Raw genomic sequence first — 112,840 nt, forward strand, 5'->3', positions numbered from 1 at the left:
TTTGACGTGCACCGTGCCAAGGACCACAAAGGGCGGGTCCTCCGCGTCAGCGGACTGAGGCGTTGTTCATCTTCCGGGTGGAGATGATCTGGTCGACGATGCCGTATTCGAGCGCCTCCTCGGCCGTGAGGATCTTGTCGCGCTCGATGTCCTCACGGACCTTCTCGATCGGCCGGTTGGTGTGCTTGGCGAGCATCTCTTCCAGCTGCGTACGCATCCGGGTGAACTCGTTCGCGATGATCTCCAGGTCGGAGAGCTGTCCGCGGCCGGTGGAGCCGGCCGGCTGGTGGATGAGGACGCGGGAGTTCGGCAGCGCCATGCGCTTGCCGGGCGTACCGGCGGCGAGCAGGATGGCCGCGGCGGAGGCCGCCTGGCCCATGCACACCGTCTGGATGTCGGGCTTCACGAACTGCATCGTGTCGTAGATCGCCGTGAGGGCGGTCATGTCGCCGCCCGGGCTGTTGATGTAGATCGAGATGTCCCGGTCGGGGTCCATCGACTCCAGGCACAGCAGCTGCGCCATGACGTCGTTGGCGGAGGCGTCGTCGATCTGGACGCCGAGGAAGATCACGCGCTCCTCGAAGAGCTTCGCGTACGGGTCGTACTCGCGGATGCCCTGGGAGGTGCGCTCGACGAAGCGCGGAATGACATAGCGGCTCTCGGGCCGCGGCCCGTCGTAGAGGCCGCTGGCGGCGCCGGGGAAATTGCTCATATGCGTGTTCACCGTCCTGGTGGCGTTCTGGGGGCTGGAGTACTCGACGGAGCGTGCGGAACCGGGCCGGTCAGGCACCGGTGCCGCCGCCACCCGGAACACCGGAGGCATGCGTGATGATCTCGTCAATGAGACCGTACTCCTTGGCCTCTTCCGGGGTGAACCAGCGGTCGCGGTCGCCGTCACGGACGATCGTCTCGACGGTCTGGCCGGAGTGCAGCGCGGTCAGCTCGGACATGGTCTTCTTGGTGCGCAGCAGGTACTGGGCCTGGATCTTGATGTCCGAGACCGTACCGCCGAGGCCCGCGGAGCCCTGGTGCATCATGATGTCGGTGTGCGGCAGGGCGAAGCGCTTGCCGGCGGTGCCGCCGGTGAGCAGGAACTGGCCCATCGAGGCCGCCATGCCCATGCCGATGGTGACCACGTCGTTCGGGATGTACTGCATGGTGTCGTAGATCGCCATGCCGGCCGTCACCGAGCCGCCGGGACTGTTGATGTAGAGGTACACATCCTTGTTCGGATCGGCGGCGAGCAGCAGCAGCTGTGCGGTGATCTTGTTGGCAATGTCGTCGTCGACCTGCTGGCCGAGGAAGATGATCCGCTCGCCGAGCAGCCGGTTGTAGACCTGGTCGCCGAGGCCACCACCGATGGAGGGCTCGCCGGCGGCGGAGGGCATCAGATTCGTCACGTATCCACCTGCTCGTCTTACGACGGCGCCGGGCCGTCTCGCGTGGTCCTGCCGGAGGCTTGGCGGGGGGCTTCAGGAGACTCCCCTGCCCCCGTACTCATGGACCCTAACGCTCAGGCCCCCTCGACGAATCCCGGAGATGAGGGTGTTCGCCGGGGGCGTAGTTCCGTGGGGGATTCGGTGCGCTGCCGAGTGCGGGTGCGTTGTGGCTGGTCGCGCCCACTCGGCGGAGCCGCACCTGTCACAGCCCCGCGGCCCCGGGGCCAGCACTCGCACCCGGGTACGACAACGGGCCCCGGGGTTGGTCCCCAGGGCCCGTCCACGCCGTCAGAGGCGCCGTAGGGCTCAGCCCTCGGCCTTCTCCTCGTCCGCGCCCTCGGCGGCGCCCTCGACGGCCTCCACCGTCTCCGTGGCGGCCTCGACCTCGTCCTCGTCCTCCAGGTCGACGATCTCGCCGTTGGTGTCCTTCACCGTGGCGGCCTCGACCACGACGGCCAGGGCCTTGCCGCGGGCGACCTCGCCGACGAGGAGGGGCACCTGGCCGCCCTCGACGACGGCCTGGGCGAACTGGTCGGGGGACATGCCGGAGGAGGCGGCACGCCGCATGAGGTGCTCGGTGAGCTCCTCCTGGTTGACGTTGAGCTTCTCCAGCTTGACCAGCTCGTCGAGGACGAACTGGGTCTTGATGCCCTTGACCGCGGCCTCGCGGGTCTCGGTCTCGAACTCCTCGGCGGTCTTGCCCTGGATCTCCAGGTACTTGTCGAGGGTCAGGCCCATCTGGCCGAGCTGGTGGTGCTCCAGGTTGTGCTTGCGGGTGTTGATCTCGTCCTCGAGCAGCTTCTCGGGGACCGGGACCTCGACCAGTTCGAGCAGCTTGTCCAGGACACGCTCCTGGGCCTGCGTGGCCTGGTCGTACTGCTTCATGTTCTCCAGGCGCTTGCGGCTGTCGGCCTTGAGCTCCTCGAGGGTGTCGAACTCCGAGGCGAGCTGCGCGAACTCGTCGTCCAGCTCGGGCAGTTCGCGCGCGGCGACCTGGGTGACCTTGACGGTGACCTCGGCCTCCCGGCCGGCGGCGGAGCCGCCCTTGAGCTCGGAGGTGAAGGTGGCCTCGCCACCGGCCTCCAGGCCCTTCACGGCGTCGTCGATGCCGTCGAGCAGCTCGCCGGAGCCGATGGTGTAGGAGACACCGTCGGCGATGCCGTCCTCCAGGACCTCGCCGTCGACCTTGGCCTCCAGGTCGATGGTGACGACGTCGCCGTCCTCGGCGGCACGCTCGACCGGGGAGGTGGAGGCGAAGCGCTCACGGAGCTGCTCCACCGACTTCTCGATGTCCTCGTCGGTCACCTCGACGGCGTCGACCTCGACCTCGATACCGGAGTAGTCCGGGATCTCCAGGGCCGGGCGGATGTCGACCTCGGCGGTGAAGTTCAGCGTCTCGCCGTCCTTCAGCTCCGTGATGTCGACCTCGGGCTGGCCGAGCGGGCTGAGCTCGGCCTCGTTGACCGCCTCGGTGTAGAACTTCGGGAGCGCGTCGTTGACGGCTTCCTCAAGCACCGCACCGCGACCGAACCGCTGGTCGATGACACGGGCCGGGATCTTGCCCTTGCGGAAGCCCTTCACCGTGACCTGCTGGTTGATCTTCTTGTACGCCGCGTCGAGGCTGTCCTTGAGCTCCTCGAAGGGCACCTCGACAGTGAGCCGAACCCGGGTCGGGTTCAGGGTCTCCACGGCGCTCTTCACGGTTCGGTCTCCTTGTGGCTGACTTCTTGGTTTTCGCCGGAGCCAGAAAGGTCCGGCGGATAGCCGCCCGGAGGAGTTCGTAGGCCGAGTGGGCCGGGACACACGGGCGCGCAGCTTGCATAGTAACCGCAGCAGCTGGACGCCCCAAAAGGCGATCACCGGGCGTGGCCGACGAATGTTCTCGGCCGGTGGTCGGGGTGGCGGGATTTGAACCCACGGCCTTCCGCTCCCAAAGCGGACGCGCTACCAAACTGCGCCACACCCCGTCTGGTGCGACACGTAGGGTACATGCCCGCAGGCAGTGCAGACGCCGCATTTGCCGAGCCGCCGGACGCGCGGTGGGGTCGTACGCAATGAAGTGTGCGGCGACCGCATGCGACCCGCTACGATGCCTCCTGTGCCGCGGTCGGACGATCTGTGGCGCGTCCCGTGCGGGCGTAGCTCAATGGTAGAGCCCTAGTCTTCCAAACTAGCTACGCGGGTTCGATTCCCGTCGCCCGCTCTGTACGGCTCAGGGCCAGGTCAGAGGATGATTCCTCCGCCTGGCCCTGATCGTTTCCTGGTGCTGCGATCAGCCCGGGGTGTCCCCCCGCGGGTCCGTGGACTCAGCCCGCCTGTCCCTGCTCCGTGCCGGTTGTCGGCGGGACCGCCCGGAGCTTCGCCTCAAGCTGCACCCAGGACAGGTCCGGGCCCTCGAGCTCGACGACAGCGCTCCAGACGGCGGGCAACTCGGTGAACTCCCCGAACGGCTCCCGGTGCATACGGACCACCCGGGCCGGGGGAATCGCGGCTCCCGGTGGGCTGTCCACCGGGAGTACCGAATCGCCGAGGAAGACCCCCCGCTCCAGACTGACGCTGCGGGCGTGGCAGACCACCCGGTGCGCCGAAGGACGCTCGTAGACGATCAACACGCGCAGTAGTCCCACGGGCTCAGTGCCCATCATTGTGCGGATGCCTCCATCCGACCGGCCCCCGGGCCGGCCGCTCGGGGTGTCAGAGCGACGCGGCCTCGCCCGCGTGGACGGCGCGCAGGGCGCGCTCGACGGTCTCCTGGTTCTCGCCGACCGGAGCCACATAGTCGAGGACGTCGCGCGCGGCGTCCTCCCCGAGGGTGCGGGTGATCACCCATGTGGCGAGATACTGGGACGCGAGGCAGCCCCCCGCCGTGGCGATGTTCCCCTCGGCGTGGAACGGCGCGTCCAGCACGGTGACGTCGCAGGCCTCGACGAAGGGCCGACTCTTCGTGTCGGTGCAGGCGGGCATGCCGTCCAGCAGTCCGAGCCGGGCGAGCACCAGCGCGCCGGAGCACTGCGCACCGATCAGCTGCCGGGAGGGGTCGAGCGGCAGCCTGGAGATCAGCCGGTCGTCGGCGACCACGTCGCGCGTCTTCACCCCGCTGCCGATCAGTACGACGTCGGCTTCGGTCACGAACTCCATCGGGCGCTGCCCGGTCACCTCGACGCCGTTCATGGACGTGACCACCGGCGTCGGCGTCGTGATGAAGGCCTCCAGGCCGTCCTTGCGGCACCGGTTGATCAGCGCGGAGGCGATGAAGCTGTCGAGCTCGTTGAATCCGTCAAAGGTGACCACGGCTGCCCGCATGGGATCCCCTGGGAAGTTCGGAAGTACGGCACTGGTGGCCGATTTTCTCAGGCGCGTCTCTCAGGCGCTCAGGCGCGTTTCCCAGGCGCGGGGAGTCACAGGTCGCGTACGTTCACCGTGAAGACGGAGCGGACGCCGTACGGCACATAGAGGGCGTCTCCGACCAGGACCAGGGGGGTGCTGGCCGGGCCGGTCGAGTCGGCCGTGTCGCCGTCGTCGCGACCGGGGAGGGTGGCCCTGACCTTGCCGGTGCGCAGGTCGAGGGCGGCGAGGCGGCCGGTCGGCGAGGCCAGGTAGAGCCGGGTGGCGGTGGCGGTCGGCGGGCCGGGCTGTTCGACGGTGGAGTTGCTGCGCCAGAGCAGGCGGCCGTCGCGCGGCGAGAACGCGTGGACGCTGCCGCTGGTGAAGGTGCAGTAGACGGTTCCGCGCTCCAGGTACACGCCGGTCATGCCGGTCTCGGCGCGGGCCAGCCGCATGACCGTGACCACGCGCGAGGAGAGGTCGAGCAGGGTCAGGGTGCGCAGGGTGCCCGTGGAGTCGGCCAGCACGAGGTGGTCCCCGTCCTGGCCGAGGACGCTCAGCGCGCCCTTGGCCGACACCGTCCACAGGGACCGGCCGGTGGCGGGGTCGAGCCGGGTGACGCTCGTACGGCCGGGGATGTAGCTCCTGCCGAAGGCCCCGCACAGCACGTATGCGCGCCCCGCGGCCCCGCTCAGCTGACAGGCGCCCTTCTGGGACGCGTTCGAGTACCGCATGGGGTGCTTCCAGCGGACGTGGCCGTCGGCGGCGTCGAGCAGGGCGTACGACTCCCCCTTGTCGCCGTGGACGGTGATGACGCCCTCGGCCGTGGGGACGGTGTAGTCGCCCCCGTCGCCGCCGGAGGCCAGGTCGCCTTCGCCGGTGACCGTCTTCCACAGCACCTTGCCGGTGTCGGCCCGTACGGCCTGGACCGAGTAGCGGGTCACGACCGTGTCCGTGTGGCCCTTGGGCGTCCGGTCGTCGGCGCCCCAGACGTACACGCCGCCGCCATGGGTGCCGATGATCGTGCCGCCGGTTCCGGCACTGTTCTCGCCGGGGGTCGGGTCGATGGGGAGGGTCCAGGTGTTGCGTCCGTCGGCCAGGGTGAAGCGGGTCGCCATGATGCTGTCGCCGGCACACACGAGGGACGCGCCCACGGCGGTGCAGCGGCTGAAGGCGTTGTCGGCGAGCGCGCCGTCCGGGGCGCCGGCCTTCGGGCCCTTGGCCTGCCGGTGCCAGGGGTGCCAGCCGGCCGGGAGGTCGTCCCGGGGACCGTCGTCACCGCGCGTGACGGCGACGGTCGTAGCGGCGACGGCGGCCAGGACGGCGGTGACGGCCCCGGCAACCAGCCACCACCTGCGGCGGCGCCCGCTCGGCCGTGCCGGGCCGGAGGCGTCCGGGGACTCCGGGCCGGGCTTCGGTTCGGGCAGGAGGCCGTCGCGCAGCAGGCGCAGGAGTTCGTCGGGGGTGGGACGGGACTTGGGGTGCTTTTCCAGGCAGAGCCGGACGAAGGGGAGCAGTTCCTCGGGCACGCCGTCGAGTTCGGGCTCGCCCTCGACGACGCGGGTCGCGGTCTCGTAGGGGTTCGGGCTGTCGAACGGGCCGCGCCGGGTGGCGGCGTACGCCAGGACCGCGCCGAGGGAGAAGATGTCGGCGGCCGGGCCCACGTCGTGCGGGGACGAGAACTGTTCCGGCGACATGAAGGGCGGGGTGCCCATCACGCGGCCCGTCTGGGTGAGGACGTCGGCGGCGGCGAGGTCGGCGGCGCGGGAGATGCCGAAGTCGATGACCCGGGGGCCGTCCTCGGCGAGCATCACGTTGGCCGGTTTCAGGTCGCGGTGGACCACGCCGGCGCGGTGGATGTCGCGCAGCGCCTCGGTGAGGCCGGCGGCGAGTTCGCGCAGCCGGTCCTGGGGCAGGGGGCCGTGCCGGCGGACGTGGGTGCCGAGGTCCTCGCCCGGTATGTAGAGCGTGGCCATCCAGGGGCGCGGCGCGTCGGCGTCCGCGTCCACCACGGGGGCGGTGAAGGCACCGCTGACCTGACGGGCGGCGGCGACCTCACGGCTGAAGCGGGCGCGGAACTCGTCGTCGTCGGCGTACTGGCCGTGGACGACCTTGACGGCGAGCCGGCGGCCGGAGGCGGAGCGGGCCAGGTAGACCACGCCCATGCCGCCGCTGCCGAGGCGGTCCTCGATCCGGTAGCCGCCCACCTCGGCCGGATCGGAGTCGCGCAGCGCCATCCCCGTACGTCCCCCCGTTGTTGTGTTGTTCCGCAGTACAGCCTGCCGGAAGCCGCCCCGCCGCCGGTCAGAAGGTGATCGAGTTGATCGATTCGGCTATCGAGTTGAGGAACCGGTTGATGGACGGGGCCATGCCGGTCGAGGCGAGGAAGAAGCCGAACAGGATCGCGACGATGGCGGGACCGGCCTTGATGTTCCCCCCTCGGATCAGCACCACAAGGATGATCGCCAACAGCAGCACCACGGACAGTGAAATGGCCACACTGATCACACCCTCGGTCGATCCGCACTCCCGGACCGGGGGCACATCCCCGCACCCCCGCCAGAACCATCGTGCCACCAACCCGGCCGCCCTATGCGGCCCGTGACGCATCGTCGGGTACGCACCCATCGCGGAGCGGCTCCCCGCACAGTAATTCGAGGGCACACCCTCACGATGATCACAGGGAATTGCACGGCATCGTTTCCCTGTCCACACATCCCGTTCGCAGGTAATTCGAATTGTTGGCACAGACGCGACCCTTTGCACCAATTAGTCGTGACGTATCCGGACATCAAGGGTGACCTTCGGCCTTCGATGTGCTGACCATCACGTAGACAGGGACGTCAACTTCCGTGATTCCTGGGCACCCGAAGCCTCATATCCAGGATTCACACCGAGAGATTTACGAAATCCCACAGACAACGCTAGGGTGCCTCAGATGTTTGACGCCGCCTCGTCCCCCGGCCAGCACCGAAGGCCGCTCCCTCCGGCACAGTCGCCGGTGAACGGAGTGCCGAGTCCGCGTACCCCGATGAGTACGCAGAAGCGGGACAGACCGGGCAAACAGCGCGACGCGTTCTTCGACAACGCCAAGTACCTGGCGATCGTGCTCGTCGCGATCGGTCACTCCTGGGAACCGCTGAAGGGCGACAGTCGCATCCTGGAGGGCGTGTACACCGTCGTGTACGCCTTCCACATGCCGGCGTTCATCATCATCTCCGGCTTCTTCTCACGCAGCTTCGACATGCGCCCGGACCGGCTCAAGCGGCTCATCACCGGTGTCGCCGTGCCGTACATCGTCTTCGAGACCGCCTACCCGCTCTTCAAGCGGTTCGTCGACCACGCCCCCGACCAGGACATCAGCCTCCTCGATCCCTGGTACCTGACCTGGTTCCTGTGCGCGCTGTTCATCTGGCGGCTCACCACCCCGGTCTGGAAACTGGTCCGCTGGCCGCTCCCGCTGGCGATCGGCCTCGCCATGGCAGCGTCCGTCACCCCGAGCATCGGCGACGACCTGGACCTCCAGCGCGTCCTGCAGTTCCTGCCGTACTTCGTGCTGGGCCTGTGCATGAAGCCGCACCACTTCCAGCTGGTGCGCCGCCGCTGGGTGCGCGTCGCGTCGGTGCCGGTGTTCGCGGCTGCGCTGGCGGTCGGCTGGTGGAGCGTGCCGCGGATGGACACCGCGTGGCTCTACCACCGTCAGTCCGCCCAGGAGTTCGGCGTGCCCTGGTGGTACGGGCCGCTCATGGTCCTGGCGCTGTTCGCCTGCTCGCTGGTGCTGACCGCCTGCTTCTTCGCCTGGGTACCGGGCCGGAGGATGTGGTTCACCGCGCTGGGCGCGGGCACCCTCTACGGCTACCTGCTGCACGGCTTCCTGGTGAAGTACGGCGACTACAAGGGCTGGTTCGACCACCCCTGGCTGCACCGCCCGCTCGGCGAGATCCTGGTCAGCGTCCTCGCGGCGGCCGTCGTCACCCTGCTGTGCACCAAGCCCGTGCAGCGCGTCTTCCGGTTCGCCATGGAGCCGAAGATGGAGTGGGCGTTCAAGCAGGACGCGGCCGAACTGGCCCGTGAGCGCCAGAGGGAGCACGTCCGCGAGAAGGTCAGCGTGTAGCCGGACGGTTCGGACCATCCGGACCGTCCAGGCCTTCCGGGCCATACAGGCCCTACGGGCCACCCGGGTCATCCAGGCCGTCATCCCCCAGACCGAGAAGTGCCCGCATCCGCGCGTACTTCTCGGTCAGCCGTTTCCGGACGGGCTCGTCGAGGACCGCGAGGCGGTCCGGGTCCGCGTTGTGCGCCAGATCGGCCTCCTTCACCAGCAGCGCGCCGGGCGTCCGCAGGATGCGTCGCGCGTACGCCTCCGGCTCCTCCCCCGCCCGCTTGGTGACGGCGAGCACGATGTCCTTGATGCGCCGGCTCAGCGCGGCCCCGCTCAGCCACTCCCGCGACAACGCGTCGTCCTCGACGGAGTCGTGCAGCCAGCCCGCCGCGATCTGCTCCTCGTCACCGCCACGGGCGCGCACGCCCTCCGCGACGGCCCGCAGATGTTCGGCGTACGGCCGCCCCGCCTTGTCCGTCTGCCCCTCGTGGGCGGCGCGCGCCACGGCCTCGATCTCGGCCAGGGTGAGCATGCGATGTGTCTCGGTCACGCTTCCAGTGTCACCCGCCGTCGCGCGCCGTCCCCCACGTGTGACGACCGCGCGGAGGTCAGCGCATCGCCTGCGCGCCGTCCCGGCAGATCAGCAGCAGTGCCCGGTCGTCGTTGACGTCCTTGGCCACCGCCTCGATGAGGTGCCAGGCGGCTCCGTGGAAGCCTCCGGCGACATACCGGTCGGCCTCCCCCGTCAGTCGGTCTATGCCCTCGACGATGTCCCGGTCGGAGGTTTCCACCAGACCGTCCGTGAACAGCATCAACACGTCGCCGGGGCGGAGCGACCCCTTCACGGGGTCGAACTGGGCGCCGTCGTACACACCGAGCAGCGGCCCCTCGGCCGCCTTCTCCTCCCAGCGGCCGCTGCCGGCGCTGAGTTGGAGCCCCGGCGGATGCCCGGCCGAGTACAGCTCGTAGTCCCCGGAGTCGAGGTCCAGGACCAGGTGGATCGAGGTCGCGAAACCCTCGTCCCAGTCCTGCCGCAGGAGATAGCCGTTGGCCGCCGGAAGGAACGCGTGCGGCGGCAGTGAACCCAGCAGTCCGCCGAACGCCCCCGACAGCAGCAGCGCCCGGGACGCCGCGTCCATGCCCTTGCCGGACACGTCCGTGAGGACGACCTCCATCGTGCGGCCGCCGTTCGTACGGGACGCGACCACGAAGTCGCCGGAGAAGGACTGGCCGCCCGCGGGCCGCAGCGCCATCTCCCGGTGCCAGCCGTGCGGCAGCTTCGGCAGCTTGCTCTGCACCCGGATCCGCTCGCGCAGGTCGAACAGCATCGTGCCGCCGCGCCGCCAGGGCACACCGACCCGGCTGCGGAACTGTGCGGTGAGCAGGCCGAAGAAGCCGCAGGCCGCGACCACGAGGACCACGCCCGGGGTGACCCGGGACGGCCCTTCCGTGTACGGCCCCAGCTGCACCGACTCCACGATCAGCGCCGTCGCCGCCGCCGCGTACAGCCCGAGCAGGCTCGCCGGACGCAGCAGCAGCCCGCCCGCGACGATCGGCAGCACCAGCGTGGCCGGTGAGCACCACACCGAGTTGCCGAGGGTCATGCCCGCGAGCACCGGGATGGTCAGCAGCAGCCCGGCCAGCGCGATCCAGTCCGAGCCGTCCCCGCGGAAGTAGTCCACGGCACTTTTGCGCACGCCGACGCGGACCCGGTGCCACAGCACTTTCCACCGGGCCGGGAGCGTCTCGGCCTTCGCGCGCCGTTCTCCTCCTGCTGCCATTAGTTCGGGACCCTATCCATCGGACCAGCCGCTTGGCACGCGAGGTCCGACTTATCCCCCGTCCGAGGCTCAACTTCACAGAACCCGCCCCGCCCGGCCGCCCGGAGGAAAATCGTTCGCTCGTCCCGCATTGCCCTGGTACGCATACTTCATGGGGACTGACCTTGTGCAAGACCGTGCGACCGAGCTGCGCGTACTGCGGCCGGAAGACCAGGATTCCTGGTACGACCAACTGATCCGCGCCTTCGGCGGGGTCCCGGAGTTGGCCGAGGAGCGGCAGCTGTGGTACTCGGTCACCGAGGTCGACCGGTCGATCGGCGCCTGGGACGGGGACGAGATCGTCGGCACGGCCGGGGCCTTCGGCTTCCGGCTGACGGTGCCGGGCGGAGCGTCGGTGCCGGCCGCGGGCGTCACGATGGTGAGCGTGGCCGCCACGCACCGGCGGCGTGGCGTACTGACCTCGATGATGCGGCGGCAGCTGGACGACGTGCGGGCGTGGGGGTGGCCGCTCGCGGTGCTGACCGCGTCCGAGCCGGTCATCTACGGACGGTTCGGTTACGGCGTCGCGACCTACCACGTCAACGCCGGGATCGACACGTCCCGGGTACGGCTGTCGGTGCCGCCCGGCACCGATGACGTACGTCTGCGGTACGCCGCGCCGGCCGACGTCCTCGACGCGTGCGAGGCGGTCTACGCCCGGCGGGTGCCGCTGCGGCCCGGGATGCTGGCGCGGCAGCCCGGCTGGGACCGGGTCCAACTGCTCGACCCGGAGAGCGAGCGGAACGGGGCGTCGCCGCTGCAGTGCGTGCTGGCCGAGCGGGACGGGGAGGTCGTGGGGTTCGCGCGCTTCCGGGTCAAGCCGGAGTGGGAGGCGGCGGGACCCAAGGGAACGGTTGTACTGGAGGACATGGAGGCGCTCGACCCGGCCGCGCACGCCGCCGTGTGGCGGTTCCTGTTCGGCGTCGACCTGACCTCGACGATCGACGCGCGGCGGCGGCCGGTGGACGAACCGTGGCAGTACATGGTGTCCGACATCCGGCGGTGCCGGATGCTGGTGCGCGACTCGCTGCACGTACGGCTCGTGGACGTCGGCGCGGCGCTGGAGGCGCGGACCTACCAGGCTCCGGTCGATGTGGTGTTCGAGGTCGAGGACTCCTTCTGCCCCTGGAACGCCGGGCGTTGGCGGCTCACCGGGGACATGAAGGGGGCGTCCTGCGTACGCACCGACGACGCGGCCGACCTCGCCCTGTCCGTACGGGAGTTGGGAGCCGCGTACCTCGGTGGCGTCTCGCTGCTGTCGCTGGCGGAGGCCGGGCGGGTGCGGGAGCTGCGGCCGGGCGCGTCGGCGGAGGCGTCCGTGGCCTTCGGCTCACCGGTGGCGCCCTGGCTGCCGCACGGGTTCTAGCGGCCGGTCAGCTGGTCCAGCGGCCGGTCGCCTGCTCCGGCGGCCGGTCAGCGCTGCTGGCAGGCCGGGCACCAGAAGAGGTTGCGGGCGGCGAGGTCGGCGGTGCGGATCTCGTCGCCGCAGATGTGGCAGGGGAGGTTCGCCCGGCGGTAGACGTACACCTCGCCGCCGTGGTCGTCGACGCGCGGCGGCCGGCCCATCGCCTCCGGGGTGTGCTCGGGGCGGACGGTGTCGATGCGGTTGTTGCGGACGCCCTCGCGCATGAGGTCCACGAGGTCGGCCCAGATCGCGTCCCACTCGGCGGGGGTGATGACCCTGCCCGCGCGGTACGGGTCGATGCCGTGCCGGAAGAGGACCTCGGCGCGGTAGACGTTGCCGACGCCCGCGATGACCTTCTGGTCCATGAGGAGGGCGGCGATCGTCGTACGGCTGCGGCGGACGCGGGCGTACGCGGCCGAGGGGTCGGCGTCGCCGCGGAGCGGGTCGGGGCCGAGCCGGTCGTGTATCGCCCGCTTCTCGGCGTCCGTGATCAGGGCGCAGGTGGTGGGGCCGCGGAGGTCGACGTACGCGGTCTCGTTCGCGAGGCGGAGGCGGACCGTGTCGGTGGGCGGGGGCGCCGGGGCGTCACCGAAGCCGACCTTGCCGAAGAGGCCGAGGTGGATGTGGACCCAGTCGGCGTCCCGGAAGCCGAGGAAGAGGTGCTTGCCGTGGGCCTCCGTCCGGGTGAGCTCCGCGCCGGTCAGCAGCTCGGCGGCGTCGGAGAACTTGCCCTGGGGGCTGGTGACTCGCGTCGGCCGGCCCTGGAAACGGTTGGCGTAGTCCTGCGCCAGCCGGTGGATGGTGTGCCCCTCTGGCACGGTGGCCGTGTCCTTTCCTGCCGCTCCTGCCGCCCGGAGCTCCGCCCCGGACCCCGCTTCCGACGGGGGGCACAGCCCCCCCGTCCCTCGTCAGTCCTGCTGCGGGTGGTGCGCCGGGATCGGGGGCAGGTCGCCCGTCGTCTCGTAGTCCGACAGCATGTCGATGCGGCGGATGTGGCGTGCGTCTCCGGAGAACGGGGTGTTCAGGAAGGTCTCGACGAACTTGGTCGCCTCCTCCTGCGTGTGCATGCGCGCGCCCACGGCCACGACGTTGGCGTTGTTGTGCTGCCGGCCGAGGGAGGCGGTCTCCTCGCTCCAGGCGAGGGCGGCCCGGACGCCCTTGACCTTGTTCGCCGCGATCTGCTCACCGTTGCCGGAGCCGCCGATCACGATGCCGAGGGCGTCGGAGTCCACGGCGGTCCGCTCCGCGGCGCGGAGGCAGAAGGGCGGGTAGTCGTCCTGGGCGTCGTAGATGTGGGGGCCGCAGTCGACGGGGTCGTGTCCCGCCTCCTTGAGCCACTCGACGAGGTGGTTCTTGAGTTCGAAGCCCGCATGGTCCGAGCCGAGATACACGCGCATGGGACGAGTGTGACACGGCTGTTTCAGGGCGGCAGCTTCGGGTCTCAGCCAAGGAAGGCACCCCCCTCCCTCCAGGGAGGGGAGCAGTCAAAGCAGGGTGAAGCCGTCCTTGACCTTGTCGTACGTCTTCAGGGCCTGGGTCTCGATCTCCGGCTGATACCAGGTGTTGATCTGGTACGACTTCCCGTCCGCGTCGAAGCCCAGCAGCAGGGCGTGCCAGTGGACGCCCTTGAGCGTGAAGGTGTACTCCCAGACGACCGCCGGGTGGCCCTGGAAGGTCGTCTCCTCCAGGCGGAGCTTGGTGTAGTCCTGGCCCTCGTGGGCGTTCTGCTCCGAGGTGCGCCAGGTGTCGATCAGATTGCCGCGGGCGAGCGACGACTTGCCGACGAGTTCCTGGCGGCCGTCCGGAGAGGTGTAGTGCACCTCGGAGCCGGTGTTCACGTCCCGCCGCCAGCCCTTCGGCGTCACCCATGCGAACCCGCCCGCCTCCCGGTGCGCGCCCGGCGGCAGGCTCCGCGGCCTGGACGTGCCCTCGACGGTGGGTGAAGAGGTGGTCGTACCGCCGCTGGAGGAGGGAGAGGAAGAAGAGGGAGAGGAAGAAGAGGGCGAGGAGGGAGCGGAAGAGGAAGCGGCGGCGGACGGCGAGGAACCGGCGTCCGTGTCGTCCCGCCGCCCGCCGGACGACGTGGCGAGCAGGACCGCGACGACGACGGCGACGGCGACCAGCCCCGCGGCCGCGAGGAGGGCGGTGCGGCGACGGCCGGGGTGGGGGTGTGCCGGGGCGGCGGGGCCGGGGGGTTCGCCCGGCGGTATGCCCACGGGGCGGGGGGCGTACGAGCCCGGCGGACCGTGGCCCGGACGCCGCTCGGTCACCGCCTGGGCGCGGGGGAGGGACACGCCCTGCCCGGGGTGAGCCCCGGGTGCCGGTACCACGGAGTTGCTGGAGGGCATCTCGGAACGGACTTCGGAGCGCAGCTCGGAGGCGGCTTCGGCGGAGACTGCGGGGGTCCGGGGGGTCGGGGGCGGCTCAGGGGGTGCGGTGGGCGGCGCGGGGACCGGCGCGGGGACCGGCACGTGGCGCTCGGGGACGGTCCCGTCGGCGACGGGCGAGGCCGACGGCACCGCATCTCGCACCGGCTCGGGCTCGGCCTCCTTCGCACGGTCGGCGTCCTGTGGGGACTCCGGCGCGCGTACGTGCTCGGCCTCCCCGGCATCACCCCCGGCACGCCCGTGAGGTACCTCCACGAACGCCGGCGTGGGCCACTCCCTGGGCGCCCACGGAAACACCGGAGTGTCTCCGCCCACGGGCGCCTCCGACTCGGTCCCGGGCCCCGGTCCAGGTGCAGGCCCCGGCAAGGGCTCGGCTTCCGCCGCCGACTCGGCGTCCGGCAAGGACACGGAGCCTCCATGCGTTCCGGCGCCACCGGACGGCCCGCCATCCGACGCCGTCCCGGCATCCCCGGAAGGCCCAGGATCCAACTGCGCCCCGGTCCCAGGCGGCGTTCCGGGGCCGGTCCCGTCTCCGGCCCCCTCCTGCTCCTCTCTCCCGGACCCCGCGTCGGCCCCCGCCGGGAAGCTCTCCCGCTCCCCGACCGGGGGTCCCTCCCCCACCGGCAGGGTCGGCGTCGGTGAGGGGTAGGCGACCGGCCACAGGGCGTCCTCCATCTCGGCCAGACCCGCCCTGACCGTCGGCTCCTTCTCCAGGAGCGCCGCCAGGATGTCCCGCAACGGTCCCGCGGCAGCCGGGAGTTCGGGCTCCTCGTACAGCACCGCGTGCAGCGTCGCCAGCGTCGTGTCACGAGAAAAGGGCGAACGCCCCCCGAGCGCCGCGCAGAGGGTCGCGCCCAGGGACCAGATGTCGGACGGCGGGCCCTGCGGGCGCCCGGAGACACGCTCGGGCGCCATGTAGTCGGGCGAGCCGACGAGCATGCCGACCATGGTGAGCGCCTTGGCGTCCTGGATGGCCGCGATGCCGAAGTCGGTCAGCACCACGCGCCCGCCGCCGCGCTCGACGAGGACGTTCCCGGGTTTGATGTCCCGGTGCAGCACTCCGCCTGCATGCACCTGCCGCAGCGCCGCCACCAGCCCCAGCCCGATCCGCGCCGTCTCGCGCGGGCCCAGCGACCCCTCCTCCACCATGATCTGTTCCAGCGAGCGCCCGGCGACCAGTTCCATGACGATCCACAGGCGTTCGCCCTCGTCGACGACGTCGTAGATGCGCACGACGTTGGGGTGGTCGATCCGTGCCGTCGCCCTCGCCTCGCGCAGCGTGCGTTCGCGACGGGTGCGCGTGTCCTCCGCGTCCAGGCCGTCTATCCGCATTTCCTTGACCGCGACCTGACGGTCCAGCATTTCGTCGGCGGCCCGCCACACACGTCCCATTCCCCCCTGGCCGATGCTTTCGACCAGCCGGTACCGCCCCGTCACCAGTAACCCTGGAACACCGCCGCTCCTCGCATTCCCCGACAATCCGCCGCACCCCCCTCAACGAGCGCACCAACAGAAACACAATGGTCACACTTCGTGCCGTACCAGCATAGTGCGGAGAAATCTTGTGGTACCTCTTCAAGTACTGCGAATTCAGGCGCAGTCCAGGGGGTTGCAAGGGGGACGAACATGAGTTCTCGTCGCATGGCGGCCATCACGGGATCGCTGCTCACGGCATCTTTCTCCGCCGTGATGATCCTTCCGTTCACGGCCGCCGCCGATGACCAGGGACCGGGAAGCGGCAAGGGGGGAAAGGCGGTTGACGAGGCACCGGCGGGCGTGAAGCTGCGCACGCTGCTGCCCGAGAAGATCTCGGTCGACAACAGTTCGCAAAAGACGGCGATTACGGCCACGGTCAAGAACGACGGAAGCAAGGACAGCGGCGACATCAGGCTTTTGGTGGTCGGTTTCGACGGCCTGAAGGTCACCGGCGTTCAGGGCTGTGACGCCCTCGCGGAAAAGGACCTGCCGAAAGGTTCGAACAGCGGTTTCAGCTGCCCCGTCGGCGATCTCGCCGCGGGCAAGTCGAAGTCGTACGCCGTCGAGGCGACGTACGACCTGAGCAAGGCCGGGAAGATCTGCCTGCCCGTCCAGACCACCGACGGGAAGAAGACCTTCTGGCAGCAGGGCCCGGTGCCCTTCGGTACGACGAACCCGTCGCCGAACGCCCCGGCCACCCCGCTGCTGCTCGGCACCGACAACAAGCCGGTGGCCCCCGGCGGCGACCAGCTGCCCAAGACCGGCGTGGGCCGTGACGTGCTGCCGCTCGGGGCGGCCGGTGCCGCGCTGATCGCGGCCGGCGCGGCCGGGCTGTGGTGGTCGCAGCGACAGCCGCGAACGGCTCGGCCGCAGGGCTGAAATGAAAGGCCGCATTGCCTGACGGGACCGTCGGGCAATGCGGCCGCAGCGGCTCGACGTTGCCGCCGTAGCGGCCGTGCGAACTACGACGTCACCGCTTGTTGACGAACTTCCAGGCGGCGGGCAGCAGGCCCATCGCCAGGGCGGCCTTCAGGGCGTCGCCGATGAGGAACGGGGTGAGGCCGTTCGCGATCGCGGTGGAGGCGGGCATGTCGGCGGCGTACGCCAGGTAGGGGACGCCGATCGCGTAGATGATCGCCTCGCCGAGCAGCATCGTGCCCGCCGTGCGCAGTACGGAGCGGTCGGCGCCGCGGCGGGCCAGGGCTCCGACGACGGTGGAGGCGAGGATCATGCCGAGGATGTAGCCGAAGGACACGGCGCCCGCACCGGAGGTGCCGCTCGCGAACCACGGCACGCCGACGACACCCGCGATCGCGTACAGCGCGAGGGAGAGGAAGCCGCGGCCGGCGCCGAGGGAGGTGCCCACGAGCAGGGCGGCGAAGGTCTGGCCGGTCACCGGCACCGGGGAGCCGGGCACCGGGACGGAGATCTGGGCCGCGAGGCCGGTGAGCGCGGCACCGCCGACCACGAGGGCGACATCGCGCACGCGGGACGCGGGCAGGAGGTCGGCGAGGACTGCACCGGGGCGAGCGGTGGCGGTGGCGGTGCTCATGGGGACTCCGCGGGTGTTGGCACGTTGGGACACGGTGACGCTATCCCGGCGCGGTGGAGCCGATCACCGTCAGCGCTCGACAAAGGGTGGAACGGAGGCTTGGTGGGCTCCCGACAAAGGGTGTCGGTTACACCGGGTACGGCGTGATACCGATCACTGAGGTGAGGACGGATGACTCACCCCGCAAGTCGGCGACCGGATTGTGAGTTGTCACCAAAGGAATCCTAGTGCTCTGGTCGGATTCACCTTTCCTGCCGTACTCTTCGAGCCATGGTTGCCCAGGCCCGGAACTTCACGTCGCGTCGCTATGTCGACCTGCGACGCCAGGGCACGGCCACCTGTCGCCGCCCGGTCTGAGGCGCGGTTCCGATGCGCCTCGACGTCCGAGACGTGTCGGCCCCCGTTCCCGAGGACGGTCAACCATGCCCCGTGCCACGGCACTTCTTCTCGCCTCCCCCATACCCCGAGCCGCCGACAGCGACCGGCGGCGCACCAGTGCCAGCGTCGTGCTGCGCTCCGTGCTGGAGCACGGGCCGGTGGCCCGCAGCACCATCGCCCGCCTGACCGGGCTCTCCCCCGCGTCCGTCACGGACTACTGCGCCCGGTTCGCCGAACTCGGGTTCATCCGTGAGGCCGCCGCACCCCGGCGGTCGAACGGGGTGGGCCGCCCCCATGTGCCCATCGACCTGGACGACTCCCGCTACCTGGTCGGCGGGGTGCACATCGCCGTGCCGTACACCACGGTCGCGCTGCTCGATCTGCGCGGACGGGTGGTGGCGCAACGGGAGTTGAAGCACGAGCGGTCCGATCCCGGGTGGGTGCTGGCACGGGCCGCGGACGGTCTCGCGGCGCTGCTCGCCGAGGCGAGGGGCAGCCGGCCGCTGGGGGTCGGGGTGGCCGCCGGCGGCTGGGTGGACCGCGCCTTGGGGACGATCGTCGAACACGGGCTGCTGGGCTGGCGAGACGTGCCGGTGCGGAAGGTGCTCGGCGCGCGTACCGGGCTGCCCGTCCATGTCGACGGGCACGCGCGGGCGCTGGTCAACGGCGAGCGGCTGTTCGGGCGGGCGCGGGGCAGCGGAAGCGTGCTGCACCTGTTCGTCGGCAACGTGGTCGACGCGGCGTTCGCCACCCACGACGAGGTGCACCACGGACCGCGCTCCCAGGCGGGTGCCATCGCCCACCTCCCCGTGCCGGGCGGCACCGAGCCCTGCGACTGCGGGCGGACCGGCTGCCTCCAGGCGGAGCTGAGCGAGCGGACGTTGTGCCGGCGGGCCCGGGAGGCCGGGGTCATCGACTCGGCCAATCCGATGCACGTGGTCGCCGCGGCCGCGGCCGGTGACAGGGCGGCCGCACGGCTGCTCGTGGAGCGGGCGCGGACGACCGGGCGGGCGGCGGGGCTGCTGCTCGACATGCTCAATCCGGAGACGGTCGTGGTGACCGAGGTCGGAATCATTCACCGGACGGACTGCCTGGACGCATTGCGGGAAGCCGTCGGAAATCACCGGGCGGCGCATGTCCTCCCGACCAGTTTTCCGGACTCCGTGCTGGCGGTGGCGGGTGGTTCGGTGGTTCTGGACGTGCTGTACCGGGATCCGCTGAGCGCCGCACCTGAGGCTATTTAATTCAGAAACTCCGAATGTTGACAGGGATCACCGATGACCGGGAACATCCTGCTCATGAGCTGTCGCACCCTTTGTTGCTGACGCGTCGACGCGCCCGGAGCGCGTATCTCTCACGACGCGTCACGAACGCGTCCTTCCTTGCGTGAATTCCCCTTCCCCGGCTTCTTCAGCCCGGAATTCCGCCTGCCTTCCTGCCCTATGAACTCAAGGGGTCCTCCCATGTCCTCTCTGCCCGCTTCCGGCTTTGACCGCCGGCTCTTCCTCACCTCTTTGCTCGGCGCCACCGCCGCTGCCGCCGGCCTGAGCGGTTGCGCGGGCAGCAGTGCCGCCGCCGACGTCAAGGGTGCCTCCTCCGCCCCGCTCGCCGACAAGGTGCCGTCGGGCACCAGCCTGAAGATCGCCTCCTACCTGGGCGTCCAGCAGCTGCAGTTCAAGCTGGCGAAGCTGCCCGCGCTGCCGTTCACGGTGTCGACCTGGGCGAACATCGGGGCCGGCCCGGACGTCATCAACGCGTTCCGCGCCAAGTCCCTGGACCTCGCCAACAACGCGGGCATCCCGCCGGTCCAGGCGCACTACCAGGGCTACGACGCGAAGATCGTGGCGATCGACATCACCCGCAAGCCCAACTACCTCTTCGCCACCAGGCCCGGCAGCGACATCCACACCGTGGCGGACTTCAAGGGCAAGAAGCTCGCCTTCTCCCAGGGGCAGGCCCAGGGGGTCGTGCTGCTGCGGGCGTTGAAGAAGGCGGGACTGAAGTACGACGAGGTGAAGCTGGTCCCGCTGACCAGCAACCAGTTCCTCACCGCTCTGCAGTCCGGCCAGGTCGACATCGCCCCGCTCGCCAACAGCCAGGCCCCGGCGTATCTGAAGCAGTACGAGTCGAAGGGCGCCAGGACCATCCCCACCGACGTCGTCGACCTGCTCAACCTGCTGTGGGCGCCGCAGTCGGTGCTGAACGACCCCGCGAAGGCCGCCGCGATCGCCGCGTACATCCCGCAGTGGGCCAGGGGCCAGGTGTGGCAGTACGAGAACCCGGACGTCTGGAACGAGGAGTTCTACGTCAAGACGCAGAACCTGACCCTCGACCAGGCCAAGTCGATCAGCGCGCTCGCCAACAAGCCCCTCTTCCCGCCGAGCTGGGACGAGGCGATCAAGTGGGAGCAGGAGACCGCCGATCTGCTCGCGGAGGGCGGCTTCGTGAAGAAGTTCGACGTGTCCTCGCTCTTCGACCACCGTTTCGAGGGCATCGCGGCCAAGGCCGTACCGGCCCAGTACCGGAGGTGACGGCCGTGACCACCACCATGAGCACGACGGCCGTCGCCGCCGTCGAGGACGAGGACGAGACCCACCGGGTCCGCAGGCGCCGTCGCCTCTCCCCCGGCAGGCGTCTGCCGGCCGCCCGGCTCGCCGGCCCCGCCCTCGTCATAGCCCTGTGGGCCGTCGCCTCCGCCGCCGGACAGCTCGACCCCGGCGCGATCCCGGCGCCCTGGACCGTCCTGCGGACCGCCGGCCGGCTGTGGACCGACGGCACCCTGCCCGGCGACGTCCTCACCTCGCTCGAACGCGCCACGTACGGCTTCCTGATCGGCCTCACGGCCGGCGTCGCCCTCGCGCTGGCGTCCGGCCTCAGCCGGGTCGGGGAGGCACTGATCGACGGGACCGTGCAGCTCAACCGGGCGATCCCGCCCCTGGGTCTGATCCCGCTGTTCATCCTCTGGCTGGGCATCGGCGAGACCTTCAAGATCACCATCATCGCGATCGTCGTCTACATCCCGATCTATCTGAACACGCATGCCGCGCTGTCCGGCATCGACAGCCGATACGTCGAACTCGCCGAGGTGCAGGGACTGTCCAGGTTCCGGTTCATCCGGCAGATCGTGATCCCCGGCGCGCTGCCCGGATTCTTCGTGGGGCTCCGGCTCGGCGTCACCGGGTCCTGGCTCGGCCTGATCGTCCTGGAGCAGATCAACGCCACCAGCGGCCTCGGCTACATGATGTTCCAGGCCCAGAACTACGGCCAGACGGACGTCATCCTCGTCGGCCTGCTGATCTACGGCGTCTTCGGTCTGGTCTCCGACAGCGTGGTCCGTCTCGTCGAACGGAGGGTGCTGTCGTGGCGCCGCACACTGAGCAGCTGACCCGGCCCGCCGTCCGGCTGCGGGGCCTGACCCGGTCGTTCGGCGGCCGTACGGTCCTCGACGGCATCGACCTCGACCTGCCCGCCGGCCAGTTCACCGCCCTGCTCGGGCACAGCGGCTCCGGCAAGAGCACGCTGCTGCGGGCGGTCGCGGGGCTGGACCACGGCGTCGACGGGAGCGGGCGGCTCACCGCGCCGGAGCGGGTGTCCGTGGTCTTCCAGGACTCGCGGCTGCTGCCCTGGCGCCGGGTCCTGGACAACGTACTCCTGGGCCTGGACGGCCAGGACGCCGCGGCACGCGGCCGGGCCGCCCTCGAAGAGGTGGGCCTGGGGGGCCGCGAGCGCGCCTGGCCGGGCGAGTTGTCGGGCGGCGAGGCACAGCGCGCCGCGCTGGCCCGCTCGCTCGTCCGTGAGCCCGAACTCCTGCTGGCCGACGAGCCGTTCGGCGCACTGGACGCGCTCACCCGGATCAGGATGCACAGCCTGCTGCGCGAGCTGTGGGTACGCCACCGGCCCTCGGTGCTGCTCGTCACCCACGACGTGGACGAGGCGATCGTGCTCGCCGACCGGGTCCTCGTCCTCGACCGGGGCCGCATCGGCCTCGACCTGACCATCGACCGACCCCACCCGCGCTCCTACCGCGAACCGGTACTGGGCGAATACCGAGAGCGGCTCCTCGCGGCCCTCGGCGTCACGGAGGACCACGGATGACCCGGCAGCTCCACCTCAACGCGTTCCTGATGAACACCGGGCACCACGAGGCCTCGTGGCGTCTTCCGGAGAGCGACCCGTACGCCCACGTCGACCTCGCGCACCACGTCAACCTGGCCCGGACCGCGGAGCGCGGCACCTTCGACTCCCTCTTCCTGGCCGACGCGCCGCAGCTGTGGGGCAGCGTCGCCCAGCGCCCGGCCGGCGCGCTGGAGCCGCTCACGCTGCTCACCGCGCTGGCGACGGCCACCGAGCACATCGGCCTGATCGCCACCGCCTCCACCTCCTACAACTCCCCCTACAACCTGGCCCGCAGGTTCGCCTCGCTCGACATCATCAGCGGCGGCCGGGCGGGCTGGAACATCGTCACCACCGCCGGTGCCGAGGCCGCCCGCAACTTCGGCCTGGACACCGAGCCCGCGCACGCCGACCGGTACGCCAGAGCCGCCGAGTTCCTCGATGTGGCGTCGAAGCTCTGGGACAGCTGGGAGGACGAGGCGATCACCGCCGACAAGGCGTCCGGTGTCTGGGGCGACGACGCGAAGATCCATCCGCCCCGGCACCGGGGGACGTACTTCAGCGTCGAGGGCGCCCTCAACGTGCCGCGCAGCCCCCAGGGTTACCCGCTCCTGGTGCAGGCGGGGTCGAGCGAGGACGGCAAGGCGTTCGCGGCCCGCTACGCGGAGGCGGTGTTCACCGCCCAGCAGACCATCGAGGACGCGCGGGCCTTCTACGCCGACCTCAAGTCCCGTACGGCGGCGACGGGCCGCGACCCCGAGCACATCAAGGTGCTGCCCGGCATCGTCCCGGTGATCGGCTCGACGGAGGCCGAGGCCCGGGCGGGCGAGCAACTCCTGGAGGACCACATCGTGCACACGCACGGGGTGGCCAACCTGGAGCGGCTGCTGCAACTGAGCCCCGGCGCCCTGGAGCTGGACGCCGAACTGCCGGCCGATCTCCCGCCCGAGGACGCCATCGAGGGTGCCAAGAGCCGCTACACACTCGTCGTGGAACTCGCCCGGCGCGAGCGGCTCACCGTCCGGCAGCTGATCGGGCGGCTCGGCGGCGGGCGCGGGCACCTCACCTTCGCCGGGACGCCCGAGCAGGTCGCCGACGCCATCGAGACCTGGTTCACACAGGGCGCCGCCGACGGTTTCAACATCATGCCCCCGGTCCTGCCCTCCGGCCTGGAGGCCTTCGTGGACCACGTCGTACCGATCCTGCGCGCCCGCGGGCTGCTCCGCACGGAGTACGGCCCCCGCCAGACCCTCCGGGAGAGGTACGGCCTCCCCCGCCCCGCCAACCAGCACACCGCCCCCGCTCTCCTCGGCTGAAAGGACCCCCGGCATGTCCATCGAGATCCGCAAGGTCACCGCGAACATCGGCGCCCAGGTCTCGGGCGTCGACATCTCCCAGCCGCTCGACGCGGAGACCGCCGCCTCGCTCCGTGAGGCCCTGGGCGTCCACAAGGCCCTGGTCTTCGACGACGTGAACCTGAACGACGAGGGCCAGCAGGCCTTCGCCCGGCACTTCGGCGACCTGACCACCGCCCACCCGACCGTCTCCTCGGTCGACGGGGTCCCGAACGTGCTGCCCGTGGACAGCGAGCGCGGCCGCGCCGCCAACCACTGGCACACCGATGTCACCTTCGTCCTCAACCCGCCGCAGGCCAGCACCCTGCGCAGCATCACGATCCCGCCGTACGGCGGCGAGACCCTGATCGCCAGCTCGGCGGCCGCCTACCGCGACCTGCCCGAGCCGCTGCGCCGCCTGGCCGACGGCCTGTGGGCCGAGCACACCAACGACTACGACTACGCGGTGCCGGACGAGGAGATCGACGAGGAGCTGGCCGCCCAGCGGGCCCAGTTCACCTCCATCAAGTACCGCACGGCCCACCCCGTCGTCCGCGTCCACCCGCTGACCGGTGAGCGCGGGCTGTTCATCGGCGGGTTCGCGCAGCGCCTCGTCGGCCTGTCGGTCGGCGAGTCCCGCCGGATCCTCGATCTCCTCCAGTCCTACGTCACCCGCCCGGAGAACGTGCTGCGCTGGCGCTGGTCGGAGAACCAGCTGGTGCTGTTCGACAACCGCATCACCCAGCACTACGCCATCGACAACTACGACCACCAGCCCCGCCGGCTGCACCGGGTGACCGTCGCCGGTGACATCCCGGTCGGCATCGAGGGCAAGGAGAGCTACTCGATCGCCGGGGACGCCTCGCACTACACGAGCGTCGCCGCGTAACCGAGCCCCCACGGGCCGTGGCCGGCGCGTCCGGATAGTGGGCGGGCTGTCCCTCTGGGCGGACAGTCCGCCCACACTGTGGGCGTTTTTGCCCATCTATTGCACTGGACGAGCCGCGCCCATGCCCCACAGCACCACCCTGGAGACGCCGCCGCAGCAACAGCGCGACGGCTCCGCCCTCTCCCACGGCCTCAAGCAGCGCCACCTGTCGATGATCGCCCTCGGCGGGGTGATCGGCGCCGGTCTGTTCGTCGGCTCCGGCGCCGGCATCGCCGCCGCCGGTCCGTCGATCGTCGTCGCCTACGCCGTCTCCGGCCTCCTGGTGATGCTGGTGATGCGGATGCTCGGCGAGATGTCGGCCGCGTACCCGTCGTCGGGCTCCTTCTCCGCGCACGCCGAGCGGGCGATCGGCCCCTGGGCGGGTTTCGCCGCGGGCTGGTCGTTCTGGGTGCTGCTGTGCACGGCGGTCGGCCTGGAGGGCATCGGCGCCGCGCACATCGTCACGGGCTGGCTGCCCGGCACGCCCGAGTGGGCGTGGGTGGCGCTGTTCATGGTCGTCTTCTGCGGCGCGAACCTGGCCGCGGTGAAGAACTTCGGCGAGTTCGAGTTCTGGTTCGCCGCGCTGAAGGTGGGCGCGATCAGTCTGTTCCTGGTCCTCGGCGTGCTGGCCATCGCCGGTGTGCTGCCGGGCACGGACGCGCCCGGCGCCTCGAACCTGACCGACTTCCTCCCGCACGGCAGCCAGGGCCTGGTCATCGGCCTGCTCGCCTCGGTCTTCGCGTACGGCGGCCTGGAGACGGTCACCATCGCGGCCGCCGAGTCGGAGAACCCGGTCCGGGGCGTGGCGAGCGCCGTGCGCACGGCGATGTGGCGCATCGCGCTGTTCTACATCGGCTCCATGGCCGTCATCGTCACCCTGGTCCCGTGGGACTCGAAGGAGGTCGTCGAGAAGGGCCCGTACGTCGCCGCCCTCGACCACCTCGGCATCCCCGGCGCCGGCCGGCTGATGAACGTGGTCGTCCTGGTCGCCCTGTTGTCCGCCATGAACGCCAACATCTACGGCTCCTCGCGCATCGCCTACTCGCTGGTGGAGCGCGGTCAGGGCCCGAAGGCGCTGGCCAGGGTGTCCGGCGGTGTGCCGCGCATCGCGGTCCTCACCTCCTGCGTCTTCGGCTTCGTGTGCGTGCTGCTGAGCTACTGGCGGCCGAACGACGTCTTCCCCTGGCTGCTGAACATGATCGGCGCGGTCATCCTCGTCGTCTGGATGTTCATCGCGGTCTCCCAGCTGCGGCTCCGCCGCCGCGTGGAGCGCGAGGCCCCGGAGAAGCTGGTCGTGCGGATGTGGGCGTTCCCGGTGCTGACCTGGGTGGCGCTGGCGGGCATGGTGGCGATCTTCGTCCTGATGGCCCGGGAGCCGGACACGCGCGTTCAGCTGTACTCGACGGGCGCGATGACGCTGGTGCTGGCGGTCGTGGGCTATGTGCGGCAGAGGGTTCGCGTCAAGGCCTGACGTTCCCGTCCGCTCGCCACACACCCGAAAGGCTCTCGCGACGGCGTGACTCGCGGGGGCCGGTCCTGTTCAGGGACAGGGGACGTTGAGCGACAGCAGGGCCGTGGACTCCCCTTCGATGCGGAGCTCGCTGACCGCCGCGTTGCGCAGCCGCGGGAAGACCCGGCGGTACTCGGCCAGGGGAATGCCCAGCAGGGAGCACAGCACCAGCCGCAGCAGGGTGTTGTGGGCGACGACGAGGACGCGTCCGCCGGGGTGGGCGGCGGCGATGCGGCGCAGGGCGGCGGTGCCGCGGGCCGCGGCGGAGCGGGGGTCCTCGGCGCCGGGGAAGGGGTGCGCCACCGGGTCGGCGCGGAAGGCCTGCGCCGCCTTCGGATCCTCGGCCGCGAACTCGGCGAGCGTACGGCCCTCCACCACCCCGAAGTCGCATTCGCGCAGGTCGGCCTCGCGCCGCGAAGTGAGACCCAGGGCACGGCAGGCGGGCTCGGCGGTGGCGATCGCCCGGGAGACGGTGGACGTCCAGACCGCGTCCACGGGGTGCGCGGCGGCCCACCGCCCGAGCGCCTCGGCCTGGGCGCGTCCGGTGTCGGTGAGGGCGATGTCGCTCACCCCGGCGTAGCGGTTCTCGGCGTGCCAGACGGTCTGACCGTGGCGGGCGAGGAGGAGGGCGGTGCTCATGACTGCGAAGTATCCGGGTCGATGCGGCCCCGCGCATGCGCCGCGACCGGTGCGGGCAGCCAGCCCCGCGTCTCCAGCGCGTCCAGGAGCCGGGCGTAGGGCTCGGTGAAGCGGGCCGTGCGGTCGGGGCGGGGTTCGACGACGGTGCGGATGCGGACCATGCGGTCGGCGACGTCCGCGAGCGTGCGGGCCGCTCCCGTGCCGTGGGCCGCCAACGCGGCCATTCCGAGGGCCGGTTCGGTCTGTTCGGGGACGCGGGCCGGGCGGCCCAGGATGTCGGCGCGCAGCTGGTTCCAGTAGGCGCTGCGGGCGGCTCCGCCGGTGAAGGTGAGGGGGCCGTCGAGCGGGGCGCCCAGGTGGTGCAGATAGTCCAGGCAGAGGCGTTCGGCCATGGCCACCCCCTGAAGGAGGGCGGCCCAGTGGTCGGCGTCCGACACCGGCTCGCCCAGGAGGAGCGGGGTGGCATCGGAGGCCCGGAAGGGAAAGCGTTCACCCCGCGACACCAAGGGGTACGCGAGCGCGCCCGACGGCTCGAAGGCGGCGGCCGCGGCGTCCAGCGCGGCCGGGTCGGCGTCCGGGAAGCGGGCCGTCAGGGCTCCGGCACCGACGCTCGACGCACCCCCGGGCAACCAGCTACCGCCCGGTGCACGGTGGTTGTAGACCACCCCCGCCTCGTCGCGGACCGGGACCGAGGAGACGCCCTTCAGGACGAGCGTCGTGCCGAGCACCGAGTTCCAGGCACCCTCGCTCAGCGCGCCCGACGCGATCTGTGCCGCGCAGCCGTCGGTCATGCCGGCGATGACGGGGGTGCCGGCCGGGATGCCGGTGGCCTCGGCGGCGGGCGGGCAGACCTCGCCGAGGCGGGTTCCGGGCCGTACGACGTCGGGGAGCGCCTCCGCCGGGAGGCCGGTGTTCTGCGGCCAGACGTCACGCTCCACGTCGTACGCCGTCTTGAGGGCATGGCTGGAATCGGTGGGGACCGGACGCCCGACCAGACGTGCGTTGATCACGTCCGGCTGGTGGGCCACCCGCCCAAAACCGTGGGCGGCGATCAGCCACCGCGCCTTCGGCAACGCCCATGTGTCCTGCACCGCGAGCCCCGCGTCCCTGAGCCGCGCCGCCTCCGCCCCCGCCCGCCCGTCGTCGTACATCAGCCCGGGGCTCACCGGCCGCCCCGCCGCATCCGTCAGCAGCACGGTCCCGGAGGTCCCGCACACCGCAACCCCCCTGACCCCGTGACCGCCCTTCAGCGCCTGCCGGGAGGCGACGCACACCCCCTCCCACCACTCCCCCGGATCCTGCTCGTGCCGCACCCCCTCCCGCCGCCCGCGCAGCACGGCGGTGCCACTGCCCAGGACCCTGCCGTCACCCGTCACCACCAGGGCGCGGACGCCCTGCGTACCCAGGTCGATCCCCAGCCACGCCTCGCCCTCGGACTCCATCGGGACCTCCCGCACATCACTGTCCGAACCGTGAACTTCACACTTTGCACAGAGTTTTCCCCCCGCACGAGGGATTGACGGTCCTCTTAGCCCGTTACACCCTCTGTGCGCAACGAACCCGAAGGAGGGCGATGACCGCGCCGGAGTTACCTGAACCGCGGACGATCGCGGGCCCGGAGACACCTGTGCCGCGCGTGGTGGCCGCCGGCGACCACTTCGTCCTGCCGTCACTGATCAGGGCGGCGGTCACTCGCGAACACCCTTGTGAAGTGCGGGAACTGACCCTCGGCTGGCCGCTCGAACCCTTCGGCCCGGTGGCCGAGGTGACGGAGGCGAGCGACGCCGAGGACGAGCTGATCGGCGCGCTCGCGGGCGCGCAGGTGCTGGTCACCCAGATGGGCCCGGTGACGGAGCGCGTGCTTCGCGCCTGCCCGGAGCTGCGGCTGGTGGCCGTGTGCCGGGGCGGCCCGGTGAACGTGAACCTGGCGGCGGCCGGGCGGCACGACGTACGGGTGTGCTTCGCGCCCGGCCGCAATGCCGCCGCCACCGCCGAGTTCACCGTCGGCCTGCTGCTGGCGGCCCTGCGCCGCATCCCGCAGGCGCACGGCCTCCTCGCCGGGAAGGGGAGCTGGGCGGCCGGGGCCGCCTACTACACCTATGAACACAGCGGCCTGGAGCTGGAGGACCTGCCGGTCGGCCTGGTCGGGTACGGGGCGGTGGGCAGTCGCGTCGCCCGGGCACTGTGCGCGTTCGGGGCGCGGGTGATGGTGTACGACCCGTATGTGCGCGGTGAGATCCACGGCCTGCGCGTCGCCTCCCTCGACGAACTCCTGCGCCGCTCCCGGGTGCTCACCCTGCACGCCCGGCTCACGCCCGAGACGCGCGGCCTGATCGGCGCCCGCGAGCTGGCGCTGCTGCCGCCGGGCGCGGTGCTGGTGAACGCGGCCCGCGGTCCGCTGCTGGACGAGGACGCGCTGTGCGACGCGCTGGAGGCGGGCCGGCTGTCGGCGGCGGCCCTGGACACCTATGCCCATGAGCCGTTGCCGTCCGGTTCACGGCTGGTCGCCCTCGCCGAACGGGTGGTCCTCACCCCGCACCTGGGCGGGGCCAGCCGGGCGGTGGCGGAGAAAGCCGCGCGGATCGCGGCCGCCGAGGTGGGGCGCTGGGTGCGCGGCGAGCCGCTGGCGCACTGTCTGACCTGAACACCTCGCTGCTGAGGAGAGTGGCATGTTCGTCGGAATCGATGTGGGCACGTCCTTGGTGAAGGCCGCCGCGTTCGACGGCGCCGGACGTGAACTGGCCGTCGAGGCGCGGCCGGTGGGGCTCGATCTGCACGAGGGCTCGGTCGAGCAGGACATGGAGGAGGTGTACGCCGCGGTCGTCGCCGTGCTCGATGCCCTGACGGCGCGGATGCCGGAGCCGGTGGAGCTGGCCGGGCTGACCGGGCAGGGCGACGGGGTGTGGCTGGTCGACGCCGAGGGGCGTCCGGTGCGGGCGGCGGCCTCCTGGATGGACGGCCGGGCGCACGAGCTGCTGGACCGGTGGCTGGCGGACGGCACCTTCGAGACGGTGTTCCGGCGGACGGGCAGCGCCATGTTCCCGGGCTGCCCCGGCCCGCTGCTGGCCTGGCTCGACCGCTACGAGCCGAAGTCCCTGGACGCGGCGGCCGCGGCCGTCTACTGCAAGGACATGGTCTTCCAGCGCCTGACCGGCGGGGCACGGCCCGTCACGGACGTGTCGGACGCGTCGATGCCGTTCCTGAACCCGCGCACCCGGTCGTACGACGACGGGGTCGTCGAACTCCTGGGCCTGTCCCACCGCCGGGGCCTGCTGCCCGCGATCAGCGACCCGGTGGCGACGGCGCGGGCGCGTGGCGAGGGCCTGCCGGCCGGCACCCGGCTGGTGAACGGCCCGTACGACCTCCCGGCCTGCGCGCTCGGCGCCGGGGTCACGGCCCCCGGCGACGGTCTGCTGATCGTCGGCACGTGCCTGGCCGGCCTGGTGGCCACCACCGACCTGGATCCGACCGGCGAACCGGCCGGCCTGTACATCTCCACCGACCGCCCCGGCCACTGGCTGCGCGCCATGCCCGCGATGGTCGGCACGGCGGCCCTGGACTGGGTGCTGTCCGCGACACGCTTCCGGCACGACGAGGTGGACGCCCTGCTGGCCGAGACCCCGCCCGGCGCGCACGGCGTCCGTGTGCTCCCGTACTTCGCGCCCTCCGGCGAGCGTGCCCCCTTCGTCGAGCCCGGCCTGCGCGCCGAACTCACCGGCGTCTCCCTGGAGTCGACACCCGCCGATCTGATCCGTGCGACCTGCGAGGGCATCGGCTACGCTGCCCGGCACTGTCTGGAGGCGGCGGGCCTGACGGGCACGCTGGCGGTGTGCGGCGGCGGCACCCGCAGCCCCGCCTGGATGCGTCTGCTGGCGGACGTGCTCGGCCGGCCGTTACGGGTCGTGGAGGGCGAGGTGGGCGCCCGGGGCGCGGTGCTGGCGGCGGCGGAGCGCCATGGGGTCGCCCTCGACACGGCCGTCTGGACCGGGCCGGCGACGGTCGTCGAACCGGACGCGGGGCGGGTCGCGTACTACGCGAGGGGATACGAGGAGCACCTGGAGCGGCTGGCCAGGGCGAGGGGAGCACGGAAGGTGGAACCACACGTGGAGTTCAAGCGGTGCCCGAGCTGCGGCGGGCCCCTGCAGGCCTTCCGGGACCTCACCGAGGAGGAGAAGGCGCACGTCCGCAAGGAGAAGACGGACTTCGCGGCGGAGGCCTACATCCGCTGCACCCGGGAGGGGTGCCGTCGTTACCAGCGCAAGCTGAAGTGGAACGACGGCGGCTACTTCCCCCCTCCCGAGCCGGCGTGAGGATCAGAGGTTGCTGAAGTCGGGGCCCTTGGTGCGGGTCCGCTTGATCTCGTAGAAGCCGGGGACGGAGGCGACCGCGAGGGTGCCGTCCCAGAGGCGGGCCGCCTCCTCGCCCTTGGGGGCGGGCGTGACGACCGGGCCGAAGAAGGCGACCTCGTCGCCGTCGGGGCCGGGGACCGCGATGACCGGGGTGCCGACCTCCTGGCCGACCTTCTCGATGCCCTCCTTGTGGGAGGCGCGCAGCTCGGCGTCGAACTCGAAGTCCTCCTGGTCGGCGTAGTCGATCAGGTCGGCGGGCAGGCCGACTTCCGCGAGCGCTCCGGCGATGGCCTCGACGGTCGCACCCTCGCCGTTGTTGTGGATGCGGGTGCCGAGCGCGGTGTAGAGGGGTCCGAGGACGTCGGCGCCGTGCTTCTGCCAGGCCGCGGTGACCACGCGCACCGGCTTCCACGCCTGGACGGCGAGCATCTCGCGGTACTGCTCGGGCAGCTCGTCGAGCCTGTTCTCGTTCAGCACGCCCAGGCTCATGATGTGCCAGCGGATGTCGATGTCCCTGACCTTCTCCACCTCCAGCACCCACCGGGAGGTCATCCACGCCCAGGGGCACAGCGGGTCGAACCAGAAGTCGACGGGGGTCTTGCCGGACGTCGTCACGGTTTCGGACATGGTTCTCCTCGGAAAGCGGGCTTTGGAAGGGGCAACATCCCCTCCCCGCCCGCCATTCCCTGGTGCCCCGGGTCAGGTGCGCGTGGCAGGATCGGTCCTGTCCCGCGACATCCAAGACATGTCCGATACGTCCAAAATCTCCAGAGGGAGTGCCGCCTGTGCCTGGTGAGAACCTGTCCCGCGACGAGGCCCGGGAGCGGGCCGCCCTGCTGTCGGTCGACGGGTACGAGGTGTCCCTCGACCTGCGCTCCGCCCTCGGCGAGGGGGACGGTGAGCCGCGCGCCTTCCGCTCGGTCACCACGATCCGCTTCCGCTGCAACGAGCCCGGCGCGTCGAGCTTCGCGGACCTGATCGCGCCGGGTGTGACCGCCGTCTCGCTCAACGGCAAGGACCTCGACCCGGGCGAGGTCTTCGACGGCTCGCGGATCGCGCTGGAGGACCTGGCCGCCGAGAACGAGCTGATCGTCGACGCGCAGTGCGCCTACTCCCGCACCGGCGAGGGCCTGCACCGCTTCGTCGATCCCGAGGACGGCGAGGTGTACCTGTACACCCAGTACGAGCCGGCCGACGCCCGCCGGGTCTTCGCGAACTTCGAGCAGCCGGACCTCAAGGCGCCGTTCCGCTTCGAGGTGCGGGCGCCGGAGGGCTGGACGGTGTGGAGCAACGGCGAGGGTGAACTCGCCGACGGGGTCTGGCGGTTCGCGGAGACGAAGCCGATCTCGACGTACATCACCTGCGTGGTGGCGGGCCCGTACCACTATGCGACCGACTCCTACGAGCGGGTCCTCGAGGACGGCACGCGCCTGGAGATCCCCCTCGGCGCCATGTGCCGCAAGGGCCTCGCCCCCTACTTCGAGGCCGACGACGTCTTCCTGGTCACCAAGCAGGGCCTGGACTTCTTCCACGACCACTTCGACTACCCGTACCCCTTCGGGAAGTACGACCAGGCGTTCGTGCCCGAGTACAACCTGGGCGCCATGGAGAACCCGGGTCTGGTGACCTTCCGCGAGGAGTACATCTTCCGTGGGAAGGTGACACAGGCCTCGTACGAGGCGCGGGCCAACGTCATCCTGCACGAGATGGCGCACATGTGGTTCGGCGACCTGGTCACCATGGAGTGGTGGGACGACCTGTGGCTCAAGGAGTCCTTCGCGGACTTCATGGGCACCTTCGCGAACGTCGGGGCGACCCGGTTCACCAACGCCTGGGTCACCTTCGCCAACCGCCGCAAGGCGTGGGCGTACCGCGCCGACCAGCTGCCGTCCACGCATCCGATCACGGCCGACATCCGCGACCTCCAGGACGCCAAGCTCAACTTCGACGGCATCACGTACGCCAAGGGCGCGAGCGTGCTGAAGCAGCTGGTGGCGTACGTCGGCCAGGACGCGTTTCTGGAGGGCGCGCGGCGCTACTTCAAGCGAAACGCGTACGGGAACACGCGCCTCGGCGACCTGCTGTCGGTGCTGGAGGAGACGAGCGGCCGTGACATGGCGGCCTGGTCCCGCTCCTGGCTCCAGACGGCCGGGCTCAACTCGCTGACCCCGCAGGTGCTGCTGGACGCGGAGGGCCGGGTGGCCGAGCTCGCGGTGCTCCAGGAGGCCCCGGAGACGCATCCCCAGCTTCGTCCGCACCGGGTCGCGGTGGGCCTGTACCGCCGCACGCCGGACGGGGCGCTGGAGCGGTACGCGCGCGTGGAGGCGGACGTCGACGGTCCGCGCACGGTCGTACCGGGACTGGCGGGTGCTCAGGCCCCCGAACTCGTCCTGGTCAACGACGACGACCTGACGTACTGCAAGATCCGCCTGGACGAGATCTCCCTGGCGACCCTGCGCGACCACCTGGGAGCGGTGGCCGACCCGCTGGCCCGTGCCCTGTGCTGGTCGGCGCTGTGGAACATGACGCGCGACGCGCTGCTGCCGGCCCGGGACTTCGTGGACCTGGTGCTGCGCCACTCGGGGCCCGAGTCGGACATCGGCGTGCTGCAGATGCTGCACGCGTGGGCGGGCTCGGCGCTGGTCCACTACGTGGCGCCCGAATGGCGGGCCACCGGCGAACGCCTGCTGGCGGACGGGGTCCTCGCGGAGCTGCGGCAGGCCGAGCCCGGCAGCGAGCGCCAGCTGGCGTGGGCGCGGTTCTTCGCGAGGGTCGCGTCGGCCGCGCCGGACTTCCAGCTGCTCCAGGGTCTGCTGGAGGGCACGGCCAAGATCGACGGTCTTGAGGTGGACCAGGAGCTGCGCTGGGACTTCCTGGAGCCCCTCGCCGCTCACGGGGTCGCGGACGAGGCGGCCCTGGCGGCGGAGCTGGCCCGCGACGACACCGCCTCCGGCAAGCGTCACCAGGTGCGCTGCCTGGCCGCCCGCCCCTCGGCCGCGGTGAAGGCACAGGCGTGGGCGCAGGTGGTGGAGTCGGACGCGCTGTCCAACGCCCTTGTCGAGGCGACGATCGCGGGCTTCGCGCAGCCGTCGCAGCGGGAGCTGACGGCCCCGTACACGGAGAAGTACTTCGCCGCGATCGAGCGGGTGTGGGCGGACCGGTCGATCCAGATCGGCATGGACGTGGTCAGTGGGCTGTTCCCGTCCCTCCAGGACTCGCAGGAGACGCTGGACGCGGCGGACGCGTGGCTGGAGGCGCACGCGGACGCGGCCCCCGCTCTGCGCCGGCTGGTGCTGGAGGCGCGGGACGACCTGGCGCGGGCGCTGCGGGCGCAGGCGTGCGACGCGGCGGCCTCCGGCCCCGCGTTGGGCCGTCCGTGAACGTTACGGAATTCAGTCAATAACAGCCGTAACCCCTGGTCCGCCTCGAACGGACCAGGGGTTTTCCGTGCCTACTCGGCATCCGAACACCCGTCCTTTAGTGCCTTCTTGTCCGGATTTGTCGACAGACGTGTAACAGAAGTTACAGGGGGGAGGGGGCATGGGAATCCCGGGGTCATGACCCACAACACCCCGCTCTCCCCCCGCCCCCTCCGCCACCTCGCCGAGGTGCACCGCCGTGTGCTGTCGACCGCCCAGCTCCGCGCCCACGGCATCTCGACGTCCGAACTGAACGAACAGTGCCGCCCCGGCGGCCCCTGGCAGCAGGTCCTCCCCGGCGTCGTCCTGCTCCACTCCGGCCCGCCCACGAACGAGGAGCGCCTGCACGCGGCCCTGCTGTACGCGGCACGCGAGTCGACGCCGGGGGTGCCGTCCCAGCCGCACGCCGGCGAACCGCACCGCGCGGTCTACGCCGAGGCGATGGTCACGGGCCTGGCCGCCCTGGCCCTGCACGGCTTCACCTCCACTCCCCCGCTCACCGCCCAGGACCGCATCGACGTACTGGTCCCGCGCCTGCGCCGGCTGCGCACGACGGGCTATGTCCGCGTCCTGCGCACCCCGTCCCTGCCCACGCCCCGCCAGGTGTCGGGCCTCCCGGTGGCCCCGGTGCCGCGCGCCCTGGCGGACGCGGTGGCGGAACTGACCGACGCGGGCGCCGTACGCCGGATGCTGTCCGAGGCGGTGCGCGGCGGCCACTGCGACCCGGCCTCGGTGGTACGGGAGTTGACCCGGGCGAAGCTGCTGAGCCGTTCGCACGTGGTGGACGCGGTGGACTCGCTCGTGGCCGAGGGCAGGGCGATCGCGGAGCAGCACCTGTACCGGATGGTGCGCGAGCACGGCCTCCCCGACCCCGTCTGGAACGTGGACCTGAGGCTCCCGGGCGGCCCCTCTCTCGGCGGCCTGGACGCGTACTGGCCCGAGCAGGCGGTCGCGGTGGAACTGGACACCCGCGCGCCGCGCCAGGAGGACGACGCCCTGTGGTCCGAGTACGCCCGCAAGCGCGAACACCTGGAGCGGCTGGGCATCACCGTCGTCCACATCACCCCCAAGAAGCTCAGGGAATCCATGGAGCAGCAGGCGGCGGTGGTACGCACGGCACTGATGGCGTCCGGCGACCGCGATCCGGCCGCGTACGTCGTGGTGCTGCCCCGGGGGTGACCGGCCGGGGGGAATCAGGAGGGGAGAGGAGGGGCCGTCGGGGTGCATCCCCGGGGCCCCTCCTCGTTGCGTGCGGTCTGCTCAGGTTGGCGGTCGCGGGAGGGATGATTGGACGGTTTGGGACATGCCGGAGCCATGCGACCTGGGCTTACGGGTTCTGGGCTGTCCGAAAACGTCCAATCACCCTTGGAGCGCGAAGTCACCCGTCAAACGATTAGTGTGACTGCAATGACCAAAGATCCCGTCATACTGCGCCCCGTCCGCGAGGACGACCTGTCGATGCTGGAACGGTTCCTGTTGGACCCGGAGGCCTCCAAGCCCTTTCAGTGGTTCGGCTGGTCGGACCCGGGACGCTTCAGGCGCCGCTGGGCGGAGAACGGCCTCCTGGGCGCCGACGGCGGCCAGTTGATGGTGGCGACCGACACCGACCCACTCGGCTTCGTGGCATGGCGGAAGGTCGTCACGGTCCCCTCCTCCTACTACTGGAACATCGGAATCCAGCTGGCGCCCAACGCCCGGGGCCGCGGAGTCGGCACCGAGGCCCAACTCCTGCTCGTCCGCTATCTGTTCGCCCACACACCCGTCGTGCGCATCGAGGCAGACACCGATTCGGAGAACATCGCCGAGCAGCGCGCTCTGGAGAAGGCCGGCTTCACCCGGGAGGGCGTGCACCGCAGCGTCGTCTTCCGCGACGGGCAGTGGCGCGACGGCGTGACCTACAGCGTGCTGCGCGACGAAGCCAGCCTCGCCTGAACGGTCTTCCCGACCTCCGCCCGCAGGAACCAGTCCAGTTCCTCGGCGAGTTGAGCGACGACAAGCAGACCACGCCCACCCTGCCCGTCGGCGCGCTCCTTGCCGACCTCCGGGAAGACCCGTACCGGATCCGACACCTCGACGACCAGCCCACCGCCCTCCAACTCGGCCAGCCGCAGCCATAGTTCGTGGCCGGGGAGCCTGCCGTACAGCACGGCGTTCGTGACCAACTCCGACGCGACGAGCACGGCGTCCTCGATGTCGCCCGCCCACTGCCACATCGTGAGGCGGCGACGGGTGTGGAGGCGGGCGAGGGCGACGCTGCGGTGGGTCATCGGGTAGCCCATGAACCAGTCGTGGGTGAGGAGGGCTGGGGGGTTGGACATGGGGGGTCCCTTCTGCATTGGGGCTGCCCACCCAAGGTGCCGGGGACCATCGTTCGACTTCAATCGAAACTCGCCTGATTAATCAGCGAGTAGAGAATTGGACTATGCCGAGTTCTGCACAGTCGGCTGCGCGGACGGTACACGCGATGTCACACTCTGCGCACAGCGACAAGCAACACGCACGGCAGCACAAAGGGGTGCACATGGCAGCCAAACGCGGACGCACGGCGCAACGGCTCGAACTCGGGTTACAGCTCCGTCAATTGCGCGAGAACTGCGGCCTGGGCGAGCGGGGCGGCGGCTTCACCCGCAAGCAGGCAGTCGTGGGGCTCCGCATCTCCGAGGCCTCGTTGCAGCGGATCGAGTCCGGATCCCTGAACTTCCGCAATGTCGGCGACCTGCGCAAGCTGCTGGAGAAGTACGGCGTCACCGACGAGGAGGTCGTCGAGTCGCTGATGAACCTCAACCGGGATTCCAACCAACAGGACTGGCTGACCCAGTACCGGGGACTCATGCCGGCGGGCCTGCCGGGCTTCGTTGGGCTCGAACCGGAGGCCCGCTCCATGAAGGCCTATCACCCGACGGTTGTCTACGGCCTGTTACAGACCGAGGCCTACGCACGCGCGACTCACGAGCTGCACAAGCCGATCGAGGAGTACACCTCGGAGTTCATCCGCAGCAGCGTGGAGCTGCGCATGAAGCGCCAGGAAGTACTCGCCCGGGAGAATCCGGTCAAGCTGCACGTCATCCTCGGCGAAGCCGCACTCCGATACCCGGTCGGAGGTGCCGAGGTGATGGGTGAGCAGTACGCGAACATCGAGGAGGTGTCTGGCTGGGATCACATCACCATCCAGGTGCTGCCGTTCCGCCGGAGCTACCGCTCGACCAATGACTTCGCCATCCTCGATTTCGGAAACGAACTACCCCCGCGCGTACAGACCGACAGTGCCTGGGGCTCGGTATCCACGTCGGACAAGCCCCGTGAAGTGGACCGCTTCCACCGCCGGTTCGACGCCATGGCAGCATCAGCACTGCCTCCTGAGGACACGCCCGACTTCCTACACCGACTACGACGAGAGCTGTAGGCCCATGCATCCGCGCCGCACCGCAAGCGAACTCGCCCCGAATGACGTCTGGATCAAATCCTCCTACAGCGACCCGGGCCAGAACTGTGTCGAAGCCGCCCCCCTAAACCCCGACATCGCCATCCGCGACTCCAAGAACCCGAACGGCCCCGCCCTCCTCCTGCCCGCCAAGGCTTGGCAGGAGTTCATCGCGCACCTCACCGACATGTGAGGCGTGCACGCGGTCGAGCAGCGCGGCGTACGCCGCGATCATCCGCGTACGACTGAACCGCTCACGGCTGCGGGCCAGGATCGGCGCGAAAGCGGCACGCCCGGCGATCGCGGTGGTCCAAGCCAGAGCGATGGCACCCGGGTCCGGAGGGGTGACGAAGCCGTGCCCGGCGACGATGGACGCGCTGTCGCCGACGTCCGTCGTCACCGGCACGGCGCCGCACATCATGCCCTCGATGAGGCAGAGCGGGGCCGCCTCCCCGGAGATCGAGGTGAGGGCGACGACGTCCGCACCGGCGTACACGGCCTCCATGTCCCGCCGTACCCCGAGCAGGTGCACGCGCTCGCGGAGCTCCTGCTCCTCGGCCCCGAAGGCGACGGCGATGTCCGCCCACAGGGCCGGGTTGTCGTCGGTCATCCCGGCGCCGCACATCACCACGTGCCCGCCGCCCTCGCGCGCCAGCCACTCCCGTGCGGCGCGCAGGAAGAGGGGGACGTTCTTCATCGTGGCGTACCGGGCGGCGAAGACGACCACGGGCGCGGAGGCCGCGATCCCGAGCGAGGCACGGAACGCGACCCGCACCGCGGCGTCCGGCCGGAACCGCAGCAGGTCCACCCCGTTGGGGATGACATGGAGCAGTTCGGCCGGAATGCCGGCGGCGTGGTACGCGTCGCGGGTGGACTCGGCGCAGCACACGCACGCGACGACCGTGCCGTCGGCGATGGCGGCCTTGAGCTCGTCCAGGGCCGGGCCCTGGTTCTCGGGGTCGGACCGGTGCAGCGAGACGACGACGGGCCGGCGCGGCAGCCCGGCCTGGTTCAGAAGGGCCAGCGGCTGTTCCTTCAGGGAGAGGATCACATCCGCCCCAGCCATGGTCCGAGCCGTTTCGGCCAGCTCGGGTCCGCTGAAAACCGACGCCGCGACGGAGCCGTCGACCAGCCCCGCGCTGCGCCCCAGGGACGTGACGCCGACGCCACCCGCCGTGAGCGAGCGGTAGCAGGTGTCGTCCTCCATCCGCTGCCGGGTGGCCTCACGGTGCACCTCGCCATGGATGCTCAGCACCCGATGACGCTGCTGGCCGCCCTCTACCAGCCCCAGCACCACATCACTGTGAACGATCCGGGCTCCACCCGAGAAGAAACCCTCGTAGACCGAGAGCACACGCAGTCCGTGCCTCGCGCGCACACGACCACCCGCCTTGCACAAAATCGAGCCATCCCCGTGAACAGCGGGTTAGCCGATATGAGGCGGTACAGACGTTTCGCACAGATGAACACGGCATCTCGTGTCGGAGTCCGGTCGATGACACCGTCCAGACTGCCTAGCCGAGCGGTGTCGGCTCGAACACGGCTGCGGCGCCGTGCCACTTCTTGTGCACCCAGAGTCGTTCCCCGGCCAGCTCGATCTTCGCCCACGTTCCGGACAGCGGGCCGATGACCGTATCCTGCGGGAGCCGCGCGATCACCCGCGTCGGCTTCACGCCGCCGAACCGCCTGTACTCCAGCACGACGACACCCCGATCGGTCACGAGCACCACGCGCCGACTGATCAGAGGGGCGGCAACCGCCGCACCGAGCACGCCACCCAGAGCGCCGAAGAGCGCCGCCCCTGCGACACCTGCCCCGGCCGCGTCGGCGAGGATTCGTGTCCCGATCAACCCGGGCAGGAAAAACACGACCTGCGCCCAGGGATTGATACCGCCCTGTGCCAGCATCACCCGGCGGATCCGCTCGTTGGGTTCCAGGAAACCCTGCGATCTCGCGAAAACTCTGTCTGCAAGCTTCGAAACCATGAATAACCATCCGGTAGATCGAGAATCCATTGGACCGACCGGATGGAAACATGATCGACTCGAACTCACAATCTCGGCAAAGTCAAAAATTGCCGACACCTTCATCTCGGGTCGGATGAGGGATCACGTGCCGCAGAACTCCCCTTCGATCACCGCGTCGCTGTCGCCCGCCCAGTCCCCGTTGAAGTTGAACGCCAGTGCGTGGCGGCCGTCCGCGGTCGTCACCGCCACCGACGACGAGCCGTGGATGCCGCCGTCGTGGCCCCAGACGTGGACGCCGCAGGAGAGTGCGCGGTCCATGAGGCCGAGGCCGTAGCCGAAGTTCGGGGCGCCTTCGATCTTGACCGTCGTCTTCATTTCCTTCAGCTGCTTCGGCGGGAGGAGCTCACCGCGCAGGAGCGCGCGGTCGAAGCGGGTCAGGTCGGCGGAGTCCGAGATCATCTCGCCCGCTGACGACGCCAGGGAGGGGTTCAGGTTCGTGACGTCGTACGTCGGGCCCGTCGTCGTCTCCGCCAGCTTGGAGTAGGCGCGGCTGCTGGGGTGCGGGACCGAGGCCTTCGTGCCGGGGAGGGATGTCGCCGTCAGGTGCAGCGGGGCGATGATGCGGCGGGTGATCTCCTGGGCGTACGAGTGGCCCGTCACGCTCTTGATGACCATGCCGGCCAGGACGTAGTTCGTGTTCGAGTAGTTCCAGGACGTGCCCGGTGCGAAGTCCGGCTTGTGGCGCATCGCGATCGCCACCAGATCGGTCGGCTTCAGCGTGTCGTAACGGTGCCGGAAGAAGCCGTCCTTCAGGAAGTACGTGCGGCCGAAGTCCTCGTCCGCCGTGTAGTTGAAGATGCCGCTGGTGTGGTTGAGGAGCTGGCGGATCGTGATCGCGCGGCCGTCGTGGCCGTGGCCGTGGACCACGCCGGGCAGCCACTTCTCCACCTTGTCGTCCAGGGACAGCCTTCCCTCCGCCTCCAGCTGGAGGAGGACCGTGGACACGAACGTCTTGGTGATGCTGCCCACCCGGTAGCGGTCCTCCGTGGAGCGCGGGGCGCCCGTACGGAGGTTGCCCACGCCGGCCGTGGTCCGCCAGGTGCCGTGGGCGTCCCTCGCCGTCGCCGTCACCCCGGGCACGCCGTCCTTCACCGCCGCCTCGATGGCCTGGCGGGTGGCGGAGTGGCCACCTCTGGCAGGGGTGGCCGCCAGGGCCGGTCCCGCCAGCGCGGCCGACAGAACCAGGGCCGTGGCGCCCACCAGTGTCGTACGTACGGACATGTCTTCCCCCAACAGTGCTCGACAGTGCTGTGGAGCTCGGTCGGGGGGAGGGACACGGGCGGTCGGGTGCGGGTTGCCTTCCGCCGGGACGGTTGGGTGGGTTCCAGCCCTTCTGCTTCAGCCCTCTGCTTCAGCCTTCTGCTTCAGGCCTTCTTCAGGACCAGTTCCGTGTTCCGGTCGTTCGCGTCGCCCGCGAGGGTCTTGTTGGCGCCGGGGGCGTTGAAGGAGAGCTCGCGGTAGAGGGCGGCCAGGCCCGTCTGGGAGAGGTCGGAGAAGTCGGTGCGGTGGGGGGCGGCGGACTCGATCAGGGTGGTGAAGACCGAGAGCGTGCCGTCCTTGTTGTCCACCAGCTCGATCACCCGGGCGAGCTGGGGGTAGTCGACGTGGGAGGCGGTGGAGATCTCCCAGAAGGAGCGGCCGCCGGAGGCCGCGTGCGGGGTGATGACGTTCTTGTGGATGTGGCCGTTCACCCAGGCCAGGACGTTGGAGTGGGAGGAGAGGAGCGAGACGACCTCGCTGCCGTTGTGGCGGCGCTCCCCCGGGCGGGCCGGGTCGGGGCGGGTGTTGGTCATCGTCTTGCTGGTGTGGTGGCTGAAGACGACGGCGTACGAGTCCTTGTTGTCCGTCAGCGTCTTGTCCAGCCACTTCAGCTGGGCCGTGCCGATGGAGCCCTCGTAGTGTCCGCCGGCGTCGGTGGTGTCGAGGCTGATGCCGATCACGTCGTCCGAGATGCGGAAGACGTAGTACTGCGTGCCCGCGGCCAGGTTGGCCGACGAGTAGCCGTGGCCGACGGGGCCTATGCCCTGGTAGGCCGGGTCCAGGTGCGCCTTGAGGTAGTCGGCGGGGGTGTAGGGGGCCCGCTTCTCGTCCGGGGTGACCGAGCGCATGGACCGGGCGTGGGCCTTGAGGAAGTCGCGGTACCCGACGCCCCTGGGGTCGGTGGCGTTCTTGATGGCGTCCTGGAGCTTCTTGGCCTCGGCGGCGGACACGCTCATCAGCTTCTTTCCGCTGATGGCCGCTTCGGCGAGGTAGGAGTCACCGTGGGAGCCGTAGCAGCCGAGCGGCAGGGCGTCGTGGTTGCCGACCGTGGAGTACCAGGGCAGGTTGAGGCCGGGGCTGCGGACCTCGCGGATCGCGGCGGCCAGATAGCCCTTTAGGTGCGGGAAGCCGAGCGCCTTGTCGCCGTCGCGGAGCGTGGAGTCGGGCTGCCAGTACAGCTTGAGGCCGCTGTTCTGGACGCCCTCGTAGTGTCGCGGGTCACCGGAGTTGGGGGTGAAGCGGCCACCGCTCATGATCTTCATGAACCACTCCAGTTCGGAGTGGGCGTTGTTGTCGGTGTTGTCGCCGGTGGTCATGACGAAGTGGAGCGGGGCGCCGGTGACGGGGGCTCCCCGCAGCGCGTTGACGCGCTCGACGAGCGAGACGGCGCCCTGCACGGTGAGCGCCTCCTGCGGACGCCAGGCGTGCGGGTCCGTGGAGCGCAGGAACTCCAGGCGCAGCGGGTGCTGGGCGTCCATCAGGTGCAGGTCGGTGAACTGCACGAAGGAGGCGAGGGCCGTACGGCGGCTCGCGCGGCCGGACTTGGGGGTGGCGAGGTCGCCGCGCACGACGCGCTTCCAGCCGGCGCCGTCGCCGAGGCGGCGGTAGCCGGAGCTGGTGCGGGGTGCGGCGACCGAGGCGAGGGTGGTGCCCTTGGTGTAGGGGGCGAGCGGGGCCGCCGGGGCCTTTCGGGAGTTGGCGACCGGCGTCTGGGACGTGTCGGCGGCCCCGCTGTCGGTGGGGCGCAGGGCGTAGCCGATGCCCGCGGAGACGGACACGGCTCCGGCGGCGGCGAGGACGGAGCGGCGGTTGACCCCCAGCGCGGAGGTGGCGACAGAGCGTATGCGCGACATGGCGCGGTCTCCCCGGGTGCGAACGCGTCGGCAGTGGTCGCGGGCGATCGCTGTCGCGAACATCCCGCTCGCTCTGGATGGTTGGCACCGGGAATGACCTGCGCGTGAACGAGACGGCAACGGGCAGCGCCGATCACCGTACGTCGATCTAGGCATACGAGGGCGGTCATGGAGTGGATTTCGGGTGGCCCGGGGGCGGTCACTCCAGGTTCATCTCACGGGGTAGGGGACGGGCTCCGGGACCGGCCTGCGAAGCCGCGGCCGGCCCCCGGGGATCACGCCGGTTCCGCCGGTTCCACCGGTTCCGCCGGTTCCACCGGTTCCGCCCGTCCCGTCGCCGGCCGCTCCCGCCACAGCCGTAGCGCGATGTCGACCAGGCGCACCCGGGTGAGGCCGGGCACCGCGGCCAGGTCCTGCCAGGCCGCCAGGTCGGTGGATCCGTTGATCTCGTTGCGGAGTTCGCCGCCGACGACCTCGCCCTCGTAGATGATCCGCAGGCCGTGGTGGTCGGTGGCGCGGCGCAGTCCCTCGCGCCGCAGCACATGGCGGGAGGAGTCCATGCCGAGGAGGCCGGTCACCTCGATGCGGTAGCCGGTCTCCTCGGTCACCTCCCGGCGGACGGTGTCGTAGGGATCCTCGCCGTGCTCCATGCCGCCGCCGGGCAGCACCCACTCGGGTGTGCCGTCGGGGGCCGGGGAGCGGGCGAGCAGGATCTGTCCGTCACGGACGCACACGGCGTAGGCCGCCACCCTCAACTTCTCGCGCACGGACTGACGTTATCCGCCGACTCGGGGTGATGGAGGTGTCACGTCATTACGCCCGCTCGAAGGAAAGTCAGCACAATATCCAGCAATTCGGGATCTATCACCACGAAACCCATAGCGGGTTTTCCCCATACATTCATATCGTTTCGGTCAACACTCCCCAAACAACTGCCCCTTGGGTAAAGCTGAGCGACCGTCCGGGACGTGTTCCGGACGTACCACGACCAGGTCCGACCGGGCCGGTCGTTCGACGCTCGTTCCTTTACCTACAAGGGATGCAGATGACCCTCACCCCCCAGCGCGATCCGAGACCGGGCTCCAGACGCCTGGCCCGCATAGCCGTGGCCGTCGGTGTCGTGGCCGCCCTCTCCGCGGCCGGGCCGATACCCATGGCCTTCTCCGCCGACGCCCCGTCCGCCACCGCCGACCCGGGCGTCAAGTCGGCGCAGAGCAAGCTCGGTTCGGACGACGCCGGCCTGCTCGCCGACGCCAAGGCGGCCGGCGACAAGAACGTCACGATGATGATCGCGACCGCGCCGGGCCAGACCGAGCAGGTCGCCGAGGAACTGGACGCGGTCAAGGGCGGCTCGGTGGGCCGTACGTACGACAAGCTCGGCTACGTCCGCGCCACCGTCCCCACCGGCAAGGCGGACTCGGCCATCGCCGCCGCCGAGAAGCTGTCCTCCGTGCACGCGATCGACCTGCGGCAGGAGATCCAGCTCGACGATCCGACGCCGAGCGCGGACACCGCGACCAAGTCGCCGTCGAAGGCGGCCACTTACAGCGGCCCGGACAAGAGCACCCCCGCCGAGAACCCGTACAACCCGTCCTTCGAGACGGGTGCCGTCGACTTCGTCAAGGAGCACCCGAAGGCGGACGGCCGCGGCATCACCATCGGCATCCTCGACTCGGGCGTCGACCTCGGCCACCCGGCGCTGCAGAAGACCACCACCGGCGAGCGGAAGATCGTCGACTGGGTGACCTCGACCGACCCGATCGCCGACAGCGACGCGACCTGGCGTCCGATGGTCACCGCGGTCTCCGGCCCCAGCTTCACCTACGGCGGTCAGACCTGGACGGCGCCCACGGGCTCGTACGAGATCAGCACCTTCAAGGAGTCCGCGACCACCGGCGGCGACGAGAAGGGCGACCTCAACAGGGACGGCGACACCACCGACAGCTGGGGCGTCCTGTACGACCCGGTGGCCGGCACGGTCACGCTCGACCTGAACAACAACCACGACTTCTCCGACGACACGCCGATGAAGCCGTACAAGGACGGCTTCCAGATCGGCTACTTCGGCACCGACGACCCGTCCACGGACGTCGTCGAGCGCGTGCCGTTCGTCGTGCAGATCCGCAAGGACGTGCCGATGGACCCGTACGGCGGGTCCTGGGTCGGCAAGAAGGCCGACTTCGTCAACATCGGTGTCATCGAGTCCGAGCACGGCACCCACGTCGCGGGCATCACCGCCGCCAACGGCCTGTTCGGCGGGAAGATGAACGGCGCGGCCCCGGGCGCGAAGATCGTGTCGTCCCGTGCCTGCACCTGGACCGGCGGCTGCACCAACGTCGCGCTCACCGAGGGCATGATCGACCTCGTCACCAACCGCGGCGTCGACATCGTCAACATGTCGATCGGCGGCCTCCCGGCGCTCAACGACGGCAACAACGCGCGCGCCGAGCTCTACACGCGGCTCATCGACACCTACGGCGTCCAGCTGGTCATCTCCGCGGGCAACTCCGGCCCCGGCGCCAACACCATCGGCGACCCCGGCCTGGCCGACAAGGTCATCTCGGTCGGCGCGGGCATCTCCAGGGAGACCTGGGCCGCCAACTACGGCTCCGCCGTGGAGAAGAAGTACGCGCTGCTGCCCTTCTCCTCCCGCGGCCCGCGCGAGGACGGCGGCTTCACGCCGACCCTGGTCGCCCCCGGCGCCGCGATCAACACCACCCAGACCTGGCTGCCGGGCTCCCCGGTCGCCGAGGCGGGCTACTCGCTGCCGGCCGGCTACTCGATGCTCCAGGGCACCTCGATGGCGTCCCCGCAGGCGGCGGGCGCGAGCGCACTGCTGCTGAGCGCCGCCAAGCGGAAGGGGATCGACCTCACCCCGGCCGAGCTGCGTACGGCCCTGACCTCGACCGCCGATCACATCAAGGGTGTGCAGGCGTACGAGGAGGGTGCGGGCCGGATCAACATCGTCGACGCCTGGGACTCGATCCGCGACGACGCGACCGCCCACGATTACACCGTGAAGGCGCCGGTCGACACCGCGCTCGACCAGGCGCTCAAGACCCCGGGCTACGGCACGGGCCTGTACGACCGCGAGGGCGGCCTGAAGGCCGGCCAGAAGAAGACGTACGACGTCACGATCACCCGGACCTCCGGACCGGACAAGGCGGTTCGCCACGAGCTGTACTTCGAGAACAACGCCGCCGACACCTTCCGGATCGTCGGCGACGACGAGGTGCGGCTGCCGCTGAACCAGCCGGTGACCGTCAAGGTCCAGGCGGCCCCGAGGTCCGCGGGCATCAAGAGCGCGATCCTGGAGGTCGACGACCCGAGGACCGAGGGGATCGACAAGCAGATCCTGACGACGGTCGTGGTCTCCACCCCCGTCGAGCACACCTACTCCGCGTCGGGTTCGGTGCAGCGCAACAGCTCGCAGTCGTACTTCCTGAACGTCCCGCAGGGCGCCAAGTCCCTTGAGGTCGCGATCGGCGGGCTGAAGGACAAGAGCCAGACGCGGTTCATCGCGATCCACCCGTACGGCACTCCGGTCGACAACACCAGCACGCCGTACTGCTACAACAACTACCTCGACGGCAACGGCTGCAAGCCCGACGTCCGTTCGTACGCCGACCCGCAGGCCGGCGTCTGGGAGGTCGAGGTCGAGTCGCGCCGTACGTCGCCGCTGCTCGACAACCCGTACAAGCTGGACGTCACCGTTCTCGGCGCGGTCTTCTCCCCGGAGACCGTGACCGTGCCCGAGGCCAAGGTCGGCACCCCGGCCACCGCCTCCTGGCAGGTGACCAACAAGTACGCGGCCCTCGACGGCAAGCTCGTCGGCGGTCCGCTCGGCTCCTCGAAGACGACCCGGCCGTCGATCAAGCAGGGCGAGACGCAGACCACCACGGTGACCGTGCCCGAGGGCGCCAAGTCGCTCGACGTCGCCATCGGCAACGTCTCCGACACCTCGGCCGACCTCGACCTGACGGTGTACGACGCCAGTGGCAAGCAGGTCGCGCAGTCCGCGGACGGCGACTCCGAGGAGGCGGTCTCCATCGCCTCGCCGGCCGCCGGTGCGTACACCATCCAGGTCGTCGGCTACTCGGTCCCGGCGGGCTCCACCGACTACGACTACCGGGACGTGTTCTTCTCCTCCGCGCTCGGCAACGTCACCGTCGACGACTCGACGCCGGTGAAGCTCGGCACGGGTGACTCGGCCACGGTGAGCGGCCAGGTCACGGCCGCCGCGGTGGCTCCCGAGGGGCGCGAGTTCTTCGGGCGGGTCCAGTTGGTGAACGCGCGCGGCACGGTCGCGGGCGTGGGCAGCGTGAAGATCGAGAAGGTCACTCCGTAACGGAGCGCGTGCGGTAGCGGGGCGGGCGTCCTGGTGGGCGCCCGCCCTTCCGTGTGCGCGGGTCATCCGCAGACGGGAGTACCGGTCTCGGTTCGCGCGCCCGGGTCGGGGGCGAGGGCGGCCCGCTGGTCGGCGATCTCCTGCTTGCCGGTCACCCACAGGTCCGGGAGTGCGGACCGGTCCGGGAAGCCGACCAGCACGTGTTCGCCCTCGCGGGGGCCGGGATCGATCGACTCGTCGGTGAGGAAGGTGAGTTCCTCCTTGCCCTTCGCCGGCTTGTAGTAGTGGGTCACGCGCAGGGTGACCCGTCGCTGTTCGGTGCCCGGGACCCGCTCGACCGCGGTCACGTCGCCCTCGACCACGAGCCGGGCGCAGGCCACGTACATCGATCCGTAGGCCGACTTTCCGTCGGCGCCCTTGGCCGCGCTGTCGCTCGCCCCGCCCGCCATGCTGCTCCCTGTCTGGGTCACCAGCCAGGCCATCCCGGACAGCACGGCCGCCACGGCGACCACGGCCAGGGCCCCGAAGGCGAGGTTCCGGACACGGTGCCGCCGGGTGCGCACGGGTCGTACCGCTCTCACCGGAGCCGGCTTCTGTGCCGCCGCGGGCTCGGCCAGCGCCTCCGCGATGATCCCCAGTTGCTCCCGCAGCAGCGCCACATCGGCCGCCGCCGCCCGGTGTTCGGCCATGAACTCGGCGTCGGCGCGGGCCTCGTCCGGCAGCGGCCGGTCCATCAGGACGGCCATCAGCGCGTCCATGCCGTCGTCACCGTCGTCGTGGCCGTCGTCGTATGCGTTGTCGTATGCGTTGTCGTATGCGTTGTATCCGTCGTGTTCGGCGGTCACGTCACACCACCTCGTCCTCGTGCAGGCGGGCGCGAAGGGCCCGTACCGCCGTATGCAGCCTGCTCTTGACCGTGCCCTCGGGGATGCCGAGCTCCTCGGCTATCCCGCGCACCGGCAGGTCGGCGTAGAAGCGCAGGACGAGGATCTGGCGCTGGGCGTCGGGCAGGTCGTCCAGGCCCTGGGCGACGGCGAGGGAGAGCACACTGGTGTCCTCGCCCGAGGGGAGATCCCCCTGCCGCAGCGAGGCCAGGCGCTCGCCGAGGCGTTCCTGGCGGCGTTTGGCGCGGTGCCAGTCCATGGCGAGGTTGGAGGCGACGACCGCCGCCCAGGCTGACACGTCCCGCGGCGCCTCCTCGCCCTTCGCGGCCCGCTCCAGCAGCCGCAGGCGGACCTGCTGCACCCCGTCCAGCAGGTCCGCCTGCGGTACCCCGCCCAGCGCGAGCACCGCCCGCACCCGGCGTTCCTGAGCCGCGTCCAGCGGATCGTCCCCTCCGTGGTCCGCCCCCTGGCCGCGGCGGGCCCTTCTGCGCAGCACAGACACTTCTCCCCTCCCCGGCGCTCCCCGGCGTTTCCCCTATGACGCCGGGGAGCGCGGAAACGTTCGGGAACGTCCGGAGCGACTTTCCGCGACCTTCCACGACCTTCCGGACCCCGCTCCTCCACTACGGAGTCGTACGTCACACCGGGCCCGAGGCCGAGGTGACGATCAAGCGCGAGGCGCGCGGGCCGCCGGACCTCGTGGTGCTCCGGGAGCTGGACGAACGCCCGGAACCGGTGCTCCGGATCAGTACGGCTTCCGGTCTGCGGCGCGTTCCGGGCGGATTTCTCCAGATCAGGACGTCCGGCAGATGGAGCATCGAGCCGCCCGGCCGAGCGTGGCGTTCGTCCCATCCCTTGAGCAAAGGATTGGACACACCGGCCGGGGTGAGACGCATGATGGAAAGGCCCCGGCCACGCAGGGGCACACGCAAGCCATGTGAAGGAGTCGCAGTGAGGGTCGGAATCGTCGGAGCCACCGGTCAGGTCGGCACGGTCTTGCGCAGGATCCTCGCCGAGCGGAACTTCCCCGTGGACGAGCTGCGCCTGTTCGCCTCGGCGCGCTCGGCCGGGACGGTCCTCGACGGTGTGACGGTGGAGGACGCGGCCACCGCCGACTACACCGGCCTGGACATCGTGATCTTCTCCGCGGGCGGCGCGACCTCCAGGGCGCTGGCCGAGAAGGTCGCCTCCCAGGGCGCCGTCGTGATCGACAACTCCTCCGCGTGGCGCAAGGACCCGGACGTGCCCCTGGTGGTCTCCGAGGTGAACCCGCACGCGATCGCGAACCGCCCCAAGGGCATCATCGCCAACCCGAACTGCACCACCATGGCCGCGATGCCGGTCCTGAAGCCGCTGCACGAGGAGGCGGGCCTGGAGGCGCTGGTCGTCGCCACCTACCAGGCGGTGTCCGGCTCGGGCCTCGCGGGCGTGGCCGAGCTGCACGGCCAGGCGCAGAAGGTGGTCGCCGACGCGGACAAGCTGACCCACGACGGCGAGGCGGTCGACTTCCCGGAGCCGGGCGTCTACAAGCGGCCCATCGCCTTCAACGTGCTGCCCTTCGCGGGCAACCTCGTGGACGACGGTCTGAACGAGACCGACGAGGAGCAGAAGCTCCGCACCGAGTCCCGCAAGATCCTGGAGATCCCGGAGCTGAAGGTCTCCGGCACCTGTGTGCGCGTCCCGGTCTTCTCCGGCCACTCCCTCCAGGTCAACGCCCGCTTCGCCCGCCCGGTCTCCCCGGAGCGGGCGGCCGAGCTGCTCGCGGACGCGCCGGGTGTCGTCCTCACCGACATCCCGACCCCCCTCCAGGCGGCCGGCAAGGACCCGTCGTACGTCGGCCGCATCCGCCGCGACGAGACCGTCGACAACGGCCTGGCCCTGTTCGTCTCCAACGACAACCTCCGCAAGGGCGCGGCCCTGAACGCCGTCCAGATCGCGGAGCTGGTGGCGGCGGAGCTCTCCGCGGAGTAACGCGAACGCGGAAGGGGCGGTCACGACCACGTGACCGCCCCTTCCGCGTGCCCGGCCCGACTCGCCCTACGGGCGCCGTACCTCGTACAGGAAGCACCCGTACTCCACGGCCCGGACGTGGACGAGGGCCACCTCGGGGTCGGCGAAGGCCTCCGCGAAGGCCGCCTCGAACGCCGCCTCGAAGTCACCGGCGTCCTCGACCAGCCGTCCGCCCAGGATGTGCCCTTCGGCGGAGTAGCGGCGGACGGTGCGGTGCGCATCGGCGAAGGGGAGGCCGGGAAGGTCGTCCCCGTTCGGCCCCGGGCACTCCTCCGCATGGATGAAGACGGGGCCCTGTTCGTCGTAGGCGCCCGGATCGGCGCCGGTCCGAGCGGCCCAGCGGCGCAGGGGCGCGTAGGAGACGAGGGCGATACGCTCGCCGGCGGCGCTCCGGCGCAGGCAGCAGCGCAGCGGGGCGCCGCCCTCCTCGTCCGTCACGGGAACCAACTCGCGTCCCGCATCGTCAGTGGAGCGCAGCCCCTTCAGGACTCGCGGGTCGACGGGTCGTGCGGTGTACGTCGTCATATGCCCAGGCTGACGCGATCGTGCCCGGTCGACCGGCGGGATCCGGACATCGCGTTCCGCGCGGGTCCCATGGAAGGATGGCGCAACCCACACATAACGAGGAGATGACCGCGTGCCTGGCACAAACCTGACTCGCGATGAGGCGCAGCAGCGGGCGAAGCTGCTGACCGTTGACTCGTACGAGATCGATCTCGACCTCTCCGGCGCGCAGGAGGGCGGTACCTACAGGTCCGTGACCACGGTGCGCTTCGACGTCACCGAGAACAGCGCGGCGTCCTTCATCGACCTGGTGGCCCCGGCGGTCCACGAGGTGACCCTGAACGGCGACCCGCTCGACCCCGACGAGGTCTTCAAGGACTCCCGGATCGCGCTGCCGGGTCTGCTGGAGGGGCGCAACGTCCTGCGTGTCGTCGCCGACTGCGCGTACACCAACACCGGCGAGGGCCTGCACCGCTTCGTCGACCCGGTCGACGAGCAGGCCTACCTCTACACCCAGTTCGAGGTGCCGGACGCCCGCAGGGTCTTCGCCTCCTTCGAGCAGCCGGACCTGAAGGCCACCTTCCAGTTCACGGTGAAGGCACCGACTGGCTGGACGGTCATTTCCAACTCGCCCACGCCGGAGCCCAAGGGCGACATCTGGGTCTTCGAGCCGACGCCGCGCATCTCGACGTACGTCACCGCGCTGATCGTCGGCCCGTACCACTCGGTGCACAGCGTGTACGAGAAGGACGGGCAGAGCGTGCCGCTCGGCATCTACTGCCGGCCCTCGCTCGCCGAGTTCCTCGACTCGGACGCGATCTTCGAGGTGACCCGGCAGGGCTTCGACTGGTTCCAGGAGAAGTTCGACTACGCGTACCCGTTCAAGAAGTACGACCAGCTCTTCGTGCCGGAGTTCAACGCGGGCGCGATGGAGAACGCGGGCGCGGTGACCATCCGCGACCAGTACGTCTTCCGGTCCAAGGTGACGGACGCGGCGTACGAGGTGCGGGCGGAGACGATCCTGCACGAGCTGGCCCACATGTGGTTCGGCGACCTGGTCACCATGGAGTGGTGGAACGACCTGTGGCTGAACGAGTCGTTCGCCACCTACACCTCCATCGCCTGCCAGGCGTACCACCCGGAGTCCCGCTGGCCGCACTCCTGGACGACCTTCGCCAACTCCATGAAGACGTGGGCGTACCGGCAGGACCAGCTGCCCTCCACCCACCCGATCATGGCCGAGATCCGCGACCTGGACGACGTCCTCGTCAACTTCGACGGCATCACGTACGCCAAGGGTGCCTCGGTCCTCAAGCAGCTCGTGGCGTACGTCGGCATGGACGAGTTCTTCGCGGGCGTGCAGGCGTACTTCAAGCGGCACGCGTTCGGCAACACGCGCCTGTCCGACCTGCTGGGCGCCCTGGAGGAGACCTCCGGCCGCGACCTCAAGACGTGGTCGAAGAAGTGGCTGGAGACGGCGGGCATCAACATCCTCCGCCCGGAGATCGAGACCGACGCCGACGGCGTCATCACCTCCTTCGCCGTCCGCCAGGAGGCCCCGGCGCTCCCGGCGGGCGCCAAGGGCGAGCCGACCCTCCGTCCGCACCGCATCGCCGTCGGCCTCTACAGCCTCGACGCCGAGAGCGGCAAGCTGCTGCGCGACGAGGACGGCCGGATCGAGCTGGACGTCGACGGCGAGCTGACCGAGGTGCCGCAGCTGGTCGGCAGGCACCGCCCGGACGTGGTCCTGCTCAACGACGACGACCTGTCGTACTCGAAGGTCCGCCTGGACGAGAAGTCCCTGGCCTTCGTGACCGAGCACCTCGGCGACTTCGAGTCCTCCCTGCCCCGGGCCCTGTGCTGGGCGTCGGCCTGGGACATGACCCGCGACGCCGAACTCGCCACCCGCGACTACCTCAGCCTGGTCCTGTCGGGCATCGGCAAGGAGTCCGACATCGGTGTCGTCCAGTCGCTCCAGCGCCAGGTGAAGCTGGCCATCGAGCTGTACGCCGCCCCGGCCGCCCGCGAGGCCCTGCTGACCCGCTGGACGGACGCCACGCTGGCCCATCTGCGGGCCGCCGCGCCGGGCAGCGACCACCAGCTGGCGTGGGCGCGGGCGTTCGCGGCGACCGCCCGTACGCCGGAGCAGGTGGATCTGCTGGACGCCCTGCTGGACGGCGCGACGACGATCGAGGGCCTGGTCGTCGACACCGAGCTGCGCTGGGCGTTCGTCGAGCGGCTGGTGGCGGTCGGGCACTTCGACGAGGAGGACATCGCGGCCGAGTACGAGCGGGACAAGACGGCCGCCGGTGAGCGCCACGCGGCGACCGCCCGCGCGGCCCGTCCGACGCCGGAGGCCAAGGCGGAGGCGTGGGCGTCGGTCATCGAGTCCGACAAGCTCCCGAACGCCGTCCAGGAGGCCGTGATCAGCGGCTTCGTCCAGACGGACCAGCGGGAGCTGCTGGCGCCGTACACGGACAAGTACTTCGAGGTCGTCAAGGACATCTGGGACTCCCGTTCGCACGAGATCGCCCAGCAGATCGCGATCGGCCTCTACCCGTCGATCCAGGTGTCGGAGGAGACCCTCGCCAGGACGGACACCTGGCTCGCCTCGGCCGAGCCGAACGCGGCCCTGCGCCGCCTCGTCTCGGAGTCCCGCGCGGGCATCGAGCGGGCCCTGAAGGCCCAGGCGGCGGACGCGGCGGCCGCGTAGCCGTCGTCCGTACGGTCATCAGGGGCGCCCGGTGCTGCACCGGGCGCCCCTTGCGTTTCGTCCGCTCAGCGGGTCGCCCCGGCGGCCGTCTCCCGCGCGTCCTCGGGCACGCGCACCACCACCGGCCGGCCCGCGGGCCGCGCCCCCGGCCGGGCCGCGACCGTCGCCCGGCCCGTGCGGCGCGGACGTGCGAAGGGCGCCGGCCTCACCGCGGATGTGCGGGAGGACGGCGCCCTCGGCGGAGGTCAGGTGTGACTCAGGCCTTCGCCTTGGCCCTCGCCGAGCCGGGCTTGGTGACGCGGATCTTGGACTTGTCCAGGACCATCACCAGGCCCGCGATGATCGCGAACAGGGCGATGGGGAGCACGACGTAGAGGCCCAGCGTCGCGACGACACTCAGGCCCGGACCGGGGTCGTCGCCGTCGTCGCGGGCGACCGCGAGCGCGGGGGACGACATGAGCAGCATCATCAGCGTCGTACCGGCGGCCAGGGCGCCGACGCGCAGGGCGTTCTTCTTGTCCACGTTGCCCAAAGTATCGAACGCCGGATGAGAGCGCGCGTCCGGGGTGCTGTACGGGACAACAACCCCGGACCGGCCGGGCCGCGCCGCCGGCGTCGTCACCGCCCCGGCCGCCCCGCCGATTCCCGCAGGACCTCGATGAGCGCGCGCAGCCGTGGTGAGGCGGCCAGCTCCTCCAGCGTCACCGGGCGCCCCTCGGCGTCGGCGATCGGCAGGCGCCAGTTGGGGTACTGGTCCCAGGTGCCGGGGAGGTTCTGCGGGCGGCGGTCGCCGACGCCGTCCGGGAGCCAGACGCCGATCATGCGGGCGGGGGTGCTCAGCAGGAAGCGGTGGACGGCTTGGATCTCCGCGGCCTCCGCCTCCTCGGCCGAGGGCGCGTGACCGCCGACCGTGCCCCGGAGCAGCTCCAGACGGGTGAGCAGGGCCAGCCACTCCGCCGTGTCCGCCGCGGCCGCCGCGCGTTCCTCCTCCAGCGGGTGGGTCAGCAGACCCAGGCGGTCGCGGAGTTCGACGTGTTCGCCGGTGAGCCGGGCCGCGGTGGAGGGCAGGTCGTGGGTGGTGGCGGTGGCCAGGCAGTCGGCGCGCCAGCGGGCGGGAGGGAGGGGCTGGCCGTCGCCCTCCCAGTCCCGTTCGAACCACAGCACCGACGTGCCGAGCACCCCGCGCCGCTGCAGCGTCTCGCGCACACCCGGCTCCACCGTGCCCAGGTCCTCGCCGATCACCACCGCCCCGGCCCGCGAGGCCTCCAGCGCCAGCAGGGCGAGCATGGCCTCGGCGTCGTAGCGGACGTACGTGCCCTCCGTCGGCGGCTGTCCCTGCGGCACCCACCACAGCCGGAACAGGCCCATGACGTGGTCGATGCGCAGGGCGCCGGCGTAGCGGAACAGAGCGCGCAGCAGGCGGCGGTAGGGGGCGTGGCCGGAGGCGGCCAGCCGGTCCGGCCGCCAGGGCGGCAGGCCCCAGTCCTGGCCGCGGGCGTTGAAGGCGTCCGGCGGGGCGCCCACCGACATCCCGGCGGCGAAGTACTCCTGCTGCGCCCAGGCGTCGGCACCCCCCGGGTGCACGCCGACCGCGAGGTCGTGCACGATCCCGACCGGCATGCCCGCCTCGCACGCGGCACGCTGGGCCGCGGTGAGCTGGGCGTCGGTGAGCCAGGCGAGCCAGGAGTGGAAGTCGACGCGGTCCATCAGCTCGGCTCGGGCCCGGGCGGTCCCGGCCGAGCGGGGGTCGCGCAGGTCCTCCGGCCAGCGATGCCAGTCGGAGCCGTGCGCCTCGGCGAGCGCGCACCAGGTGGCGTGGTCCTCCAGCGCCTCCCCCTCCTCGGCGAGGAAGTCGGCGTAGGCGGCCTGCCGGCCCGGCCCCAGGGGCACGTCCCGCACCAGCTCCAGCGCCTCCCGCTTGAGCTCCCACACCGCGTCCCGGTCGATGAGCGCGTCCTTGTCGAGCACGGAGGCGCGCAGCCGGTCCGCCCGCTCCAGCAGGGCGCGGACGCGTTCGCGGTCCTCGACGTACGCGAACTCGGGGATGTTCTCCACCCGCAGGTGCACCGGGTCGGGGAAGCGGCGGGAGGAGGGCCGGTACGGCGAGGGGTCGGTGGGGGCGCCGGTTACGGCCGCGTGCAGCGGGTTGACCTGCACGAATCCGGCGCCGCCGGTGCGTCCGGCCCAGGCGGCCAGCTCGGCGAGGTCCCCGAGGTCGCCCATGCCCCAGGAGCGCCGGGACAGGAGGGAGTAGAGCTGGACGAGGAGTCCGTACGAGCGTCCGGCGGGCGCGGGCAGCCGGGCCGGGGCGACGATCAGATGGGCCTCGGCGGTGCGTCCGTCGGGGGCGGAGGCGGTCACCCGGTGGACGCCGGCCGGAAGCCGTTCGGCGGCGGCGCGGGTCTCGCCCTGCTCGGTCTCGATGCGCAGGCTGGTGCCGGGCGGCAGCGCGTCGAGGGCGGCGGGGCCGTCGCCCGGGGTGCCGGTCCAGTGGACCAGGGTGGGCGGCAGCAGTCGCTCGCGCAGTTCGCGTTCGCGGGCGGCGAGCGCGGAGCGGGCGGCCTGCGGGGTGCTCGCGTCGACGCCGAGCGCGGCCAGGGCGGCGGCGACGGCGGTGGCGGAGGCGGCGACCGTGCGGTCCGGGGACGGGCTGTAGGAGGTGGCGACGCCGTGCAGCTCGGCGAGCCGGGAGAGGTCCTCGTCGGGGGGCCCGGGCGCGGTCACTGCGGCCCCGGGCCGTGGGGGTCTGCGGTCGCGTCGGACTCGCTGGTCAGCGGGGCGGCGTCGGCGAGGGGCGGCTCGCTGGTGAGGGGCTCGGCGTCGGGCAGCGGCGGCTCGCTGGTCAGCGGGGCCTCGGCGGAGGCGCTCTCCGCGCTGAAGACGCTGAGGTGAGGGTCCCCGGGCTCGACGGACGGTTCCGCCGCGGGTTTGGAGCGGGCCGGGAGCGGAAGGTGAGCCGGTGCGGCCACGGGGGCCTCCTTGTCGGTACGTCGGATACGTCGGCGGATGCCGGATTAGAGCAGGCCTACCCAGTGGACGGGACGGCACTCTCGACGGGCGCTGGAGCGCGGGCGGGCGCGGGGGCGCCCGCCTCGGACCGGCGCCGTGAACCGACGCGGGCCGGGTGATCGATAGACGGGGTGTGAGACTGTTCCGCCCCATGGGGGGCCACCGGGAGAAGGACGAGGCGGCGAGTGACGCGGTGTTGTTGCGGGCCGTCGCGCGTGGGGACTCCGCTGCGATGGCTGTGCTGTACGAGCGGCACTCGGGGTGGCTGTACGCGCGGTTGATCCGGCGGTGTGCGGATGCCGAGGTCGTGCGGGAGGTCCTGCAGGACACCTTTGTGACCGTGTGGCGGTCGGCGGGCGGGCACCGGGGGCAGGAGGCCGGCGGGTGGTTGTGGACCATCGCCGCGCGGCGGCTCGTCGATGCCCGGCGGGCGCAGGAGCGGGCCACCCGAGGGGAGGCCACGGACGCCTGGTACGTGCCCGCCGGCCTCGCGCCGTCCGCCGAGGACCGCGTGCTTGCCGGACTTGAGTACGGCGACGTCGGCACCGCCCTCGACCGGATCTCCCCCGAGCTGCGCGACGTACTGCGCGCCACCGTCGTCGACGGGCTGACCACCCGCGAAACCGCCCGCCTCCTCGGCATACCGGAGGGCACCGTCAAGTCCCGCGCCCTGCGCGCCCGCGCCGAACTGCGGGCGGCCCTGGCCCAGTTGAACCCGGCCCCGATGGGAGAACCGGCATGAACCGCAACGTGAACATCTGGCACGCGTCCGATGATCTCGTCGGACGATACGCGGACGGTTCCCTGCCGGATCCGGACGCCTGGTCCCTAGAGAAGCATCTGGAGGGGTGCGTCGGCTGCGCGGTGCGTGTGTCGGACGCCGTGCGCGCGACTTCGGCGGCGGTGGTGCTGGCGGACGTGCGGGACGTGGTGCTCGGGGCCGCTCCCGCTCCGGCGCCCACCCCCCTCCCCCGCCTCGCCCGCCTGCTCTGGGCCGTCGGTCCCGCGGTGCGCGGTGCCTGGCTCGCCGCCGTGCTCGTCGTGGCCGTCGGCGCGGTGGCCCTCGCCTACGCGGGCGGTTTCTCCGGCGCACGAACGCTGTTGCTGGCCGTGGCGCCCGTGGTGCCCGTCGCGGGGGTCGCCCTGTCCTACGGGAAGCACGCCGACCCGATGCACGAGATCACCACGGCCACCCCTTCCGGCGGGTTGAAGCTGGCGCTGACCCGGACCGTCGCCGTGCTGGCGGTGAGCCTGCCGCTGCTCACCCTCGCCGGCCTGCTGCTGCCCGCCTCCGGTGCGCCGAACGCCGCCGCCTGGCTGCTGCCCGGACTCGCGCTGTCCCTCGCCTCGCTGGCCCTGGCCGGCTACGTCGGCTGCCGTACCGCGACGGCCGTGACCGGGGGCGGCTGGCTGGCCGCCGTACTCACGCCGGCACTCACCGCCCAGAGCGGTCACCTCACCGACCGGCTGGCCGAGCAGCTCTCCCGCTACCTCGACGGCGCCCCGGCGCAGGGCGGATGGGCGGCCGCGGCCGTGCTGTGCGCCGTCCTGCTGACCGTCCGCCGTCCCGCCTACGACTACCTGGAGCCGCGGTGAACATCGCCGTCCCTGGAGAAGACTTGAGCACGATACGAGTGACCGGCCTGCACGTCCGGCATCGCAAGACCGTCGCCCTCGACTCCGTCGACCTCGCGCTCGGCACGGGCGTGCACGGGCTGCTCGGCCCCAACGGGGCGGGCAAGACCTCGCTGATCCGGGTCCTGGCCACGGTGGCCGAACCGTCCGGCGGACGGGTGGAGATCCTCGGCGAGGACATCGGCGACCATCGGCGGCGCGGTGCCGTCCGCCGTCAACTCGGTTATCTTCCGCAGGAGTTCGGCTACTACCCCGGCTTCACGGTGCGGGAGTTCGTGGCGTACGTCGCCTGGCTGAAGGAGCTGCCCGCCGCCGACACCCCGGCCGCTGTCGAACGGGCCGTCGAACGGGTCGGCCTCGCCGACCGCATCGACGCGAAGATCAAGACGCTGTCCGGTGGCATGGTCCGCCGCGTCGGCATCGCCCAGGCCATCGTCAACGAGCCCCGCGTGCTGCTCTTCGACGAGCCGACCGCCGGTCTCGACCCCGAGCAGCGCGTGGAGTTCCGCGAGCTGCTGCGCCGGCTCGGCGCCTCCGCGACCGTCATCGTCTCCACCCACCTGGTGGAGGACGTGGCCGCCGCCTGCACGGAGGTCACCCTCGTCGACGGCGGCCGGGTCGCCTACCGGGGTACCCCGGAGACGCTCACCGCCCTCGGTGCGGCCTCGGACGGACCCGGGGACCATCCCATCGAGCGCGGCTACACAGCGGTGCTGCGGGCCCATCGGGCGCCGGGCCGACGGGAGGCGGTGCGATGACCCTCGTGACCGAAAGGACGACGCGCTCCCGAGCGCCCCACCCCCTGCGCGCGGAAACCGTCCGCGGTTTCGCCCCCTGGGCCGGTGCCGCCGTCGTGCTGACGCTCGGCATGGTGCTGGCCGGTTCCTCGGCGCGCTGGCAGGGCGGCTGGGCCGAGACCGCCAGGGAACTGCACACGGCCATGCTGATCATCATTCCCCTGGCCGCCGCCGCGGGCTGCTGGCAGGGCGGGCGGGAGCGACGACGGCGTACCGGGGAACTGCTGGCGACGGCCGTACGGGCGCCGCTCACCCGGTTCCTGGCCTCGGCCCTGCCCGTCGCCCTCTGGGTGGTCGCCGGTTACCTGGTCGCGGTGGGCCTGGCCCTGCTCGCCACCTGGCCCTTCGCCCAGGGCGACCGGCCGAACCTCGCCCTGCTGCCGGCGGACGTGGTGGCGTCGGCCTCGGCGGCACTGGCCGGGCACGTGGTGGGGCGGGCGGTGTCCTGGCGGCTGGCGGCTCCGCTGCTGGCGATGGCCGGGTACGTGGGGCTCGGCATCCTGGCGGTGGGCGACGCGGGCCCCGGCCGCCATCTCAGCCCGGCCGTCCCGGTCATGGACACCGTGGTGCCGGTCTGGTGGCAGCCGGTGGCGATGGCGGTGTGGACCGGCGGGCTGGCGGTCGCCATGGTGCTGGCGTACGCCGCGCGACGCCGGGTGACAGCCCTGTTGCCGCTGGCCGCCGCGGCGGCCGCGGGCGTACTCCTCGTCCAGACCGGGGACGGCCTGTGGCACACCGACCCGCTCGCCCAGCACCAGGTGTGCGACACCTCCACCACACCCGCGGTCTGCGTGAACGCCCGCTACGCCGGCCTGCTGCCACAGGTCAGGGATGCCCTGTCGGGGATCACCGGCAAGCTGGCGGGCGTGCGGAACCTGCCGGTGCGGTGGGAGGACCGGGAGGGCGGCACGCACGCCGACGAGGCGGCGCTGCCGAGCGTGACGCCGTTCGGCTGGTCGCTCGTACGGGGGCGGCTGACCGATCCGGAGCAGTACGCGTGGGAGGCCGTGACGGCGCTGGGGTTGCGCGGGGACTGCCCGGGGAAGGAGCGGGAAGACGCGAAGCTGATGCTGGCCGACGACGCCGTGGAGAACTACCTCGCGCCGAGCCCGGGGCAGGAGTACTTCGACGCTCGGGACGCCAAGGGCGACAAGGTCCAGCGCGCCGAGCTGCGCGAGCGCCGCGCGGCCCGGGCCCGCCTCGCGGGGATGGGCGAGAAGGAGCGCCGCGCCTGGCTGTCGGCGTACTTCGGGGCCCGGGGTGGCTGCCACCCGAAGGGGGTGCCGGCCCTGTGACGACTTACGGCCCCCTCCTCTACGCGCGCTCCCGCGCCCTCCTCCTCACCCTGGCCGCGCTCGCCGGGACCACCGTCTTCGCGGTGTGGGCCGCCCACCGCATGGACACCTACCTCGACCCGGACCGCCGGGTGCCGATCGTCGCCCTGGCCCCGCTGCTGGCGTCCGCGGTGATCGGGGCGAGCCTGTACTCGCCCTCCGACGAGCTGGACCGTACGGCCGTACGGCCGTGGTGGCCGCGGCGGCTGGTCCAGCTGGGAGGCCTCACCGCTCTCGCGTCGGCGCTGCTGCCACTGGCCGTGCTGGGACACGTGGACACCTTCGGCGCCCCGGCCATGATCCGCAACACGCTGGGCTGTGCGGGCCTCACGGCCGCCGCCGCGGTCCTGCTCGGCGCCAGGCTGAGCTGGCTGCCCGCCTTCGGCTACGTCACCTCGGTGTACCTCGGCTCGGCGGGGGCGCGGGGGCGCGCGTCCGCGGTGTGGGCGTGGCCCATGCAACCTGGTGCGCAACCGGGCGCCTGGGCGGCGGCATTGGCCGCGTTCCTGGTCGGCGGCGCGCTCTACGTCCTACGTGGAGCGCGCCCCGAAGGGCCCCGCGGCTGAGAAGCCACGAGGTATGCGAAGGCCCGGATCGTCAGGCGGGGATGCCGTCGATCCGGGCCAAGGCGTCGTCCGCGCCGTACGGCTGCAAGTAGGGCAGCCAGCGCGGGTCCCTATGGCCGGTGCCGATGATGCGCCAGGCCAGGCCGGTGGGCGGAGCTGGTTTGTGGCGCAGCCGCCAGCCGATCTCCACGAGGTGGCGGTCGGCCTTCACGTGGTTGCAGCGGCGACAGGACGCCACCACGTTGTCCCAGACGTGCTTGCCCCCGCGGCTGCGCGGGATGACGTGGTCGACGCTGGTTGCGACGCCACCGCAGTACATGCACCGGCCCCCGTCACGGGCGAAGAGGGCCCGCCGGGTGAGAGGAACGGGCCCCCGATAGGGAACCCGGACGAATCGCTTGAGCCGGACCACGCTGGGTGCGGGGACTGTGACGGTCGCGCTGTGCATGAAGGCGCCGGATTCCTCCAAGGAGACAGCCTTGTTCTCCAGGACGAGGATGAGCGCGCGGCGGAGCGGTACGACGCCGAGTGGCTCGTACGACGCGTTGAGGACCAGGACATGCGGCACGGGTGCCTCCTTGGGCGTCGGCGGCGCGTGGCTCGCGCCGGGACGATCTGCAGTCAGTCTCCCCTCTTGCCTGGTGGAAGCGCCACCATGTCCCGGTAACGGGCTGGGAGTGTTTTCGACCACACCTGATTCATCCCCTGGTTCAATCCCCCGGATCAAGGCCTGTTCAAGCGCGGGCGGGCCCAGGTGAGGACGGTCTCTCCTTCTCGCATCGCGCGAGCGCACACACGATGCCCCGTTAGTGTGGTTGTCCTGCCCTTCCGGTGACCTTTCTGTGACCTTGACGACCTTGACCGCCGCACCGGGCGGGGCAGCGCAGCACCTGGAGGTACCTGCCGTGTCCTTGTCCGCCGTCCTACTGGCCGCGGGTTCGTCGCCGTCGCCGACTCCCTCGGAGTCGCCGAGCGTGACCGTCCCGACCCTCCAGGACGCTCAGGAGAGCGCGACGAACGCCGCCGGCTGGGTCGAGCAGAACTGGTCGACGTGGCTCGCGATCGGCCTGCGGGTCCTGCTGATCCTGGTGATCGCGGCGGTGCTGAGAAAGGTCGTGCTGCGCGCGATCACCAAGCTGATCGACCGCATGAACCGGACCGTCGAGTCGGTCGACGGCACCACCCTGGGCGGTCTCCTGGTCAACGTCGAGCGCCGCCGCCAGCGCTCGCAGGCCATCGGCTCGGTGCTGCGCTCGGTGGCGAGCTTCCTGATCCTCGGCACCGCGGCCCTGATGGTGCTGGCCACCTTCGAGATCAATCTCGCCCCGCTGCTGGCGTCCGCCGGTGTCGCGGGCGTGGCGATCGGTTTCGGCGCCCGCAACCTGGTCACGGACTTTCTCTCCGGCGTGTTCATGATCCTGGAGGACCAGTACGGCGTCGGCGACCAGATCGACGCGGGCGTCGCCTCCGGCGAGGTCGTCGAGGTCGGTCTGCGCGTGACCAAGCTGCGCGGTGACAACGGCGAGATCTGGTACGTCCGCAACGGCGAGGTCAAGCGCATCGGCAACCTGTCCCAGGGCTGGGCGACAGCGGGCGTCGATGTGACGGTGAAGTCCTCCGAGGACCTGGACCGGGTGAAGTCCACCCTCGACGAGGTCGCCGAGAAGATGAGCAAGGAGGAGCCCTGGAACGAGCTCCTCTGGAGCCCGATCGAGGTCCTGGGCCTGGACTCGGTCCTGATCGACTCGATGGTGGTCCGCGTCTCGGCCAAGACCATGCCGGGCAAGTCGGTGGCGGTCGAACGCGAGCTGCGCTGGCGCGTCAAGCGCGCCTTCGACGCGGCCCGGATCCCTATCGTGGGCGGCGCGACGGCCGTACCGCTGGAGGACGCGATCCCGGACCCGACGGCGGCGGTCGCGTCTCCGTCCGTGTACTCCAACACGGCGTCGCCCCAGGCGGAAGCGGCGGCGCCGATCGTGCCGCAGCAGGCGGCGCCACCGGCAAAGTAGGGGAACGGTTTCAGCACGCTCGTTCGAGTGAACGGCCGGGGCATCCGGCGCCGCGAGGGCGCTGGGTGCCCCATCGTTCTGCCGGGGCACCCGGGGCGGGCTTAGCCTGGCATCAATCCGCTAAGGAGACCCAGCGATGAGCGCGGAGCCGATCATGGAGCCGGTCATGCCGCAGGTGGACCCCATCGACTTGTTGAACGCGTTCGAAAAGGCGGCGTCACCGATGCCGATTCGAGCGGAGTACATCGAGGGGACCGGGTACTTGCCGCCTCAGCCGGAGCATCAACACAACGCGGGAGCTGTGAAGCTCATCGTCCAGTTCCACTTGGCCGGACACGACACGGCCGGCGTGAACGACGGTTTCCGAGTGCCCCACCCAGACGGTCGGACGATGGCTTTGGTCGTCCCGGACTTCTATGTCTGCCGCCGTAATCCGACCGAACTCGACGAGTCGTACCGCAGAACCCACAGGGGTTGGTACCCCATCGACATGCTCGCCCTGGTCGGTGAAGTCACCTCCACCAACCACGAGACCGACACCGGTCCCAAGTCCCGCACCTACGCCGCCGCCGGCATCCCCGTCTACGTCCTCGTCGACCGCCACACCAAGACGGCCCACTGCTACACGGACCCGATTCTCCCCGGCGACGACCCCACCGAGGCCTACTACGACACCGACACCAAGGTCGGCCTCGGCGACCCGCTCCCCCTCCCGGGCCCGTACCCCACCCTGGACACGGCCCCGTTCCTCACCGACTGAGCCGGCCGCACGTCAGCCGGTAGGCCTCCCGGACCCAGGCCTCGTCACCAGGGTCCACCCCGCAGGCCAGAGAGGCGCGGGAGTTGCCGAACCAGGTCGTCACGCTGCCGTAGACATCACGGCCGGGGCAGTCGACGGTGAAGCTCGCGTCGACGACGTGGATCCCCTCGGCCACGACGAGGCGCCCCGTATGCCCGAGAGAGTCGATCTTCATGGGGTGGAGCTCCCGGTCGGCGGACTCCTCCCCCGGAGCCGCCAGTCCCTCGGCGTCGTCCCCCCACTTGAGGTGCTTGGCGAGGGCGGCGAGCACATGGTGCGCGGACACGATGCCGCCGCTCGTGTCGACCCGGGGCACGACGTTGCGCACGAGCCCGGTGTGGAACGTGACCCAGCCGTCGCTCTTGCGGACCTGCACGACCGGGGAGACCTCGGTCAGCCGGACCTCCCGGCGCACGGAGCTCCACCGTACGGCTCCGCTCTCGCAGGACGGCGGGGCGGCTGACGCCGACGCGGAGACCGCCGCGGAGGCCTTCGCCCGGGGCTTCCCGGACGCCGCCGTACAACCCGTCGTCGCCAGAACGACCCCGCACAGCAGCACCGCGACCGTCCACGTGTGACGCCGTGTCATTCCGCTTCCCCTCCCCCGGCCCGCTCCCCGCCCGTCGCGAAGAACCGTTCCACGTAGGCGCCGGGCGGCAGTTCGCTCTCCCGCATCAGGGAGAACACCTCCGCGCCCTCCCCCGGCACGTCGTCCGTCCGATACGCCTCGGCGAAGCCGGCGTACTCCACGTCATCCAGGTCCGCGCAGTACCGCAGCGCCTCGGACTCCCCCCGCTCGATCGCCTCGTCGAGCGAGTGCGCCCGCCACAGGGTGATCCGCTCCTCGTAGACCCCGAGCGCCCGGTGGCGGAACACGCACCGGACGCCGTACCAGGACGTCCCGTTCACTTCACGGCCCTCCCATCCACGTCCACCAGCGTGACCGACCGCACCATCTGGCACAGCGCGACGAAGGCGGCGCCGTGGTGCAGCAGGGGCAGCCCCTCGGCCGCGGACACCTTCAGCCGGGCCTCTCCCGAGGCCTCGTCGAAGGTCACCGAGGCGTCGACGGACATCCGGAAGCGGAACGGACGCCAGCGCAGCAGTACCGGATTCCCGCCGTCCGCCCCCACCGCGGCGAACGCCCGCTCGGCACCGCTCAGTTCGGCCCGTATGCAAGGGAACGGCGTCCCCTGGAGGGTGTGCGTCTGAGTGTCCTTCAGGGCGTCCACGGTGACCTGAATCCCGGTACCCCGCGCCCGGCGGGCCAGGGAACGAGTCCGGAAGGCGGCGAAGACGAACGCGAGGACCGCGTACACCGGGAGGAGGAGGACGACCTCGTACAAGGTCGACCAGGAGACGCCGTCGTCGATGAAGGACGACACGGCCTGCAGCAGCATCAGGGGAACGCCGTGCCCCAGAGCGGCGCGCCACAGCGCCGCCAGGAGCCGTCCTCGGTGGGCCATGTGTCGTCGTTCCACTCGTTCCGTGCCGGACCCGTCTGTCCGAGCACGCGGATCAAAGCGGAGGAAGCTGTGACTGTAAGCCCTCCGACCAGCGAAAATGAAGATCGTGACGCAGTCGTGACGCATCGGTTGCGGCGGCTGGATCCACCGGCCGGATCCACCGGCCGGATCCAACCGGATTCAAACGGTCTTCACAGGGGGCTCGCATTCCCTTCGCACATCTTGATCACCTAAGGTCGCGCTCACGATGGGCCCTTGTTCTGGAGCGCGACGCCGCCCGGGGGCCCGCTCTCGAATGTGGGGATAGATGAGAAAGCTCGCCATAGGCACCGCCCTGTCCGGTGCGCTGGCACTGGCCGGCATCGCCGCGCCCGCCGCCTCCGCGGCCACTCCGAACCTGGTCTTCTCCGACGTGACCGTCAACAAGGGGAAGGCGATCGTCGTCGGCACCACCAAGACGGTGACCGTGCCGGTGACCTACACCATGACCCGGCCCGCCGACCTGGTCATCGACAACAAGAAGACGTTCGCCGCGGTGATGCTCTACCGCGGCACGCTGAAGTCGCTCGACAACGAGCTCGACCCGGAGGTCATGCCCACCTGCACGACGACCTCCACCACCGACACCACGGTCACCGAGAGCTGCTCCGAGAACATCCCCGTCGACCCGACGGACTACCTGTACGAGGCCGCGGACGCCACCACGTGGAAGGCCGCGGGCCTGTACGCCCACTTCGACGGCACCGTCTCGGACGACTTCCTCAGCACCGAGTCCGACGTGGCCATCTGGGGCAACCTGACCACCGTCAAGGTGCAGCGGGCGGCCAAGCTGACCGTCAACGCCACCCCCGAGCCGGCGGTCTACGGCAAGACGCTCACCGTCAAGGGCGCCCTGACCCGGGCCAACTGGGAGACCAACAAGTACTCCGGGTACACGGGGCAGCAGGCCGTCCTGCAGTTCCGGGCCGCGGGCACCAGCACCTACAAGGACGTGAAGGCGGTGACCTCCGGCACCGCGGGGGCCCTGTCCACCACGGTGAAGGCGACCAAGAGCGGCTACTTCCGCTACGTCTTCGCCGGCACGGCCACCACCGCGGCCGCGAAGGCCACCGGTGACTACGTCAAGGTGAACTAGCGGAACGGCCGGTCGGCAGTCCGGTCACCACCACCCCCGCCGCCCCCGAGGTAACGACTCTGTTGCCTCGGGGGCGGTGTCTATTGACGCCCCCTTCGTCCTGGGCTTACCTTCCTCCCACCCAATAGGAAAGTTTCCTAACAGTGATCACCGGGTTGGACTTCCCGCCCAGGTCACTGGGAAGCTGGGCAGTTGGAAAGGCAGGTGTCGACCCCCATGGCAGGAACCGCCGGTACGCCGGGCACCCCGCGCGTCCTGCGCGCCATGAACGACCGCGCCGCACTGGACCTGCTGCTGGAGCACGGCCCGCTGTCGCGCACCCGGATCGGAAAGCTCACCGGCCTCTCCAAGCCCACCGCCTCCCAGCTGCTGGCCCGCCTGGAGTCGGCCGGACTGGTTCGGGCCACCGGCACCAGCGAGGGCCGGCCGGGCCCCAACGCCCAGCTGTACTCGGTCAACCCGGCCGCCGCGTACGCCGCGGGCATCGACGTCAACCCCGGCCGCATCCGCGCCGCCGTCGCCGACATCACCGGGCGCACGGTGGGCGAGTACGAGCTCCCGACTCCGGGAAGGCGCCCGTCCCAGCCGGTCGTCCGGCAGGTCACCGACGCCCTCGACGGCGCGGTGAAGGCCGCCGGACTGGCCCGGGACGACGTCCACCGGCTGGTCATCGGCACGCCCGGCGCCTTCGACCCCAACACCGGCCGGCTGCGCTACGCCTCCCACCTGCCCGGCTGGCACTCCCCCACGCTGCTCGACGAGCTCGCCGCGGCACTGCCGATGCCGGTCGAGTACGAGAACGACGTGAACCTCGTCGCGATAGCCGAGCAGCGGCTGGGCGCGGCCCGGGGCCACGCGGACTTCGTGCTCCTGTGGAACGAGGAGGGCCTCGGCGCCGCCCTGGTCCTCGGCGGACGGCTGCACCGCGGCTGGACCGGCGGCGCCGGCGAGGTCGGCTTCCTGCCGGTGCCCGGCGCGCCCCTGGTGCGCCAGGTGGCCAAGGCCAACAGCGGCGGTTACCAGGAGCTGGCCGGTTCGCAGGCCGTGCCCCGGCTGGCCCGGGAGCTCGGCATCGAGGACCTGCCGACGGGCCCGCACGCCGAGGCCGCCGCCGAACTCGTGGCCCGCGCCGCCGACCACACCACCGGACCCCAGCGCGAGCTGCTGCGCACGTACGCCACCCGGCTCGCCACCGGTCTCGCCTCCCTCGTCTCCGTCCTCGACCCCGAACTCGTCGTCCTCAGCGGTTCCGCCCTCACCTCCGGCGGCGAGGTGCTGCGCGCCCTCGTCCAGGCCGAACTGGAGGAGCTGGCGGCACCCCGCCCGCGCCTCGTCGTCGGCGACGTCCGTGAACACCCCGTGCTGCGCGGCGCGTTGGAGAGCGCCCTCGCGGCCACCCGCGACGAGGTCTTCGACACCTCGCGCTGAGCCCCGTACCGCCCCTTCTTTCTCACCCACCCCGTCCCTGGGAGACCTCGCCATGCCCTCAGCCATACCCGAAGTCGCCCGAAAAGCGGCTTTTGCCGTCACCGCCTCCGCCGTCCTGCTCACCACCGCCTGTACCGGCCAGTCGAGTTCGGGTGCCGACGACGACGCCTCCAAGGACACCACCATCAACTTCTGGCACGCCTGGAGCGCACCGAACGAGGTGGCCGGGGTCAAGGCGCTGATCGCCGGCTTCGAGAAGGTCCACCCCAACATCCATGTGAACGTCGTCGACAACATGACCGACGACAAGATCAACCAGGCGCTGCGCACCGGCGGCGACAAGGCCCCCGACGTCATCTCCTCCTTCACCACCAACAATGTCGGCAAGTTCTGCTCGTCGGGCGCCCTGGTCGATCTGAACCCGTTCTTCAAGAAGTCGGACATCGACCCGCAGACGACCTTCCCGAAGCCGATGAACGAGTACACCCAGTTCGACGGCAACCGCTGCTCGGTGCCGCTGCTGGGCGACGCGTACGGGCTCTACTACAACAAGACGGCGTTCAAGAAGGCCGGGATCGCCGGTCCGCCGAAGACCTGGTCCGAATTCGAGGCGGACGCGAAGAAGCTGACGATCGCCCAGGGCGACAGCTACAAACAGCTGGGATTCATGCCGGACTACCACGGCTGGGAATCCACCACCGAGCACTACTTCGCCCAGTTCTCACCGACGTACTTCGACAGCAGCGGAAAGTCGAGCCTCGCCGAGGACCCGGCGTTCGAGGCCGGTTTCAAGCTCCAGAAGAAGCTCGTCGACGAACTCGGCGGCTTCCAGAAGCTGGAGAAGTTCCGCGCCACGCTCGGCGACGAATGGGGCGCCAAGCACCCCTTCCACACCGGCCAGGTCGCCATGCAGCTCGACGGCGAGTGGCGCCTCGGCATGGCCGAGGAGGCCAAGCCGAAGTTCGAGATCGGCGTCGCGCCGCTGCCCGTCCCCGACGACCATGCCGCCCAGTACGGCAAGGGCTACATCACCGGCACCATCGCGGGCATCGCCGCCACCAGCAAGAAGCAGAACGCGGCCTGGGAGCTGGTGAAGTACATGACCACCGACACGGACGCGGTGGTGGGCTTCTCCAACGCCATCCACAACGTGCCGTCCACGCTGGCCGCGCTGAAGTCTCCGAAGCTGAAGTACGACCCGCGGTTCAAGACGTTCCTGGACATCGCCGCGAACCCGAATTCCACCACGACTCCCGCCTCGATCAACGGCGGTGTGTACCTGGTGACGATCCAGCAGTTCGGTTACGACTACGAGAGCGGAAAGGTCAAGGATCTCAAGGCCGGCCTGGCAAGCACGGCCCAGCAGATCGACACGGACATCGCGCAGGCGAAGTAGCACAGCGATGAGCACGGTAACCCTCGCGTCGAAGCGCCGCCGGGCGGCGCTTCGGACGGCTGCCTTCATGTCGCCCTGGCTGATCGGCTTCGCGGTGTTCTTCGCGTACCCGCTGATCTCGACGGTGTATTTCTCGTTCATGCACTACGACGGCTTCAAGCCGCCGACGTGGAGCGGAACGAAGAACTGGACGTACGTCTTCGAGCACTATCCCCTCTTCTGGCCCGCCCTGCGCAACACGCTGTGGCTGGTCCTCGTGACGGTCACCCTCCGGGTCGTCTTCGGACTCGGCGTCGGCCTGCTCATCACCAAGATCAAGACGGGTACGGGCGTCTTCCGCACCCTCTTCTACCTGCCCTACCTCACCCCGCCGGTCGCGGCCACGATGGCCTTCGCCTTCCTCCTCAACCCCGGTACGGGCCCGGTCAACTCCCTCCTGGAGAAGACCGGCATCCCGGCCCCGGGCTGGTTCAACGACCCGGCCTGGTCCAAGCCCGCCCTCACCCTGCTGGCCCTGTGGGGCGTCGGCGACCTGATGGTCATCTTCATGGCCGCCCTGCTGGACGTGCCGACGGAGCAGTACGAGGCGGCCGAGCTGGACGGGGCGTCGGCCTGGCAGCGCTTCCGGTACGTCACGGTGCCGAACATCTCCCCCATCGTGATGTTCGCCGTCGTCACCGGGGTGATCCAGACGATGCAGTACTACACACAGCCACTGATCGCGGGGAAGGTCGCCTCCGGCGTGATCCAGGGCGCGGGCACCCAGTTCGAGCCCGGCTATCCGGACAAGTCCACGCTCACCCTCCCCCAGCTCGTCTACAACCTCGGCTTCCAGCGCTTCGACTACGGCTCCGCGTGCGTCGTCGCCCTCGTCCTCTTCGCCCTGTCGATGGCGTTCACCGCGCTCCTGATGCGGCGCCGGGGCGGTCTCATCCAGGCAGGTGACTGACCATGACCCAAGTACTGGACAAGCCGGTGGAGTTGCGCGCCCCGGTGTCCCAGGCCGAGCGCACCGCCCGGCGCAGGGCGCTCCTGGAGTGGATAGCGGTCCACTCCCTCGGAGTCGCGGCCGCCCTCTTCTTCACGCTGCCCTTCGTGTTCGTGTTCCTGACGTCGCTGATGAGCGACAGCCAGGCCCTGAGCCGGGACCTGATCCCGCACACCTGGGAGTGGGGGAACTACAGGAAGGTGTTCGACACCCCCGGCTTCCTCACCTGGTGGAAGAACACGCTGGTCTACGCCGGCCTGGGCACCGTCCTGACCGTCGTGTCGTCGGTCCCGGTGGCGTACGCGCTCGCCAAGTTCCGCTTCCGGGGCCGGAACGTGTCACTCATGCTGGTGATCTCGATGATGATGCTGCCACCGCAAGTGATCATCATCCCGATGTATCTGTTCTGGGCGAAGCAGCTCGATCTGTCCGGAACGCTGTGGCCGCTGATGATCCCGATGGCGTTCGGCGACGCGTTCTCCATCTTCCTGCTGCGCCAGTTCCTGATGACCATCCCGAACGAGTACCTGGATGCGGCCAGGGTGGACGGCTGCGGCGAGCTGCGGACTTTGCTGAAGGTCGTCCTGCCCATGGCGAAGCCTGGCATCGCGGCCGTCGCGCTCTTCCAGTTCTTCTGCGCCTGGAACGACTACTTCGGCCCGCAGATCTACGCGTCCGAGAACCCGGGTGCCTGGACCCTGAGCTACGGCCTGGAGTCCTTCAAGGGCGCGCACCACACCGACTGGAACCTCACCATGGCCGCGACCGTACTGGTCATGGCCCCCGTGATCCTCGTGTTCTTCTTCGCCCAGAAGGCGTTCGTCGAGGGCGTCACGCTCACCGGAGTGAAGGGTTGAACCGTTCATGAAACTCACCGTGGTCGGCGGAGGCTCGACCTACACGCCCGAACTCGTCGACGGCTTCGCCCGGCTCAGGGACACCCTGCCCATCGAGGAACTGGTCCTCGTCGACCCGGCCGCCGAACGCCTGGAACTGGTCGGCGGGCTCGCCCGGCGCATCTTCGCCAAGCAGGGCCACAGCGGACGGATCGTCACCACCTCCGACCTGGACGCGGGCGTCGACGGCGCCGACGCGGTCCTGCTCCAGCTCCGCGTCGGCGGGCAGGCCGCCCGTGAACAGGACGAGACCTGGCCCCTGGAGTGCGGCTGCATCGGCCAGGAGACGACCGGCGCGGGCGGCCTGGCCAAGGCGCTGCGGACGGTGCCCGTCGTCCTCGACATCGCCGAGCGGGTCCGCCGTACCAACCCGAACGCGTGGATCATCGACTTCACCAACCCGGTGGGGATCGTGACCCGCGCGCTGCTCGGGGCCGGACACCGGGCGGTCGGGCTGTGCAACGTGGCGATCGGCTTCCAGCGGAAGTTCGCGGCCCTGCTGGGCGTGGCACCGTCCGACGTCCACCTGGACCACGTCGGCCTCAACCACCTCACCTGGGAGACAGGCGTACGACTGGGCGGCCCCGAGGACGCGAACGTCCTGCCGAAGCTGCTGGCCGAGCACGGCGACGCCGTCGCGGACGACGTGCGGCTGCCCCGCCCGCTCCTGGACCGCCTGGGTGTGGTCCCGTCGTACTACCTGCGCTACTACTACGCGCACGACGCGGTGGTGCGGGAGCTGCGCACCAAGCCCTCCCGGGCGGCGGAAGTGGCCGCCATGGAACGCGAACTGCTGCGGATGTACGGCGACCCGGCCCTGGACGAGAAGCCGGAGCTGCTCGCCAAGCGGGGCGGCGCCTACTACTCGGAGGCCGCCGTGGACCTGGCCGCGTCGCTGCTGGGCGGCGGAGGCAGCCCGTACCAGGTGGTGAACGCGTACAACCGGGGAACGCTGCCGTTCCTGCCGGACGACGCGGTGATCGAGGTGCAGGCGGCGGTCGGCCCCAAGGGGCCCGTCCCGCTGCCGGTGCCCGCGGTGGACCCCCTGTTCGCGGGCCTGGTGGCGAACGTGACCGCGTACGAGGAGCTGGCCCTGGAGGCGGCGCTGCGCGGCGGGCGGGACCGGGTGTTCCGGGCCCTGCTGTCCCACCCCCTGATCGGCCAGTACGAGTACGCCGAGGCCCTGACCGACCGACTGATCGCGCACAACCGGGAGCACCTCGCGTGGGCCTGACCGCAAGCGTCCTCGCCGTCGACGCGGGCAACAGCAAGACCGACGTCGCGGTGCTGGCGAGGGACGGAGAGGTTCTGGCCACGGTCCGGGGCGGCGGGTTCCGGCCGCCGGCGGTGGGCGTGGAGACGGCGGTGGACGAGCTGGCGACGGCGGTCGCGCGGGCGTACGCCGCCGCCGGTGTCACCTCCGTCTCCCATGTCTCCGCGTGTCTGGCGAACGCCGATCTGCCGGTGGAGGAGGAGCAGTTGGCGGCCGCCCTGCACGCGCGCGGCTGGGGCGCGTCGGTGGAGGTCCGCAACGACACGTTCGCGATCCTGCGGGCGGGCGTGGCCGAGCCGCGCGGCGTGGCGGTGGTCTGCGGCGCGGGCATCAACTGCGTCGGCATGCGCCCCGACGGGCGGACCGCCCGCTTCCCGGCGCTCGGCCGTGTCTCCGGTGACTGGGGCGGTGGCTGGGGGCTGGCCGAGGAGGCCCTGTGGCACGCGGCCCGCGCGGAGGACGGGCGCGGGGTGCCGACGGAACTGGCGCGCGCCCTCCCGGCCCACTTCGGCCTGGACTCCATGTACGCGCTCATCGAGGCCCTGCACCTGGAACACGTCGAGCACGCCCGCCGCCACGAGTTGACGCCGGTGCTCTTCGAGACGGCGGCACGGGGGGACGCGGTCGCACGCTCGGTCGTCGACCGGCTGGCCGAGGAGGTGGTGGTCATGGCCACGGTGGCACTGTCCCGCCTGGAACTCCTGGACGAGGAGACCCCGGTGCTGCTGGGCGGCGGCGTCCTCACCGCCGGGCACCCCCAACTCGACGACGGCGTCCGGGACCTGCTGGCGGCGCGGGCGCCGAAGGCGGTGGTGCGCGTGGTGACGGCGAGCCCGGTGCTGGGGGCGGCGCTGCTGGGGCTGGACCGGGTGGGCGCGGGTGAGGCCGCGCAGGAGCGGGCGCGGGCCCACTGGGAGTCCTGAGCAACACGGCGGGAACGCGGGAACCGAACAGATTCCCGCAGCGTATTCATGGGCAGGGGGTGGTGCAGACACCGCACCGCGCCGCAAGTCGACTGGACTGCGATCCGATCAAGATCCAGTGAAGGCCGGTGCGGAATGTCAGTCCGGGCAGCGATACTGGCGGCGAACGATGACCATGGGGGAGGTCAAGAGTGACACACCCGCCGAAGAGCAGCGCGGCACCACCACCAGGACGGGAAGCCGGCGTGCCCAGCATGCCCGCGATTCCGGCCCAGCCCGGAGCCGCCGCGCCCGCCGGCCGGCCGGCCCAGCCGCGCCGTACCGCGTTCGCGGAGGGCGCCGACCGGCTGCGCGCCGCGGCGACCACCGAGCCCGGCCGGCTGCGCATCATCGGTGCCGTACTGGCCCTTCTGGTCGTCGCGTTCGGCGCGGTCACCGTCTGGCAGACGACCGACCGCGCGGCCGCCGCCGACGACGTGCTGCACAGCAGCCAGCCGCTCAGCTCGGACGCGGCCGACATCTACCGCTCCCTGGCGGACGCCAACACGGCCGCGTCCAGCGGCTTCCTGGCGGGTGGTCAGGAGACGGACACCTCCCGCGACCGGTACGAGTCGGACATCAGGAAGGCCGCCGAGAAGCTCGTCACGGCAGCCGCCGCCTCCGACCCGGGCTCGCCCTCCGAGGCGGCCATATCCAAGCTCAACAAGCTGCTCCCGGAGTACAAGGGCCTGGTCGAGCGGGCCCGCACCTACAACCGGCAGGGCTACCCCGTCGGCGGCGCCTACCTGCGCTACGCCAACGACAAGATGCAGCACGACATGCTCCCGGCGGCGCAGGAGCTCTACACGAAGGAGAACCAGCGGCTGGAGTCCGACTACGCGGACGCCACGCCCTACCCGTGGGCGGCGATCGCCCTGGGCGTCCTCGTGCTCGCCGCGCTCGCCTGGGCCCAGCACCGCAACTACCGGCGCACCAACCGCGTGCTGAACCACGGCCTGATCGCCGCCACGGCCACCGCGACGGTGGCGCTGCTCTGGCTGGTCGTCGGCCACGGCGTCGCCCGCGCGGGCCTGAACGACTCCTACGACCACGGCGTCCTCTCGCTGAACGTGCTGCACGACGCCCGCATCGCCTCCCTCAAGGCCCGGGGCAACGAGAACCTGAGCCTGGTGGCCCGCGGCGCCGAGACCATCAAGGTCGGCGAGCAGTCGTACGACGCGTACTACTACGCCTTCGACACGGACATGGCCAACCTCGGCAAGGGTCTGACCGAGGCGGCGAAGCTCGCCGACGACCAGGCAGGCAGCAAACCGGTCGAGGCGGCCGAGGGCAACATGGCGGTGTGGAAGAAGCGCCACGCGTCGGCCCGTACCGAGGACGAGCTCGGCAACTACCAGCAGGCGCTGGACAAGGTGATCGGCGCCAAGGGCGCGACCGGTGAGTGCTTCGACAGCGTCGACGACAACCTGAAGCACGCCATCGGGCACGAGCAGGCCGAGTTCAGGCAGTCGGCCGGGGACGGCCGGGACGCGATGACCGGGCTGCCCATCGGTGCCGCCGCCCTCGGCGTCCTGGGCGCGGCGGCCGCACTGTTCGGCATCGGCCGCAGGCTTTCGGAGTACCGGTGAAAGGGGGCGTGAAGATGAACGCGGAACGTGTGCGGGCCTCCCTGCGCGGCTGGGGCGGAGTGGGCGCGATGGCGGCCGTCTGCGCCCTGGCGCTGGCGTTCGTCCTGCTGCTGCCGCTGACCCAGACCCACGGCGACGGGGACGGCGGCGCGGGCCTCGGCGGCCAGGGTGTCGCCACCGGCAGCCAGGCGCGGGCGGAGCACTGCAAGGATTCCGAGGCGCAGAACCAGACGCTCCCCCCGTCGGGCGCGGACGGCCACACGATCGACGCCATCAAGGCCCGCACCGGCGCGAAGCGGAAGCTGATCGTCGGTGTCGACCAGAACAGCTACCGCTGGGGCTACCGCAACCCGAACAACAAGGACGCCGAGCTGGAGGGCTTCGACATCGACCTGGTCCGCCAGATCGCCAAGGACATCCTCGGCGACGCGAAGGCGGTCCAGTTCAAGGCCATCCCCACCAGCCAGCGCATCCCGGCGCTCCAGAACCACCAGGTCGACATGGTCGTCCGCACCATGACCATCAACTGCGACCGCCTGAAGCAGGTCGCCTTCTCCGCCCCGTACTTCAAGACCGGCCAGACGGTGCTGGCGCCCACGTCGTCGACGATCAAGGACTACAAGACGCTGGCGGGCAAGAAGGTGTGCACGGCGACGGGTTCCACCGCGTTCGACAAGCTGGACGCGGACCAGAAGGCCGGCCGGCTGCCCGCGTCCACCGACTTCCGCGACCACACCGTCCCCAACCAGCTCGACTGCCTGGTGCGACTCCAGCTCGGCGAGGTCGACGCCGTGGTCACCGACGGCGCGCTCGCCGCGAGCCAGGCCGCCCAGGACCCGACGGTCGCGCTGAAGGGCCCCGCCCTCACCACCGAGTACTACGGCGTGGCGATGAGGAGCGACGCGGACGATCTGGTACGCCGGGTCAATCAGATCCTGGTGGACTACCGCGCGAGCGGCTGGCAGGCGTCGTACGACCGGTGGCTGTCGGCGACACTGGGCACGGACTCGACACCGTCGAAGCCGCCCGCGCCGCAGTACCTGCGCAAGAGCTGACCAGGCGTCGGCCGGGTGATCTTCGGGCAGACCTTCAACCAAGACAGCAGCGAGAGGTGATCGATGGGCGTCACGGACCCCGCCGGGCCGGTGATGGACCGGGACGAGGTGGACCGTGCGCTGGCGCGGCTCGGCGCGGAGCACGAGGCGATCGAGAGCTCGCTCCTCGCCCTGCAGGACCACGCGGGCCGCAGACTCCTGGAGGGCGCCGAGCTCACCGGTACCACCAAGGAGCGCTGGGCGGCCGCGGAGGCCTCGATCACGCTGCTGTGGACGTACTTCGACACGTACACGGCCGCGCTGCGCAGTGCCCGGGAGATCCGCGCCCGGCGCCGCTGGTCCAGCCGCGAGGACCTGGTCGAACTGACCGAGCTGCTGCGCGGCGAGTCCATCACGGTCGCGGGCAGCGCCACGGCGACCGCGAACGCGCCGACGCTGCTGTCCGCGGCGGGCCGGCTCAGCCAGCAGTTCACGCTGGCGGCGCTCGTGGAGCGGATGAACGAGCTGTACGCGAGCTCGCTGGACATGGTCGTGGCCGCCGACGCGGTGTGGTCGGCGCTGCCCGCCCGCATCGATTTACTGGCCGCGGAGCTCCAGCGCACCCGCAAGCTCGCGCACTCCGTCGGCGTGCGTCCCGGCGAGCACCCGTCCGGCGACGACCTGGAGCGCATCACGCGCACGCTGACGAAGCTGCGCGAGGAGGTCGTCTCCGACCCGCTCGCCTACTGGGTGCCGGCCGAGGGCAGTTCGGCGCCCGGCGGCGGCCGGCCGGACACCATGGTGTACGACCGTGAGGCGCGCGCCCTGGAGGACGTGCGGCGGGAGATCGACGCCGTGCTGACGGTCCGGCAGGACGCGGAGCAGCGGCTGGTGAGGCTGCGGGACGTGCTCTCCCGCGCGGACCGCACGCTCGCCGAGGCGCGCACCGCGCGCGGCGAGGTCCTGGCGAAGATCGCCGCCACGGAGGTGCCGGTCGTCAGCGGCCCGCCGACCGCGCTGCAGGAGCAGCTGGCGACGGCCGCCGAGTACCGCAGACAGGCCCAGTGGCACCGGCTGTCCCCGCTCCTGGAGTCCCTGGAGCAGAAGGCGGAGGACGAACTGCTGCGCGCCCGCGAGTCGTTGACCGCGGTCACCGCGCCGCTGGCGGTCCGCGCCGAGCTGCGCGGCCGCCTCGACGCGTACAAGGCGAAGGTGGCCCGGCACGGGCTCGCGGAGGACCGGTTCCTCATCGAGCGGTACGACGCGGCGCGCCGCATGCTGTGGAGCGCGCCGTGCGACCTGCGCGTCGCCGAACAGGCCGTCCTGCGCTATCAGCAGGCGGCGGCCGAACTGCTGGGTGCCCCGCGGGTGCCGGAGCAGGGCGGGCCTCAGGACCGGAGGGGGGAGTAGCCAGCCATGAGTCAGGCAGGGCAGACGTGTCAGCGGCCGGGCTGCGAGGGTACGTACGAGGACGTGGGCGGCGGTGAGCTGTACTGCGACACCTGCGGTCTGGCCCCGGTCGTCTCGGCGAAGGGGATGGTGGGCTCGCCGCCCACCGGGATCGCCAGTGGCGGCAAGGGCGAGTCGGGCAGCGCCAGTTCGCGTTCCAGCGGCCGCAGTTCGCGTACGTCGTCGGAGTCGTCGAAGTCGCGGCGCTCGGTGTCGGGGCGGCTCTCGCGCTCGGTGTCGGGGAAGTCCACCGGCCGCTCGGTGTCGGTGCGCAGCTCGGGTTCCGCCTCCGGGACATCCGGGCGCGCCCGGCTGGGCGCCGGGCTGGTGACGGTGCCCCAGGTGCCGCGGCCCGACCCGCGCGCGATGGTGCTGGAGAACCCCGAGGTGCCGGAGCGCAAGCGGTTCTGCTCGCGCTCCGACTGCGGGGCGCCGGTGGGGCGGGCGCGGGGTGAGCTGGAGGGCCGTACGGAGGGCTTCTGCACCAAGTGCGGCAACCCGTACTCGTTCGTCCCGAAGCTCAAGGGCGGCGACATCGTGCACGGCCAGTACGAGGTCGTGGGCTGTCTGGCGCACGGCGGCCTGGGCTGGATCTACCTCGCGGTGGACCGGGCGGTCTCCGACCGCTGGGTCGTGCTCAAGGGCCTGCTGGACACGGGCGACCAGGACGCGATGGAGGCGGCGATCTCCGAGCGGCGCTTCCTCGCGGAGATCGAGCACGCCAACATCGTGCGGATCTACAACTTCGTGGAGCACCTCGACCAGCGCACCGGCTCGCTCGACGGCTACATCGTCATGGAGTACGTCGGCGGCAAGTCGCTGAAGGAGATCGCCAACGCGCGCCGCAACCCGGACGGCCGGCGCGATCCGCTGCCGGTGGAGCAGGCGTGTGCCTATGGCATCGAGGCTCTTGAGGCGCTCGGTCACCTGCACAGCCGCAATCTGCTGTACTGCGACTTCAAGGTCGACAACGCGATCCAGACCGAGGACCAGCTCAAGCTGATCGACATGGGCGCGGTGCGCAGGATGGACGACGACGAGTCGGCCATCTACGGCACGGTCGGCTACCAGGCGCCGGAGGTCGCGGAGGTCGGCCCGTCGGTGGCGAGCGACCTCTACACGGTCGGCCGCACCCTCGCCGTCCTGACCTTCGACTTCCAGGGCTACACGAACGTCTTCGTGGATTCCCTGCCCGACCCCGACAACATCGAGGTCTTCCGCCAGTACGAGTCCTTCTACCGGCTGCTGGTCCGCGCCACCGACCCCGACCCGGCGCGCCGGTTCGCCTCCGCGCAGGAGATGGCCGAGCAGCTGACGGGCGTGCTGCGGGAGGTCGTGTCCCTGCAGACGGGACGGGCGCGGCCGGCGCTGTCGACGCTGTTCGGTCCCGAACTCAGGGTCACCGACACGGAGTTGTTCCCGAAGCTGGCCGAGGACGTGTCGCGGCTGGGGGTGAGAGAGGTGCGGTCCGGGAAGCAGCCGGCCCCCTCGGCCCCTGCCCCGGCGTCCCCGAACGGCGTCCCCGGCCTGGTCAAGCAGGTCGCCACCCCGGCCGCCGCCCTCGCGCTGCCCGTACCGCTCGTCGACCCGACGGACCCCAACGCCGGTTTCCTGGCCGGTCTGATGACGTCCGCGCCGGGCGAGCTGATCGGCGCGCTCGCCGCGGCTCCGCAGCAGACCGTCGAGACGCGGCTGCGGCAGGTCCGTGCCCGGCTGGAGAACGGCGACTCCGAGGCCGCGCTGATGTCCCTGGCCAAGCTGGAGGACGAACGGCCCGACGACTGGCGGGTGGTGTGGTACCGGGGCGTGGCCTCGCTGGTGACCGGCGACTTCGAGGGCGCCGCGGTGGCCTTCGACGCGATCTACGACGCCTTCCCCGGCGAGGCCGCGCCCAAGCTGGCGCTCGGCCTGTGCGCGGAGGTGCTCGGCCAGCTGGACAACGCCGCGGAGTACGACCGCCTGGTGTGGTCGACCGACCCGAGCTTTGTGAGCGCGGCGTTCGGGCTGGCCCGCGTCCAGCTCGCGGCGGGCGATCGCCGTGGTGCCGTACGGACGCTGGAGTCGGTCCCGGAGTCCTCCATCCATTACACGGCCGCACGTGTGGCCGCCGTGCGGGCGCGGCTGCGGCAGCGCACGGCGACCGCGGGGGACGTACCGTTCCTGGACGACCTGTCCGCCGCCGCCGGGCAGGTCGAGGCCCTCGACGCGTACGGTCTGGACCCGGCACGGCGCGAGCAGTTGTCGGCGGAGGTGCTCGGCAGCGCGCTCGACTGGATACTCTCCGGTGGCCAGGGCGCACAGCCCGCCGCCGGCGGACGGGTGCTGCTCGGCAGCGGCCTGGACGAGCGGGGCCTCCGCTTCGGTCTGGAGCGCTCGTACCGCACGCTGGCCCGGCTCGCGCCCGGCGGCGAGGAAAGGATCGACCTGGTGGAACGGGCCAACCGTTACCGCCCCCGGACGTGGGTGTAGTTGATGTCGCAGATGCCCCAGCAGGCCGCACCGTCGAAGTGCCCGAGCTGCGCCGAGCCGCTTGATCCGGATGACCGTTTCTGCGGCGCGTGCGGGTACGACCTGTCGGTGGTGCCCGCCGCGCCGCAGGACCACCCGACGCTCACGATGAACGGCGCCGGCTCGATCGGGCAGGGCCCGGACTGGCCCGTCGCGCACGAGCCGCGCGGCTCCGACACTCCGTCGGCGGTGCATCTGCCGGCGGACCTCCCGGGGGCCGACTCGGGCAGCTCTGCGCTGCCGCCTCCGTCGGGCTCCCCCGTCTCCCCGGCCTCGGGCGTACGGTTCGACCGGCCGCCGGAGCCGGAGGAGTATCCGCTGCAGGCGCCGGACCCACGGGTGGCGGCCGACCACGCGGCGGCCGAGGAGGCGGAGCCGAGCAAGGTCTGCGTGGCGTGCCGGGCCGGCCGGGTCGACAGCGACGGCTACTGCGAGAACTGCGGGCACGCGCAGCCACGCGAACGCGACCACATGGAGCAGGAGTCCGGCCCGGTCGCCGCGGTCAGCGACCGCGGGCTGCGCCACCACCGCAACGAGGACGCGTTCGTCGTCGGCCACACCTCGCTGCCCGACGGCTCGCCCGCGGCCGTGGCGATCGTCTGCGACGGCGTGTCCTCGGCGACCCGCCCCGACGACGCCTCGCTCGCCGCGTCGCAGGCGGCCGGCGAGTCGCTGCTGGCCGCCCTGCCGCGCGGCACGCATCCGCAGCAGGCGATGCACGAGGCGATCGTCGCGGCCTCACACGCCGTCAACGCGCTGGCGGAGGAGCCCGAGACGGCACGCGAGCACGCCCCGCACCAGAACGCCCCGGCCTGCACGATCGTCGGCGCGGTGGTGGCCTCCGGGCTGCTGGTCGTCGGCTGGGTCGGCGACAGCCGCGCCTACTGGGTGCCGGTGGACCGCAGTTCGCCCCCGGCCCGGCTCACCGAGGACGACTCCTGGGCCGCGCAGATGGTGGCCGCGGGTCTGATGAGCGAGGCGGAGGCGTACGCCGACGAGCGCGCCCACGCGATCACCGGCTGGCTGGGAGCGGACGCCTACGAACTGGAGCCGCACACCACCGCCTTCAAGCCGGACCGGGCGGGCGTGGTCGTGGTCTGCACGGACGGCCTGTGGAACTACGCGGAGACGGCGGAGGAGATGTCCGAGGCCGTCCCGGCGGACGCCGCCACCCGGCCGCTGCACAGCGCCCGGGTCCTGGTGGGCCACGCGCTCGACGGCGGGGGCCACGACAACGTAACAGTGGCCGTCGTCCCGTTCCCGGCCCCGCCGCAGGGGGCAGGATCGGCCTGAGGCCGCATACGGACGCAACAGCCGCATACGGGGAACCCTGAGCGGACCGGAGGGGACCGGTCCGCATACAGTCGTCACCCACGCAACCCGTGGGTTCAGAGGGGGATTCAGAGCAGTCATGGCCAATTTCTCGAAATCGAACGTGCCGCAGTTCTCGGTGGACGTGTACCAGAACGAGTACCTGCCGGAGGGCGGCCGCGAGGTCAACGCGATCGTCACCGTGACGTCGACGGGTGGCGGCACCATCGGGAGCGCGGTCGGCGCGCCGCACCTGTACTCGTCCGGGCAGGGTCCGTCCGCGGCCGTGGCGATCATGGTGGACTGCTCGGGATCGATGGACTACCCGCCGACCAAGATGCGCAACGCCCGCGACGCCACGGCCGCCGCGATCGACACCCTGCGCGACGGTGTGCACTTCGCGGTGATCGGCGGCACCCATGTCGCCAAGGAGGTCTACCCGGGCAACGGACGCCTCGCGGTCGCCGACGCCACCACCCGCGAACAGGCCAAGCAGGCACTGCGCAAGCTCAGCGCCGGCGGCGGTACGGCCATCGGCACCTGGCTGCGGCTCGCCGACCGCCTGCTGTCCTCGGCGGACGTCGCGATCCGGCACGGCATCCTGCTCACCGACGGCCGCAACGAGCACGAGTCGCCCGAGGACCTGCGCGCCGCGCTCGACTCGTGCGCCGGCCGCTTCACCTGTGACGCCCGCGGCGTGGGCACCGACTGGGAAGTGAAAGAAGTCACAGCAATCGCCTCCGCCCTGCTCGGCACCGCCGACATCGTCGCCGACCCGACGGGCCTCGCAGCAGACTTCACGGGGATGATGGAGACGGCGATGGGCAAGGAGGTCGCGGACGTGGCCCTCCGGGTATGGACGCCGGTGGGCACGACCATCAAGTTCGTCAAGCAGGTCGCACCGAGGGTCGAGGAGTTGACCGACCGCCGCACGGAGGCGGGCCCGCGCGCGGGTGACTACCCCACCGGTTCCTGGGGAGACGAGTCCCGTGACTACCACGTCTGCGTCGAGGTCCCCTCGGCCGGCCTCGGCCAGGAGATGCTGGCCGCCCGGGTCTCCCTGGTCGTCCCGCAGCCTGGGGGAAGCGCGCAGAACCTCGGCGCCCAGGGCCTCGTACGGGCCGTGTGGACCGACGACATGACAGCCTCCACCTCGATCAACCCGCAGGTCGCCCACTACACCGGCCAGGCCGAACTGGCGCAGGCCATCCAGCAGGGGCTGGATCTCCGCAAAGCGGGCGATATGGACGGAGCAACGGCCAAACTGGGCAGGGCCGTTCAGCTGGCGAGCGTCTCCGGGAACGCCGATACTGCGAAACTGCTTGCGAAGGTGGTGGACGTGGTCGACGCCGCGACGGGTACTGTGCGACTGAAGGCGAAGGTTGCCGAGGCCGACGAGATGACCCTCGAGACACGGTCCACAAAGACTGTTCGTGTAAAGAAGTGACCCAGAGACACCCTGACAGACCCTGACAGAGAGGGGGAGGCGCCGACATGCCGACCTGCCCGAACGGACACCAGTCGGGTTCCGACGACTGGTGCGAGGTCTGCGGTCACCGCATGGCCGGTGCCGTACCTCCGCCCCCTCCGCCGCCACCCGCCGGCGGCGGGTACGGGTTCCCGCCGCCGCCTCCGAACTCCGGCGGGCGGCCCGCGGGCCGCCCGAACCTGTCCGGCATGCCGGGTTCGGAGCCGGAGCTCTGCCCGCAGTGCCGCACGCCCCGCGAGGGCGGTGCGCCGTTCTGCGAGGAGTGCCGGTGGAACTTCCTGACGAACACGGCCACCTCGTACACCCCGGCCGCCCCGCGCCAGCCCGCGCCCGGCCAGGGGGCCCCGCGCTTCCAGCCGCCGCCCGGCCAGTCCTACGGCGGCGGTGACGCGTACGAGTACCAGGGCTCGCGCCCCTCGCAGATGAACCGTCCCGCCGAGCCGATCCCGCAGTTCGGCAGCGAGCCGTCCGGGCCCACGCCGTTCGGCGAACGTGCTCAGGGCGGCCCCGGCGGTCCCGGCCCTTCGGGGTTCGGCGGCGGTCAGGGTCCCTCCGGCCCTTCGGGGTACGGCGGCGGTCAGGGTCCCTCCGGCCGGCCGGGCTACGGCGGCGGTCAGGGTCCGGCCGGTGCGCCGCCCTTCGGCCGTGAGCCCTCCGGCCCTCCCGGTGCCCCCGGCGGTTTCGGTGGCGACCCCTCGCGGCCGGTTCCGCCGCCCCCGGGTCCCGGTGCCACCGCCGGCGGCGCTCCGCAGGCCTTCCAGCAGCCCGGCCCGCCCCCGGCCTACCCGCAGGAGACCGGCCGGCCGCCGGCCGGCGGTCCGTCCTTCGGCGGCGGTGACGACGACTGGGTGATCTCCCCGCCGTCCGGCGGCCCGTCCGGCCCCGGCGGCGGTCAGGGTGGTGGCTACGGCTACCCGCAGCCCGGCTCCGTCCAGGCTCCCGGCTCCGCCTTCCCGCAGGCTCCGCGGGGGCCGGTGACCTGGACGGCGACCATCGGCCCGGACCGCGAGTACTTCATGGCGATGATGCACCGCTCGGGTCCCGAGGCCACGGGCCTCAACCTGCCCGCGTACTCGCCCGAGCAGCAGCGCACGCTCACCGGCAACCAGGTCACCATCGGCCGCCGCCGCCACTCCACCGGCGACACCCCCGACATCGACCTGTCGGTGCCGCCGGAGGACCCGGGCGTCTCGCACCAGCACGCGGTCCTGGTCCAGCAGCCGGATGGCAGTTGGGCGGTCGTCGACCAGAACTCGACGAACGGGACCACGGTCAACGGCTCGGAGGAGCCGATCCAGCCCTTCGTGCCGGTACCGCTGCAGGACGGCGACCGGGTGCACGTGGGCGCCTGGACGACGATCACGATCCGGCGCGGCTGAGCGCTCCGCCGGAAGTGCCGCGACGTACCGCGATGTGCCGTGGCTCGTCCGCGGCGCCGTCGCGGCCGGGGCCTGTCCGTCAGTCCGGGAGGGGCCACGCGTACGGCCCCTCCGGGTCGTCCAGCCACGCCCACGCGCGCTCGCCGCTGACCGTGATGCCGTAACGCTCGCGCACCGGCATGCCCTCGCGCTCCCACAGCGCATACACCTCCTGCGGCTCCAGATGCGGGCTGTCCTGGGTCAGGGCCAGCAGGAACCGGAACAGCTCGTGCCCCCGGACCCGGCGCGGCACCCCGGCCAGGGGTGCCTGGTCCGCCTCGGGCCTGCCCTCGCCGCGCAGCGGCACGAAGTAGGCGGGCGTGTGCAGGAAACGACCCTCGGCGTGCCCGGAGTCCCGCACGGACAGCGCGATCAGACCGGTGGACATCGGTGACAGGATCCGGCCGCCGGGGCGGCACTGGGCGAGCCAGGCGCGCGGGACCGAGCGCAGGGTGCAGGTCGCGATGATCCGGTCGAAGGGGGCGCGTTCGGGGACTCCGCGCGCTCCGTCGCCGGTGACGACCACCGGGTGGTACCCGGCGGCCGCCAGGTGCTGCCGGGCCGCCTCGGTGATCTCCGGTTCCAGGTCGATGGTGGTGACGAGGTCGTCGTCACCGAGCCGGTGGGCGAGCAGGGCCGCGTTGTAGCCGGTGCCCGCACCGATCTCCAGGACCCGGTCGCCGTCCTCCACCCGCAGCTCGACGAGCATCAGCGCCATCAGCGAGGGCTGGCTGCTGGAGGAGACCAGCTCACCGTCGCGCACCCGCGTGGCCAGCGGGGCGTCGGCATAGGCGCCGCGCAACCAGCGCTCGCGCTCACCCGGATCGGGGCCCTCGCTCCAGCAGCGCTCGAAGCCGCCCAGGACGCCGATGTAGTAGTACGGCACGAAGAGGTGGCGCGGCACCTGCTCGAAGGCCTCCCGCCACACCGGGTCGCCGGCCCAGGCCCCGCTCGCGTCGATCTCCCGCACCAGCGCCGCCCGCGCCGAGGCGGCGACGTCGTCCAGATCCCTGCCGAGAGCGTGCGCGCCCATGGCTCCACTGTGCGGCGCGGGACGGCGGGAAGCGAATACCGCCGGGGACTGCCGGGTGCTGCCGAGTACCGCCGGGCACCGGTGGTCCTAAGCCTTGAGTCCTGGGTCACCCTGTCTGAGACCATGTACGGGTGAAAGAGATTCGGCGCGGCACGCTTCAGGAGCAGACCTTCTTCGAGCAGGTCGGCGGGGAGGAGACCTTCCGCCGGCTGGTCCACCGTTTCTACGAGGGAGTCGCCGAGGACCCGATCCTGCGGCCGATGTACCCGGAGGAGGACCTGGGCCCCGCCGAGGAGCGGATGGCCCTGTTCCTGATGCAGTACTGGGGCGGCCCGACGACATACAGCGAGAACCGCGGCCACCCCCGCCTGCGCATGCGCCACGCCCCCTTCACCGTCGACCGGGCCGCGCACGACGCCTGGCTGGGACGCATGCGGGTGGCCGTCGAGGAGCTCGGCCTGTCCGAGGAGCACCAGCACACGCTGTGGAACTACCTGACGTACGCGGCGGCCTCGATGGTGAACACCCCGGAGTGAGCGCGGCCCGTTGAACACCGGCTGAGCCCCGGATTCCGGTCGCACGACGCCGGAATCCGGTCACGATCCGGTCAAAGTCGGTTCACAAACGCTTACCCGCGACCGGTGCCCTCTGCCAACATCGCCGGAAGGTCTGGAAGTCCGGACAACACGGGGGCAGGGTGACGGGGTTCGTCCTTTTACGCGCGCGGGCGCACCGCCTGCTGCTCGCCGCCGCACTGCTCAGCGTCCTGCTGACCACAGCGGTCCTCGCAACGCTCACCGCCTACTCTGGCGCGATCGGCGACGCCGCTCTGCGCCACTCCCTGAACGACTCCCGCAACGCCGCCGAGACCGCGCTGATCGTCAAGGCCGAAGTGCCGGCCGGAGGGCGCACGGCCGCCGACGCCGCCGTACGGAAGGGCGCGCGGCGGTCCTTCGACGGGCTGCCGGTGACCGTACGGACCCTGGTGCGGTCGGGGCCGTACGCGCTGCCCCGCGCCCTGCAGCCCCCGGCGGACCGCTCGGGGGACCCGGACCTCACCTTTTTCGCGGCGCTGGACCGGACCCAGGTGCGGCTGGTCTCCGGACGGCTCCCGCGGCTCACTTCCGACGGCGTCGAGGCGGCCCTGCCCCGGACCGCCGCCCAGCGCCTCGGGCTGGAGGCGGGTGACCGGTTCACCGTCGCCGACCGGCTCGGCGGCCCGGCGGTGCGGGTCCGCATCACCGGGCTGTACCGCCCCGCCACCGTCACCGCGCCCTACTGGCAGCTGGACGACGTGCTCGGCCGCGGGATCAAGAAGTCCGACTTCACGACGTACGGCCCGCTGCTCGCCGACCCTTCCGTCCTCACCGGCAAGGCGGTGAGCGCCGGGTCGTCCGCGTGGCTGGCGTCGGCCGACTTCGCCACGCTGACGACCGGACGGATCGGGGCACTGCGCGCGGCGGCCCGCAACGGCAGCGCGGCGCTGCGCAAGCCGGGCGCCCTGAGCGGCGTGACGGCCTCGACCACGTCGCTCCCCGACGTTCTGGACCGTATCGACCGCTCGCTGCTCGTCTCCCGCTCCACACTCCTGATCGTCGCCCTCCAGCTCGTGCTGCTCGCCGGATACGCACTGCTCCTCGTCGCCCGGCTGCTGAGCGCCGAACGCGCGGGCGAGACCCGGCTGCTGCGGGCGCGCGGCGCGTCGCGGGCCCGGATCACGGGCCTCGCCGCCGGGGAGGCGCTGCTGCTCGCGGTGCCCGCGGCCGCGTGCGCGCCACTGCTCGCCGGGCCGCTGACCCGGCTGCTGGCCGGGCGGGGCGCCCTGGCCCGGATCGGGCTGCACCTGGACACCCCGGCGGGCGGCCGGGGCGGGGTGTGGCTGGCGGCGGCGGGGGTGGCCGTGGGGTGCGCGCTGACGGTGACGCTGCCCGTGCTGGCGGGTGACAGGGGGGAGGGAGGCCGGGCACGTGCCGCGTTCCGGACGAGCCGCGCGCGAGCGCTGCCCGCTCCCGTGCGGGCCGGCGCCGACGTCGGTCTGCTGGTGGTGGCCGGGGTGGCGTACTGGCAGCTGAACCGGCAGACCTCCGGCGCCGTCGCCGCGGACAGGTCGGGCACGCTCGGCATCGACCCGCTGCTCGTCGCGGCGCCCGCGCTCGCGCTGCTCGCCGGGACGGTGCTGACGCTGCGGCTGCTGCCGCCGGTGGCGCGGCTCGCGGAGCGGCGGGCGGCGGCCGGACGGGGCCTGCCGGTGGCGCTGGCGGGGTGGCAGTTCAGCCGCCGCCCGATGCGCGGGGCGGGCCCGGTGCTGCTGCTCGTCCTCGCCGTCGCGCTCGGCATGCTGGCGATCGGGCAGGGTGCCTCCTGGGACCGCTCGCAGGAGGACCAGGCGGACTTCCGGGCCGGGGTGCCGGTGCGGGTCCAGGCCGCCGGGGAAGGCGGACTCGGCCGCACCGACACCTACGCGGCCCTCCCCCACGTCCAGGAGGCCGCCCCCGCCGTACGGACCGAGCAGCTGCTCTCCGGCGACCGGACGGCGACCGTGCTGGCCCTGGACACCGCGCACGCGGCAGACGCGGTGCTGATGCGCCGGGACCTGGCGCCGGAGCCGGTGCGGCCGATGCTGGCCCGGCTGACGCCGAAGGGGGCGCCGGCCGGCACCCGGGTGCCCGCGGGCACCGCCCGGCTGCGGCTGACGGCGGGCATCCGCAGCTCCACCGGGCCGGGGACGACGGCCGACGTGACGATGACCCTGGAGGACAGCTACGGGGTCCCGTACGAGCTGCCGCTGGGCCAGTTGCCCGCGGACGGCCGGACGCACGCCCTGTCCCTCGACCTCGCCTCCTCACCCGGCCCGGCGACGCTCACCGGACTGCGGCTCGACATGCCCCAGCCCGCCGAACGGGCCGAGCACCACCGCTTCACCGTCTCGGAGCTGACCGCCACGGACGCCGGCGGAAAGGTGCGACGGCTGGCCCTCCCGGCCTCCTGGACCGCCGCCACGCAGACCGGCGGCAACGCCTCGGCCAACGCCGCCACCGTCCCCACCCGGCCCCAGGTGCGTTCGGCCGCGCCGCTGACCGTCGACTACGGCACGGGATACCTCCCGGAACAGGACGCCTGGACCGTGGCCTCCGTGACGGTCCGGCTGCGGGTGACGCAGCCCGCGGCGCCCGAGGTCACCGCCGTCGCCACCGACCGCTTCCTCACCTCGGCGAGCGCCCGCACCGGGCAGCGCATCGACCTGACGTTCGGCGGCCGGAGCCTGCCGGTGCGGATCGTGCGGTCCGTACGGGCCCTGCCCACCGCCGCCGCCCCGGCGAACTCCGGGGAGCACGACGGCGGGGCCGTACTGGTCGATCTGCGCTCCGTCAACCGGGCGCTTCAGGCGCGGTACGGCGAGAGCGTCACGCCCAACGAGTGGTGGCTGCGGACCGCTCCGGGCGACGCGGCCGCGGTGGCCGCCGCCGTGCGGGCACTGCCGGACGTCGATCCCGGACAGGTCGTGGTGCGGGACGAGATCGCCGCCGAACTGCGCGACGATCCGTTCGGCGCGGGTCCGGAGGCCGCGTTCGCCGCGGCGGCCGTGGTGGCGGCCGCGCTCGCGGCGGTCGGCTTCGCGGTGAGCGCGGCCGGATCCCTGCGGGAGCGGAACGCCGAGTTCGCGGTGTTGCGGGCGCTGGGCGCGCCGCGCCGCCGGCTGGCCCGGATGATCGCCGCCGAGCAGGGTGTCCTGCTCGGCCTGGCCCTGGTGGTGGGCGTCGCCCTGGGCACCGTGCTGACCCGGGCCGTACTCCCGCTGATCGTCCTGACCGCCGAGGCGACCCGGCCGGTGCCGGACCTGCTGGTCGAACTTCCGCCCGGGCGGTTGGCGTTGCTGCTGACGGCCGTGGCGGCCGCTCCGCTGCTCGTCACGGCGGCACTCGCGCTGCGGCGGGCGGATCCCGTGAGCGCGCTGCGGGACCAGGGGGGTGAGTGAGGTGAGACCGGTGACCGTCTCCTGGGTGCGTACCCGGCTGCGGGCCGCGCCCCTCGCCGCGGTCGCGCTGGCCGTGCTGGTGGCGCTGAGCGCGTGTCTGGCCGCCGCGTTCCCGCGCGCGGTCGACCGGTACGAGGACGCGGGGCTGCTGCGGGCCGCACGGCAGGCCCACCCCGACCGCACCACCGTGTGGGTGACCGCCCCACGGCCCGACCCGGTCCTCGCTCCGGACGAACAGGTGCCGTCCCTGCTCCCCGAGTCCCTGCGACGGCGGTACGACCGGCTCCTCACGACCGTCCCACGGCCGCTCGCCGTCGACCGCGCCCAGTCGGCGTACGGCGTGATCACCGGGAACCCCCCGGCGGTGCCCGACGCCTGGATCCCCCGGCCCAGCGGTCTGCCCGCCCGGGTGTCCCTCGTCGCGCAGAGCGGGCTGCCCGAGCACGCGCGGGTGCGCGAGGGACGCCTGCCGCGCGCCTCCGGCCACGTGGACGGGACGACCGCCGAGGTGGAGGCCGCCGTCTCCGCCGACACGGCCGGCAGCCTGCACATCAAGGTGGGTTCGGTCATCCATGTGCCCGGCGTGGTCCGCGCCCCGCTCGCCGTCCACGTCACCGGCATCCTCACCCCGCGCGACCCGGCCGGCGCCTACTGGTCGGCCCAACCCCTGCTGCGCACCCCGAGCCTGGTCAGCCGGCCCTCATCGGGCCTGGAACCCGCGAAGTACTGGCTCGGCGCCCTGCTGCTGCCCCCGGAAGCGGCCCCCGCCATGCTGGGCACGGGCGGCAACCCGACCCGCTACTGGCTGCTGGCCCCCCGCCTGGACCACCTCCACGCCCACGACCTGGGCCGGCTGAAGTCCGCCGTCGCCGCCCTGGAGTCCGGCCCCGGCCTGCAACAGGCCCGCACCTTCACCGGCCCGGGCGCCAATGTGAGCACCGAACTCGACGACTTCCTCACCTCCTTCTCCCAACTGCGTTCGGGCATCGCCCCGCTCGTCGCCGTGGCCGCCTTCGGCACCGGGACGGTCGCCGCGGTCGTCCTCCTCATGGCGGGCGGCCTCGCCGCCGACCGCCGCCGCGGCGAGTTCGCCCTGCTGCGCGCCCGCGGTGCCTCCCTGCGCGGTCTCACCGGCCGGCTGTGCGCCGAGACGGCCATGGTCGCGGTACCCGCCGGCGTGCTCGGCCTCGCGGCCGCGCTGCTCACCGTCCCCGAGGGCCGCGCGTCGTACGCCGTCGCCGCCGCGCTCGCGGTCACCCTCACCGCCTGTGCCGCGCTCCCGCTGCGCGTCGCGCTCGCCCACCGGTCCGTACGGATCACCGGTCCGCGCGAGGACGTGACGACCGTGCGTCCGTCCCGGCGCCGCACGGTCGCGGAGCTGACGCTGCTCCTGCTGGCGGCCGGGGCCGTGGAGGCTCTGCGGAGGCGGGGGACGTCGGGCTCGTCCGCGGACGGCTCCTCGGGGAATCAGCTGGTGTCGGTCGCGCCGGTGCTGGTCGGGGTGATCGCGGCACTGCTGCTGGTCCGCCTGTATCCGCTCCTCCTGCGGCGGCTGGCCCGGCCTGCCGGGCGGCTGCGCGGAGCGGTGGGCCATCTGTCCCTGGCCCGTGCGGGCCGTACCTCGGTCTCGGCGGTGCTGCCCCTGCTGGCGCTGCTGACCGCGCTCACCACCGCCGCGTTCGGCGGCTCCGTCCTGGCGGGTGTCGCCGAGGCCCGCGACCGGGCGGCACTGCTGACGGTCGGCGCCGACGCCCGGGTGGACGCCGACGCGCCACTGCCCTCGGGACTCGCCGACCGGGTCCGGAACGTGTCCGGGGTGGACGGGGTCGCCCCGGTGAGCATCGCGTACCAGGCGAAGCCGCAGGACGGGCAGGATTCGGTGCCGCTCGTGGGTGTGGAGCCCCGCTCGTACGGGGAGCTGGCGGGGCGGACGGGACTGGGCGCCTTCCGGAAGGGGCTGCTGAGCCGTCCGGGGGCCGGGGCTCCGCTGCCCGCCCTGGCCTCCCCGTCCGTCGCGAAGGCGTACGGCACCCGGCGTCCCTTCCTGGTGCGGCTGGATGACGGCAGCTCGGTGACCGTCCGGATCAGGGCCGTACGGTCCCGGACCCCGGCCGTGTCCGGCGTGGACTTCCTCGTCGTGAACCGTGCCGGGCTGGCCTCCGCGGCCGCCCGGCCGACCGCGCTGCTGGTGACGGGGGGCCACGTGGACACGCGGGCGCTGCGCGCGGCGGCGGGAGCCTCGGCCGCCGTCCAAGTACGGGCGGAGCAGCGGGCGCAGTACGCCGACTCGCCACTCCAGTCCGGTGCCGAGCGGATGTACACAGCGGCCGTGGGGGCGGGCGCCGGGTACGCGGTCCTGGCCCTGCTCCTCGCCCTGCTGCGCGCCGCCCCCGAACGCACCGCGCTCCTGGCCCGGCTGCACACGATGGGCCTCACCCGGGCCCAGGGCCGCCGCCTGCTCGTCCTGGAGTCCCTCCCCCAGGCCCTCCTCGCCGCGGCCGGCGGCACCCTGACCGGCTGGGCCGCCATCCGCCTCCTCGCGCCCGGCATCGACCTGACGACCATCGCCGTGGCCTCGGCCGAGACGCCGGTCGGCAGGGCCGAGCTGCACACGGACGCCCTGTCCCTGACGGTGCCGGCGATCACGGTGGTCGTGGTGACGGTGGGGGTGGCGGGGGCGCAGGCGTGGTGGACCGGGAGACGGGGGTCGGTGCGGGAGCTCAGGGCCGGGGATGCGCGATGAACCGGGGGCTCGGGCGATCGTCCGGGAGACCCGGGGGGCTTGTCCCACCGTCCGGGAGATTCGAAGGGCTCGGCCCACCGCCCGGAAGACCCGGGGGCCTGTCCCACCGTCCGGGAGATTCGAGGGGCTCGGGCGACCGTCCGGAGGACCCGAGGAGCCCGGGCGACCGTCCGGGAGGCCCGGGGGGCTCGGCCGACCATCCGGGAGATCCGAGGAGCACGGACAACCGCCCGGAAGACCCGGGGGGGCTTGTCCCACCGTCCGGGAGATCCGAGGAGCACGGACAACCGCCCGGAAGACCCGGGGGGGCTTGTCCCACCGCCCGGGAGATCCGAAGGGCTCGGGCGATCGTCCGGAAGACCCGGGAAGCTCGGCCCACCGTCCAGAAGATCCGAGGGGCTTGTCCCACCGTCCGGGAGACCCGATGACGACCCACCCCACCCTTGCCGACCTGGCCAACCGCGCCGCCGAGGCGCGCGACCGCCCGGCCTACGGCCACGACGCCCTGATCACCTGCGACCGTCTCGTCCGCATCTTCTCCACCGCCGGAGTGGAGGTGCAGGCGCTCCAGGGGCTGGACCTCCTGGTCCGCGAGGGTGAGCTGATGGCCCTGGTCGGCGCGTCCGGCAGCGGCAAGTCGACGCTCATGAACATCCTCGCGGGACTCGACACCCCCACGGCCGGCGCGGCCCGGGTCGCCGGCCGGGACCTGCTCACCATGACCGCGAAGGACCGCCTGGCCTACCGCCGCGAGGTCGTCGGCTTCGTCTGGCAGCAGACCGCCCGCAACCTCCTGCCCTACCTGACCGCCGCCCAGAACGTCGCCCTTCCCCTCCAGCTGTCCGGCACCCGTACGTCCCGCCGCGCCAGGTCCGAACGTGCCCTGGCGCTGCTGGAGTTGCTGGAGGTCGCCGACTGCCGCGACCGCCGCCCGCAGGAGATGTCCGGCGGCCAGCAGCAGCGCGTCGCCATCGCCGTGGCCCTCGCCAACGCTCCCGCGGTGCTGCTGGCCGACGAGCCCACGGGCGAGCTCGACTCCCACACGGCCGCGCAGATCTTCGACGCCTTCCGCAGGGCGAACGAGCATCTGGGCACCACCATCGTGATCGTCACCCACGACCAGGCGGTGGCCGGCGAGGTCCGCCGCACGGTCGCGATCCGCGACGGCCGCACCTCCACGGAGGTCCTGCGCCGCAGCGAGGTGGACGCCACGACCGGCCACGAGACGGTGGTCGCCCGCGAGTACGCCATGCTCGACCGCGCCGGCCGTCTCCAGCTGCCCGCCGAGTACACCCAGGCCCTCGGCATGCGCGACCGCGTCGCTCTGGAACTGGAGCCGGACCACATCGGGGTGTGGCCGGACGACAGTCGGCCGAACGACAGCTGACCGGACGCTAGCGGACGCTGACCTCCAGCGCGCCGAGCCCCGCCCTGCGGACGGCGATGGAACCGTAGGGGGTGCGCAGCCTCAACCAGGCACCCGAGGAGAGCAGCACCGGCGATTCCTCGACGGGTTCCCGCGCGCTGCCCGCTGGGGCGGCCGGCCGCAGGAAACCCAGCGACTGGGCCGCGTGCACGGCACGCACCGGAAGGTGGGTCTCCCCGACCGCCTGGGACCAGATGTCCCGCCCGATCCGGTCGAGCTCGGCCCGCGTACGTTGCTCCGGCGCCAACTCCTGCGTACGGGACCGGAATTCGGCGACGGCGGCGGAGACCATGGCGCGCAGCGCGGCCGGCGCCGGAAGCCCCCGCTCCGCCCGCCAGCCGCCGCGCGGCGGAAGGACCCCCGCCCAGGGCGGCCCGGTCACCGCGGCCGGTACGGCGGCCGTGGCCGCCGCCTCGTCGACGGAGTCCAGGAACTCACCGGCGGACACGGTCACGTCGAGCGTGACGTCGAGTCCGTCCTCGTACGGCTTCGCCAGCCGCACCGCGCGGACCGCCAGCACCTCGAAGGACGGCGGCCGCCCGAACACGGCGAGTGCGGTCCCCGCCGCCTGGAGGCGCACCGCGGCCGCACGGTCGTAGTGCAGCAGCCGCGAGAGGAAGGCCGCGAGGTCCGCCGCCTCCCCCTCGTCGGCGAAGTGGAGCACCGTCATGCGGCGACGGCCTCCTCCTCGTCGTCGTCCCGGTACTCCTCCAGGAAGTCCCGCTCCTCGGCGGTGATCCGGCGCGGCCGGCCGGCCTCGAAGTCGAACGGCACGACGACCGTCGAGGCCCGGACATAGACCAGGTCGTCGTCCTTCACCTCGTAGGAGATGGTGAAGGACGCGGCCCTGATCTCGGTGATCCACAGCTCGATGTCCACCGGGTGGTGCCGGTGCACGAGCTGCCGCTTGTAGTCGATCTCGTGGCGCGCCACCACCGACCCCTGCTTGAACTCCTTGTCCGGGCGGAACAGGAAGTTGATCCGGGCTTCCTCCAGGTAACGGATGAAGACCGCGTTGTTGACATGCCCGTACGCGTCCATGTCAGACCAGCGCAGGGGGCAGCGGTAGATGTGGCGCAAGATCGATCAGCCCCGGGTCAGCTTCTTGTAGGTGGCGCGGTGCGGACGCGCGGCGTCCGGTCCGAGCCGCTCGATCTTGTTCTTCTCGTACGACTCGAAGTTGCCCTCGAACCAGAACCACCGGGACTCGCCCTCGTAGGCGAGGATGTGGGTGGCGACCCGGTCGAGGAACCACCGGTCGTGGGAGACGACCACGGCGCACCCCGGGAACTCGAGAAGCGCGTTCTCCAGGCTGGAGAGGGTCTCCACGTCCAGGTCGTTGGTCGGCTCGTCGAGGAGCAGCAGGTTGCCGCCCTGCTTCAGGGTGAGCGCCAGGTTGAGGCGGTTGCGCTCACCGCCGGAGAGGATGCCGGCCGGCTTCTGCTGGTCCGGTCCCTTGAACCCGAAGGCGGACACGTACGCACGCGACGGCATTTCGACCTGACCGACGTTGATGTAGTCGAGCCCGTCGGACACGACCTCCCACAGCGTCTTCTTGGGGTCGATGTTCTCGCGGCTCTGGTCGACGTACGAGATCTTGACGGTCTCGCCGACCTTGATGTCGCCGGAGTCCGGCGTCTCCAGGCCCTGGATCATCTTGAACAGGGTGGTCTTGCCGGCGCCGTTCGGGCCGATGACACCGACGATGCCGTTGCGCGGCAGGGTGAAGCTGAGGCCGTCGATGAGGACCTTCTCCCCGAAGGCCTTGTCGAGCTTGTCCACCTCGACCACGATGCTGCCCAGACGCGGGCCCGGCGGGATCTGGATCTCCTCGAAGTCCAGCTTCCGCATCTTGTCGGCCTCGGCGGCCATCTCCTCGTAGCGGGCCAGACGCGCCTTGGACTTGGCCTGCCGCCCCTTGGCGTTGGAGCGGACCCACTCCAGCTCTTCCTTGAGGCGCTTCTGCCGCTTGGCGTCCTTCTGGCCCTCGACCTTGAGGCGGGTCGCCTTGGTCTCGAGGTACTTGGAGTAGTTGCCCTCGTAGCCGTGGAGGCGGCCGCGGTCCACCTCGCAGATCCACCCGGCGACGTTGTCCAGGAAGTACCGGTCGTGGGTGACCGCCACGACGGTGCCCTCGTACTTGGCCAGGTGCTGCTCCAGCCAGTTCACGGACTCGGCGTCCAGGTGGTTGGTGGGCTCGTCGAGGAGCAGCAGGTCGGGCTGCTCGAGGAGGAGCTTGCACAGGGCGACGCGGCGGCGCTCACCACCGGAGAGGTTGGTGACGGGCCAGTCGCCGGGCGGGCACCCGAGGGCGTCCATGGCCTGCTCCAGCTGGGCGTCGAGGTCCCAGGCGTTGGCGTGGTCGAGCTCCTCCTGGAGCTTGCCCATCTCGTCGAGCAGCGCGTCCGAGTAGTCGGTGGCCATGAGCTCGGCGATCTCGTTGAACCGGTCGAGCTTGCCCTTGATCTCGCCGACACCCTCCTGGACGTTCTCCAGGACGGTCTTGTCCTCGGTCAGCGGGGGCTCCTGGAGCAGGATGCCGACGCTGTAGCCGGGCGACAGGAACGCGTCACCGTTGGAGGGCTGCTCCAGCCCTGCCATGATCTTCAGCACGGTCGACTTACCGGCACCGTTCGGACCGACGACGCCGATCTTGGCACCCGGCAGGAAGCTCAGGGTGACGTCGTCGAGGATCACCTTGTCGCCGTGCGCTTTGCGCGCCTTGCGCATGGTGTAAATGAACTCAGCCAAGAGAAACCGTCCGGCAGCTTGAATCTGGCAGTGGGCAGATACACCCCATCTTGCCTGACTGCCAGCCCTGGACGGAAACCCGTTAGGTTGGGGGGCTCTGACCTGCGATTTCCCTCCCGACGCCTTTGCCGCACCTGTCGCTGCCGGTCGTCAACGATCGACCTCGGGCACCGTCGCACGGCCCAGAGACGGCCCAGGACGGGCAGCGATCAAGCACTGGACGGGCACGCTCGGGACGACACCCGTCGGGCATTGGGCGGCGGGCACCACGATGTCCGCCGTCTCCACGGGCCGCCCCTGGTCGCTGTAGTACGTCCGCCGGATGTGCCGGATGTGGGTGACGAGCGCGGCCTTCCGGACGCCGAGTATCGAGGCCTCCTCGGCAGTGGCCTGCCGCGGCCCGGGCATGTAGGTCGCTGGGGTCATCCGTCCTGGTCATGTGGATGTCAGCGGGTGCCGGCGATCACCGATGGTCGGGGCAGTTGCTGTACTGCACGCCGAGGCGCTACCGGCGATTGGCACTCAGATCGCGGCGAAGCACCTCACGCGCCGCTCGTGTCGCATTTCCGTGGGCTTCCCTGGCGGTGTTGTACTCGTTGGAAGTGAGTCCGTGACCATTGGCCAGCGCCTCCCGCACCTCACGCAGTGTGTGGTACGACGCTGTTACTGCGACCTCAACTTCGTTCGAGACATCGATCAGGAACATACGCTCCCGGGCTTCATCGCATCCAGAGGCGCGGAAAGCCTCTCGAACGCTTGCCGCTAGCTCCGCAGACGTCCGGCCGTCCGCGGACACGCCACGCATGGCCTCGTGAGCTCGCCGGATCGTGACGATGCAGTCGACATACAAGTCTCGGCGATCTTGAAACACGCGATCGGCCACTGCCCGGCGCCAGCGAATGTGTTCAACGCTCAGAGTGGCGCCCGCTCCCCCCACGATGCCAACAGCGGTGGTTGCGACCGTTATCCAGTTCATCCCATGGATTGTGCCTTGTTCCGAGTCGGCTAGCCGGGACATGCCATATGGTCACCAACTTGGAAGATCGCGTATGCGAGTGGGCGCTGACCTGGCGGGACGTTGACCTGCGCGTTCTCCGGGCGCTTGACGACATTCCCCGCTGTTCCCCGCCGCTTGCCCCTTCATCGGGCACGCCGGGGCACGTGGTCTTGACAGAGGCTGCCCGTTCTGGCCTGCGCACCGTGGCACTCACCTCTGGGTGCCGGCGAGGAAGGCGAGGACTTTGGGCCAGCCCCGCTCTCGTGCGACAGCGTCGCCGGCGCGCTTGCCACCCAGGTCGTCCACGCGACCGGTGGAGGGGTTGGCGGCAACTGTGCCCTCCGCGAGGAAAGGGAAGGTGCCGACGCGGTGCCCGGCGTCGGGGTAGACCAGTGCCTGGTACGGATACCGGTCGTGGACCGCACGCAGGTCACCGATGATCGCGTTGACGTAGATCGGTGATGGCCATAGGGCGTCGTCTGCGCCGGCGATGGCCAGCAGTGGTCCGCTGAGGTGATTCAGTGGGATGTTGCCCTCGGCAATGGGTTGTCCGCCCTTGGTCCAGGCGGTGAAGATGTCCCAGGTGTCCGGAAGCATCAGCGCAGGGCCCTACACGGTCTATCCCGGAACGAGCCTGGCGCCCGGCCAATCCGAGCCGGTGGACGTCATCGTGACGGATCAGGTTGCGGATGGCCCGTGGGACGTCTCCCTCACGCTGAACAGCGGGCTGTTGAAGGAGACCTACAAGGCTCGGATCACCTTCCCGAAGGGGCCGGGCATGGCCGCGGCAGCCCTTGCGGATCGTGATGAGCCAAGCCCGGTGAACTGGGGCGTCATCGCGGCGTCGGCGGCTCTGGTCCTCCTGATGGTGGTGACGTTCGTGATCATCCGTAGTCCTCGGCGACGCGCCGGAGGCAATGAATCCGGAGAGGACGAATCCTGATTCCCCCTCAGCCGGTGTCCCGGTGGTGATCCGCTCACTGCCGGGACGGTCAGTCGCCCGCCGGTGTCTCCTTCTTGCGGAGCAGGACCAGGGCCGCGCCGCCGATGACGACCAGGCCGATGGCGACTCCCGCGATCAGCGGGGTGGCGCTGGTGCCGCCGGTGGCGGCGAGGTCGGTGCCGCCGGACGTTCCGCCCACCGAGGCCGGGCTCGGCTCGCTGAGCGTCTGGACCGAGTCGCCGCCCGCGCTGCCCTGGGTCTTGCAGTCGAGGAGGCCGCTGAATCGCCGCTCGAATCCGTTCTTCCCCGTGATCACGAAGTCGTAGGCCTGGTCCTCCTGCAGCGGGATCGCCACGGTGCGCGAGGTGCCCGCGGGGATACTGTGCTCGGTGCCCATCAGCTCGAAGGTGAAGGGCTCGTCGCCCTTGTTGGACGCCGTGATGTCCACGCCGCCCTCGGCACAGTCCTCTCTGGCCGACAGCGCGGGTATCGCGCCCTTCTCGGCCCAGGTGGCGCTCGCGGCGGCGGAGACCGTCGACTCGCTGGAGCCGGCCAGGATCTGGGTCTGGCTGCGGCTGTCGGAAGCGAAGGCGCGGCCGACCGGCACGGTGGTCGACGCCTGGACGGTCAGCTCGGCCGTCCCGTCATCGGCATCCTCGGGAATGTCGAAGTACAGTCGGCTGCCGTCCTGCGCCGAGGTGATGACCTTGCCGGCCTTGTCGACGATCCGTGCGCCGCTGATGGCCGCGTCCGCGGGCGGGGTCACCGTCACGTCCCGCGCGTTGGTGTGCACCGTGACCGGTCCGACCCGTTCACCGGGCCGGCCGGATACCGCGGGCGGGTCGAGGGTCAGCGAGGCGCTCGGCTCGGCCATGTCGCGGGCGCTCTTCTCGAGGTAGTCGGCGAGCTTCTCGGCCTGCGGGTCGACGGCGTCGACATCCGCTCCGTCCGAGTAGCGCCAGATGGCCACCTGGGTGCCGGCCGCGGCGTCCTGTTCGGTCAGACCGCGGACGCCCGCCCGCTCGGCGAGCGCCGCGAGGTCGTTCACCTGCGGATAGGAGTTCTGCAGGATCCAGCGGATCCGGCCGGCGTCCTTGTTGGTCCCCAGCGAGGTGCTGCTCCAGGGCGTCTCCTGGTACTTGGCGTCCTTCTGGGTGGGGTTGTGGATGTCGACGCAGTACGTCTGCAGGGTGCCGCCGCCCTCCACGGACATCTCGAACAGGCCCGCGGCCACCGTCAGATCGCCGCCGTCCTCGTGGACGACGGCCTCGCCGTACGTCTTCAGGCCGCCGATGATGGCGGTCGCCCCGCCCTGGGTCAGCGAGGTCCCGTCGGCGGCGGCCACGCCGGCCCCGGCCAGCACCCCGGCGGCAACGAGCCCGGACACCAGTGCCGCTGAGGCGAGGCGGGCCGCACCTCGCCCGCGGGCGGACAGCGCGGACCGCGTGGACGTTCCAGCGAGCCCAGAGAACGCAGAGAGCACAGAATTCCCCTTCGAGCAGGACCCATTGGCGAGGGGGCACGGTCCCACCAGCAGAATCAGGAGCCACGAGGGCTACGCCCGGCATCCTAAGGATCAAGCGCGTCGACCTTGCCGGTCATATCGTCGGATGGCCGATCCGACTCGGAATCGTTATCGCCGTGACCGACTGTGAGCAGGGCTTATCGACAAATCAACCCATTCGTTCGGAGCGCACTCATCGATAAGCCACAGTTCGGTCAGACCACAGACTGTGGCTGACATCACGTCACCGCGGCTGGCTCCAAGTGCTGTTGCACGGGGACGTCCGCGGACTCGCCCGCCGGTGTCTCCCAGTTGGGCTCGGGCCGCGTCGAGGCGGGCGCCGTCTCCGATTTTCCCGTACGACGGAAGGCGGAGGTGCCGCGTGCCAGGTCATGACCGATCGCCACCGCGTCGATGTCCGCGGAGGCCCAGTTCTGCTGCCCCTCGCGCGTCTCCGTGCGCACCTTGAGCCTGCCCTGGACGACAACAGGGTCACCCACGTTCAGCGAGGCCGCCGCGTTGACCGCGAGCTGGCGGTTGGCCCACACCGTGAAGAAGTTGGTGTGCCCGTCCGTCCAGGCGTTCTTCTCCCGGTCCCAGTAACGCGACGTGACCGCCATCCGGAAGCGCGCCGACGGACCCGCCGCCAGCTCCCGGTACACCGGCTGCGTCGCCACGTTGCCCACCGCGCAGACCATCGTCTCGTTCATCGTGAACCCCTCCCTCGCCCGGTCTCCGACACGGGCAGGCATGCGTACGGGCCCGTCCCGTACGGCTGCGTCTGCTGCCGCGACCGCGTTCATCGCGTTCATCGCGGTCGCCCCGGTCGCCGCGTTCGTCGCGGTCGCCGCGCAACCAGGCTGCCTCCGCCGGGCCGGGCCCGCTGAGCGCTGTGGGCCACGGACCTCTTGTGGAAAACTCCGCCACCGGGACGAATGATGCATGTCCCCCGCGAGCTCGCACCGTGATCCCGGTGCGACTCACCCCACCCTTGTCCCGGTGCGACTCACCCCCCTTGACCTGGCCCGGCTCACCCCACCGTGGCCTCGGTCCCGACCACCCGCCCGTACTGCTCCCGCACCTCCCGGTACCGCAGCAGCTCCGCGGCCAACGGATCGAGCACCCGGGCCCGGCCGCAGCCCGCGGCCGCCTCCCTCAGCCGCCGCTCCGCCTCCTGGCCGTACCGCCGGGCCGGCCCGCGCGCCGCCATCCGGCAGCCCCACTCGACGAGCGGCCCACCGACGATGCCGGCCAGCATCAACAGCACCGGCACTCCGAGGTTCGGCGCCATGACCCCGACGATCTGCCCCATCAGCCACAGCCCGCCGACGACCTGAAGGATCGTCATGGACGCCTGGACCAGGACGGCCACCGGCCACCAGCCCGGCCGCGGCGGCCGCCCCGACGGCAGCGCGGCGCTCGCCGCCAGCTCGTCCAGCGCCTCGGACAGCCCCTGGGACCCGCGTACCGCCGCCTCGCGCACCGCCTGCGCCCAGGGCGCCGGCATCCCGGCCGAGGCCCGGTCGGACACCGTGCGGACCGCCTGCTCGACGCGCTGGCGTGCCGTCGCCTCCTCGTCCGTCGGCGGGCCCAGGGGAAGGCGCCCCGTGGGGAGCTCGCCGCGGTCCTGGTACCACCGCCACAGCCGCAGCCAGGGCGTACCGCAGGCCCGGTTGGCGTTGCGCAGCCAGGCGCGCTCCGCCGCCTCGCCCGCGGCCGTGGCGCCCACCGCGTCCGCGAGCCGGGCGGAGAAGTCGTCCCGTGCCGCCTCGCTCAGCTCCGTGCGACGTCCGGTGGCGTAGACGGGCCGCAGCCCGGCCGCGGCCGCGTCCACGTCGGCCGCGATACGCCGGACCGCAGCCCCGCGCTCCGACACCAACTGGCCGAGCACCTCGCGTAGTTCACCGACGCCGTCCCCGGTGAGCGCGGACAGCGCGAGCACGGTCGCGCCAGGTTCGCCGTGCTCTCCCACGGCGATCCCGTCCTCGTCGAGCAACCGCCGCAGGTCATCCAGGACCTGGTCGGTGGCCTCCCCGGGCAGCCGGTCGATCTGGTTGAGGACGACGATCATGACCTCCGCGTGGCCCGCCATGGGCCGCAGATAGCGCTCGTGGAGGACTGCGTCGGCGTACTTCTCGGGGTCGACGACCCAGATGACCGCGTCCACGAGCTTCAGGATGCGGTCCACCTGCACGCGGTGCTGTACGGCCGCCGAGTCGTGGTCGGGCAGGTCGACCAGGACGAGCCCGCGCAGCTGTGCCTCCGCCTCCGGGCTCTGCACCGGCCGCCGGCGCAGGCGTCCCGGGATGCCCAGCCGGTCGATGAGGCTCGCCGCGCCGTCGCTCCAACTGCACGAGATGGGCGCGGCGGTGGTCGGGCGTCGTACCCCGGTCTCCGAAATGGTCACGCCGGCGAGCATGTTGAACAGCTGCGACTTACCGCTGCCGGTGGCGCCCGCGATGGCTACGACGGTGTGCTCGCCGGAGAGCTTGCGGCGCGCCGCCGCCTCGTCGAGGACCCGGCCCGCATCGGCGAGGGTCTGGCTGTCGAGGCGGGTGCGGGAGAGTCCGACCAGTTCGCGCAGGGCGTCGAGGCGGGAGCGGAGCGAGCCGTCGTACGCCGGCGGGGCCGGGGGCTGCGGGCCGGAGAGCCGGGTCTCTACGCCGGAGACCTGCTCGGGGGCCGGCGCGGGGGCGGTGGCCTCGGTGACGCGCCGTGCGATGAGGCCGTCGTCCCAGACGCCTGGGGAATCGACGGCGGCTGCTTGGGTGTCGGCCTTGTCGGCCATGGCCTGGGCGTCCGCGTCCGCGCGCATATCCGTACCTCTGTCCGCATCGCCTGTATCCGCATCCGCATCCGCATCCGCGTTCCCGTCCGCGGAGGGGCCTTCTTCAGGAAGGGCGCTGTCGCGCTTCTCCGGGTCCTTGACGATCGAGACTGCGGCCCCAGCGCGATCGGTGTGGTCGCTGCGCTCGGTGTGCTCGTTGTGCTCGTTGTCGCCCGTGTGATCAGTGTGGTCCTGGTCAGTGACGGCGGTCACCGGTCACCTCTCCTTCTGCAGTACGGACAGCGCGGCGATGAGTTCGGCCTGGGGTTCGGGCTGGACGTCCAGGGCATCGAGCGGAGCGAGGCGGCGCTCGCGTTCGGCGTGCATGACCCGGTCCAGATGTTGGGTGAGCTGCCGTCCGGCACGTTCGCGCAGCCGCAGCGCGCCCTGGGCCCCGATCCGCTCGGCGAGACCCTCGCCCGCGGACCGGGCCCGGCGGCCGCCCAGCAGCGTGGTGGCGACGAGTGCGGCGACGACCTCCGGGTCGGGCGCGACGCTCCGGTCGAGACGGCGCGCCTCTTCCTCGGCGTACTCCTCCAGCTCGCGCCGCCAGCGCCGTACGGACAGCCCGATCCGTTGCTCGGCGCTCTCCGGCGACGTATCCCGCTGCGTGAGCTCCGGGGCGCCCGCGGCCGGCTCCCGGCGCCAGGCCTCGTCGACGCGCTCGTCGGCGGCGGTGACGGCGCACAGCAGCAGCGCCGCCAGGCTCTCCGCCAGGGCGTCCAGGAGCTCACCGGCGGTGCAGTCGAGGGGGAAGGCGCGCCAGCGCTTCAGGGCTCCCCCGGCGAGGACGGCCCCGGACTCCAGCCGCCCTCGTACGCGCGCGTGCTCGCTGTCGTACGCCCCGTCGACGGCGGCGGTGAGCCGTAGCGCGGCCGCGTACTGGGCGGCCGCGGCACTGGCCAGCTCGGGCATCCGCGACTTCAGCGAGTCGATCACCCCGTACGCCGTACGCGCCAGGGCGTGCTGCCGGGCTCCGGAGTCCTGCGCCTGATGGACGAGCCAGGTCCGCAGCGGCGCCACGGCGGTGGCCGGCAGCAGCCCGCCACCCCAGGCCGACTCGGGCAGCTCGGGCACGGTGAACCGGGGTACCTCGCCGAGCCCGGCCTTGGTGAGCAGTGCCCCGTACTGGCGGCTGACCTCGGAGACGACCTGGTGCGGCACCCGGTCGAGGACGGTCACCAGGGTGGCGTCGTACTCCTTGGCGGTACGCAGCAGATGCCAGGGCACGGCGTCGGCGTACCGGGCGGCGGTGGTGACCATCACCCAGATGTCGGCCGCGCAGATCAGCTCTGCGGCGAGGACGCGGTTGTCGGCGACCAGGGAGTCGATGTCGGGGGCGTCCAGCAGGGCGAGCCCGCGCGGGAGGCTGTCGACGGTCTCGATCCGCAGCACGCGCGCCGGGTCCTCCCCGGGAAGCATCAGTTCGTCCCTCGGGTCCTGATGGGGCACCCACACGCGCGTGAGGTCCGGCAGCACGCGCATCCCGCTGAACCAGTGATGGTCCTCCGGATGGCACACCAGCACAGGTGTCCGGGTCGTCGGCCGCAGTACGCCCGCCTCACTGACCCGCCGCCCCACCAGAGAATTGACGAGCGTCGACTTGCCGGCGCCGGTGGAACCCCCGACGACGGCCAGCACGGGCGAATGGGGATCTCTCAGCCGGGGCACCAAGTAGTCGTCGAGCTGTGCGAGCAGTTCGTCGCGGTTGGCACGCGCGCGTGAGGCCCCCGCCAGGGGCAGCGGGAAGCGTGCGGCGGCGACACGGTCGCGCAGAGCGGAGAGCGTGTCGAGCAGCTGGGGCCGTGCGTCCAAGGTCACCACATGCGAAGAATGCCCAATTTCGGGGGAATTCTGAAGCATATAGACATGCCTGCGCGCCGACGGAACACAACGGACGGAAGGGACGACTGGGACGCGGGCACAGTCCAGGCATAACGAGTGCACAACACCCGGTGCGCGAGACGCCAAAAGCGGTGCACGATTCGTACCTGCCTGCGATTATCAGGACCGCTTCACCGAACCTCCACATTGAGCCACGGAGGCGAAGCAACAGGGACAAGGATCCGGGAGCCCTATCCTTGTCCCCGGCAACGTCACGGATCAGCCCACACCCGGGCAGCACGTACGAGGCCACCACACCGGCCCCCGTAGCTCAGTGGATAGAGCAGGCGCCTTCTAAGCGCTTGGCCGCAGGTTCGAGTCCTGCCGGGGGCGCAAGTCTCCGCCCTCCCTCTGGGAGGGCATTTTTGCTGCTCAGAGCACGTTTCACCCGCCACGACGAAGCCCCGGCCACTCCCCCGACGATCATGGGGAAGTGCCGGGGCTATCCGGCTGTCACCGGGTTTTTGCGGGTGGCTGTGTCGAATACGTGTCGAAGTTTTCGGCGAGAGGCCTCAGCCCGCGTCGGGCAACTCGGGAAGATCCCCCGCGGCCTCCAGGCGCCGTTTCAAGTCAGGCAGCTGCCCCTCGACGCACCGTGCGTAGGTGGCCAGCAGCACCGGCACGCTGTTTCCGGCCCAGTCGGCCACCTGGGCGGGTGGAATTCCGTCATTGAGCCACTTGGTGAGGCGCGTGTGCCGGTTGTCGTACACCCGCCTGCCCGTGGGCGACTCGAAGACGTGCGGAGGCAGGACAGCCTTCCGCGCACTGCGCCACGCCCGACGGATGACCGACCCCGCAAGAATGCCGCCCGTCTCCCCCTGGAACAGCAGACCACCAGGCTTGAGCTGTTCGTCCGCGATGTGCTGCCGAAGAATGCGCGTCAGGGCCGGATGCCCCGGCACAGTGCGCGTCTCGCCCTCGGCCCGGCCCTTCAGGTCACGTTCCTCGTGGATCTCCCCGGTGTCGGTCCACTGCTTGCCGACCTCCGGAGTCGCGGTGTGGATCATCAGCTCACACCACTGATCTCCGGCGTCGGGCCCGGGAAGCGTCACATCCTGCACTCGCATGGCTACGGCTTCCTCCGGCCGCAGCGCGCAGTAGTACAGCGTGGCGAAGAAAGCGTGCAGCCGCGTTCCCCCGCGTGGCCGGCGCCGGATCCATTCGAGGAGCGCCGCCGCCTGGTCCGCATTCATCAAGGACCGCTTGTCCACGGCGTTGCTGGTCTTGGTGACAGTCGTTGCCTCCTTCCCCTTGGGGAGGGGGTTGGTCCGGAGGACGCGCCGCCGGATCGCGTGCTTCATGACGACGTTGAGGATCCGGCGGTTGCGCTTTCGGGACCAAGCCGCCGCCTGCTTCCCGTCGAGGCGCGTGTCGACGGCTCGCAAGACCTCATCGACCCTCTCCGGCTCCTCCCAGACCGAGACGGGCAGGGAGTTGCGCTCCACCCATCTGAGGATTGTCACCACGTCTCGCGGGGCGTCCGCGCGGCGGGTGGCGTTGAACGCCCATTCGCGCAGCGCTGTCCGCACGTCCACCGGGGCGAACTGGGTCGGCTGGGCACGCAGCAGTGCGATAGTGACCGCCGTCAGGGTCTTGGCGGTGTTCTTACGGCTGTTGCCGCCGAGCTCCGCCCAACGTGCGTCCACGTACCCGACGGCGAACGCGTACCAGGTCATCGCAGCCGACTTGGAGCGGTGGGACACCGGCAGCCCGGTGGCAGTGACGAAGGCTTCGCCCTTCCCCGTGGCCCGGATCAGTTCGGAGCGGAAGCCCTCAGCGAGTGCGACGGTGCCGAAGGGCTCACGCCAGCGCCTACCCGCGACCTCCCAACGCACGGTGTAGGTGGTCTTCCGGGCCCCCTTGTACGTGAGGATCTTGTAGACCTTGACGTCGTAGGTGGTCTCCATCAGGCGGCGTCCTCACGGTCGTCGAGCCAGTGGTCGAGATCGGTCCGCCGGATCCTGAGGTCGCCGTTCGGGAGCTTGATGCAGCGCGGCGCACGGCGCTTCGCCCGCCAGTCGTAGAAGGTCGAGCGCGAGACGCCCAGTTCCTCGCAGACCTCCGCAAGGGTCAGCATCGTGCGCGACCGGACGGCCGTGGTCATTCCGTGTTCCCTTCGCTCCGGAGGACTTCGCGGGCGGTCTCGCGGTTGGTGTGCAGGTCGCGCGCGATGGTCGCGGCGAGGGCGGCTTCACCCGGGGTGTGGCCGTGGCCGGCGTACTGCCAGTCGGTCAGGACGAGAACGGTGTCCGGTTCGCGGTCGTCGAGGCCGAGGGCAGACGCCTCTTGAGCGGCGCGGAAGTCGGCGCGTTCCTGGCGGAGGGCGCCGAGGGTGGTCGAGTAGGCGCGCGACTTGGACGAGAAGTGCCCGCGGAAGCCGAGCATGTGCGCCCAGGCCCAGAGACGTCGGTCCGGGTACAGGGCGTCGAGGTCGCGGCACGCGGTGATGAGCCGCCGGGTGTGGTCGGGGACGCCGTGGCGGTCGAGTTCGGCGAGTTCACCGATGCGGCGGTCCAGGGTGCCGGTGTTCTCGGCGGCTTTGGTGGCGTACTTGGCGACGTAGGAGGCCACGGCCTGTTCCGTGATGTCGGAGCCGTCCCCGAAGGCCTTGACCGGCCGGACGTCGAGCTGTCGGCCCCATCGGAACGTCCGGGCGGGCTGGTCGTCGGCGGCCGGAACCGAGACGGACGTGTACGAGTGCGCGGCGGCGGCCCGGAGCGCGTCGGTGAGTACGTCGACCGTGGCCCAGGCGGGCGGCGGTGTGCCGGGTCCCTCGGGGCCATCGAGGCGTACGACGGCGTGGAAGTGCAGGGCCCCGCGCTTCTGGAACTCAGCCACCTTGCCGTACGAGACACGCAGGTGGTCGGCGAGTTCCCTGCGGGTCAGGCCGGCGCGGGCGGCGAGTTCTCGGCGGAGCCGGGTGGTGAAGCGCTGCCAGAGCTGTCCGGCGTGGTTGTTGAACAGCACGGCGCCCGCGTAGTCGTAGGCCTCCGGGTCGAGGGCGGTGCCCAGCTCCGGGGCGTCGGACGCGTGCCGGTCGCCGCAGCGGCAGGGGCCGCCGTGATCGGGCCGGTTGTGGACCGGGCCGAACGAGGGGGCGGTGAGGGTGACGAAGACGCGCGGGTGATCGCGGACGGCGGCGGGGATGTCCCGGCGGTCGTCCCCGGCGAGGCCGGCGCGGATCAGGTGGTAGGTGTCGCCCGCGTAGGTCCAGGCGCAGGACGGGCAGCGGGAGGCCCGGCGGTTGCCGCAGGCGAGGCGCAGGCGTCCGCCCGGCTCGGCCTCGGTGGAGTAGCGGTGCAGCGTCTCGCCGGTGGTCTTGTCCTTGGTGAGCGTCCAGCCGGTGAGGTGGATCGGGTCAGAGCAGCCGCCGGTGCGGCGGATCTGGTCCTCCCAGCGGGTGTAGTCGGAGGCCGAGGCCACCCGGAGGACGTCTCCGAGGGTGATCGGGTCGAGCGATTGGGCGGGCGTGGGCGTCTTCAGTGCCGCGGATGAGGCCCGGTGGGCCATGCTGGGTGTTCCTTCCGGTTGCGAGATCGATCGGTGGGGACGGCTCCCGGGCGGCGGATGCTTGGCGGTATCAGGGCCGCCCGGGGGCCGGTCAGCGTCGCTTGGCGTCAGAGGCGAGCAGGGAGCGCAGGACGACGGCGCACACGGCGACGGACGCGCCGGTGATGGCGACAGCCAGGAGCAGCGAGACCAGGACGGCGCCGAGGACCAGGACCACGGCCGTTCCGGCGCCGACGAGGGCGAGGGCGGTGCCGGGGGTGACCTGGACGACCGGGCGGGACGGGACCGGGGCGACGGTCGCCGGAGGCGGGACCGGGGTGCACGAGGTGATGGTGGTCGGCTCGGCGATCACGGGCCGGGAGACGAGTCCCGTCGGGGTGGGCATGGTGGGGATCTTGGGGCGGAGCATGGCGGGTCTCCCTACTTGATGGCGGTGTCGATGACCGGGGCGAGCAGGCTGTCTGCGATGAGGTAGCCGCCGAGGAGCAGCACCAGGACCAGCCAGAGCGGCGGGCGGAAGAGCTTGCAGCCGAGGTAGCCGACGACGGCGAGAGCGAACCAGAGCGGGACCTGCATGGCGGTGTCTCCTAGCGAACGCGGCAGCGGTGGGTGCGGGCGGCGAGCTGCGCGGCGGTGCCGCTGGAGTAGTCGGCGGACCAGCCGCAGCGGTCGGCGGTGCAGACGGCGGCGTGCACGGTCCTGCCGTTGCGGTCGCGGTGAGTGCCGATCTGCACGGGGCCGATCCGCATTACGGAGTGGAAGTTGTCGCGGGCGGGCATGTCAGGCGGTCTCCTCACGGGTTGCGGTCGGGTCGGGGAAGCTGGCGCGGATGCCGGCGGCGGTGGCCGGGTCGGTGGTGCGCCGGGCGGCTTCCTCGGCGAGCAGGTGGGCGAGGTAGGGCCGGTCGGCGGCGGTCATCTCGCGGGCGCCGTCGAGGTAGTCGGAGGCGGTCAGGGCGGGGTCGGAGGTCATCTGTCGTCCTGTCTTCCGGGTCAGGTGAGCTGGGCGGCGATGGCGTCGGCGAGGTGCGGCGGGACACCGAGGCGGGCGCGCAGGGTGTCGGTGTCGATCGGGGCGCCGGTGCGGTCGCGGTAGTCGGCGGCGACCTTGCGGGCGTGGTCGACGAGGACGGCGGGAACCGCGGGGGCCGGGTCGGTGGGCGGAAGCGCCGGCGGTTCCGCCACCGGGGCCGGGGTGGTCGCCGGGTCCGGCACGGGTTCGGCTTCCGGCTCGGGGTCTGTGACGGAGTCGGTTTCCGGTGCGGGTGCCGGCTCATCCGGGGGCCGGTGGTCGGCGGAGTGGGCGAGGAGGGTGCCGCCGAGGAAGGCGAGGGCGGGCCATCCGGCGATGCCCAGGCGCAGCAGGGCGGGCGGGTCGGCCAGGTCGAGGAATCCGGCGGTGGCGACGTTGGCACCGAGGGAGGCGAACAGGGCGATGAGGAACCAGCACCAGGCCAGCCGGGACGGGCCTGCCGAGCGGAGGCGTCGCCAGGCGGCGACCATGAGCAGATCCACGCTGACCGGGTAGGCCCAGGCCTTCCAGCCGTCCTGTCCGGCAGCGGCGGCCAAGTCGTGAAGGTGGGCGAAGGACAGGGCCCCGGCAATCACGGCCTGGACCAAGACGGCGTCGACACGCAGGACTTGACGGGCGGCCATCAGGACTCCTCCCCGGTCGGCGGCTCGGGAAGCGAGGCGGCCAGGGAGGGGCTGACGACGTCGACGAAGTCGAGGTCGGCGCCGCTGGTGTCGGCGTAGAGGGCAAGCTGGCCCAGGAGCAGGACGGTGCGGGCAAAGTCCTCGCAGTCGGGGCACATGACGCGGGTTCTCCCTTCATCAGGCATGGCGGGGGTAGGGACTTGGCGCGAAGGGCGGTCGCGCCGGCCGATGGGACAAGCGAGAGATCAGGCGGTGGCCGGAGAAGGCTTGACCGACGGCACGGGAGCGGCGGCGGATCCGGCGAGGGCGGGCCGGAACGGTGCCAGTTCGGGCAGGGCCGGGGTCCGGTCGGCGTGCCGGTTGCAGAGGTTCACGGCTTGGCGGAGCGAGGTGTGCGGAGCGCGGATGCGGTGCCAGCCGCCGGAGGAGTCACCCGCAATGGCGATCCCCCGCAACTCGGCCGGGATCTGGATGGCGGCGAGGACGGCGTCCGGGGAGATGTCGCCGAAGGCCATGTTGGCGCTGGTCTCGTCGTTGACGCGGTGGGCGGTGCGGCCGGTGAGCTGGGCGCGGAGCATGGTGATGCCCTTGCCGAGTTCGGAGCCGAAGCGCTGTCCGCAGATCTCCAGGTAGATGCCGGCCGCGCGGCCGAGCTGGGCGAGGCGGACCAGGGCGGTGATGATGCGGTCGCGCCGCTTCTCCTCCTCCTTGCTGGCGAACAGGGCGAGTTCGGCGACCTCGTCGACCAGGACCACGATCGGGGTCGGACGCAGTTCGTCGGGCAGATCCCAGATGTCGGCGGCGATCTCCGCGTCCGGCACGTCGACCGTGATCCGCTGCTGGGCACGGATGAGCTGATAGACGTCTGCCATCCGAGTCACGAGCGCGTCGAGCAGTTCGGCGGCGGTGTCGGGGTTGTCGGCGAGGGCGGAGAAGCGGCGGGCCAGCGGGAACAGCTCGACCCCCTGTTTGCAGTCGATGCCGACGAGCGCGACGTCCATCGGGGCGAGTCCGACGACCAGGTTGCGTTGGTAGACGGACTTGCCGGATTCCGTGGCTCCGAGGGTGAGGGCGTGGGGTATCGCCCGGTAGTCGCGGTAGTGCACCGAGCCGTCCTGCCGTAGGGCTACGGGAACCCGCATGGGCCGGGTCTCGGTCGTGGCGGGCATCTGCACCCGCTTGAGCACGTCGTAGCCGGTCATCCGCACCTCTACGACGCCGGATCGCAGCTCACGCGAGGTGACGCCGTACATCGAGAACGAGTGCCGCAGCCGGTCCGAGGCGGCGGCGATGTCGAAGGCGTCCTGTCCGGGGCGCAGTTTGAGCCGTAAGACCAGGCCGGTACGAGTCGGCCGCAGCCGCAGGATGCGCGGTGGACGGGACTCCGGCATAGGGCGGTTGGTGGCCCGTGCCAGGGCGAGCCGCCATCTCGCGGGCGGTACGGTCAGCCCGCACGCGTCCATGACGGAGCCGTACCGGACCAGGACCCGCAGCGTGGCCAAGGTGACCCCGAAGGCCAGCCAGTACCAGGCGGGACGCCGCCACCGCAGGAGACCCGCGGCGGCGACGACCAGCACCAGGGCGACCGTGAAACCGGCCATGATCAGGCCGCCTTCGGCCCTGCGGCGGCGTTGACGTTGGCGAGCGAGGTGACTGCGACCGCGCGGAACGCGATGCCGTGCCGCTTCTGGCCGTTGAAGTCGTTCTCCCACGGCCGCGCGACCAGGCCGGTGAGCGCGACCGGCGTGCCCATGGCCAGCTCACCGCTGATCCCGGGCTCCGGGACGGTGATGGACAGGATCTCCACCTCCTCGTTCGCCGCGAACATCACGTCGACCGTCATCAGCTTCGAGCCGGACTCGATGTCCATGGCGATCTCGCCCGTGCGGCGGTCCTTGACCTTGGGCTGCGGGGTCTTGGCGACCATCACGATCGCGGCGGAGGTGTCGACGGGGATCTGACGCATAGCGGAGCACTCCTCTATAGATGCTGAACTTCGCCACTCATATACATGAGTGACATGAAGAAGAGTGCATCACTCCTATACATGAGTCAACCCGCCGCGAAGAAGAACTCGCGACGGGCTGTGAAGAGTTGAGGGGCCGTCAGTCGTTGGCAGGGATGCGGTACTCGAAAACGAACTGGTCAGCGGCCATGAGCGTGTCGCACACCTCGACCACGAGACCCGCGGTCGTACGGGCCTCCCGGATCAGGTGAACCACGGCAGCACCCGGGCTCAGCGCAAGCTCCGAGGCTTCTGCCTTCGAGGCCGGCCGCGCTTGCAGCGTCTCGACGAACTCCGCGAACTCATGTCCGTGGTCTTCGAGCCGGGCGTAGATGCCACCACCACCGGGGTTCTCGGCGAACAGCTCCGGGATCTCCTTCACGACGTCCCACGGCAGGTAGGACGTGGCGGTCTCGACCGGAACGCCGTTGCGGAAGTAGAGGCGTCTGCGGGCCAGCACTTGCGTACCGGCAGGGATACCCAGCCGCTGGGCGGCGTCCTCGGGAGCCTCCATGGGCCCGATGTAGAGGACGCTCACCTTTGCGGTGGCGCCGGACTGCGCGGACTCGGCAAGGTAGGCCGCCTGCCCTCCCTGCCGGAGCGAGCGCCGGAAGCGATCGGAGGAGCGGTGCCGCACAGGAGGCCGGTTCTTCACGATCGAGCCCTTGCCGTGCCGGGTCTCGACGACTCCACTCGCCCGCACCTCGGCCATGGCCTTACGGATCGTCCCGCCAGACACACCGTAGCGATCCACCAGCTCGGATTCACTCGGCACCATGTCACCAGGCTTCAGAACCCCCGCCCGGATCTGCTGCACGATCTCTTCCGCGATCTGCACGTACCGAGGCCCGGCCGTGCCCCCTCCAGCAGCAGTTCCCATAGTCCTTCTCTGCCTCCTAAGCTCCTCTACATGAGTCAACCACAGGAAGCGACACCGCCTCCCCTGCACTCCGTGTCCGTAGCGGGAGTGGTGGTGCGCGAGGACGGCCGCCTCCTGGCCATCCGCCGAGCCGACAACGGCACCTGGGAGCTCCCCGGCGGCATCCTCGAACTCGACGAGACCCCAGAGGCCGGCGTCGCTCGCGAGGTCCTGGAGGAGACAGGCATCCACGTCGAGGTGGACGAACTCACCGGCGTCTACAAGAACATGTCCCGCGGAGTCGTCGCCCTGGTCTTCCGCTGCAAGCCCTCAGGCGGCACCGAACGCACCTCCGGCGAGTCCACGGCAGTCTCATGGCTCACGCCAGACGAGGTCAGCGAGCGCATGTCCGAGGCCTTCGCCATCAGGCTCCTGGACGCCTTGGACGGCAACGGCCCCCATGTACGAAGCCATGACGGGAAGCACCTCATCCCAGCGGGATAAGACTTTCTCTCCTTCTATCAAGGCCCGCGCACGGCGCGGGCACGCGCCGCCTGTCGGGGCCGCCGCCCTGTCTTCGCCAGCGGCGGCCCCGACAGGCGGCGCGCTACATGCAGCGGGCAGGCGAGAAATGATCTACCTCGCGTGAGTCGCTGGACAGACTTACGGTATGGGGGCATCCACAAAGCACGCCGCATTCCGCCTGACGTTCACCGACTATCACCAAGACCCGAACGACAGCGACGTCCTACGCCGAGCAGTCACGATCCAGGCAGACCGACTCACCTTCCGAGATGAGCACCTGACTCTCTGGCTCGCCGGCACTGAAGTCGGACACTTCCCTCTAGAAATCATCGAGTCAGTGTGCCCCGAAGCACAGCCCGGCAAGATTCGGAAATCCCCGGAGGAGCTCCGAGCGCGATACCCCAACATGGGCACCCCCTGGTCCGCCGAAGACGATAAACGTCTCCTTGCTCTCTATCAGCAAGGCGAACGAGACCTCGGCTCCCTCAGTAAACAGTTCGGCCGAAAGCCCAGCGC

General features: G+C 71.4%; 102 protein-coding genes, 3 tRNA genes and 1 pseudogene (1 of these 106 running past the window's edge). 50 read left to right on the forward strand and 56 right to left on the reverse strand.

The annotated features are described in order from the left end of the window. Positions 1–46: 46 nt before the first annotated feature. The 4 genes from ACIPSA_RS04360 to ACIPSA_RS04375 all read right to left on the reverse strand — a co-directional run bounded on the left by ACIPSA_RS04360 (position 47) and on the right by ACIPSA_RS04375 (position 3,406). Positions 47–712 carry an ATP-dependent Clp protease proteolytic subunit gene (locus ACIPSA_RS04360; RefSeq protein ID WP_402628565.1) on the reverse strand — a complete coding sequence of 222 codons (666 nt, stop codon included), beginning with the start codon at positions 710–712 and terminating at the stop codon, positions 47–49. A gap of 70 nt (positions 713–782) precedes the next feature. Beyond that, positions 783–1,388 carry an ATP-dependent Clp protease proteolytic subunit gene (locus ACIPSA_RS04365; RefSeq protein WP_402629477.1) on the reverse strand — a complete coding sequence of 202 codons (606 nt, stop codon included), beginning with the start codon at positions 1,386–1,388 and terminating at the stop codon, positions 783–785. 357 nt (positions 1,389–1,745) lie between these two features. Next, positions 1,746–3,140 (reverse strand): trigger factor, encoded by a 1,395-nt coding sequence (gene tig / locus ACIPSA_RS04370; RefSeq protein WP_402628567.1) that lies wholly within the window; start codon positions 3,138–3,140, stop codon positions 1,746–1,748. A 189-nt stretch (positions 3,141–3,329) separates the two neighbouring features. Further along, positions 3,330–3,406 (reverse strand) — tRNA-Pro (locus ACIPSA_RS04375). Positions 3,407–3,571: 165 nt separating this feature from the next. On the opposite strand from ACIPSA_RS04375, the gene ACIPSA_RS04380 reads away from it, so the two are divergent. Next, positions 3,572–3,642, forward strand: a tRNA-Gly gene (locus ACIPSA_RS04380). Between the two features lie 103 nt (positions 3,643–3,745). On the opposite strand, the gene ACIPSA_RS04385 is transcribed toward ACIPSA_RS04380, so the two are convergent. The 4 genes from ACIPSA_RS04385 to ACIPSA_RS04400 all read right to left on the reverse strand — a co-directional run bounded on the left by ACIPSA_RS04385 (position 3,746) and on the right by ACIPSA_RS04400 (position 7,262). Continuing rightward, the gene (locus ACIPSA_RS04385; protein ID WP_402628568.1) at positions 3,746–4,084 is read right to left on the reverse strand and encodes a hypothetical protein; all 339 of its coding nucleotides are present in this window, start codon (positions 4,082–4,084) and stop codon (positions 3,746–3,748) included. 49 nt (positions 4,085–4,133) lie between these two features. Continuing rightward, complete coding sequence (locus ACIPSA_RS04390) at positions 4,134–4,742, reverse strand: DJ-1/PfpI family protein (RefSeq protein WP_402628570.1); 609 nt, start codon at positions 4,740–4,742, stop codon at positions 4,134–4,136. A gap of 95 nt (positions 4,743–4,837) precedes the next feature. Continuing rightward, positions 4,838–7,000 (reverse strand): protein kinase, encoded by a 2,163-nt coding sequence (locus ACIPSA_RS04395; protein WP_402628572.1) that lies wholly within the window; start codon positions 6,998–7,000, stop codon positions 4,838–4,840. A gap of 67 nt (positions 7,001–7,067) precedes the next feature. After that, positions 7,068–7,262 carry a hypothetical protein gene (locus ACIPSA_RS04400; protein WP_402628574.1) on the reverse strand — a complete coding sequence of 65 codons (195 nt, stop codon included), beginning with the start codon at positions 7,260–7,262 and terminating at the stop codon, positions 7,068–7,070. A gap of 532 nt (positions 7,263–7,794) precedes the next feature. Here ACIPSA_RS04400 and ACIPSA_RS04405 point away from each other — a divergent pair. Next, on the forward strand, positions 7,795–8,877 hold the full coding sequence (locus tag ACIPSA_RS04405; protein WP_402628575.1) for an acyltransferase family protein: 1,083 nt from the start codon (positions 7,795–7,797) through the stop codon (positions 8,875–8,877). 52 nt (positions 8,878–8,929) lie between these two features. On the opposite strand, the gene ACIPSA_RS04410 is transcribed toward ACIPSA_RS04405, so the two are convergent. Further along, complete coding sequence (locus ACIPSA_RS04410) at positions 8,930–9,397, reverse strand: HD domain-containing protein (protein WP_402629480.1); 468 nt, start codon at positions 9,395–9,397, stop codon at positions 8,930–8,932. Positions 9,398–9,473: 76 nt separating this feature from the next. Further along, positions 9,474–10,646 (reverse strand): PP2C family protein-serine/threonine phosphatase, encoded by a 1,173-nt coding sequence (locus ACIPSA_RS04415; RefSeq protein ID WP_402628577.1) that lies wholly within the window; start codon positions 10,644–10,646, stop codon positions 9,474–9,476. Between the two features lie 151 nt (positions 10,647–10,797). Between ACIPSA_RS04415 and ACIPSA_RS04420 the strand changes: the two genes are divergently transcribed. Further along, complete coding sequence (locus ACIPSA_RS04420; protein ID WP_402628579.1) at positions 10,798–12,051, forward strand: GNAT family N-acetyltransferase; 1,254 nt, start codon at positions 10,798–10,800, stop codon at positions 12,049–12,051. A gap of 47 nt (positions 12,052–12,098) precedes the next feature. Here ACIPSA_RS04420 and ACIPSA_RS04425 read toward each other — a convergent pair whose 3' ends face one another. The 3 genes from ACIPSA_RS04425 to ACIPSA_RS04435 all read right to left on the reverse strand — a co-directional run bounded on the left by ACIPSA_RS04425 (position 12,099) and on the right by ACIPSA_RS04435 (position 15,869). After that, on the reverse strand, positions 12,099–12,908 hold the full coding sequence (locus ACIPSA_RS04425) for an Fpg/Nei family DNA glycosylase (RefSeq protein WP_402628581.1): 810 nt from the start codon (positions 12,906–12,908) through the stop codon (positions 12,099–12,101). Positions 12,909–12,998: 90 nt separating this feature from the next. Further along, positions 12,999–13,487 (reverse strand): ribose-5-phosphate isomerase, encoded by a 489-nt coding sequence (locus ACIPSA_RS04430; RefSeq protein WP_402628582.1) that lies wholly within the window; start codon positions 13,485–13,487, stop codon positions 12,999–13,001. A gap of 87 nt (positions 13,488–13,574) precedes the next feature. Beyond that, the gene (locus tag ACIPSA_RS04435; RefSeq protein WP_402628584.1) at positions 13,575–15,869 is read right to left on the reverse strand and encodes a protein kinase; all 2,295 of its coding nucleotides are present in this window, start codon (positions 15,867–15,869) and stop codon (positions 13,575–13,577) included. 234 nt (positions 15,870–16,103) lie between these two features. Between ACIPSA_RS04435 and ACIPSA_RS04440 the strand changes: the two genes are divergently transcribed. Continuing rightward, positions 16,104–16,832, forward strand: a complete 729-nt coding sequence (locus ACIPSA_RS04440; RefSeq protein WP_402628586.1) for an LPXTG cell wall anchor domain-containing protein — start codon at positions 16,104–16,106, stop codon at positions 16,830–16,832. 91 nt (positions 16,833–16,923) lie between these two features. On the opposite strand, the gene ACIPSA_RS04445 is transcribed toward ACIPSA_RS04440, so the two are convergent. Continuing rightward, positions 16,924–17,505 carry a biotin transporter BioY gene (locus ACIPSA_RS04445; protein ID WP_402628588.1) on the reverse strand — a complete coding sequence of 194 codons (582 nt, stop codon included), beginning with the start codon at positions 17,503–17,505 and terminating at the stop codon, positions 16,924–16,926. Between the two features lie 422 nt (positions 17,506–17,927). Here ACIPSA_RS04445 and ACIPSA_RS04450 point away from each other — a divergent pair, with 422 nt between their 5' ends. From ACIPSA_RS04450 to ACIPSA_RS04480, 7 genes are all read left to right on the forward strand, one after another. Continuing rightward, positions 17,928–19,127 (forward strand): ROK family protein, encoded by a 1,200-nt coding sequence (locus ACIPSA_RS04450; RefSeq protein WP_402628590.1) that lies wholly within the window; start codon positions 17,928–17,930, stop codon positions 19,125–19,127. A 219-nt stretch (positions 19,128–19,346) separates the two neighbouring features. Beyond that, positions 19,347–20,414: an ABC transporter substrate-binding protein gene (locus ACIPSA_RS04455; protein ID WP_402628591.1), complete on the forward strand. Its 1,068-nt coding sequence runs from the start codon at positions 19,347–19,349 to the stop codon at positions 20,412–20,414. A gap of 17 nt (positions 20,415–20,431) precedes the next feature. Continuing rightward, positions 20,432–21,268: an ABC transporter permease gene (locus ACIPSA_RS04460; protein WP_402629483.1), complete on the forward strand. Its 837-nt coding sequence runs from the start codon at positions 20,432–20,434 to the stop codon at positions 21,266–21,268. After that, positions 21,244–21,978 carry an ABC transporter ATP-binding protein gene (locus ACIPSA_RS04465; protein WP_402628593.1) on the forward strand — a complete coding sequence of 245 codons (735 nt, stop codon included), beginning with the start codon at positions 21,244–21,246 and terminating at the stop codon, positions 21,976–21,978. Before ACIPSA_RS04460 ends, ACIPSA_RS04465 begins: the two co-directional genes overlap by 25 nt. Further along, positions 21,975–23,312, forward strand: coding sequence for an LLM class flavin-dependent oxidoreductase (locus ACIPSA_RS04470; RefSeq protein WP_402628595.1), 1,338 nt, complete (start codon positions 21,975–21,977; stop codon positions 23,310–23,312). The genes ACIPSA_RS04465 and ACIPSA_RS04470 overlap by 4 nt, the downstream gene beginning before the upstream one ends. A 13-nt stretch (positions 23,313–23,325) precedes the next feature. Further along, positions 23,326–24,219 carry a TauD/TfdA dioxygenase family protein gene (locus ACIPSA_RS04475; RefSeq protein ID WP_402628596.1) on the forward strand — a complete coding sequence of 298 codons (894 nt, stop codon included), beginning with the start codon at positions 23,326–23,328 and terminating at the stop codon, positions 24,217–24,219. Positions 24,220–24,340: 121 nt separating this feature from the next. Further along, positions 24,341–25,729, forward strand: a complete 1,389-nt coding sequence (locus ACIPSA_RS04480; RefSeq protein WP_402628598.1) for an amino acid permease — start codon at positions 24,341–24,343, stop codon at positions 25,727–25,729. A gap of 69 nt (positions 25,730–25,798) precedes the next feature. Here the strand turns inward: ACIPSA_RS04480 and ACIPSA_RS04485 are convergent, their stop codons facing one another. Beyond that, the gene (locus ACIPSA_RS04485; RefSeq protein WP_402628600.1) at positions 25,799–26,407 is read right to left on the reverse strand and encodes a histidine phosphatase family protein; all 609 of its coding nucleotides are present in this window, start codon (positions 26,405–26,407) and stop codon (positions 25,799–25,801) included. Further along, positions 26,404–27,849: an FGGY-family carbohydrate kinase gene (locus tag ACIPSA_RS04490; protein ID WP_402628601.1), complete on the reverse strand. Its 1,446-nt coding sequence runs from the start codon at positions 27,847–27,849 to the stop codon at positions 26,404–26,406. The genes ACIPSA_RS04485 and ACIPSA_RS04490 overlap by 4 nt, the downstream gene beginning before the upstream one ends. Positions 27,850–27,980: 131 nt before the next feature. Here ACIPSA_RS04490 and ACIPSA_RS04495 point away from each other — a divergent pair, with 131 nt between their 5' ends. Then, positions 27,981–29,051 (forward strand): 2-hydroxyacid dehydrogenase, encoded by a 1,071-nt coding sequence (locus ACIPSA_RS04495; protein WP_402628603.1) that lies wholly within the window; start codon positions 27,981–27,983, stop codon positions 29,049–29,051. Positions 29,052–29,076: 25 nt separating this feature from the next. Continuing rightward, positions 29,077–30,717 carry an FGGY family carbohydrate kinase gene (locus tag ACIPSA_RS04500; protein ID WP_402628605.1) on the forward strand — a complete coding sequence of 547 codons (1,641 nt, stop codon included), beginning with the start codon at positions 29,077–29,079 and terminating at the stop codon, positions 30,715–30,717. A 3-nt stretch (positions 30,718–30,720) separates the two neighbouring features. On the opposite strand, the gene ACIPSA_RS04505 is transcribed toward ACIPSA_RS04500, so the two are convergent. Continuing rightward, entirely contained in the window at positions 30,721–31,383 is a 663-nt protein-coding gene (locus tag ACIPSA_RS04505; protein ID WP_402628606.1) for a DsbA family protein, read from the reverse strand. A 158-nt stretch (positions 31,384–31,541) separates the two neighbouring features. Between ACIPSA_RS04505 and pepN (ACIPSA_RS04510) the strand changes: the two genes are divergently transcribed. The 3 genes from pepN (ACIPSA_RS04510) to ACIPSA_RS04520 all read left to right on the forward strand — a co-directional run bounded on the left by pepN (ACIPSA_RS04510) (position 31,542) and on the right by ACIPSA_RS04520 (position 36,107). Continuing rightward, on the forward strand, positions 31,542–34,136 hold the full coding sequence (gene pepN / locus ACIPSA_RS04510) for an aminopeptidase N (RefSeq protein ID WP_402628607.1): 2,595 nt from the start codon (positions 31,542–31,544) through the stop codon (positions 34,134–34,136). Between the two features lie 177 nt (positions 34,137–34,313). Further along, on the forward strand, positions 34,314–35,354 hold the full coding sequence (locus tag ACIPSA_RS04515) for a hypothetical protein (RefSeq protein WP_402628608.1): 1,041 nt from the start codon (positions 34,314–34,316) through the stop codon (positions 35,352–35,354). 228 nt (positions 35,355–35,582) lie between these two features. Further along, positions 35,583–36,107, forward strand: coding sequence for a GNAT family N-acetyltransferase (locus tag ACIPSA_RS04520; protein ID WP_402628609.1), 525 nt, complete (start codon positions 35,583–35,585; stop codon positions 36,105–36,107). Here the strand turns inward: ACIPSA_RS04520 and ACIPSA_RS04525 are convergent. Next, positions 36,071–36,493, reverse strand: coding sequence for an ATP-binding protein (locus tag ACIPSA_RS04525; protein ID WP_402628611.1), 423 nt, complete (start codon positions 36,491–36,493; stop codon positions 36,071–36,073). The genes ACIPSA_RS04520 and ACIPSA_RS04525 overlap by 37 nt on opposite strands. A 203-nt stretch (positions 36,494–36,696) precedes the next feature. Here ACIPSA_RS04525 and ACIPSA_RS04530 point away from each other — a divergent pair, with 203 nt between their 5' ends. Both ACIPSA_RS04530 and ACIPSA_RS04535 read left to right on the forward strand, forming a co-directional pair. Beyond that, on the forward strand, positions 36,697–37,578 hold the full coding sequence (locus ACIPSA_RS04530; protein WP_402628612.1) for a helix-turn-helix domain-containing protein: 882 nt from the start codon (positions 36,697–36,699) through the stop codon (positions 37,576–37,578). Then, positions 37,475–37,789, forward strand: a complete 315-nt coding sequence (locus ACIPSA_RS04535) for a DUF397 domain-containing protein (RefSeq protein ID WP_402628614.1) — start codon at positions 37,475–37,477, stop codon at positions 37,787–37,789. The genes ACIPSA_RS04530 and ACIPSA_RS04535 overlap by 104 nt, the downstream gene beginning before the upstream one ends. On the opposite strand, the gene ACIPSA_RS04540 is transcribed toward ACIPSA_RS04535, so the two are convergent. The 5 genes from ACIPSA_RS04540 to ACIPSA_RS04560 all read right to left on the reverse strand — a co-directional run bounded on the left by ACIPSA_RS04540 (position 37,682) and on the right by ACIPSA_RS04560 (position 43,485). Beyond that, complete coding sequence (locus ACIPSA_RS04540; protein WP_402629486.1) at positions 37,682–38,950, reverse strand: glycosyltransferase; 1,269 nt, start codon at positions 38,948–38,950, stop codon at positions 37,682–37,684. The two genes, ACIPSA_RS04535 and ACIPSA_RS04540, sit on opposite strands and share 108 nt — an antisense overlap. Positions 38,951–39,110: 160 nt before the next feature. Beyond that, positions 39,111–39,581: a hypothetical protein gene (locus tag ACIPSA_RS04545; protein WP_402628616.1), complete on the reverse strand. Its 471-nt coding sequence runs from the start codon at positions 39,579–39,581 to the stop codon at positions 39,111–39,113. 123 nt (positions 39,582–39,704) lie between these two features. Then, complete coding sequence (locus ACIPSA_RS04550; protein ID WP_402628617.1) at positions 39,705–40,844, reverse strand: serine hydrolase domain-containing protein; 1,140 nt, start codon at positions 40,842–40,844, stop codon at positions 39,705–39,707. Between the two features lie 143 nt (positions 40,845–40,987). Then, positions 40,988–42,736: a TIGR03767 family metallophosphoesterase gene (locus ACIPSA_RS04555; protein WP_402628619.1), complete on the reverse strand. Its 1,749-nt coding sequence runs from the start codon at positions 42,734–42,736 to the stop codon at positions 40,988–40,990. Positions 42,737–43,011: 275 nt separating this feature from the next. After that, positions 43,012–43,485, reverse strand: a complete 474-nt coding sequence (locus ACIPSA_RS04560) for an NUDIX hydrolase (RefSeq protein WP_402629488.1) — start codon at positions 43,483–43,485, stop codon at positions 43,012–43,014. Between the two features lie 296 nt (positions 43,486–43,781). On the opposite strand from ACIPSA_RS04560, the gene ACIPSA_RS04565 reads away from it, so the two are divergent. Then, positions 43,782–47,084 carry a S8 family serine peptidase gene (locus ACIPSA_RS04565; protein WP_402628621.1) on the forward strand — a complete coding sequence of 1,101 codons (3,303 nt, stop codon included), beginning with the start codon at positions 43,782–43,784 and terminating at the stop codon, positions 47,082–47,084. A 62-nt stretch (positions 47,085–47,146) separates the two neighbouring features. Here the strand turns inward: ACIPSA_RS04565 and ACIPSA_RS04570 are convergent, their stop codons facing one another. Both ACIPSA_RS04570 and ACIPSA_RS04575 read right to left on the reverse strand, forming a co-directional pair. Continuing rightward, a complete protein-coding gene (locus ACIPSA_RS04570) occupies positions 47,147–47,929 on the reverse strand; it encodes a hypothetical protein (RefSeq protein WP_402628623.1) in 783 nt (260 codons plus the stop codon). Position 47,930: 1 nt separating this feature from the next. Next, complete coding sequence (locus ACIPSA_RS04575; protein WP_402628624.1) at positions 47,931–48,464, reverse strand: sigma-70 family RNA polymerase sigma factor; 534 nt, start codon at positions 48,462–48,464, stop codon at positions 47,931–47,933. A 455-nt stretch (positions 48,465–48,919) separates the two neighbouring features. Between ACIPSA_RS04575 and ACIPSA_RS04580 the strand changes: the two genes are divergently transcribed. Then, complete coding sequence (locus ACIPSA_RS04580) at positions 48,920–49,939, forward strand: aspartate-semialdehyde dehydrogenase (protein WP_402628626.1); 1,020 nt, start codon at positions 48,920–48,922, stop codon at positions 49,937–49,939. 66 nt (positions 49,940–50,005) lie between these two features. Here ACIPSA_RS04580 and ACIPSA_RS04585 read toward each other — a convergent pair whose 3' ends face one another. Continuing rightward, positions 50,006–50,503, reverse strand: coding sequence for a DUF1203 domain-containing protein (locus tag ACIPSA_RS04585; RefSeq protein ID WP_402628628.1), 498 nt, complete (start codon positions 50,501–50,503; stop codon positions 50,006–50,008). A 112-nt stretch (positions 50,504–50,615) separates the two neighbouring features. Between ACIPSA_RS04585 and pepN (ACIPSA_RS04590) the strand changes: the two genes are divergently transcribed. After that, positions 50,616–53,195, forward strand: a complete 2,580-nt coding sequence (gene pepN / locus ACIPSA_RS04590) for an aminopeptidase N (RefSeq protein WP_402628629.1) — start codon at positions 50,616–50,618, stop codon at positions 53,193–53,195. Between the two features lie 256 nt (positions 53,196–53,451). On the opposite strand, the gene ACIPSA_RS04595 is transcribed toward pepN (ACIPSA_RS04590), so the two are convergent. From ACIPSA_RS04595 to ACIPSA_RS04605, 3 genes are all read right to left on the reverse strand, one after another. Further along, positions 53,452–53,718 (reverse strand): hypothetical protein, encoded by a 267-nt coding sequence (locus tag ACIPSA_RS04595; RefSeq protein ID WP_402628631.1) that lies wholly within the window; start codon positions 53,716–53,718, stop codon positions 53,452–53,454. Positions 53,719–53,813: 95 nt separating this feature from the next. After that, a complete protein-coding gene (gene malQ / locus ACIPSA_RS04600; RefSeq protein ID WP_402628633.1) occupies positions 53,814–55,919 on the reverse strand; it encodes a 4-alpha-glucanotransferase in 2,106 nt (701 codons plus the stop codon). Continuing rightward, positions 55,916–56,164 (reverse strand): hypothetical protein, encoded by a 249-nt coding sequence (locus tag ACIPSA_RS04605; RefSeq protein WP_402628634.1) that lies wholly within the window; start codon positions 56,162–56,164, stop codon positions 55,916–55,918. The genes malQ and ACIPSA_RS04605 overlap by 4 nt, the downstream gene beginning before the upstream one ends. Positions 56,165–56,355: 191 nt before the next feature. Here ACIPSA_RS04605 and ACIPSA_RS04610 point away from each other — a divergent pair, with 191 nt between their 5' ends. The 5 genes from ACIPSA_RS04610 to ACIPSA_RS04630 are packed head-to-tail and all read left to right on the forward strand — an operon-like array spanning position 56,356 to position 60,536. Then, positions 56,356–56,946, forward strand: a complete 591-nt coding sequence (locus ACIPSA_RS04610) for an RNA polymerase sigma factor (protein WP_402628636.1) — start codon at positions 56,356–56,358, stop codon at positions 56,944–56,946. Further along, entirely contained in the window at positions 56,943–57,800 is an 858-nt protein-coding gene (locus tag ACIPSA_RS04615) for a zf-HC2 domain-containing protein (RefSeq protein WP_402628638.1), read from the forward strand. Before ACIPSA_RS04610 ends, ACIPSA_RS04615 begins: the two co-directional genes overlap by 4 nt. A gap of 38 nt (positions 57,801–57,838) precedes the next feature. Continuing rightward, the gene (locus ACIPSA_RS04620) at positions 57,839–58,597 is read left to right on the forward strand and encodes an ABC transporter ATP-binding protein (RefSeq protein ID WP_402629491.1); all 759 of its coding nucleotides are present in this window, start codon (positions 57,839–57,841) and stop codon (positions 58,595–58,597) included. Next, on the forward strand, positions 58,594–59,931 hold the full coding sequence (locus ACIPSA_RS04625) for a hypothetical protein (RefSeq protein WP_402628640.1): 1,338 nt from the start codon (positions 58,594–58,596) through the stop codon (positions 59,929–59,931). Before ACIPSA_RS04620 ends, ACIPSA_RS04625 begins: the two co-directional genes overlap by 4 nt. Next, the gene (locus tag ACIPSA_RS04630) at positions 59,928–60,536 is read left to right on the forward strand and encodes a hypothetical protein (RefSeq protein ID WP_402628642.1); all 609 of its coding nucleotides are present in this window, start codon (positions 59,928–59,930) and stop codon (positions 60,534–60,536) included. The genes ACIPSA_RS04625 and ACIPSA_RS04630 overlap by 4 nt, the downstream gene beginning before the upstream one ends. Positions 60,537–60,567: 31 nt before the next feature. Here ACIPSA_RS04630 and ACIPSA_RS04635 read toward each other — a convergent pair whose 3' ends face one another. Next, positions 60,568–61,104, reverse strand: coding sequence for an HNH endonuclease (locus ACIPSA_RS04635; RefSeq protein WP_402628644.1), 537 nt, complete (start codon positions 61,102–61,104; stop codon positions 60,568–60,570). 337 nt (positions 61,105–61,441) lie between these two features. Between ACIPSA_RS04635 and ACIPSA_RS04640 the strand changes: the two genes are divergently transcribed. Both ACIPSA_RS04640 and ACIPSA_RS04645 read left to right on the forward strand, forming a co-directional pair. Next, positions 61,442–62,545 (forward strand): mechanosensitive ion channel family protein, encoded by a 1,104-nt coding sequence (locus ACIPSA_RS04640; protein WP_402629494.1) that lies wholly within the window; start codon positions 61,442–61,444, stop codon positions 62,543–62,545. Positions 62,546–62,681: 136 nt separating this feature from the next. Then, positions 62,682–63,305, forward strand: coding sequence for a Uma2 family endonuclease (locus ACIPSA_RS04645; RefSeq protein WP_402628646.1), 624 nt, complete (start codon positions 62,682–62,684; stop codon positions 63,303–63,305). On the opposite strand, the gene ACIPSA_RS04650 is transcribed toward ACIPSA_RS04645, so the two are convergent. From ACIPSA_RS04650 to ACIPSA_RS04660, 3 genes are read right to left on the reverse strand one after another with little or no spacing between them, the layout of a single operon-like run. Then, positions 63,295–63,933: a hypothetical protein gene (locus ACIPSA_RS04650; RefSeq protein ID WP_402628648.1), complete on the reverse strand. Its 639-nt coding sequence runs from the start codon at positions 63,931–63,933 to the stop codon at positions 63,295–63,297. The genes ACIPSA_RS04645 and ACIPSA_RS04650 overlap by 11 nt on opposite strands. Continuing rightward, positions 63,930–64,253, reverse strand: a complete 324-nt coding sequence (locus ACIPSA_RS04655) for a hypothetical protein (RefSeq protein WP_402628650.1) — start codon at positions 64,251–64,253, stop codon at positions 63,930–63,932. The genes ACIPSA_RS04650 and ACIPSA_RS04655 overlap by 4 nt, the downstream gene beginning before the upstream one ends. After that, the gene (locus ACIPSA_RS04660) at positions 64,250–64,810 is read right to left on the reverse strand and encodes a hypothetical protein (RefSeq protein WP_402628651.1); all 561 of its coding nucleotides are present in this window, start codon (positions 64,808–64,810) and stop codon (positions 64,250–64,252) included. Before ACIPSA_RS04660 ends, ACIPSA_RS04655 begins: the two co-directional genes overlap by 4 nt. A 307-nt stretch (positions 64,811–65,117) precedes the next feature. Between ACIPSA_RS04660 and ACIPSA_RS04665 the strand changes: the two genes are divergently transcribed. From ACIPSA_RS04665 to ACIPSA_RS04730, 14 genes are all read left to right on the forward strand, one after another. Further along, on the forward strand, positions 65,118–65,945 hold the full coding sequence (locus ACIPSA_RS04665; RefSeq protein ID WP_402628653.1) for a hypothetical protein: 828 nt from the start codon (positions 65,118–65,120) through the stop codon (positions 65,943–65,945). A gap of 216 nt (positions 65,946–66,161) precedes the next feature. Continuing rightward, complete coding sequence (locus ACIPSA_RS04670; RefSeq protein WP_402628655.1) at positions 66,162–67,373, forward strand: ROK family protein; 1,212 nt, start codon at positions 66,162–66,164, stop codon at positions 67,371–67,373. A 52-nt stretch (positions 67,374–67,425) separates the two neighbouring features. Next, complete coding sequence (locus ACIPSA_RS04675) at positions 67,426–68,769, forward strand: ABC transporter substrate-binding protein (protein ID WP_402628656.1); 1,344 nt, start codon at positions 67,426–67,428, stop codon at positions 68,767–68,769. A 7-nt stretch (positions 68,770–68,776) separates the two neighbouring features. Further along, complete coding sequence (locus tag ACIPSA_RS04680) at positions 68,777–69,718, forward strand: carbohydrate ABC transporter permease (RefSeq protein WP_402628658.1); 942 nt, start codon at positions 68,777–68,779, stop codon at positions 69,716–69,718. 2 nt (positions 69,719–69,720) lie between these two features. Continuing rightward, complete coding sequence (locus ACIPSA_RS04685; protein WP_402628660.1) at positions 69,721–70,614, forward strand: carbohydrate ABC transporter permease; 894 nt, start codon at positions 69,721–69,723, stop codon at positions 70,612–70,614. A 7-nt stretch (positions 70,615–70,621) separates the two neighbouring features. Further along, positions 70,622–71,887, forward strand: coding sequence for a 6-phospho-beta-glucosidase (locus tag ACIPSA_RS04690; RefSeq protein WP_402628662.1), 1,266 nt, complete (start codon positions 70,622–70,624; stop codon positions 71,885–71,887). Continuing rightward, positions 71,878–72,849, forward strand: a complete 972-nt coding sequence (locus ACIPSA_RS04695; RefSeq protein WP_402628664.1) for an N-acetylglucosamine kinase — start codon at positions 71,878–71,880, stop codon at positions 72,847–72,849. The genes ACIPSA_RS04690 and ACIPSA_RS04695 overlap by 10 nt, the downstream gene beginning before the upstream one ends. 254 nt (positions 72,850–73,103) lie before the next feature. After that, complete coding sequence (locus tag ACIPSA_RS04700) at positions 73,104–74,477, forward strand: hypothetical protein (RefSeq protein WP_402628666.1); 1,374 nt, start codon at positions 73,104–73,106, stop codon at positions 74,475–74,477. A gap of 14 nt (positions 74,478–74,491) precedes the next feature. Further along, positions 74,492–75,532, forward strand: coding sequence for a glutamate ABC transporter substrate-binding protein (locus ACIPSA_RS04705; protein ID WP_402628668.1), 1,041 nt, complete (start codon positions 74,492–74,494; stop codon positions 75,530–75,532). A gap of 63 nt (positions 75,533–75,595) precedes the next feature. Beyond that, positions 75,596–76,921: a hypothetical protein gene (locus tag ACIPSA_RS04710; protein ID WP_402628670.1), complete on the forward strand. Its 1,326-nt coding sequence runs from the start codon at positions 75,596–75,598 to the stop codon at positions 76,919–76,921. Between the two features lie 6 nt (positions 76,922–76,927). After that, entirely contained in the window at positions 76,928–79,429 is a 2,502-nt protein-coding gene (locus tag ACIPSA_RS04715) for a tetratricopeptide repeat protein (RefSeq protein ID WP_402628672.1), read from the forward strand. Further along, entirely contained in the window at positions 79,430–80,761 is a 1,332-nt protein-coding gene (locus tag ACIPSA_RS04720) for a PP2C family serine/threonine-protein phosphatase (RefSeq protein ID WP_402628673.1), read from the forward strand. Between the two features lie 118 nt (positions 80,762–80,879). Next, positions 80,880–82,226 carry a VWA domain-containing protein gene (locus ACIPSA_RS04725; RefSeq protein WP_402628675.1) on the forward strand — a complete coding sequence of 449 codons (1,347 nt, stop codon included), beginning with the start codon at positions 80,880–80,882 and terminating at the stop codon, positions 82,224–82,226. 47 nt (positions 82,227–82,273) lie between these two features. After that, positions 82,274–83,647: an FHA domain-containing protein gene (locus ACIPSA_RS04730; protein ID WP_402628677.1), complete on the forward strand. Its 1,374-nt coding sequence runs from the start codon at positions 82,274–82,276 to the stop codon at positions 83,645–83,647. A 79-nt stretch (positions 83,648–83,726) separates the two neighbouring features. Here ACIPSA_RS04730 and ACIPSA_RS04735 read toward each other — a convergent pair whose 3' ends face one another. Further along, positions 83,727–84,719: a methyltransferase domain-containing protein gene (locus tag ACIPSA_RS04735; RefSeq protein ID WP_402628679.1), complete on the reverse strand. Its 993-nt coding sequence runs from the start codon at positions 84,717–84,719 to the stop codon at positions 83,727–83,729. A 131-nt stretch (positions 84,720–84,850) separates the two neighbouring features. Here ACIPSA_RS04735 and ACIPSA_RS04740 point away from each other — a divergent pair, with 131 nt between their 5' ends. From ACIPSA_RS04740 to ACIPSA_RS04755, 4 genes are all read left to right on the forward strand, one after another. After that, the gene (locus ACIPSA_RS04740) at positions 84,851–85,255 is read left to right on the forward strand and encodes a globin (protein WP_402628680.1); all 405 of its coding nucleotides are present in this window, start codon (positions 84,851–84,853) and stop codon (positions 85,253–85,255) included. A gap of 161 nt (positions 85,256–85,416) precedes the next feature. Further along, positions 85,417–88,695 carry an FtsX-like permease family protein gene (locus ACIPSA_RS04745; RefSeq protein ID WP_402628682.1) on the forward strand — a complete coding sequence of 1,093 codons (3,279 nt, stop codon included), beginning with the start codon at positions 85,417–85,419 and terminating at the stop codon, positions 88,693–88,695. Position 88,696: 1 nt separating this feature from the next. Then, complete coding sequence (locus ACIPSA_RS04750; protein ID WP_402629496.1) at positions 88,697–91,438, forward strand: FtsX-like permease family protein; 2,742 nt, start codon at positions 88,697–88,699, stop codon at positions 91,436–91,438. 424 nt (positions 91,439–91,862) lie between these two features. Continuing rightward, the gene (locus tag ACIPSA_RS04755; protein WP_402628684.1) at positions 91,863–92,825 is read left to right on the forward strand and encodes an ABC transporter ATP-binding protein; all 963 of its coding nucleotides are present in this window, start codon (positions 91,863–91,865) and stop codon (positions 92,823–92,825) included. A 7-nt stretch (positions 92,826–92,832) separates the two neighbouring features. Here ACIPSA_RS04755 and ACIPSA_RS04760 read toward each other — a convergent pair whose 3' ends face one another. The 6 genes and pseudogenes from ACIPSA_RS04760 to ACIPSA_RS04785 form a co-directional block, all read right to left on the reverse strand. After that, positions 92,833–93,534, reverse strand: a complete 702-nt coding sequence (locus ACIPSA_RS04760; protein ID WP_402628686.1) for a hypothetical protein — start codon at positions 93,532–93,534, stop codon at positions 92,833–92,835. After that, positions 93,531–93,944 (reverse strand): acyl-CoA thioesterase, encoded by a 414-nt coding sequence (locus ACIPSA_RS04765; protein ID WP_402628687.1) that lies wholly within the window; start codon positions 93,942–93,944, stop codon positions 93,531–93,533. The genes ACIPSA_RS04760 and ACIPSA_RS04765 overlap by 4 nt, the downstream gene beginning before the upstream one ends. A 6-nt stretch (positions 93,945–93,950) precedes the next feature. Beyond that, on the reverse strand, positions 93,951–95,615 hold the full coding sequence (gene ettA / locus ACIPSA_RS04770; protein ID WP_402628689.1) for an energy-dependent translational throttle protein EttA: 1,665 nt from the start codon (positions 95,613–95,615) through the stop codon (positions 93,951–93,953). A gap of 150 nt (positions 95,616–95,765) precedes the next feature. Then, positions 95,766–96,032: pseudogene (locus ACIPSA_RS04775) on the reverse strand (hypothetical protein); the annotation flags it as partial. Positions 96,033–96,120: 88 nt separating this feature from the next. Further along, the gene (locus tag ACIPSA_RS04780; RefSeq protein WP_402628691.1) at positions 96,121–96,591 is read right to left on the reverse strand and encodes a hypothetical protein; all 471 of its coding nucleotides are present in this window, start codon (positions 96,589–96,591) and stop codon (positions 96,121–96,123) included. A 231-nt stretch (positions 96,592–96,822) separates the two neighbouring features. Then, complete coding sequence (locus ACIPSA_RS04785; protein ID WP_402628693.1) at positions 96,823–97,209, reverse strand: acyl-CoA thioester hydrolase/BAAT C-terminal domain-containing protein; 387 nt, start codon at positions 97,207–97,209, stop codon at positions 96,823–96,825. Between ACIPSA_RS04785 and ACIPSA_RS04790 the strand changes: the two genes are divergently transcribed. Next, the gene (locus ACIPSA_RS04790) at positions 97,196–97,555 is read left to right on the forward strand and encodes a hypothetical protein (RefSeq protein WP_402628695.1); all 360 of its coding nucleotides are present in this window, start codon (positions 97,196–97,198) and stop codon (positions 97,553–97,555) included. The two genes, ACIPSA_RS04785 and ACIPSA_RS04790, sit on opposite strands and share 14 nt — an antisense overlap. Positions 97,556–97,604: 49 nt before the next feature. On the opposite strand, the gene ACIPSA_RS04795 is transcribed toward ACIPSA_RS04790, so the two are convergent. The 4 genes from ACIPSA_RS04795 to ACIPSA_RS04810 form a co-directional block, all read right to left on the reverse strand. Beyond that, positions 97,605–98,945 carry a Cys-Gln thioester bond-forming surface protein gene (locus ACIPSA_RS04795; protein ID WP_402629499.1) on the reverse strand — a complete coding sequence of 447 codons (1,341 nt, stop codon included), beginning with the start codon at positions 98,943–98,945 and terminating at the stop codon, positions 97,605–97,607. 353 nt (positions 98,946–99,298) lie between these two features. Continuing rightward, positions 99,299–99,769: a single-stranded DNA-binding protein gene (locus ACIPSA_RS04800; protein ID WP_402628697.1), complete on the reverse strand. Its 471-nt coding sequence runs from the start codon at positions 99,767–99,769 to the stop codon at positions 99,299–99,301. Positions 99,770–100,089: 320 nt separating this feature from the next. After that, positions 100,090–101,847, reverse strand: a complete 1,758-nt coding sequence (locus tag ACIPSA_RS04805) for a YfjP family GTPase (protein WP_402629501.1) — start codon at positions 101,845–101,847, stop codon at positions 100,090–100,092. Positions 101,848–102,102: 255 nt separating this feature from the next. Continuing rightward, entirely contained in the window at positions 102,103–103,710 is a 1,608-nt protein-coding gene (locus ACIPSA_RS04810) for a dynamin family protein (protein ID WP_402628699.1), read from the reverse strand. Positions 103,711–104,030: 320 nt separating this feature from the next. Here ACIPSA_RS04810 and ACIPSA_RS04815 point away from each other — a divergent pair. Next, positions 104,031–104,103 (forward strand) — tRNA-Arg (locus ACIPSA_RS04815). Between the two features lie 179 nt (positions 104,104–104,282). Here ACIPSA_RS04815 and ACIPSA_RS04820 read toward each other — a convergent pair. The 12 genes from ACIPSA_RS04820 to ACIPSA_RS04875 form a co-directional block, all read right to left on the reverse strand. After that, on the reverse strand, positions 104,283–105,677 hold the full coding sequence (locus ACIPSA_RS04820) for a tyrosine-type recombinase/integrase (RefSeq protein ID WP_402628701.1): 1,395 nt from the start codon (positions 105,675–105,677) through the stop codon (positions 104,283–104,285). Further along, complete coding sequence (locus ACIPSA_RS04825; RefSeq protein WP_402628703.1) at positions 105,677–105,874, reverse strand: helix-turn-helix transcriptional regulator; 198 nt, start codon at positions 105,872–105,874, stop codon at positions 105,677–105,679. Before ACIPSA_RS04825 ends, ACIPSA_RS04820 begins: the two co-directional genes overlap by 1 nt. Continuing rightward, entirely contained in the window at positions 105,871–107,280 is a 1,410-nt protein-coding gene (gene repSA, locus ACIPSA_RS04830) for a replication initiator protein RepSA (RefSeq protein ID WP_402628705.1), read from the reverse strand. Before repSA ends, ACIPSA_RS04825 begins: the two co-directional genes overlap by 4 nt. A 91-nt stretch (positions 107,281–107,371) precedes the next feature. Then, entirely contained in the window at positions 107,372–107,689 is a 318-nt protein-coding gene (locus tag ACIPSA_RS04835; protein WP_402628707.1) for a SpdD-like protein, read from the reverse strand. Positions 107,690–107,700: 11 nt separating this feature from the next. Then, entirely contained in the window at positions 107,701–107,856 is a 156-nt protein-coding gene (locus ACIPSA_RS04840) for a hypothetical protein (RefSeq protein WP_334455440.1), read from the reverse strand. An 11-nt stretch (positions 107,857–107,867) separates the two neighbouring features. Next, positions 107,868–108,059, reverse strand: coding sequence for a mobile element transfer protein (locus ACIPSA_RS04845; RefSeq protein ID WP_266717818.1), 192 nt, complete (start codon positions 108,057–108,059; stop codon positions 107,868–107,870). 1 nt (position 108,060) lies between these two features. Next, positions 108,061–108,252, reverse strand: a complete 192-nt coding sequence (locus ACIPSA_RS04850) for a hypothetical protein (protein ID WP_402628709.1) — start codon at positions 108,250–108,252, stop codon at positions 108,061–108,063. Positions 108,253–108,272: 20 nt separating this feature from the next. Beyond that, a complete protein-coding gene (locus ACIPSA_RS04855) occupies positions 108,273–108,935 on the reverse strand; it encodes a DUF2637 domain-containing protein (RefSeq protein ID WP_402628711.1) in 663 nt (220 codons plus the stop codon). Then, the gene (locus ACIPSA_RS04860) at positions 108,935–109,093 is read right to left on the reverse strand and encodes a hypothetical protein (RefSeq protein WP_215207556.1); all 159 of its coding nucleotides are present in this window, start codon (positions 109,091–109,093) and stop codon (positions 108,935–108,937) included. The genes ACIPSA_RS04855 and ACIPSA_RS04860 overlap by 1 nt, the downstream gene beginning before the upstream one ends. An 87-nt stretch (positions 109,094–109,180) precedes the next feature. Then, positions 109,181–110,536, reverse strand: coding sequence for an FtsK/SpoIIIE domain-containing protein (locus ACIPSA_RS04865; RefSeq protein ID WP_402628713.1), 1,356 nt, complete (start codon positions 110,534–110,536; stop codon positions 109,181–109,183). Positions 110,537–110,538: 2 nt separating this feature from the next. Further along, entirely contained in the window at positions 110,539–110,901 is a 363-nt protein-coding gene (locus tag ACIPSA_RS04870) for a hypothetical protein (protein WP_351004240.1), read from the reverse strand. A 139-nt stretch (positions 110,902–111,040) separates the two neighbouring features. Beyond that, positions 111,041–111,820 (reverse strand): GntR family transcriptional regulator, encoded by a 780-nt coding sequence (locus ACIPSA_RS04875; RefSeq protein ID WP_402628715.1) that lies wholly within the window; start codon positions 111,818–111,820, stop codon positions 111,041–111,043. Positions 111,821–111,850: 30 nt separating this feature from the next. Here ACIPSA_RS04875 and ACIPSA_RS04880 point away from each other — a divergent pair, with 30 nt between their 5' ends. Then, positions 111,851–112,303, forward strand: coding sequence for an NUDIX hydrolase (locus tag ACIPSA_RS04880; RefSeq protein WP_402628717.1), 453 nt, complete (start codon positions 111,851–111,853; stop codon positions 112,301–112,303). A 166-nt stretch (positions 112,304–112,469) separates the two neighbouring features. Continuing rightward, positions 112,470–112,840, forward strand: the 5' portion of a protein-coding gene (locus ACIPSA_RS04885; RefSeq protein WP_402628718.1) for a hypothetical protein. 46 nt of this gene lie beyond the right edge of the window; the window shows 371 of its 417 coding nt (coding positions 1–371); the start codon lies at positions 112,470–112,472; the stop codon falls past the right edge of the window.

It is taken from the genome of Streptomyces sp. NPDC086549 (assembly GCF_044746205.1).
Classification (GTDB): Bacteria; Actinomycetota; Actinomycetes; order Streptomycetales; family Streptomycetaceae; genus Streptomyces.

Coding starts and splice junctions, on each gene's coding strand:
- ACIPSA_RS04360 (WP_402628565.1), bottom strand. CDS start 712: ATGAGCAATTTCCCCGGCGCCGCCAGCGGCCTCTACGACGGGCCGCGG.
- ACIPSA_RS04365 (WP_402629477.1), bottom strand. CDS start 1,388: ATGCCCTCCGCCGCCGGCGAGCCCTCCATCGGTGGTGGCCTCGGCGAC.
- ACIPSA_RS04385 (WP_402628568.1), bottom strand. CDS start 4,084: ATGATGGGCACTGAGCCCGTGGGACTACTGCGCGTGTTGATCGTCTAC.
- ACIPSA_RS04390 (WP_402628570.1), bottom strand. CDS start 4,742: ATGCGGGCAGCCGTGGTCACCTTTGACGGATTCAACGAGCTCGACAGC.
- ACIPSA_RS04395 (WP_402628572.1), bottom strand. CDS start 7,000: ATGGCGCTGCGCGACTCCGATCCGGCCGAGGTGGGCGGCTACCGGATC.
- ACIPSA_RS04405 (WP_402628575.1), top strand. CDS start 7,795: ATGAGTACGCAGAAGCGGGACAGACCGGGCAAACAGCGCGACGCGTTC.
- ACIPSA_RS04410 (WP_402629480.1), bottom strand. CDS start 9,397: ATGCTCACCCTGGCCGAGATCGAGGCCGTGGCGCGCGCCGCCCACGAG.
- ACIPSA_RS04415 (WP_402628577.1), bottom strand. CDS start 10,646: ATGGCAGCAGGAGGAGAACGGCGCGCGAAGGCCGAGACGCTCCCGGCC.
- ACIPSA_RS04420 (WP_402628579.1), top strand. CDS start 10,798: ATGGGGACTGACCTTGTGCAAGACCGTGCGACCGAGCTGCGCGTACTG.
- ACIPSA_RS04430 (WP_402628582.1), bottom strand. CDS start 13,487: ATGCGCGTGTATCTCGGCTCGGACCATGCGGGCTTCGAACTCAAGAAC.
- ACIPSA_RS04435 (WP_402628584.1), bottom strand. CDS start 15,869: ATGGGACGTGTGTGGCGGGCCGCCGACGAAATGCTGGACCGTCAGGTC.
- ACIPSA_RS04440 (WP_402628586.1), top strand. CDS start 16,104: ATGAGTTCTCGTCGCATGGCGGCCATCACGGGATCGCTGCTCACGGCA.
- ACIPSA_RS04445 (WP_402628588.1), bottom strand. CDS start 17,505: ATGAGCACCGCCACCGCCACCGCTCGCCCCGGTGCAGTCCTCGCCGAC.
- ACIPSA_RS04450 (WP_402628590.1), top strand. CDS start 17,928: ATGCCCCGTGCCACGGCACTTCTTCTCGCCTCCCCCATACCCCGAGCC.
- ACIPSA_RS04455 (WP_402628591.1), top strand. CDS start 19,347: ATGTCCTCTCTGCCCGCTTCCGGCTTTGACCGCCGGCTCTTCCTCACC.
- ACIPSA_RS04460 (WP_402629483.1), top strand. CDS start 20,432: ATGAGCACGACGGCCGTCGCCGCCGTCGAGGACGAGGACGAGACCCAC.
- ACIPSA_RS04470 (WP_402628595.1), top strand. CDS start 21,975: ATGACCCGGCAGCTCCACCTCAACGCGTTCCTGATGAACACCGGGCAC.
- ACIPSA_RS04475 (WP_402628596.1), top strand. CDS start 23,326: ATGTCCATCGAGATCCGCAAGGTCACCGCGAACATCGGCGCCCAGGTC.
- ACIPSA_RS04480 (WP_402628598.1), top strand. CDS start 24,341: ATGCCCCACAGCACCACCCTGGAGACGCCGCCGCAGCAACAGCGCGAC.
- ACIPSA_RS04485 (WP_402628600.1), bottom strand. CDS start 26,407: ATGAGCACCGCCCTCCTCCTCGCCCGCCACGGTCAGACCGTCTGGCAC.
- ACIPSA_RS04490 (WP_402628601.1), bottom strand. CDS start 27,849: ATGGAGTCCGAGGGCGAGGCGTGGCTGGGGATCGACCTGGGTACGCAG.
- ACIPSA_RS04495 (WP_402628603.1), top strand. CDS start 27,981: ATGACCGCGCCGGAGTTACCTGAACCGCGGACGATCGCGGGCCCGGAG.
- ACIPSA_RS04500 (WP_402628605.1), top strand. CDS start 29,077: ATGTTCGTCGGAATCGATGTGGGCACGTCCTTGGTGAAGGCCGCCGCG.
- ACIPSA_RS04505 (WP_402628606.1), bottom strand. CDS start 31,383: ATGTCCGAAACCGTGACGACGTCCGGCAAGACCCCCGTCGACTTCTGG.
- ACIPSA_RS04515 (WP_402628608.1), top strand. CDS start 34,314: ATGACCCACAACACCCCGCTCTCCCCCCGCCCCCTCCGCCACCTCGCC.
- ACIPSA_RS04520 (WP_402628609.1), top strand. CDS start 35,583: ATGACCAAAGATCCCGTCATACTGCGCCCCGTCCGCGAGGACGACCTG.
- ACIPSA_RS04525 (WP_402628611.1), bottom strand. CDS start 36,493: ATGTCCAACCCCCCAGCCCTCCTCACCCACGACTGGTTCATGGGCTAC.
- ACIPSA_RS04530 (WP_402628612.1), top strand. CDS start 36,697: ATGGCAGCCAAACGCGGACGCACGGCGCAACGGCTCGAACTCGGGTTA.
- ACIPSA_RS04545 (WP_402628616.1), bottom strand. CDS start 39,581: ATGGTTTCGAAGCTTGCAGACAGAGTTTTCGCGAGATCGCAGGGTTTC.
- ACIPSA_RS04550 (WP_402628617.1), bottom strand. CDS start 40,844: ATGTCCGTACGTACGACACTGGTGGGCGCCACGGCCCTGGTTCTGTCG.
- ACIPSA_RS04555 (WP_402628619.1), bottom strand. CDS start 42,736: ATGTCGCGCATACGCTCTGTCGCCACCTCCGCGCTGGGGGTCAACCGC.
- ACIPSA_RS04565 (WP_402628621.1), top strand. CDS start 43,782: ATGACCCTCACCCCCCAGCGCGATCCGAGACCGGGCTCCAGACGCCTG.
- ACIPSA_RS04585 (WP_402628628.1), bottom strand. CDS start 50,503: ATGACGACGTACACCGCACGACCCGTCGACCCGCGAGTCCTGAAGGGG.
- ACIPSA_RS04610 (WP_402628636.1), top strand. CDS start 56,356: ATGGGGGGCCACCGGGAGAAGGACGAGGCGGCGAGTGACGCGGTGTTG.
- ACIPSA_RS04615 (WP_402628638.1), top strand. CDS start 56,943: ATGAACCGCAACGTGAACATCTGGCACGCGTCCGATGATCTCGTCGGA.
- ACIPSA_RS04625 (WP_402628640.1), top strand. CDS start 58,594: ATGACCCTCGTGACCGAAAGGACGACGCGCTCCCGAGCGCCCCACCCC.
- ACIPSA_RS04645 (WP_402628646.1), top strand. CDS start 62,682: ATGAGCGCGGAGCCGATCATGGAGCCGGTCATGCCGCAGGTGGACCCC.
- ACIPSA_RS04650 (WP_402628648.1), bottom strand. CDS start 63,933: ATGACACGGCGTCACACGTGGACGGTCGCGGTGCTGCTGTGCGGGGTC.
- ACIPSA_RS04660 (WP_402628651.1), bottom strand. CDS start 64,810: ATGGCCCACCGAGGACGGCTCCTGGCGGCGCTGTGGCGCGCCGCTCTG.
- ACIPSA_RS04665 (WP_402628653.1), top strand. CDS start 65,118: ATGAGAAAGCTCGCCATAGGCACCGCCCTGTCCGGTGCGCTGGCACTG.
- ACIPSA_RS04670 (WP_402628655.1), top strand. CDS start 66,162: ATGGCAGGAACCGCCGGTACGCCGGGCACCCCGCGCGTCCTGCGCGCC.
- ACIPSA_RS04675 (WP_402628656.1), top strand. CDS start 67,426: ATGCCCTCAGCCATACCCGAAGTCGCCCGAAAAGCGGCTTTTGCCGTC.
- ACIPSA_RS04680 (WP_402628658.1), top strand. CDS start 68,777: ATGAGCACGGTAACCCTCGCGTCGAAGCGCCGCCGGGCGGCGCTTCGG.
- ACIPSA_RS04685 (WP_402628660.1), top strand. CDS start 69,721: ATGACCCAAGTACTGGACAAGCCGGTGGAGTTGCGCGCCCCGGTGTCC.
- ACIPSA_RS04690 (WP_402628662.1), top strand. CDS start 70,622: ATGAAACTCACCGTGGTCGGCGGAGGCTCGACCTACACGCCCGAACTC.
- ACIPSA_RS04700 (WP_402628666.1), top strand. CDS start 73,104: ATGCCCGCGATTCCGGCCCAGCCCGGAGCCGCCGCGCCCGCCGGCCGG.
- ACIPSA_RS04705 (WP_402628668.1), top strand. CDS start 74,492: ATGAACGCGGAACGTGTGCGGGCCTCCCTGCGCGGCTGGGGCGGAGTG.
- ACIPSA_RS04710 (WP_402628670.1), top strand. CDS start 75,596: ATGGGCGTCACGGACCCCGCCGGGCCGGTGATGGACCGGGACGAGGTG.
- ACIPSA_RS04715 (WP_402628672.1), top strand. CDS start 76,928: ATGAGTCAGGCAGGGCAGACGTGTCAGCGGCCGGGCTGCGAGGGTACG.
- ACIPSA_RS04725 (WP_402628675.1), top strand. CDS start 80,880: ATGGCCAATTTCTCGAAATCGAACGTGCCGCAGTTCTCGGTGGACGTG.
- ACIPSA_RS04730 (WP_402628677.1), top strand. CDS start 82,274: ATGCCGACCTGCCCGAACGGACACCAGTCGGGTTCCGACGACTGGTGC.
- ACIPSA_RS04735 (WP_402628679.1), bottom strand. CDS start 84,719: ATGGGCGCGCACGCTCTCGGCAGGGATCTGGACGACGTCGCCGCCTCG.
- ACIPSA_RS04755 (WP_402628684.1), top strand. CDS start 91,863: ATGACGACCCACCCCACCCTTGCCGACCTGGCCAACCGCGCCGCCGAG.
- ACIPSA_RS04760 (WP_402628686.1), bottom strand. CDS start 93,534: ATGACGGTGCTCCACTTCGCCGACGAGGGGGAGGCGGCGGACCTCGCG.
- ACIPSA_RS04780 (WP_402628691.1), bottom strand. CDS start 96,591: ATGAACTGGATAACGGTCGCAACCACCGCTGTTGGCATCGTGGGGGGA.
- ACIPSA_RS04785 (WP_402628693.1), bottom strand. CDS start 97,209: ATGCTTCCGGACACCTGGGACATCTTCACCGCCTGGACCAAGGGCGGA.
- ACIPSA_RS04800 (WP_402628697.1), bottom strand. CDS start 99,769: ATGAACGAGACGATGGTCTGCGCGGTGGGCAACGTGGCGACGCAGCCG.
- ACIPSA_RS04805 (WP_402629501.1), bottom strand. CDS start 101,847: ATGGCCGACAAGGCCGACACCCAAGCAGCCGCCGTCGATTCCCCAGGC.
- ACIPSA_RS04820 (WP_402628701.1), bottom strand. CDS start 105,677: ATGGAGACCACCTACGACGTCAAGGTCTACAAGATCCTCACGTACAAG.
- ACIPSA_RS04825 (WP_402628703.1), bottom strand. CDS start 105,874: ATGACCACGGCCGTCCGGTCGCGCACGATGCTGACCCTTGCGGAGGTC.
- repSA (WP_402628705.1), bottom strand. CDS start 107,280: ATGGCCCACCGGGCCTCATCCGCGGCACTGAAGACGCCCACGCCCGCC.
- ACIPSA_RS04835 (WP_402628707.1), bottom strand. CDS start 107,689: ATGCTCCGCCCCAAGATCCCCACCATGCCCACCCCGACGGGACTCGTC.
- ACIPSA_RS04840 (WP_334455440.1), bottom strand. CDS start 107,856: ATGCAGGTCCCGCTCTGGTTCGCTCTCGCCGTCGTCGGCTACCTCGGC.
- ACIPSA_RS04845 (WP_266717818.1), bottom strand. CDS start 108,059: ATGCCCGCCCGCGACAACTTCCACTCCGTAATGCGGATCGGCCCCGTG.
- ACIPSA_RS04850 (WP_402628709.1), bottom strand. CDS start 108,252: ATGACCTCCGACCCCGCCCTGACCGCCTCCGACTACCTCGACGGCGCC.
- ACIPSA_RS04855 (WP_402628711.1), bottom strand. CDS start 108,935: ATGGCCGCCCGTCAAGTCCTGCGTGTCGACGCCGTCTTGGTCCAGGCC.
- ACIPSA_RS04860 (WP_215207556.1), bottom strand. CDS start 109,093: ATGTGCCCCGACTGCGAGGACTTTGCCCGCACCGTCCTGCTCCTGGGC.
- ACIPSA_RS04865 (WP_402628713.1), bottom strand. CDS start 110,536: ATGGCCGGTTTCACGGTCGCCCTGGTGCTGGTCGTCGCCGCCGCGGGT.
- ACIPSA_RS04870 (WP_351004240.1), bottom strand. CDS start 110,901: ATGCGTCAGATCCCCGTCGACACCTCCGCCGCGATCGTGATGGTCGCC.
- ACIPSA_RS04875 (WP_402628715.1), bottom strand. CDS start 111,820: ATGGGAACTGCTGCTGGAGGGGGCACGGCCGGGCCTCGGTACGTGCAG.
- ACIPSA_RS04880 (WP_402628717.1), top strand. CDS start 111,851: ATGAGTCAACCACAGGAAGCGACACCGCCTCCCCTGCACTCCGTGTCC.